The organism is Arsukibacterium ikkense (assembly GCF_000987775.1).
In the GTDB taxonomy this organism is placed as follows: domain Bacteria; phylum Pseudomonadota; class Gammaproteobacteria; order Enterobacterales; family Alteromonadaceae; genus Alishewanella; species Alishewanella ikkense.
In genome coordinates, this window is record NZ_LAHO01000017.1 from 1 (window position 1) to 114,792 (window position 114,792).

The 114,792-nt window shown below is 50.9% G+C and carries 102 protein-coding genes, 1 tRNA gene and 1 pseudogene; 51 read left to right on the forward strand and 53 right to left on the reverse strand.

Annotated features, from left to right (window positions below; genetic code table 11):
* The first annotated feature begins 192 nt into the window (after window positions 1-192).
* From WG68_RS15825 to WG68_RS15835, 3 genes are all read left to right on the forward strand, one after another.
* On the forward strand, window positions 193-744 hold the full coding sequence (locus WG68_RS15825) for a GbsR/MarR family transcriptional regulator (RefSeq protein ID WP_046558700.1): 552 nt from the start codon (window positions 193-195) through the stop codon (window positions 742-744).
* A gap of 76 nt (window positions 745-820) precedes the next feature.
* Window positions 821-2,215 (forward strand): cytochrome ubiquinol oxidase subunit I, encoded by a 1,395-nt coding sequence (locus tag WG68_RS15830; protein ID WP_046558701.1) that lies wholly within the window; start codon window positions 821-823, stop codon window positions 2,213-2,215.
* Window positions 2,212-3,216 carry a cytochrome d ubiquinol oxidase subunit II gene (locus WG68_RS15835; RefSeq protein WP_046558702.1) on the forward strand — a complete coding sequence of 335 codons (1,005 nt, stop codon included), beginning with the start codon at window positions 2,212-2,214 and terminating at the stop codon, window positions 3,214-3,216. Before WG68_RS15830 ends, WG68_RS15835 begins: the two co-directional genes overlap by 4 nt.
* 13 nt (window positions 3,217-3,229) lie before the next feature.
* Here the strand turns inward: WG68_RS15835 and umuC are convergent, their stop codons facing one another.
* Window positions 3,230-4,507, reverse strand: coding sequence for a translesion error-prone DNA polymerase V subunit UmuC (umuC, locus tag WG68_RS15840; RefSeq protein ID WP_046558703.1), 1,278 nt, complete (start codon window positions 4,505-4,507; stop codon window positions 3,230-3,232).
* A gap of 23 nt (window positions 4,508-4,530) precedes the next feature.
* Window positions 4,531-4,962 (reverse strand): translesion error-prone DNA polymerase V autoproteolytic subunit, encoded by a 432-nt coding sequence (gene umuD / locus WG68_RS15845; RefSeq protein WP_046558704.1) that lies wholly within the window; start codon window positions 4,960-4,962, stop codon window positions 4,531-4,533.
* Window positions 4,963-5,479: 517 nt separating this feature from the next.
* Here umuD and WG68_RS15850 point away from each other — a divergent pair.
* Window positions 5,480-5,812 (forward strand): hypothetical protein, encoded by a 333-nt coding sequence (locus WG68_RS15850; RefSeq protein ID WP_046558705.1) that lies wholly within the window; start codon window positions 5,480-5,482, stop codon window positions 5,810-5,812.
* 89 nt (window positions 5,813-5,901) lie between these two features.
* Here WG68_RS15850 and WG68_RS19445 read toward each other — a convergent pair whose 3' ends face one another.
* On the reverse strand, window positions 5,902-6,123 hold the full coding sequence (locus tag WG68_RS19445) for an Arm DNA-binding domain-containing protein (RefSeq protein ID WP_083981930.1): 222 nt from the start codon (window positions 6,121-6,123) through the stop codon (window positions 5,902-5,904).
* A 235-nt stretch (window positions 6,124-6,358) separates the two neighbouring features.
* Here WG68_RS19445 and WG68_RS15860 point away from each other — a divergent pair, with 235 nt between their 5' ends.
* From WG68_RS15860 to WG68_RS15870, 3 genes are all read left to right on the forward strand, one after another.
* The gene (locus WG68_RS15860; RefSeq protein WP_046558706.1) at window positions 6,359-8,098 is read left to right on the forward strand and encodes a hypothetical protein; all 1,740 of its coding nucleotides are present in this window, start codon (window positions 6,359-6,361) and stop codon (window positions 8,096-8,098) included.
* Window positions 8,099-8,172: 74 nt separating this feature from the next.
* Window positions 8,173-8,808: a hypothetical protein gene (locus WG68_RS15865; RefSeq protein WP_046558707.1), complete on the forward strand. Its 636-nt coding sequence runs from the start codon at window positions 8,173-8,175 to the stop codon at window positions 8,806-8,808.
* A 12-nt stretch (window positions 8,809-8,820) separates the two neighbouring features.
* Window positions 8,821-9,738 (forward strand): PD-(D/E)XK nuclease superfamily protein, encoded by a 918-nt coding sequence (locus tag WG68_RS15870; RefSeq protein ID WP_046558708.1) that lies wholly within the window; start codon window positions 8,821-8,823, stop codon window positions 9,736-9,738.
* 122 nt (window positions 9,739-9,860) lie between these two features.
* Here WG68_RS15870 and WG68_RS19450 read toward each other — a convergent pair.
* The 4 genes and pseudogenes from WG68_RS19450 to WG68_RS15885 all read right to left on the reverse strand — a co-directional run.
* Window positions 9,861-10,046, reverse strand: a pseudogene (locus tag WG68_RS19450) (transposase); the annotation flags it as partial.
* A 55-nt stretch (window positions 10,047-10,101) separates the two neighbouring features.
* Entirely contained in the window at window positions 10,102-10,395 is a 294-nt protein-coding gene (locus WG68_RS15875) for a hypothetical protein (RefSeq protein WP_046558709.1), read from the reverse strand.
* The gene (locus WG68_RS15880) at window positions 10,392-10,613 is read right to left on the reverse strand and encodes an addiction module protein (RefSeq protein WP_046558710.1); all 222 of its coding nucleotides are present in this window, start codon (window positions 10,611-10,613) and stop codon (window positions 10,392-10,394) included. Before WG68_RS15880 ends, WG68_RS15875 begins: the two co-directional genes overlap by 4 nt.
* 91 nt (window positions 10,614-10,704) lie before the next feature.
* Window positions 10,705-10,791: transfer RNA gene (locus WG68_RS15885), tRNA-Leu, on the reverse strand.
* A gap of 204 nt (window positions 10,792-10,995) precedes the next feature.
* Here WG68_RS15885 and WG68_RS15890 point away from each other — a divergent pair.
* Entirely contained in the window at window positions 10,996-12,930 is a 1,935-nt protein-coding gene (locus tag WG68_RS15890; RefSeq protein WP_046558711.1) for a methyl-accepting chemotaxis protein, read from the forward strand.
* 3 nt (window positions 12,931-12,933) lie between these two features.
* Window positions 12,934-13,656 carry an outer membrane protein OmpK gene (locus WG68_RS15895; protein ID WP_046558712.1) on the forward strand — a complete coding sequence of 241 codons (723 nt, stop codon included), beginning with the start codon at window positions 12,934-12,936 and terminating at the stop codon, window positions 13,654-13,656.
* Window positions 13,657-13,708: 52 nt separating this feature from the next.
* On the opposite strand, the gene WG68_RS15900 is transcribed toward WG68_RS15895, so the two are convergent.
* Window positions 13,709-15,019, reverse strand: a complete 1,311-nt coding sequence (locus tag WG68_RS15900) for a hypothetical protein (protein ID WP_046558713.1) — start codon at window positions 15,017-15,019, stop codon at window positions 13,709-13,711.
* A gap of 351 nt (window positions 15,020-15,370) precedes the next feature.
* On the opposite strand from WG68_RS15900, the gene leuA reads away from it, so the two are divergent.
* Genes leuA through leuD form a run of 4 tightly spaced genes read left to right on the forward strand, consistent with a single transcriptional unit; the run spans window position 15,371 to window position 20,119 of the window.
* Window positions 15,371-16,981 carry a 2-isopropylmalate synthase gene (gene leuA, locus WG68_RS15905; protein ID WP_046558714.1) on the forward strand — a complete coding sequence of 537 codons (1,611 nt, stop codon included), beginning with the start codon at window positions 15,371-15,373 and terminating at the stop codon, window positions 16,979-16,981.
* A complete protein-coding gene (gene leuB / locus WG68_RS15910; protein ID WP_046558715.1) occupies window positions 16,978-18,087 on the forward strand; it encodes a 3-isopropylmalate dehydrogenase in 1,110 nt (369 codons plus the stop codon). The genes leuA and leuB overlap by 4 nt, the downstream gene beginning before the upstream one ends.
* A complete protein-coding gene (leuC, locus tag WG68_RS15915) occupies window positions 18,087-19,520 on the forward strand; it encodes a 3-isopropylmalate dehydratase large subunit (protein ID WP_046558716.1) in 1,434 nt (477 codons plus the stop codon). Before leuB ends, leuC begins: the two co-directional genes overlap by 1 nt.
* Entirely contained in the window at window positions 19,517-20,119 is a 603-nt protein-coding gene (leuD, locus tag WG68_RS15920; protein ID WP_046558717.1) for a 3-isopropylmalate dehydratase small subunit, read from the forward strand. The genes leuC and leuD overlap by 4 nt, the downstream gene beginning before the upstream one ends.
* 95 nt (window positions 20,120-20,214) lie before the next feature.
* Here leuD and WG68_RS15925 read toward each other — a convergent pair whose 3' ends face one another.
* Window positions 20,215-21,168 (reverse strand): hypothetical protein, encoded by a 954-nt coding sequence (locus tag WG68_RS15925; protein ID WP_046558718.1) that lies wholly within the window; start codon window positions 21,166-21,168, stop codon window positions 20,215-20,217.
* A 215-nt stretch (window positions 21,169-21,383) separates the two neighbouring features.
* Between WG68_RS15925 and WG68_RS15930 the strand changes: the two genes are divergently transcribed.
* The 8 genes from WG68_RS15930 (at window position 21,384) to WG68_RS15965 (ending at window position 32,779) form a co-directional block, all read left to right on the forward strand.
* Window positions 21,384-22,016 carry a trimeric intracellular cation channel family protein gene (locus WG68_RS15930; RefSeq protein ID WP_046558719.1) on the forward strand — a complete coding sequence of 211 codons (633 nt, stop codon included), beginning with the start codon at window positions 21,384-21,386 and terminating at the stop codon, window positions 22,014-22,016.
* Between the two features lie 2 nt (window positions 22,017-22,018).
* Window positions 22,019-23,194, forward strand: a complete 1,176-nt coding sequence (locus tag WG68_RS15935) for a DUF418 domain-containing protein (protein ID WP_046558720.1) — start codon at window positions 22,019-22,021, stop codon at window positions 23,192-23,194.
* A 129-nt stretch (window positions 23,195-23,323) separates the two neighbouring features.
* Window positions 23,324-25,516, forward strand: a complete 2,193-nt coding sequence (locus WG68_RS15940) for a S41 family peptidase (protein WP_052749134.1) — start codon at window positions 23,324-23,326, stop codon at window positions 25,514-25,516.
* Between the two features lie 110 nt (window positions 25,517-25,626).
* A complete protein-coding gene (locus tag WG68_RS15945) occupies window positions 25,627-26,253 on the forward strand; it encodes a YigZ family protein (protein WP_046558721.1) in 627 nt (208 codons plus the stop codon).
* A gap of 130 nt (window positions 26,254-26,383) precedes the next feature.
* Entirely contained in the window at window positions 26,384-30,049 is a 3,666-nt protein-coding gene (locus WG68_RS15950; protein ID WP_046558722.1) for an ATP-binding protein, read from the forward strand.
* The gene (locus WG68_RS15955) at window positions 30,049-30,669 is read left to right on the forward strand and encodes a condensin complex protein MksE (protein ID WP_046558723.1); all 621 of its coding nucleotides are present in this window, start codon (window positions 30,049-30,051) and stop codon (window positions 30,667-30,669) included. The genes WG68_RS15950 and WG68_RS15955 overlap by 1 nt, the downstream gene beginning before the upstream one ends.
* The gene (locus WG68_RS15960) at window positions 30,669-31,910 is read left to right on the forward strand and encodes a hypothetical protein (RefSeq protein ID WP_046558724.1); all 1,242 of its coding nucleotides are present in this window, start codon (window positions 30,669-30,671) and stop codon (window positions 31,908-31,910) included. The genes WG68_RS15955 and WG68_RS15960 overlap by 1 nt, the downstream gene beginning before the upstream one ends.
* Window positions 31,910-32,779 carry a DUF7281 domain-containing protein gene (locus WG68_RS15965; protein ID WP_046558725.1) on the forward strand — a complete coding sequence of 290 codons (870 nt, stop codon included), beginning with the start codon at window positions 31,910-31,912 and terminating at the stop codon, window positions 32,777-32,779. The genes WG68_RS15960 and WG68_RS15965 overlap by 1 nt, the downstream gene beginning before the upstream one ends.
* Before the next feature lie 146 nt (window positions 32,780-32,925).
* Here the strand turns inward: WG68_RS15965 and WG68_RS15970 are convergent, their stop codons facing one another.
* The 4 genes from WG68_RS15970 to WG68_RS15985 all read right to left on the reverse strand — a co-directional run bounded on the left by WG68_RS15970 (window position 32,926) and on the right by WG68_RS15985 (window position 35,586).
* The gene (locus tag WG68_RS15970) at window positions 32,926-33,885 is read right to left on the reverse strand and encodes an Abi family protein (protein WP_235357758.1); all 960 of its coding nucleotides are present in this window, start codon (window positions 33,883-33,885) and stop codon (window positions 32,926-32,928) included.
* A gap of 78 nt (window positions 33,886-33,963) precedes the next feature.
* Window positions 33,964-34,206 (reverse strand): hypothetical protein, encoded by a 243-nt coding sequence (locus tag WG68_RS15975; RefSeq protein ID WP_200897615.1) that lies wholly within the window; start codon window positions 34,204-34,206, stop codon window positions 33,964-33,966.
* Window positions 34,207-34,439: 233 nt separating this feature from the next.
* On the reverse strand, window positions 34,440-34,850 hold the full coding sequence (locus tag WG68_RS15980; protein ID WP_046558728.1) for an HI0074 family nucleotidyltransferase substrate-binding subunit: 411 nt from the start codon (window positions 34,848-34,850) through the stop codon (window positions 34,440-34,442).
* A 43-nt stretch (window positions 34,851-34,893) separates the two neighbouring features.
* Window positions 34,894-35,586 (reverse strand): hypothetical protein, encoded by a 693-nt coding sequence (locus WG68_RS15985; RefSeq protein WP_046558729.1) that lies wholly within the window; start codon window positions 35,584-35,586, stop codon window positions 34,894-34,896.
* A 182-nt stretch (window positions 35,587-35,768) separates the two neighbouring features.
* Here WG68_RS15985 and WG68_RS15990 point away from each other — a divergent pair, with 182 nt between their 5' ends.
* The gene (locus tag WG68_RS15990; protein WP_046558730.1) at window positions 35,769-36,056 is read left to right on the forward strand and encodes a hypothetical protein; all 288 of its coding nucleotides are present in this window, start codon (window positions 35,769-35,771) and stop codon (window positions 36,054-36,056) included.
* A gap of 98 nt (window positions 36,057-36,154) precedes the next feature.
* Entirely contained in the window at window positions 36,155-36,778 is a 624-nt protein-coding gene (locus WG68_RS15995) for a DUF2799 domain-containing protein (RefSeq protein ID WP_046558731.1), read from the forward strand.
* Window positions 36,779-36,849: 71 nt separating this feature from the next.
* Here WG68_RS15995 and WG68_RS16000 read toward each other — a convergent pair whose 3' ends face one another.
* From WG68_RS16000 to WG68_RS16010, 3 genes are all read right to left on the reverse strand, one after another.
* A complete protein-coding gene (locus WG68_RS16000) occupies window positions 36,850-37,650 on the reverse strand; it encodes a substrate-binding periplasmic protein (protein WP_083981939.1) in 801 nt (266 codons plus the stop codon).
* A 168-nt stretch (window positions 37,651-37,818) separates the two neighbouring features.
* Window positions 37,819-38,484: a hypothetical protein gene (locus WG68_RS16005; RefSeq protein ID WP_046558732.1), complete on the reverse strand. Its 666-nt coding sequence runs from the start codon at window positions 38,482-38,484 to the stop codon at window positions 37,819-37,821.
* Window positions 38,485-38,663: 179 nt separating this feature from the next.
* Window positions 38,664-39,212, reverse strand: coding sequence for a histidine phosphatase family protein (locus WG68_RS16010; RefSeq protein WP_046558733.1), 549 nt, complete (start codon window positions 39,210-39,212; stop codon window positions 38,664-38,666).
* A 169-nt stretch (window positions 39,213-39,381) separates the two neighbouring features.
* Between WG68_RS16010 and WG68_RS16015 the strand changes: the two genes are divergently transcribed.
* The gene (locus WG68_RS16015; RefSeq protein WP_152663135.1) at window positions 39,382-39,813 is read left to right on the forward strand and encodes a hypothetical protein; all 432 of its coding nucleotides are present in this window, start codon (window positions 39,382-39,384) and stop codon (window positions 39,811-39,813) included.
* Here WG68_RS16015 and WG68_RS16020 read toward each other — a convergent pair.
* The 4 genes from WG68_RS16020 to WG68_RS16035 all read right to left on the reverse strand — a co-directional run bounded on the left by WG68_RS16020 (window position 39,810) and on the right by WG68_RS16035 (window position 42,551).
* Entirely contained in the window at window positions 39,810-40,646 is an 837-nt protein-coding gene (locus WG68_RS16020) for a hypothetical protein (protein WP_046558735.1), read from the reverse strand. The genes WG68_RS16015 and WG68_RS16020 overlap by 4 nt on opposite strands.
* Window positions 40,647-40,651: 5 nt before the next feature.
* Window positions 40,652-41,506 (reverse strand): PA4780 family RIO1-like protein kinase, encoded by an 855-nt coding sequence (locus WG68_RS16025; protein ID WP_046558736.1) that lies wholly within the window; start codon window positions 41,504-41,506, stop codon window positions 40,652-40,654.
* A 79-nt stretch (window positions 41,507-41,585) separates the two neighbouring features.
* The gene (locus WG68_RS16030) at window positions 41,586-41,984 is read right to left on the reverse strand and encodes an MAPEG family protein (RefSeq protein ID WP_046558737.1); all 399 of its coding nucleotides are present in this window, start codon (window positions 41,982-41,984) and stop codon (window positions 41,586-41,588) included.
* Between the two features lie 102 nt (window positions 41,985-42,086).
* Window positions 42,087-42,551, reverse strand: a complete 465-nt coding sequence (locus WG68_RS16035) for a MarR family winged helix-turn-helix transcriptional regulator (RefSeq protein ID WP_046558738.1) — start codon at window positions 42,549-42,551, stop codon at window positions 42,087-42,089.
* A gap of 135 nt (window positions 42,552-42,686) precedes the next feature.
* On the opposite strand from WG68_RS16035, the gene WG68_RS16040 reads away from it, so the two are divergent.
* Window positions 42,687-43,103 carry an organic hydroperoxide resistance protein gene (locus tag WG68_RS16040; RefSeq protein WP_046558739.1) on the forward strand — a complete coding sequence of 139 codons (417 nt, stop codon included), beginning with the start codon at window positions 42,687-42,689 and terminating at the stop codon, window positions 43,101-43,103.
* 87 nt (window positions 43,104-43,190) lie between these two features.
* Here WG68_RS16040 and WG68_RS16045 read toward each other — a convergent pair whose 3' ends face one another.
* Window positions 43,191-45,128, reverse strand: a complete 1,938-nt coding sequence (locus WG68_RS16045; RefSeq protein WP_235357759.1) for an extracellular catalytic domain type 1 short-chain-length polyhydroxyalkanoate depolymerase — start codon at window positions 45,126-45,128, stop codon at window positions 43,191-43,193.
* Window positions 45,129-45,367: 239 nt separating this feature from the next.
* Between WG68_RS16045 and rlmF the strand changes: the two genes are divergently transcribed.
* Window positions 45,368-46,255 carry a 23S rRNA (adenine(1618)-N(6))-methyltransferase RlmF gene (rlmF, locus tag WG68_RS16050; RefSeq protein WP_046558740.1) on the forward strand — a complete coding sequence of 296 codons (888 nt, stop codon included), beginning with the start codon at window positions 45,368-45,370 and terminating at the stop codon, window positions 46,253-46,255.
* 9 nt (window positions 46,256-46,264) lie between these two features.
* On the opposite strand, the gene WG68_RS16055 is transcribed toward rlmF, so the two are convergent.
* Complete coding sequence (locus WG68_RS16055; protein WP_046558741.1) at window positions 46,265-47,305, reverse strand: DUF2804 domain-containing protein; 1,041 nt, start codon at window positions 47,303-47,305, stop codon at window positions 46,265-46,267.
* A 268-nt stretch (window positions 47,306-47,573) separates the two neighbouring features.
* Here WG68_RS16055 and WG68_RS16060 point away from each other — a divergent pair, with 268 nt between their 5' ends.
* The gene (locus WG68_RS16060; protein ID WP_046558742.1) at window positions 47,574-49,199 is read left to right on the forward strand and encodes a S41 family peptidase; all 1,626 of its coding nucleotides are present in this window, start codon (window positions 47,574-47,576) and stop codon (window positions 49,197-49,199) included.
* 62 nt (window positions 49,200-49,261) lie between these two features.
* The gene (locus tag WG68_RS16065) at window positions 49,262-49,588 is read left to right on the forward strand and encodes a hypothetical protein (protein WP_152663136.1); all 327 of its coding nucleotides are present in this window, start codon (window positions 49,262-49,264) and stop codon (window positions 49,586-49,588) included.
* Window positions 49,589-49,622: 34 nt separating this feature from the next.
* Here the strand turns inward: WG68_RS16065 and WG68_RS16070 are convergent, their stop codons facing one another.
* From WG68_RS16070 to WG68_RS16080, 3 genes are all read right to left on the reverse strand, one after another.
* Window positions 49,623-50,240 carry a DUF6445 family protein gene (locus WG68_RS16070; RefSeq protein ID WP_046558743.1) on the reverse strand — a complete coding sequence of 206 codons (618 nt, stop codon included), beginning with the start codon at window positions 50,238-50,240 and terminating at the stop codon, window positions 49,623-49,625.
* A gap of 78 nt (window positions 50,241-50,318) precedes the next feature.
* Window positions 50,319-50,819, reverse strand: a complete 501-nt coding sequence (locus tag WG68_RS16075; RefSeq protein ID WP_046558744.1) for an Mpo1 family 2-hydroxy fatty acid dioxygenase — start codon at window positions 50,817-50,819, stop codon at window positions 50,319-50,321.
* Between the two features lie 63 nt (window positions 50,820-50,882).
* A complete protein-coding gene (locus tag WG68_RS16080; protein ID WP_046558745.1) occupies window positions 50,883-51,572 on the reverse strand; it encodes a Crp/Fnr family transcriptional regulator in 690 nt (229 codons plus the stop codon).
* A gap of 172 nt (window positions 51,573-51,744) precedes the next feature.
* On the opposite strand from WG68_RS16080, the gene WG68_RS16085 reads away from it, so the two are divergent.
* Window positions 51,745-53,070, forward strand: a complete 1,326-nt coding sequence (locus WG68_RS16085; protein ID WP_046558746.1) for a metal-dependent hydrolase family protein — start codon at window positions 51,745-51,747, stop codon at window positions 53,068-53,070.
* 19 nt (window positions 53,071-53,089) lie between these two features.
* On the opposite strand, the gene WG68_RS16090 is transcribed toward WG68_RS16085, so the two are convergent.
* Entirely contained in the window at window positions 53,090-53,830 is a 741-nt protein-coding gene (locus WG68_RS16090) for an endonuclease (protein ID WP_046558747.1), read from the reverse strand.
* 293 nt (window positions 53,831-54,123) lie between these two features.
* On the opposite strand from WG68_RS16090, the gene WG68_RS16100 reads away from it, so the two are divergent.
* Both WG68_RS16100 and WG68_RS16105 read left to right on the forward strand, forming a co-directional pair.
* Entirely contained in the window at window positions 54,124-55,533 is a 1,410-nt protein-coding gene (locus WG68_RS16100) for an alpha-amylase family glycosyl hydrolase (RefSeq protein ID WP_046558749.1), read from the forward strand.
* Between the two features lie 72 nt (window positions 55,534-55,605).
* On the forward strand, window positions 55,606-56,007 hold the full coding sequence (locus WG68_RS16105; RefSeq protein ID WP_046558750.1) for a c-type cytochrome: 402 nt from the start codon (window positions 55,606-55,608) through the stop codon (window positions 56,005-56,007).
* A 92-nt stretch (window positions 56,008-56,099) separates the two neighbouring features.
* Here WG68_RS16105 and WG68_RS16110 read toward each other — a convergent pair whose 3' ends face one another.
* The 5 genes from WG68_RS16110 to WG68_RS16130 form a co-directional block, all read right to left on the reverse strand.
* Window positions 56,100-57,824, reverse strand: a complete 1,725-nt coding sequence (locus tag WG68_RS16110) for a hypothetical protein (RefSeq protein WP_046558751.1) — start codon at window positions 57,822-57,824, stop codon at window positions 56,100-56,102.
* A gap of 141 nt (window positions 57,825-57,965) precedes the next feature.
* Window positions 57,966-61,181, reverse strand: a complete 3,216-nt coding sequence (locus WG68_RS16115; protein WP_235357760.1) for a DEAD/DEAH box helicase — start codon at window positions 61,179-61,181, stop codon at window positions 57,966-57,968.
* Window positions 61,182-61,345: 164 nt separating this feature from the next.
* Complete coding sequence (locus tag WG68_RS16120; RefSeq protein WP_052749136.1) at window positions 61,346-63,043, reverse strand: FimV/HubP family polar landmark protein; 1,698 nt, start codon at window positions 63,041-63,043, stop codon at window positions 61,346-61,348.
* Window positions 63,044-63,073: 30 nt separating this feature from the next.
* Window positions 63,074-63,868, reverse strand: a complete 795-nt coding sequence (locus tag WG68_RS16125) for an outer membrane lipoprotein-sorting protein (protein ID WP_152663137.1) — start codon at window positions 63,866-63,868, stop codon at window positions 63,074-63,076.
* Window positions 63,855-66,176, reverse strand: a complete 2,322-nt coding sequence (locus WG68_RS16130) for an efflux RND transporter permease subunit (protein ID WP_046558753.1) — start codon at window positions 66,174-66,176, stop codon at window positions 63,855-63,857. Before WG68_RS16130 ends, WG68_RS16125 begins: the two co-directional genes overlap by 14 nt.
* A gap of 185 nt (window positions 66,177-66,361) precedes the next feature.
* On the opposite strand from WG68_RS16130, the gene WG68_RS16135 reads away from it, so the two are divergent.
* The 3 genes from WG68_RS16135 (at window position 66,362) to WG68_RS16145 (ending at window position 69,285) form a co-directional block, all read left to right on the forward strand.
* Complete coding sequence (locus WG68_RS16135; RefSeq protein ID WP_046558754.1) at window positions 66,362-67,867, forward strand: YifB family Mg chelatase-like AAA ATPase; 1,506 nt, start codon at window positions 66,362-66,364, stop codon at window positions 67,865-67,867.
* Window positions 67,868-67,982: 115 nt separating this feature from the next.
* The gene (locus tag WG68_RS19680; RefSeq protein ID WP_046558755.1) at window positions 67,983-68,588 is read left to right on the forward strand and encodes a hypothetical protein; all 606 of its coding nucleotides are present in this window, start codon (window positions 67,983-67,985) and stop codon (window positions 68,586-68,588) included.
* Window positions 68,589-68,592: 4 nt separating this feature from the next.
* Entirely contained in the window at window positions 68,593-69,285 is a 693-nt protein-coding gene (locus WG68_RS16145) for a lipoprotein (protein ID WP_046558756.1), read from the forward strand.
* Window positions 69,286-69,503: 218 nt separating this feature from the next.
* On the opposite strand, the gene pyrC is transcribed toward WG68_RS16145, so the two are convergent.
* Entirely contained in the window at window positions 69,504-70,535 is a 1,032-nt protein-coding gene (gene pyrC, locus WG68_RS16150) for a dihydroorotase (RefSeq protein ID WP_046558757.1), read from the reverse strand.
* A 179-nt stretch (window positions 70,536-70,714) separates the two neighbouring features.
* Between pyrC and WG68_RS19735 the strand changes: the two genes are divergently transcribed.
* Together WG68_RS19735 and WG68_RS16155 are read left to right on the forward strand one after the other, a co-directional pair.
* Complete coding sequence (locus WG68_RS19735; protein ID WP_162836472.1) at window positions 70,715-70,867, forward strand: hypothetical protein; 153 nt, start codon at window positions 70,715-70,717, stop codon at window positions 70,865-70,867.
* A 54-nt stretch (window positions 70,868-70,921) separates the two neighbouring features.
* Window positions 70,922-71,596, forward strand: a complete 675-nt coding sequence (locus WG68_RS16155) for a DUF3334 family protein (protein ID WP_046558758.1) — start codon at window positions 70,922-70,924, stop codon at window positions 71,594-71,596.
* A gap of 24 nt (window positions 71,597-71,620) precedes the next feature.
* Here WG68_RS16155 and WG68_RS16160 read toward each other — a convergent pair whose 3' ends face one another.
* The 5 genes from WG68_RS16160 to WG68_RS16180 form a co-directional block, all read right to left on the reverse strand.
* Window positions 71,621-72,817 (reverse strand): multidrug effflux MFS transporter, encoded by a 1,197-nt coding sequence (locus tag WG68_RS16160; protein WP_046558759.1) that lies wholly within the window; start codon window positions 72,815-72,817, stop codon window positions 71,621-71,623.
* A gap of 93 nt (window positions 72,818-72,910) precedes the next feature.
* Entirely contained in the window at window positions 72,911-74,125 is a 1,215-nt protein-coding gene (locus WG68_RS16165; RefSeq protein ID WP_046558760.1) for an ATP-binding protein, read from the reverse strand.
* A gap of 2 nt (window positions 74,126-74,127) precedes the next feature.
* On the reverse strand, window positions 74,128-74,817 hold the full coding sequence (locus WG68_RS16170) for a response regulator (protein WP_046558761.1): 690 nt from the start codon (window positions 74,815-74,817) through the stop codon (window positions 74,128-74,130).
* On the reverse strand, window positions 74,817-75,203 hold the full coding sequence (locus WG68_RS19230; RefSeq protein WP_052749137.1) for a DUF3019 domain-containing protein: 387 nt from the start codon (window positions 75,201-75,203) through the stop codon (window positions 74,817-74,819). The genes WG68_RS16170 and WG68_RS19230 overlap by 1 nt, the downstream gene beginning before the upstream one ends.
* Complete coding sequence (locus WG68_RS16180; RefSeq protein ID WP_046558762.1) at window positions 75,203-76,075, reverse strand: MipA/OmpV family protein; 873 nt, start codon at window positions 76,073-76,075, stop codon at window positions 75,203-75,205. Before WG68_RS16180 ends, WG68_RS19230 begins: the two co-directional genes overlap by 1 nt.
* 243 nt (window positions 76,076-76,318) lie before the next feature.
* Between WG68_RS16180 and WG68_RS16185 the strand changes: the two genes are divergently transcribed.
* Window positions 76,319-77,335: a LacI family DNA-binding transcriptional regulator gene (locus tag WG68_RS16185; protein ID WP_046558763.1), complete on the forward strand. Its 1,017-nt coding sequence runs from the start codon at window positions 76,319-76,321 to the stop codon at window positions 77,333-77,335.
* Here the strand turns inward: WG68_RS16185 and dauA are convergent.
* The 9 genes from dauA to WG68_RS19235 form a co-directional block, all read right to left on the reverse strand.
* Window positions 77,312-79,054, reverse strand: a complete 1,743-nt coding sequence (gene dauA, locus WG68_RS16190) for a C4-dicarboxylic acid transporter DauA (RefSeq protein ID WP_046558764.1) — start codon at window positions 79,052-79,054, stop codon at window positions 77,312-77,314. The two genes, WG68_RS16185 and dauA, sit on opposite strands and share 24 nt — an antisense overlap.
* A gap of 132 nt (window positions 79,055-79,186) precedes the next feature.
* Entirely contained in the window at window positions 79,187-80,227 is a 1,041-nt protein-coding gene (locus WG68_RS16195) for an alpha/beta hydrolase family protein (RefSeq protein ID WP_052749138.1), read from the reverse strand.
* 111 nt (window positions 80,228-80,338) lie between these two features.
* Window positions 80,339-82,060, reverse strand: a complete 1,722-nt coding sequence (locus tag WG68_RS16200) for an alpha-amylase family glycosyl hydrolase (protein ID WP_046558765.1) — start codon at window positions 82,058-82,060, stop codon at window positions 80,339-80,341.
* 2 nt (window positions 82,061-82,062) lie between these two features.
* Window positions 82,063-83,559, reverse strand: coding sequence for an MFS transporter (locus WG68_RS16205; protein ID WP_046558766.1), 1,497 nt, complete (start codon window positions 83,557-83,559; stop codon window positions 82,063-82,065).
* A 241-nt stretch (window positions 83,560-83,800) separates the two neighbouring features.
* Window positions 83,801-84,094, reverse strand: a complete 294-nt coding sequence (locus WG68_RS16210; RefSeq protein ID WP_046558767.1) for a hypothetical protein — start codon at window positions 84,092-84,094, stop codon at window positions 83,801-83,803.
* An 85-nt stretch (window positions 84,095-84,179) separates the two neighbouring features.
* On the reverse strand, window positions 84,180-84,617 hold the full coding sequence (locus tag WG68_RS16215; RefSeq protein ID WP_046558768.1) for an energy transducer TonB: 438 nt from the start codon (window positions 84,615-84,617) through the stop codon (window positions 84,180-84,182).
* A gap of 130 nt (window positions 84,618-84,747) precedes the next feature.
* Window positions 84,748-85,974: a threonine/serine exporter family protein gene (locus WG68_RS16220; protein ID WP_083981933.1), complete on the reverse strand. Its 1,227-nt coding sequence runs from the start codon at window positions 85,972-85,974 to the stop codon at window positions 84,748-84,750.
* A 204-nt stretch (window positions 85,975-86,178) separates the two neighbouring features.
* Window positions 86,179-86,622, reverse strand: coding sequence for a carboxymuconolactone decarboxylase family protein (locus WG68_RS16225; protein ID WP_052749139.1), 444 nt, complete (start codon window positions 86,620-86,622; stop codon window positions 86,179-86,181).
* Between the two features lie 253 nt (window positions 86,623-86,875).
* Entirely contained in the window at window positions 86,876-87,463 is a 588-nt protein-coding gene (locus WG68_RS19235) for a winged helix-turn-helix domain-containing protein (protein ID WP_052749140.1), read from the reverse strand.
* Between the two features lie 487 nt (window positions 87,464-87,950).
* Here WG68_RS19235 and WG68_RS16235 point away from each other — a divergent pair, with 487 nt between their 5' ends.
* The 14 genes from WG68_RS16235 to WG68_RS16300 all read left to right on the forward strand — a co-directional run bounded on the left by WG68_RS16235 (window position 87,951) and on the right by WG68_RS16300 (window position 105,734).
* The gene (locus tag WG68_RS16235; protein ID WP_052749144.1) at window positions 87,951-88,703 is read left to right on the forward strand and encodes a flagellar basal body L-ring protein FlgH; all 753 of its coding nucleotides are present in this window, start codon (window positions 87,951-87,953) and stop codon (window positions 88,701-88,703) included.
* Window positions 88,691-89,149 (forward strand): LPP20 family lipoprotein, encoded by a 459-nt coding sequence (locus WG68_RS16240; protein ID WP_083981935.1) that lies wholly within the window; start codon window positions 88,691-88,693, stop codon window positions 89,147-89,149. Before WG68_RS16235 ends, WG68_RS16240 begins: the two co-directional genes overlap by 13 nt.
* Window positions 89,149-90,318: a flagellar assembly protein T N-terminal domain-containing protein gene (locus WG68_RS16245; RefSeq protein WP_046558769.1), complete on the forward strand. Its 1,170-nt coding sequence runs from the start codon at window positions 89,149-89,151 to the stop codon at window positions 90,316-90,318. Before WG68_RS16240 ends, WG68_RS16245 begins: the two co-directional genes overlap by 1 nt.
* Window positions 90,308-90,976 (forward strand): hypothetical protein, encoded by a 669-nt coding sequence (locus tag WG68_RS16250; RefSeq protein ID WP_046558770.1) that lies wholly within the window; start codon window positions 90,308-90,310, stop codon window positions 90,974-90,976. Before WG68_RS16245 ends, WG68_RS16250 begins: the two co-directional genes overlap by 11 nt.
* A 666-nt stretch (window positions 90,977-91,642) precedes the next feature.
* Window positions 91,643-92,683 carry a secretion protein HlyD gene (gene hlyD / locus WG68_RS16255; RefSeq protein WP_046558771.1) on the forward strand — a complete coding sequence of 347 codons (1,041 nt, stop codon included), beginning with the start codon at window positions 91,643-91,645 and terminating at the stop codon, window positions 92,681-92,683.
* A gap of 1 nt (window position 92,684) precedes the next feature.
* On the forward strand, window positions 92,685-94,460 hold the full coding sequence (locus tag WG68_RS16260) for an ATP-binding cassette domain-containing protein (protein ID WP_046558772.1): 1,776 nt from the start codon (window positions 92,685-92,687) through the stop codon (window positions 94,458-94,460).
* A complete protein-coding gene (locus WG68_RS16265; RefSeq protein WP_046558773.1) occupies window positions 94,457-95,626 on the forward strand; it encodes an ABC transporter permease in 1,170 nt (389 codons plus the stop codon). Before WG68_RS16260 ends, WG68_RS16265 begins: the two co-directional genes overlap by 4 nt.
* A 4-nt stretch (window positions 95,627-95,630) precedes the next feature.
* Window positions 95,631-96,749 carry an ABC transporter permease gene (locus tag WG68_RS16270; protein ID WP_046558774.1) on the forward strand — a complete coding sequence of 373 codons (1,119 nt, stop codon included), beginning with the start codon at window positions 95,631-95,633 and terminating at the stop codon, window positions 96,747-96,749.
* Window positions 96,746-98,284: an efflux transporter outer membrane subunit gene (locus tag WG68_RS16275; protein WP_046558775.1), complete on the forward strand. Its 1,539-nt coding sequence runs from the start codon at window positions 96,746-96,748 to the stop codon at window positions 98,282-98,284. The genes WG68_RS16270 and WG68_RS16275 overlap by 4 nt, the downstream gene beginning before the upstream one ends.
* Before the next feature lie 350 nt (window positions 98,285-98,634).
* Window positions 98,635-99,828, forward strand: a complete 1,194-nt coding sequence (locus WG68_RS16280; protein ID WP_046558776.1) for a lipid A deacylase LpxR family protein — start codon at window positions 98,635-98,637, stop codon at window positions 99,826-99,828.
* Between the two features lie 250 nt (window positions 99,829-100,078).
* The gene (locus WG68_RS16285; protein WP_083981937.1) at window positions 100,079-100,750 is read left to right on the forward strand and encodes a TetR/AcrR family transcriptional regulator; all 672 of its coding nucleotides are present in this window, start codon (window positions 100,079-100,081) and stop codon (window positions 100,748-100,750) included.
* Between the two features lie 2 nt (window positions 100,751-100,752).
* Window positions 100,753-102,114: an efflux RND transporter periplasmic adaptor subunit gene (locus WG68_RS16290; RefSeq protein ID WP_046558777.1), complete on the forward strand. Its 1,362-nt coding sequence runs from the start codon at window positions 100,753-100,755 to the stop codon at window positions 102,112-102,114.
* Entirely contained in the window at window positions 102,111-105,203 is a 3,093-nt protein-coding gene (locus WG68_RS16295; protein WP_046558778.1) for an efflux RND transporter permease subunit, read from the forward strand. The genes WG68_RS16290 and WG68_RS16295 overlap by 4 nt, the downstream gene beginning before the upstream one ends.
* A 48-nt stretch (window positions 105,204-105,251) precedes the next feature.
* Window positions 105,252-105,734, forward strand: a complete 483-nt coding sequence (locus WG68_RS16300) for a cytochrome c (RefSeq protein ID WP_052749142.1) — start codon at window positions 105,252-105,254, stop codon at window positions 105,732-105,734.
* A 313-nt stretch (window positions 105,735-106,047) separates the two neighbouring features.
* Here WG68_RS16300 and WG68_RS16310 read toward each other — a convergent pair whose 3' ends face one another.
* The 7 genes from WG68_RS16310 to WG68_RS16340 form a co-directional block, all read right to left on the reverse strand.
* Window positions 106,048-106,239 carry a hypothetical protein gene (locus WG68_RS16310; RefSeq protein WP_046558780.1) on the reverse strand — a complete coding sequence of 64 codons (192 nt, stop codon included), beginning with the start codon at window positions 106,237-106,239 and terminating at the stop codon, window positions 106,048-106,050.
* Window positions 106,240-106,266: 27 nt separating this feature from the next.
* Complete coding sequence (locus WG68_RS19685) at window positions 106,267-106,839, reverse strand: hypothetical protein (protein ID WP_161796374.1); 573 nt, start codon at window positions 106,837-106,839, stop codon at window positions 106,267-106,269.
* A gap of 215 nt (window positions 106,840-107,054) precedes the next feature.
* Window positions 107,055-109,508: a glycoside hydrolase family 31 protein gene (locus tag WG68_RS16320; protein WP_046558782.1), complete on the reverse strand. Its 2,454-nt coding sequence runs from the start codon at window positions 109,506-109,508 to the stop codon at window positions 107,055-107,057.
* Between the two features lie 2 nt (window positions 109,509-109,510).
* Window positions 109,511-111,451: an alpha-amylase family glycosyl hydrolase gene (locus WG68_RS16325; RefSeq protein ID WP_046558802.1), complete on the reverse strand. Its 1,941-nt coding sequence runs from the start codon at window positions 111,449-111,451 to the stop codon at window positions 109,511-109,513.
* A gap of 116 nt (window positions 111,452-111,567) precedes the next feature.
* Window positions 111,568-112,776: an EAL and HDOD domain-containing protein gene (locus tag WG68_RS16330; protein WP_046558783.1), complete on the reverse strand. Its 1,209-nt coding sequence runs from the start codon at window positions 112,774-112,776 to the stop codon at window positions 111,568-111,570.
* Between the two features lie 108 nt (window positions 112,777-112,884).
* Window positions 112,885-114,123, reverse strand: coding sequence for a DEAD/DEAH box helicase (locus WG68_RS16335; protein WP_046558784.1), 1,239 nt, complete (start codon window positions 114,121-114,123; stop codon window positions 112,885-112,887).
* A 159-nt stretch (window positions 114,124-114,282) separates the two neighbouring features.
* Window positions 114,283-114,615: a hypothetical protein gene (locus tag WG68_RS16340; RefSeq protein ID WP_046558785.1), complete on the reverse strand. Its 333-nt coding sequence runs from the start codon at window positions 114,613-114,615 to the stop codon at window positions 114,283-114,285.
* Between the last annotated feature and the right edge of the window lie 177 nt (window positions 114,616-114,792).

A 114,792-nucleotide genomic window follows, 5' to 3' on the forward strand; every position in this document is an offset into this window, starting at 1 on the left:
CGCATAGTGGCCAATACCTTGCTTATTTTCATCAGTTTTGGCAGTTGTCATTAATTACGCTCCGGCAGTGCTGGTTATCCTGACCCTAAGCCTAGCAGCAAATACCCGGCCTTTGACAAAAAGCTTGATCCAGATCAAAGTTCAGCCGTACAATAGTTTCAGAAATTTCTGAAAGTTCAGTAAGGGCTATGTATGCAGATGACACCGATGATTGAGTCTTTTGTTTGTCACTTTGGCGAAATGGGCAGCCGCTGGGGCTTTAACCGCACCGTTGGCCAGATTTACGCCCTGCTGGTGGTAAGCGAGCAGCCAATTTGCGCCAACGACATTGCCGAGTTGCTGGGGATATCCCGCGGTAATGTCAGTATGGGTTTAAAAGAGCTGGGTAGCTGGCAGTTGGTGCAGGTGCAGCATAAAGCCGGCGACCGCAAAGAGTATTACTTTTGCCGCGGTAGTATCTGGGACATGGCCAATAAAGTATTTGAAGAGCGGCGTAAGCGCGAAATGGACCCGACCCTGTCGCTGCTGCGCGACATTATGATGGACGAAGCAGCCAATAACCAAGAAGCCTATGCCCAGAAACGCATTACTGAAATTCACGACCTGCTGGAAAACATTACCGAATGGACCCAAAGCCTGCAGTCGCTGTCGCCGGAAAAGCTGAACACCCTGATGAAGCTCGGCTCAGGCGTTGGCAAGGTACTGGAATTTACCGATAAGTTCCGCCCCAAAAAAGATGCTTAGCCACCAAACGCCGGTTAAAAGGTTAGCCGGCAATGAGCGCCTGCTGGCGCTGTAGTCATGCTGCTGTGAGGTCCGTATGTTAGATACTTTAATCCTGTCGCGTATTCAGTTTGCCGCTAATATCAGTTTTCATATTTTGTTTCCTACTATTACCATCGCCCTTGGCTGGTTGTTGTTTTATTTTAAAGTGCGCTTTGATTTATCGCAGCACCCGGTGTGGATGCGCGCCTATCGCTTCTGGGTAAAGGTATTTGCCCTGACGTTTGCATTGGGTGTAGTAAGCGGCATTACCATGTCGTTTCAGTTTGGTACCAACTGGCCGGGCTTTATGGAAAGCATCGGCAATATTGCCGGCCCGCTGTTAGCCTATGAAATTCTGACCGCCTTTTTCCTCGAAGCCACTATGCTCGGCATTATGCTGTTTGGTTTTCATAAGGTACCGCGCTGGGCCCATACCCTGGCCACCTTTCTGGTGGCACTGGGTACTACCTTCTCTGCGTTCTGGATTTTAGTGTTAAATTCGTGGATGCAAACTCCGGCCGGTTTTGAAATGATCGATGGCGTGGCCCATGCCACTGACTGGCTGGCCATTATTTTCAACCCGTCATTCCCCTATCGCTTTACCCATATGCTGCTGGCCTCAGCGCTAACGGTGTGTTTTCTGGTAGCCGGTATTTCTGCCTACCGCATCTTAAAAGGCGATAACAAAAAAGCACCGAAATTAACCCTGAAAACCGCGCTGCTCAGCGCGGCAATACTGGCGCCTACTCAGGTACTGGTGGGTGATTTCCATGGTTTAAATACGCTGGAACACCAACCACAGAAAATAGCCGCTATGGAAGGGGCTTGGCACACTGAACAAGGTGCGCCGCTGGTGTTATTTGCCATTGTGGATGAACAAACCCGCCAGAACCGCTTTGCTATTGAAATACCCAAGCTGGCCAGCCTGATCTTAACCCATGATAAAGATGGCGAGCTGAAAGGCTTAAATGAATTTGCCGGCGAACATCCGCCGGTGGCTCCGGTGTTTTACAGCTTCCGGCTGATGGTAGGGATTGGCCTGCTGATGCTGCTGATGGCCTGGTGGACGAGCTTCAGCTTACTGCGCAAAAAAGAGCTGGCACCGCTGCAGCTGAAAATATTAATTGGCATGACCTTCTCAGGCTGGGTTGCCACTCTGGCCGGCTGGTATGTTACCGAAATTGGCCGCCAGCCTTATTTAGTGTATGGCGTGCTGAAAACCCGCGATGCGGTAACCACTGTTGCTGCTGAGCATGTCGCCATAACCCTTACCATGTACCTGGTGTTATATCTGGTATTATTAGTGGCTTATATCAAAACCCTGTTCTGGCTGGCCAACCGCGCAGTGGAAGTAGAAGAATATGATTTAACCCGCCCCGGCCTGGCCGAAAACCGCAGCGAGCCCGTTGTAAATAATGAGGCAACAACCCGCACAGGAGCCGCATTATGAGCTTGCTAACCGCAGAGAATTTAGCGCTGATTTTTGCTGGCCTGACGGCGCTGGCCATCCTGCTGTACGCCATTTTAGATGGTTACGATTTAGGTGTCGGCATTACCCTGCCCATGGCGAACGAGCCGTGGCGTGATACTGCCATTGCCTCTATTGGCCCGTTCTGGGATGCCAACGAAACCTGGCTGGTATTAGCCGTTGGCCTGCTACTGGTGGCCTTTCCGGCGGCGCATAGCGCCATTTTGCATGCCTTGTATTTACCAGCAGCTTTGTTGTTGCTGGGGTTAATTCTGCGTGGGGTGGCTTTTGATTTTCGGGCCAAAGTAAAAGCCAACCGCAAAACCCGCTGGGATTACACCTTTAAAGCCGGTTCAATACTGGCTACCTTCAGCCAGGGCTTTATGCTGGGTATTTATGTCATGGGGCTTGAGTACAACACAGGCAGCATTATCTTTGCCTGCTTTAGCGGCCTTTGCGTAACAGCCGCCTATGCGATGATTGGCAACGCCTGGTTAATTGGCAAAACCAGTGGCGCACTGCAGTTGCATGCCATTAAGCAATGTAAAATAGCCGGCGTATTAACGCTTAGCGGCATTCTGGCGGTTAGCGCCATTAACCCGCTGATTAATGCCAATGCCCTGCAGGTATGGACCGAGCCACCACTGGCCTTTGTCTTTGCTGCTATTCCGCTACTGTGCTTTGCCATGTTTGTAATTGGCTACCTGGTGCTAAAACGCCTGCCACTGCCAGCCGACGCCGGTGCCTGGCTACCCTTTGCTATCTGCAATATTATATTTATCTGCAGTTTCCTTGGCCTGGCACTGAGTTTTTACCCTTTCGTGGTACCCAACCAGCTAACGCTGTATCAGGCCGCCAGCTCCAGAGAGTCGCTACTGATTATCTTTTTTGGCGCCGTGGTGGTTATCCCGGTGATCATTGGCTACACCGCCCTGGCGTACTATGCGTTCCGGGGTAAGGCAGATGGTTTGAAGTATTACTAAGTATCGAATAGCGTTACTTTACCAGCGGCAGCTGCTGCCAATCGGTTGTGTAAGCCGGTGACAGCAGCTCGCGTTTCATGCTCCATTCTTGCTTGGTACCCTGGCTGGCAAACCACAGGGTTTTGCCCTGTTTACTGTTGAGGGTATCCATCAGTTGCATCAGTTTTTGGTCAGTTTCTCTCTGCACTATAGGTTCATCAAACAAGCCCGGCTGATATACACCGGGGTCGTAAAAATCGGCCAGCATTACCCCGGCTTTGGCATAGCGGTAGCCGTTTACCCACATGGCATCCAGTAATTGCATGGCTTTGGCCAGAAACACCCGGGTATCGTTACTGGGGGTGTCCAGCTCAATACTTTTGCTGGCGCTATAAGGCGCATCTTTGTCGCTAAACGGGCTGGTGCGCAGAAATACGCTGAGTAACTTTGCCTGTTGCTGCTCTTGCCGTAGTTTCTTGCAGGCACGGCTAATGTATTCGCTGATAGCCTCGCGCATCTGCTGTTTATCGGTTATCCGCTCACCAAAAGCACGGCTGCTGACAATCTGTTTTTTAGTTGCTGCCATTTCTTCCAGCGCAATACAACTTTCACCGTTTAACTCGCGCACCGTGCGCTCTACCACCACCGAAAAATGCTGGCGTATAAACTCCGGCGCGGTATCGGCCAGTTGCAGTGCGGTATCAATACCCAGCTGCTGCAGGCGCTTGGTCAGCTTAGCGCCAATACCCCAAACCTCATTTACTGGCAGCAGCGCCAGCAGCTTACGCTGGCGTACTGTACTGCTTAAATCGACTACACCACCTGTGCGATGCCAGGTTTTAGCGGCATGGTTAGCCAGTTTGGCCAGGGTTTTACTGGGCGCTATACCCACGCAGACGCTAATACCAGTGTATTGCTGCACGGTGCGGCGCACCATTAAACCAAACTCGGTCAGGTTTTGGCTGTACCCCACCCCGGTTAAATCCAGAAAGGCTTCGTCGATGGAATACACTTCTACTCTGGGTGCTAACGCTTCCAGGGTGCTCATCACCCGCTGCGACATATCAGCATACAGGGCATAGTTAGAGGAAAACGCCACAATGCCGTGCTTTTGTAACAATTCGCGCACCTGAAATACCGGTACACCCATTTTAACGCCCAGTTTTTTTGCTTCTTTGGAGCGGGCCACCACACAGCCATCGTTGTTCGACAGCACTACCACCGGGGTATGGGTAAGATCGGGCCGGAACAACTTCTCGCAGCTGGCATAAAAGTTATTGCAGTCTACTAAAGCAAACACAACCGACGTCACAGCGCATTACTCACTTAAGGTAATCACTTGCGCTTCAGTTGCCGGATAACATTGGTAACCACACCAAAAATATTCAGCTCGTCACCTTCGCAAAGCGTAATAGGTTTATAAGCAGGGTTACGCGGTAGCAGCTGCAACAACGGCTGGGTACACAGCTCTTTTACGGTAAACTCACTGCCCACGGCGGCCACCACAACATCGCCATGCTCGGCATTAACCGAGCGGTCAACCACCAGTACATCGCCAGCGTAAATGCCGGCATCTATCATCGAGTCACCCTCTACCCGCACAAAAAAAGTGGCGTTGGGATGACGAATGCATAACTCGTTTAAATCCAGCGTGCGCTCAACATAATCCTGCGCCGGCGAGGGAAACCCAGCCATAACCGGGTCGCTAAAAAGCGGCATATGGCGTCTGGGAAAGTGATCGGCAGAACCAAGAAATACAGCAGACATACGCACCTCATATATGTATGGATATACAGTATATAGGGTTTAGCCGAAATTTCCAGAGACGAAAATGTGTTAGCTTACCATTTGCCTGTGCCACCTTATTTACAGCGGGCACGGCACAACGTTAGGGTAGTCCGCTATTATCTGCCAGGCTCAATCAGGCTGAACAACGTCTTTTTGAGGGTGACAATGCAAACCGAGACGATTACCTATTTGAAACAGCACGCTAATACCCTTACCTGAAACTTTGCTACGAGTATTAAATTTAGCGATCGTACCTTAGATTATTTGTTGCCAATATAGAAATATTACTCTAACTTAATCCCCTCTAAAGCTTGCCCACAATTCATCAGGCTAAATAGTGATTTGCTAACCTGCTGTTTTACTTTATGAAAACTTTATTGCAAACCAGAGGATTGGTACCTGATAAGTTGCTTCAAAGATTAAATCATAAACATGCTTTAGATTAATGTTGGTTTATTAGACAAGAAAAATTAAAGAATAAACAAAGGAGTTTTTAATGAAGAAGGTAGTAGCAATCGTTGTTATGGCAGGGATTATTTCCCTGACGGGTTGTGCTTCATCGAGTCCATGGGATGGAATGCCATACCAAGAAGCAACAGCTTGGCAAGGCATTGGCGTGCAAGCTTTTGACGCCAGAGCATTGCGGAGTAATGGTTTTACTCCCACTGATGCAAAAGAGTGGATTCAAGTTGGAATTAGCTCACCCCAGACAATAATTGAGTGGAATAAAGCAGGCTTTTCTCCACGAAATGCCTCCAAATGGATTGCCAAAAACTTCAGCCTGGACAAAGCGATTGAATACAAAAGCAAGGGTCTGACAGTCGAATAGTGCTAGTCACAATCCGATAAATATTTATCTATAAGTGGCTGTTTATAAAATGGTATTCAGCCACTCTATGCTAAAACTGGTAAACGAACTCATATACCGCTGGCATAGCCCGCATTTTTAGCTTGCTCTTCCCGTGGGTCCTCACCCTGTGCAATCAGCTGTTTATGATGCCGGGCAACTTTACGGGCAGTACTCACATCAATATCCGGAAATCGGCCAATGGCAATACTGCACTTACGACCATGCAGTATGTAGCGCAGCAAGAACCGTTTAGAACCGCTTTTACCTGACAGTAACTTCAGGCCAGATATTTCGGTATCGTTTTAACATGCGTCCTCCATCAATAATTAATTCAGGGAGTTAATATATGTTTGGAGGTCGCATGTTTACGGCATACATTTATGCTTTATTGGCCTTATCTCTGAGATGGCGAATTACCGCAAGGTAGCCGTAGTACCTAAAATTGAATATATCTTATATGATTGCCCTTGCAATCTCGGGTTTAATATTTTTTAATCTGAATAAATATTTGGGGAAGTGCTTAATATGATTCGTTTTATTTTTGCTTTTATTATTTATTCCACCACAGCAATTGCGAACGATACTACTGAATATCTTCCCGTCCCGAAGGAATGCAAGCCAGTTTCACGCATCGTGCAAGGTCAATTTTTCGAGACTAATTCTATTCCTGATTGTGTTAAAGAAGGTCGATGCACTGAAAAGCAAGCAGGTTCGCTCGCGATATTTATACATAGTGCTGCTTCAGATTTTCCACGCTTATTTAACGAGTTGAGGTTGAGGTTCGATTCATCCGCTTATTGGCGTGAAAAAGTGTGTGAAGAAATGAATGGACTTAAAACTGTCATTATTAATTCGTTTCGTTCAATAATAAACGAAAAAGATCTGTCAGTTGAAGCGGGGAAATTGATCGAAGTTAGCGCCCAAGCTGTCTTGGACCTTTATGCTCATGAATTTGAGTTCAACAAAAAATGGGATGAAGCTTCGCTTAGCAAGCGCAAACGACTGGGTTTTCCTGCACCTGCAATAGATCCTGCATTAGAAAAATTATGGCTTGAAAATCGTACTGCAGCGATTGCTTTTGACGAGCGTGTTATTAAAGAAGCTCAAAGGATGGAGTTGCAGCGTCTTGCTGAAGCAAAGGCTGCCAAAGAGAAAGAGGCTAGCAGGAAATTAGCCGAGAAGAATCGTAAGGAAGATGCCTTAAAGTTAGCGGAGCTTCAACGCACGTCTTTACTAAAAAAGTTTGATGATAACTACAACTCACTTTTTCAGGTCGAGGGCATTGTCCCTTTTTTGATAAATTCTACCGGAGTGAATCAAAAAAAGTATTCAGATGCCAATTTACATGACCTATTGATGATGGCAATGAAAGCGTGGAGTTCGTCACTAAAGGATTCTTTGCCAGAGCCATATAAAGCCACCCCGAAGGATGAATTTGAAACAAGTCTAGCCTATGAAAAGCGAATTGCTAACGAACGTGCAGCTTACGAAGATAAAGTACTTGTAGATACAAAAAACATAAATCGGATAAGCCTTCTCAAGGAGGCATTAGAATCATATTTAGGCAAAATTAAAATCGATAATCTACGGTACGATGCCGACCATGAGACTTTCAATGCCGCTGTTATTAGCGGTTCGGGAGCTTTAATAACTGAGGCAACATTGAGCGTTCCATTATCTGAGGCGAAAGCTGTTAAGGAACAGCTAGCAAAAGCTTCCCTTGCGATGCGGGGCCAACTATCTGGTATTGATGATAACCACTTAGTTATTGATATGCCTGTTTTAGCATACCGTAATGAAAAAGAGCCCGCGCAGTCTTTTATGTTTGTACTAGACGCTAAAAAAATCTCAATTGATGTTTCTGATACGGCTATTAAAGCTTGGGAGCATGAATTTAACGCAAAAGTTGAAGCTAGACGTAAGCAAAAAGAAGCTACTGAATTAGCAGAACGCAAGCGCACGGCTGTTTCATACCCCTATACTGCGAGGTTCCGTTGCAGTCTGGGTGCTCTAAGACTCTGTCTTGGTGCGTCGGGAGAGATCCGATACATGGTCGATAATAGGCAAGCAACCCTCAACGCTTCAAGCCTGGGTATGGAAAACGAAGTGGAAGTATTACTCTCACCTCGTTTCGAAATTTTTGCTACAAATGGTAATGGCAGAATGCGCACTCTTTCTGTAACCGTTGAGGACACAGTATCTCTTAAGACAATGATGTATCAAGAAACAAGTCAGGCATTTGGTGTCATTAAGATTAGTGACTAGAAGACCCTGAGGGCTGGAAAGGTCTTAATGCTTTACCAGCCCAAAAACTTACCAATATTGTAATAGGTGTTACATTGCCATTAAAAAACCGTGTTGACCCTTATGGGCGGCTGCTAGCGGTATCTGCCCGGGGTAATTTCCTTGGTAACCGTGGCATTTTGCATAACAACAACAAAGAAATTGTTTCGCAGTACAAGCATAAAGCCTGGGTTACTTGTGCGTTATCGTTCAAGGGTATCAAACGGGAAATATTTAGCCCCAACCAATACTCCGAGCTGTTCTTCTTAGATGAAGCCACTGCATTCTCAGCTGGTCACAGGCCATGCGCACATTGCCGGAAAGCTCGATATAACGAATTTAAAGCAGCCTGGATTGCGGCAAATACTGAAACAGCTGATAGCAAATTGTCGGTGCAGCAGATAGATAACGTATTGCATAAAGAACGGGTAGCTAAAGGCGCACAAAAGGTCACTTACACTGATCGATTATCTAATTTGCCAGATGGTACTTTTGTTGAGATTGACCGCAACCCTTATCTGTTATGGAACAACACGCTTTGCCAGTGGTCGCCAGATGGTTATACCAGCGCTTACTGTAATAGTTTAGCTATAGATGATGTTGTCGTGCTGACACCTCGTTCAATTGTTACAATGTATGCTCAGGGATTGGTGCCGCAAGTTGATCTATCGGCAGATACTCAGGAAGGATAAAAGAGCTCAACTATGGATCAACTCAATATCTATTCCAATATTACAGAACGTGATGTGGATTTACTTATACTGGAAGAGCTGCTGGTCTCAGCGTGCTTTTCCAACTGGTTTACATCAGAGGTGTTTGGTCAGGAGTGTGCCGTAAATACTGTAGGGGCCTGGCATTCAGTTTCCGATCCATTGCTAGGCGAATCTGATCTGGTATTCAAGTTCACACGCAACACTGGCATTCAGGAAGCCATCCTGATCGAAAATAAAATTGATGCCGGAGCTCAGAGCGAACAAGGGGCACGTTACCAGCAGCGAGGCGACAAAGGGCTGCACAAAGGCGAATGGTCGAATTTTAAAACCTGCTTGCTTGCCCCCCAGCGTTACCTTGAGCGAAATACAGAGCTATATGACCATGAGATATCATACGAACAAGTCATAAATTTCTTTCAAACCCAATCCGATATGCGCAGTACATATCGGGCTTCATTTCTAATTGAGGCCGTTGAGAAAAATCGCAGAGGTTACCAGTCAGTTGTCTGCGATAGCATGACAGCATTCGCCGCATCCTACTTAAACTACGCGAACATTAATTATCCGCAGCTGAAACCTGAAATGATCAAACCACGAGCCGCAGGACACGACTGGATTCATTTTTATCCACTGGCTAATCAACGAGACACCGTTATTGTCCACCAGATTAGAGGCCAAATGATAAAGGTAATGTACCGCGGACAAGTAAACCGTTTTGATGAAATCAGCTCACAATTCAGTGATTTTTCAAATCATCCGCTGATGATCAAACGCTCTGGCAAATCAGTCACAGTTGCAACAAAGGCCCCCTATATTGACCTTGCCAATAAGGATTTTAATGATGTTATTGAACAAGTACGACAAACTTTGGAAATTGCTGCAGCGTTAAATGCCAAACTAAGTTTGTGAGCATTGCGCTGGCCAGAGAACCCCGGCCTTTATCTGGCCACTGAAAAAAAAGTGTGGCACTTGGGCCAGTTTTATTGGGATCAATAGGGTCAGTGTCTGAGGGATCCCCACGAAATTTTCACTCATATAATGCTGTAACTCGTGGTATCGAGTAATATGAGTGTCAGGGATGCGAAGTTGGCTAACAGCAGTAAAATACTGAGTCGATTAAGCTTTGTTGTGTAATTTTGCTCAAATCCCAAGCCAAACTGGGTACTCTTCATATCTCTGAAAATTTCTTCTATTTGCATGCGCTGGCGGTAAATCGCGACAAATTGAAAAGCAGCTGCCGATCAGGATAATCAGTTGATAGCGTCATTGCGACTATTTGAGCCTCTGATAAATTTGCCTTGGGTTAACACGCATATCTAAAACACGCCACACCACGATCAAGTCAGGCTCAGGCATTTTGTAATAAACAGCATAAGGAAAACGATGTGCCAGCATGCGAAAGTAACCAAAGCACTTTTGGTGTATGCCCGCAAAAAGGGTTAGTGAGTCAATGTCGCTGAATAGCGAATCGAGAAAGTAATTACCTAAATGTTCTCCCTGCTGCTGGTAAAATGATTGGCCGTTTGCCAGATCGTTTAGCGCAGCATAGAGAACCTTTATTTTCATCTGAATTTATCACGTAAGCTTTGTTTTGCCAGTTCCCAGTCGTGGGTAACTTCATCGCCTTCTCTGACAGCAAGTTCTGTTTCCTGCAGCGCTTGTTGATGCCAGTCAGGTGATGCAAGTGCACTACCGGGGTTCGCGGTAAGCTCTTGCCATAATGTTTCCATTACCTGCAATTTCTCGGCGGTAGACAACTGCTTTATTTGTTCAACGGTGATCATAAAAATTCAGTGTGGTGTTAAAACTGATATTAGCTTAGCAACAGCGGCTAGATAACTCAAACAAGGGAAACTTAGGGAAGAGTGAACTAAATGGTGCCCGGGGCCGGACTTGAACCGGCACGCCCTTTCGAGCGAGGGATTTTAAATCCCTTGTGTCTACCGATTTCACCACCCGGGCAGAGTTGCGTTGTACTGAAAAGTACTGGCAGAACGGCGCGCATCATAATGAACGCTGCCAGCTTATGCAAGTAATTTTCTGCAACCGGTAAATATTAACCTGAACACCCCCTTTTTGTTACTTATTTTTCAAGGCGTTATTGAATACTGCTGCTAGGATTAATTAACAACCCCATGCATTGATAAAAGTCATGCCGGAGCAGCTATGCAACAATTAAAATTACGCACTGTATTTATTGCCTTTGTCACCTTGGCGCTGGCGCTGCTAACGGTGATTTCCACCCTGATTAACATTAACCAGTTTTCTGGTTTGTATTACGGCCAGACCGAACAGGAATATTTGCCTAATACGGTGGGCCGGATTGGCGAGCAGGTGCGCTCGGAGCTGATGCACCCTATTACGTTATCGGAAGCACTGGCAGCCAACAGCCTGCTGCATAACTGGATGCGTGATGGCGAAACCAGTGCCGCCAACCATAGCCGGGTATTGCAGTTTTTTAAACAACAACAAGTTGATGCCGGTGCCTCCACCCTGTTCTGGGTATCAGATTACAGCAAAAACTATTACACCGAAGCGGGGGTATTTAAAACCATTTCAGCCAGTGAACCACGCGACAGCTGGTTTTTTACCTTTTTAAACAGCCAGACCAGCCGCGAGCTGGCGATTGATGCCGATGAGCGCACTGGCAAGCTTACGCTGTTTGTGAATGTGGCGGTAAAGGTTGACAATAAACGGGCGGCGGTGGCAGGCCTTGGCTACGACGTATCGGCGATTGCCAGCTTGGTGTCGGGTTATACGCTGGGCAATAACGGCTTTTTATTTCTGGTTGACGGCAACGGCATGATTACCGTGCATCGCGATTTGGCACTGGCCCGCCAAAGCATTAACCAGGTAGCGCAGTATCAGAGCATTGCACCGCTGGTACAACAGCACCGCACCGGCTTTAGCCTGAGCAAAGCTACGCTGAATAAGCAGGATGTTTACATTGGGGTGCAGGATGTTCGTGATACCGGCCTGAAACTGGTGGCGGTGCTACCGGCCGAAGAAATCAGCGGTGCGATTAACAGTGTGATTTCGTTTTCAGTTATCGCCAGTATTATCCTCACCGCCATTTGTATTGGCTTAACGGTGATTTTTGCCAACTCGCTGAGTAAGTCTATTCAGCAGGTGGGTGACAACCTGCTGCAGATGTCAGGTGATGGTGGCGATTTAACCAAGCGGCTGGATGACAGCCATAGCAACGAGCTGGGCCATTTAGCCAAAGGCTTTAATGCCATTATTGGTAAAATCCGCCAGCTGGTGGCCGAAATTCAAAGCACCGAAACGGCGATAAAAACCGGTATTGAACAGCTGGCGCAACTGGCGAATGACACCTTTAGCTCTACCGAGCAGCAACGCGCCCAAACCGATCAGGTAGCCACCGCCATTACTGAAATGGGCCAGACCATTGCCGAAGTGTCGGGTATTGCCCATCGCACCGCCCAGGATACTGAAGCGGCAGTGCACGATACCCACAGCACCAACGACAACATGGCCCTTACCTCGCGCACCATGCAGCAGCTGAATACGGTAATGGCCGATATCGAAAAAACCATTGTCGATTTTGCCGATCAGGCGGCGGCCATTAACTCAGTAGTGGAAGTGATTAACGCTATTTCCGAACAAACTAACCTGCTGGCCCTGAACGCGGCTATTGAAGCCGCCCGCGCCGGCGAACAGGGCCGGGGCTTTGCGGTGGTAGCCGATGAAGTGCGCAACCTGGCCAAGCGCACCCAGGAATCAACATTGGAAATCCGCGAGCAAATTAACCAGTTACAGCATACGGCAAAGCAATCCACCAGCGCCATTCAGCAAGGCACCGCCAGCAGCAAACAGGTGGCAGAAAATACCGAGCAGTCAGCCTCCTCGCTGATGGCCATTAAACAGAAATTTGAAGCGATCAGTGCCGGCAACCATCAGGTTGCAGCCGCCACCGAAGAGCAAGGTGCGGTAGTCGAGCATATTAACCAGTCAGCCCATTTAATTTCAGACAGTGCCGCCAGCATTCACCACAATGCCGAGCAACAACTGCAAGCGATTAGCTTACTGCAACAGCGGGCAGAGCAACTGCGCGCCCTGGTCACTCAATTTAAGGTGTAAGCCATGAAAACATTAACCGCAACCGGATTATTGCTACTGGCCAGCACCTCACTGCAGGCCGAAGTGCACTGGCAGGACTTCAGCGTCAGTTATTTAAAAGGCAGCCATTACCGGGTGGATGGCCCCGCCAAACAGATCATCACCTTTGAACATGTAGCTGGTGCCAGCTGGGGCGACAGCTTTTTCTTTCTGGACCACCTGCGCGGCAACAATGGCAGCCGCAGCAACTATGCTGAATGGTCGCCCAGGCTTAGTTTTGGCAAGCTTAGCGGTAAAGATCTGCAATTTGGCCTAATTAACGATGTGTTATTTACCACAACGGTAGAAATGTCGACGCTGCAAACCAATTTTTTATACGGGGTGGCCACCGATTTAACCGTGCCGGGCTTTAACTACCTGAAGCTGAATTTTTACCGGCGCAACAACGATGGCGTGGCCGATAACTGGCAGCTAACCACCACCTGGGCAATACCGGTCAGCCTGGGTCAGCAACAATTTCTGCTGGATGGCTTTATTGACTGGAGCAGCGCCAGCGCCGAGCAAAGCGCCAGCTTTAATGCCACCTCGCAGCTGAAATGGGCACTGCACCCTTTGCTGGGGCTGCAAAACAAGCTGTATCTGGGCGTGGAATATGTGTACTGGCGCAATAAATACGGTATTGCTGACAGCCCGCAGTTTCGAACCCATGAGTCGAATATCAACTTACTGGTTAAAGCGCACTTTTAGCAGTATTTACGCGACGGCCTGTTAAGGCAGACCGTCGCATCACTTACCGGGTTTACCAGGCTATTGAGGTGGGCACCCTGGGCGATGATAACAGCTGAATAAAGCGGGCCCAGCGCTCGTCATGGTCATCAGTCTGTTCAATATACTGTTTTACCAAATCTTTGCCCCAGTTGTAGTTAATCACATAGGCGCCGTAGCTGTCGAAAAAGCGCAGCCGCTGCCGGGCTTCGGCTTCACTGTTCAGGCTGTATTGTTGCAACAACACCACAGCCTGTTCGCTGTCGATATCGCCGTTCAGGTATTGGCGGGCGATTTCATTGCCAACATAGCTTAAGCGGGCCAGCAGCTTTAACAATGCGGCATAGTCAGCCGCCATGGCGGGGTCGAGCCCGGCCAGCGGGTAAAGCACATCACGTTCAAATTCCAGTTTTTGCTCGCCCGGAAACGCCAGCTCAATGCCGTAATTGGCTGTACCTTCGGCAATTAACGATTGCGGGCTGTACAGCGCATACACACTGAATTCCTGCCAGCCCAGTTCCTGCACCAGCTTCTGCTCCAGCAGCGCATTGTAGGTATGGTGGCCAGGGTAGCCCTCGTGGCAGCCTAAATCGACCGCGCGGGAAATATCAATCGGCCGTTCGCTGTTGATCTGAATTAAGCTGTACGCGTTACCCTTGTACCAGTTGTAACCACTCCAGGGTTTATCCTGCACATATTCCAGACTGAAATCTTCGCTCTCAGGCAAACTGATATAGGCTGCAGTGCGCTGCTTGCATTCACTGATCGCCCGTTGAAACACCGCATCCAGCTTGTCGGGGGGAATAACAAAGTTTTTGCGATATGCCACTACCCGCTCGGTTAAATTGCCCTCGCCCGGCACCAGTGCATCTATGCCGGCTAACACTTCATCAAAATGCGCCAGGCTATATTGGGGGGGCGCAGTGTCGTATAGCGCCTGAGCCTGGTCTTCAAAGCTGGCTTTAGCACCACGGCTTAAATTATCAGCATGAAAGGCCAGCGCAAGCAGTTGCTTATCCAGATAATGCAGCCGCAGCTTATTGATATCCTCTGCCATCGCTGGCTGGGTAGCAATTTCTGCCCGCAGACTTTTCGCCTGTTTGGCAATCTCGGCGGTACTCAGGCCAAGGGCGACGGCGTCTTCACGCAGCTTGGCAGGGCCATAATAAGCATCCACATAGTTGCTGTCATGCTCGCCCAGTGCCAACACCAGCTGTATATACTGCCGGCCCACATTATCGGCATTGACGGTAGCGGCAACCATTGGCTCGGGTGCCTTGCCACAAGCGGTTGTCAGCGCCAGCGTGGCAGTGAGTATTAGCGGTTTAAACAGGCGGTATCGCATTGGCAGCATCCTTGGTTTATCAGTTATTGTGCTGCCAGCCTAAACCTTCGGCTAGCCCGCAGCAACTTTTTAAACATTTAGCCATCTATACTGTTGCAGTTAAAAAATAACCATGTTATTACTATTAGCGTCTTGCTAAAAGTAACCAATACGAGCAATTAATGAATTTACAACGTCACGTTTCTATTATCAGCCTCCTCGTGCTCCTCACCGGCGCGCGGGGTGTCGCTTATTGGTAAAAACGTAACGAACCGATAACGAAAAACCCCGTGCCACTGGCCGGGGTTTTTCGCATTTAAGCCCCCGCCACAGGTTGCCACCGACACCGATTAACGGAACAGGAACCAGAAGATGAGCGGCGATAATAAAATTTGGATCTTTGACACCACCTTACGCGATGGCGAGCAGGCCTTGCGGGCCAGCTTAAGCCAGAAGCAGAAAATTCAGCTGGCGCATGCCATTGCCCGCTTAAAAGTGGATGTAATGGAAGTGGGCTTCCCGGTATCCAGCCCGGGTGATTTCGACTCGGTACAGCGCATTGCCCGCGAAGTAAAAGGCCCGGTGATCTGTGGCCTGGCCCGCGCGGTTGCCGCCGATATTGAAGCCTGTGGTGAAGCCTTGAAAGACGCAGAGCGCCGGCGTATTCATACCTTTATTGCTACTTCGCCGCTGCATTTGCAGTATAAATTGCGCAAAACCCTGGCGCAGGCTTCTGAGCAAGCCGTGGCCGCCATTAAACTGGCCAGCCGCTATACCGACGATATTGAATTCTCCTGTGAAGATGCCGGTCGTACGCCAATAGATGATTTATGCTGGATAATCGAGCGGGCCATTAATGCCGGTGCCACCACCATTAATATTCCTGATACTGTCGGCTATACCATTCCCAACGAGTTTGCGGCCATTATCAGTACCTTGCGCAATAAAGTGCCCAATATCGACAAAGCCCGTTTAAGCGTGCACTGCCATAATGATTTAGGCTTAGCGGTGGCTAACAGCATCAGTGCCATTCAGGCCGGCGCCCGGCAAATTGAATGCACCGTTAACGGCATTGGCGAGCGTGCCGGTAACTGTTCGCTGGAAGAAGTGGCGATGATTATCAATACCCGCAAAGATATTTTTGCGCCGCTGTATACCGACATTAAAACCACCGAGATTTACCGCAGCTCGCATTTGGTTAGCCAGATCTGCAATATGCCCATTCAGCCAAACAAAGCCATTGTCGGTGAAAACGCTTTTGCCCACAGCTCCGGCATTCATCAGGATGGCGTGTTAAAAGCGCAAAACACCTATGAGATTATGGCGCCAGAGCAAGTGGGCATTCGCCAGAACGAGCTGAATTTAACCTCACGCTCGGGCCGGCATGTTATTCAGCACCGGTTAGCCGAACTAGGCTACACCAAAGACGATTACGATTTAGAAGCGGTTTACAAAAGCTTTGTGGCGCTGGCCGATCAAAAAGGCCGGGTGTTTGATTACGATTTAGAAGCGCTGGTGTTTTTTGAAAACATGCAGGAGCAAAACGACTACTACGCGCTGGAGTTTTTAAGCTCATCTACCCATACCGGCCATATTGCCAGTGCCACCGTTGGCTTACGCTGCGGCGACCAGCTGTTTACCGAGGCCGCTACCGGCAACGGCCCGGTTGAGGCGGCCTTTAGTGCCATTGCCCGCATTAGTAAGCTGCAAATTAAGATGGTCGATTTTAACTTGCAGGCCAAAGGCAGCGGCGAAGACGCGCTGGGCCAGGTTGATATTATTGCCGAGCACGAGGGCCGGCGTTTTCATGGTGCCGGTTTGGCCACCGACATTGTGCGCAGCTCGGTACTGGCTTATGTGCACGTGCTGAATATGATCCAGCGCGCCCAAACCATTGACGCCCATAAACATGCCCAGAAGCATACGCGTGAACATGCACGCGAAAAGAACACATTAAAAATTGCAGCAGGTGATCAGCAATGAGTAAACACTACAACATAGCCGTTTTGGCCGGCGATGGGATAGGCCCGGAAGTGATGGCTGAAGCCGAAAAAGTCTTAGCCGTGGTGGCCGATAAATTCCAGTTTGGTTTAACCCTTACCCCGGCGTTAGTCGGCGGCGCCGCCATTGACGCAACGGGCGAGCCGTTACCGGCTGCCACGCTGGAGCTGTGCAAAAACAGCGACGCCATCTTATTTGGCTCAGTAGGCGGGCCAAAATGGACCGGCTTAGCACCGGATAAACAGCCTGAGCGCGGTTCCTTATTGCCACTTAGGAAAACCTTCGATTTATTCTGCAATTTACGCCCCGGCCAGATTTACCCGGCCTTTGCTGATTTATCGCCGCTGCACCCGCGGGTCAGCAGCCTGGGCATGGATGTACTGTGCGTGCGCGAACTGACCGGCGGCATTTATTTTGGCGAAAAAGGCCGCACTGCCACTGATGCTTTTGACACCCAGCGCTATAGCGTGGCGGAAATTGAGCGCATAGCCAAAGTAGCCTTTGCAGCAGCCACCAAGCGCAGTAATAAAGTCACCTCTATCGACAAAGCCAATGTGCTGCAAACCAGTATTTTATGGCGCGAAACAGTAGAACGGGTGGCCAAAGACTACCCCGGCGTGACGCTGGAGCATATGTATATTGATAACGCCGCTATGCAGCTTATTCGCAGCCCGCAGCAGTTTGATGTATTGCTGTGCGACAACCTGTTTGGCGATATTTTATCGGATGAAATCGCCGCCATTGCCGGTAGCTTAGGCTTGTTGCCTTCAGCCAGCTTAAATAGCAGCGGTTTTGGTTTATACGAGCCGGCCGGTGGCAGTGCGCCGGACATTGCAGGTAAAGGCATTGCCAACCCTATAGCACAGATCCTAAGCGCAGCGCTGATGCTGCGTTACAGCTTTGGCGAAGAAGCCGCGGCACAGGCCATTGAGCAGGCGGTGCAGCACTGTTTAGAGCAGCATATCGTCACCCGCGACATTAACCCCCAATCAACGTATGGCACGGCTGCGGTTGGTGCTGCCATTGTTGCCACCTTACACCAACCAGTACAGCGCCAGCCAGCGCATAGCCAGAAGGGAGCACACTAATGGCGCATGATTTCTCAGCAAAAACCCTTTATCAGAAGATTTACGCCAGCCATGTGGTAGGCAAGTTAAACCCCAGTACCGATTTATTGTACGTTGACCGCCATTTAATTCATGAGGTCACCTCGCCGCAGGCCTTTTCCGGTTTAAAACTGGCTAATCGCGCCGTGCGCCGGCCCGATCTCACCTTCGCTACCATGGACCATAATGTGTCGACCCAGCGGCGCAGCATGGACGCCGCCGGTGAAACCTCACGCAAACAGTTAGAAGCGTTAGCCGCCAACTGTGACGAAAACCAGATCCCATTACTGGATTTAACCCACCCCGATCAGGGCATAGTGCATGTCATTGGCCCCGAGCAGGGCCTGACTCAGCCGGGGATGATTATTGTCTGTGGTGACTCCCATACCTCTACCCACGGTGCCTTTGGCGCGCTGGCCTTTGGCATTGGTACCTCAGAAGTAGAGCATGTGCTGGCCACCCAAACCCTGCCACAGCAGCAAGCGAAAACCTTAAAAGTTGAAATTAATGGCGAATTAAGCGCTCATGTTACGCCAAAAGACCTGATTATGGCGGTAATTGGTAAATTAGGCACCGCCGGCGGCAATGGCTTTGTTGCTGAGTTTGCTGGCAGTGCCATTACGGCGATGAGCATGGAAGGCCGCATGACCCTGTGCAATATGAGCATAGAAATGGGTGCCAAGGCCGGCCTTATTGCCCCGGATGAAACCACCTTTGCTTACCTTAAAGGCAAGGCCCATGCGCCGGGCGCGGCACACTGGGATGCCGCCGTTAAGTACTGGCAAAGCCTGTATTCTGACCCTGCTGCCGTGTTTGATCACACCGTAGTCGTCGATGCTGCCAGCATTGCCCCGCAAATAACCTGGGGCACCAACCCAGAGCAGGTAATGGCGGTTGACCAAAGCGTGCCGGCACCCGATAGTTTTACGGATGCCACCAAACGCGATGCCGCCGAACGCGCTTTGGCTTATATGGGGCTGCAGCCGGGCCAGAAGCTGACCGATTGCCAGGTGGATGTGGTATTTATTGGCAGTTGCACCAATAGCCGGATTGAAGACTTACGCGCCGCCGCCAGTGTGGTGCAGGGTAAAAAAGTGGCTAACGGCGTGCGGGCATTAGTGGTACCGGGCTCGGGCATGGTAAAACGCCAGGCCGAAGCCGAAGGCCTGGCCGCTATTTTTAAAGATGCCGGCTTTGAATGGCGCGAGCCAGGCTGCAGTATGTGCCTGGGCATGAACGACGACCGGGTAGCAGCCGGAGAGCGCTGTGCTTCAACCAGCAACCGTAACTTTGAAGGGCGGCAAGGCCGTGGCGCCCGCACCCATTTGGTTAGCCCTGCCATGGCAGCGGCAGCCGCTATTGCCGGTAAGTTTGTTAATATCGCCGCTGTGCATACACAAGGAGAACAGCCATGAGTAAGATTTTTGCCAAGGGCCTGGTATGCCCGCTGGATAAAAACAATGTCGATACCGACCAAATCATCCCGAAGCAGTTTTTAACCAGTGTCAGCCGCGACGGTTTTGCCGAGGCGATGTTTTTTGACTGGCGCTATTTGGCCGATGGCAGCCCTAATCCGGATTTTGTGGTTAATAAACCCGAGTATAAAGGGGCCAGTATTTTACTGACCCGCGCCAACTTTGGCTGTGGCTCCAGCCGCGAGCATGCGCCCTGGGCCATTTTGCAATATGGTTTTAAGGTGATTATTGCCGAGAGCTTTGCCGATATTTTCTTTAATAACAGCGTTAACAACGGCATGTTATTAATTCAGTTGAGTAAAACCAATATCGACTTGCTGTTTAACCGCTGCACCCAGGGGCCACAGCAGTGGCAAATCGACTTAGCCAGCCAGGAAATTATGTTTGGCAACAATGCGGCGCTGGGCTTTAGTATCGACGCCGATATTAAACAACGGCTGTTGTCCGGCCTGGATTTTATTGGCAGCAGCGAGCAGCTGAACCCGCAAATTGCCGACTACGAGCAAAGCCGCAAAGCCAGCCAGCCCTGGCTGGGATAGTGAAGCAAATAACACCTTTAACCATAAACCGGCAAACAAAACTAAAAAAGGCAGCTTAGCTGCCTTTTTTCTGTCTGAAACTGACTTGGTCTGAGTTAGTTGGCAACCATTTTTAGGTTAGCAAACTTAATCATTTGCTCAGGGGTTTGCAGTTCAGCCATTAATTCACCTGATTGCACAGCTTCAAAGCTCAGTGGCTCGGCAAAGTTAACACTCACAGTCAGCTTTTCAGGCTGATTAATGAACGTGGTCAGGCTTTCTTTCATGGCCAGCGGCAGGTTTTCATCAGCAGTGATCGCCATCAATGCCATACCCTGCAACGCCTCCAGCGGTGGCATTTGGCCCTGGGCACTGCCCATTGCAACCAGACGCTCAATAAAGCCGTTGTTAGTAATAACCAGCTCGCCGTTTTTCAGGGCGCCTTTAACTAAATGCTCTACCACGTCGGCCATGTAGCTGTCTGACATGCTCAGTTGCTGCTGTTCTTCCGGCGTTTTTTCACTCATGTCGCGAGCAAAGGCCCACAGCTCCTGCATTTTTGCAAAAGAGAAGTTGTAAGACAGGCTAAACTCGTCATTAATCCGGGTATCCTGACTGAAATACAGCTCACCGGTAGCCGGGGTATATTGGTAACGGTAATCGGCGTGCAATACCACACCCTGCACAAAAGCGCTCATATCCGGTGGTAGCATCGCCAGCATCGGTTGCGCCATTTTGGCGCCAACCAGCTGCGCACTGCCTTTATCAGACAAACCCTGCGGTTTTAAACCTACCGCGGTCACCTTATCAATTGTCGCCACCTGGCCCATGCCAGCAACGCTGATATCAATGCCTGACACACTGTAGCTGGACGATAACACATTGGCTGATACATCCTGATAGCCAATGCTAATTGCTGGCATAAGACCGGTAGCCGCCATTTCTGCATAAGACTGATTTGCCAGTTCAATTTGTTTTTTAATGGCATTTTCAGCTTGCGAATTGGCATAATAAAAGCCCGCAGCAGCGGCAACCACTAAAATACCGGCACCAACAACTAATTTATTCATAGTAATCCTTTATTCACTATTATTTATAAAACGTATTATTTACAAAAGCGTGAAATCGTAGCACAACAGCCGGGTTGCCGAAAAGACAGTATTGCAACTATTTTAGCTATCAGCGGCAAAGCATTTATAAGTTACTGCAATAGCGGGAAAACATTTACCTGTTAAACAAAGCCTGCTAGCGTGACACTATCTTATTGCAGCTAACAAGCGCGACCATGGCCACTTATTTTCTCTGGTTTGATTTACTGGGCGTCGCAGTATTTGCGGTGTCGGGCACCCTGGCAGCATGGCGCAACCAGATGGATGGTTTTGGGGTAATAGTACTGGCCAGCGTTACCGCCATTGGCGGCGGCACCTTGCGCGATCTTATTCTTGATGTGCCGGTTATCTGGATAAACAATAACAGTTATTTTTATGCTATTTTTATTGCCGCAGCCGCTACTATTTTATTGGTGCGCAACCGTTTAACCATTCCAAACAATACTTTGCAAATTCTCGATGCCATTGGCCTGGCATTTTTTGTGATTATGGGTACCCAAAAAGCACTGGATTACGGCACCTCAACCCTGGTGGCTATTATGCTGGGCACCATGAGTGGCGTTTGTGGCGGCATGATCCGCGATGTGCTATGCCGGGAAATTCCAATGGTGTTTCGTGGTGAGCTGTATGCCGTAACCTGTTTAGTAGGTGGTGGCGTCTACACCAGCCTGCTGGCACTGGGTGCGGGCCAGCTGACTGCCATGCTGGCCGGTATGTCGGCCTTGTTATTGCTGCGCTTAGCCGCGATTAAGTGGCACATTACCATACCGGTTTTTGGTAAGCACCATAGTGATCTTAACGAGCCTTAAGTATGCAAGCCACACATCAATCAACGGCAAACCATTTGCGCCTGGGGCAATTGGATGTGATTCGGGGTTTGGCAATCCTGGGTATTTTGCTGGTCAATATTTTTGCTTTTGCCTGGCCACCAGAACACGCCCATTTACTGTACTGGCATGATGGCGGCTACAGTAGCCTGGATGAATGGCTGTTTACCGCCAGCCAATTGTTTGTTATGGGCCGCTTTCTAACGCTATTTTCGTTGCTGTTCGGGGTAAGCCTGCTACTTGTTGTGCAGCAATATGGCGCGGAGTATTTGCAACGCCGGCTGAACTGGTTGCTGCTGTTTGGCTTGTTGCATATCAGCTTTATCTGGTTTGGGGATATTTTATTATGGTACGCCCTAAGCGGCCTGTTTATTGTCAAACGTGGTTATCTGCTGTTAGATAGCCGTCAGTTGCTGCGCAAAGGCCTGATGTTTTTTGCTATTGGCTTTATTGTGCCGCTGCTTAGCAGCCTGATGTTGCTTAGCACTGGCGAACACCCAATAGGCATTATGACTGCCGAACAACTCGCAGCCAGTATAGCGCTGTGGACTGGCCCTGCAGCTGGCCAATGGTTGCAAATGCTTAGCCTTAATCTAACTATGCTGCTGGCATTTGTGCTGTGTTTACTCTGGCTGGGAGTCGGCCTTATGTTGCTCGGTGCTGGCCTGTATAAAAGGGGCTGGTTTAGCCATGGCTATTCCGCCAGGGTAACGTTCAGCCTGTTATTACTGGGAATAGCAATCAGTGCTGGCGTACAACTGGCCGATGCGGCAACCGGCTATCAGCTAGCTCTTAATATCACCCTGCCAACAACTTACCTTGCGGCGCTGCTGATGGCGCTGGCCTACGCCAGCCTGATAATTCGCTATAACCGCCCCTGGTTGCAGCGCTGGTTGGCACCATGTGGCCGTATGGCGTTTACCCTTTATTTAAGCCAGAGCCTGCTTATGGTATTGCTGTTCAGGGTAATACAGCCCGACTGGTTTGCCACGCTCGACCGTGCGCCCTTGCTGGGAATTGCCACGGCGATGATTATGCTGCAGTTAGTATTTTGCCGCTGGTACCTGCAGCACTTTGCCCAGGGCCCGCTGGAATGGCTATGGCGCCGGCTGAGTAAGCAGCCGACGGCTGAACACACTGCCAACACTCATACTGAGTAAATCCAAGTACGTAACAAAATTATTAAGCTCGTATTCAGCAAACGGCTATTAGTTTAAGATTTTTTAATTTAACGATTAACTCTTATTTCATTTACAGCTATCACTATTATAAATTAATGAAGGATCAGTATGAAAGGACTTTTGTTTAGCTTAGGGCTTTTTGGTTGCAGCTTTGCCGCTGTCGCTACGCCGCAAAATATGAATTTTTCAGAAGTATCTGAAAACCTGCCGGCTCATTGGCAGATTGCGGGGACCGAGCCGCCAACCTTAAGTAAAGTAGCGTCGCTTGATAACGCCACTGCAATAAAAATCAGTCGCAACAGCGCTACCGCCGGCGAATTTGCCGACATTCACCAGCAGATTAAATTTCCCTATGGTGGAAAAAGCATAATTATCAGCGGTTATATAAAAACAACAGAGGTTAGCGCCGATGGTTTCGCCGGTTTTTGGCTTGCTCAGGCTTCAGAGAATGACGACACAATTCAGTATAGCGACATGGAGTTAGAGGCAATTAATGGCAGCAAAGACTGGCAGCAATATACGCTAAGCGCTGAACTAGATCCTGATACAGAACAGTTATATTTTGGCATATTACAAGTGGGCAGCGGTAGCAGTGAATATGCAAAGCTTAGCCTGACCATAGACGGTAAACCACTGGCGCAGGCACCGGCAAGAGAACGTGCGGTTTATCAGGCAGCCCTACCCCATGAATTTGAAAAAGACTCTGGCATCCGCCTGACAACCCTTAACCAGAGCGAGCAGAATAACCTAGTGGCGCTGGCTAAAGTGTGGGGTTTTATTAAGTATTATCACCCTGAGTCTGCTGCGGGCAATATCAGTATGGATGCCGAGCTATTTCAGCTAATCCCCAAAGTATTAAAAGCGGACGCCAAAGCGCGCGATCAACTGCTGGTTGAATGGATCAATGGCCTGGGACAGCTAAGTGCTTGTAAAAATTGTAAAGACAGCACCGATGCTGCACTGGCGCATCCGGAGCAGCACTGGTTAGCCTGGCAGTTATCGCCCGAACTAAATTCTTCCCTGACCAACGTTTATGCCGCAGAGTTACCCGCCCGACACTATTGGGTAAAGCGTGCAGCACAAGGCAACCCAATGTTTAATGAAAAGCCTTATGCTGACATTGGCTATTTGGATTCTGGTTATCGCTTACTTAGCGTGTTTAGGCTGTGGAATATAATTCACTACTACTCACCGTACCGTGATTTAACCGAGCAACCGTGGCAACAGATGCTTGATACGGCAGTTGCAGACGTTATCGCTGCAACTGACGATACTCAATATCAAGTGGCGCTGATGAAGTTTATCTCCGCTATCCATGATACCCATACCCAGTTCTGGCCAAACCGGAAAAATACGGCAATTGCTGACTACCTTGGCCGTAATATAGTCCCGGTAGAAGTTCGCTATGTAGAAGACAAACCTGTCATTGGTTTATTGTATCAGCCAGACCTGCCGTTACAGGTTGGCGATATTATTACCCATATTGATGGCAAAAATATCGCGGAGCGCCTGGCAAAAATTAAGCCAATAGCCGCCGCCTCAAATGGCCCGACTTTACAGCGACAGTGGGCAGATTCTTTGTTGCGCAATAATAAGCAGCAACTCACTTTAGGCATTAACCGTGTTGGTAAGTCATTAAATGTTGAGGTGCCGCTGATAGAATACGACTCTTTAAAACGGCAAACTTTGTATAACCCGGCTAGCGATGACGCCTATGAGCAGCTGCCTGATAATATTGGTTATATCCGGCTGGATAAAATAAAAGGTGTTAATCTTAAGCAAATGATGCAGCAACTTAACGATACCAAAGGCCTTATAATTGATATTCGTGAATATCCGTCAGAATTTGTACTGTTTACGCTGGGCAGCTATCTGTATCCGAACCCTTACCCATTTGCAAAATATACCGTTATGCAGGCTGACAACCCGGGCCAATTTAACTGGGATGACCCAATAATTGTGGGCAACGACAATCCAGATTACTACACAGGTAAAATCACAATTCTGATCAACGAGCAAACGCAAAGCATGGCGGAATACACCACCATGGCCTTTCGCGGCGCCCCAAAAGCCAAGGTAATAGGTAGTACCACGGCAGGTGCCGATGGTAATTTCTCCGGCATTGTGCTGCCAGGTGGTCACTGGACCGCTATTTCTGGTATCGGAGTATTTTACCCGGATGGCACACCCACCCAGCGAATTGGCATAGTGCCGGATATTGAGGTTAAACCGACCATCGCCGGTATAGCAGCAGGCCGTGACGAGCAACTTGAACGCGCTATTGAGTATATAAAGCAGTAATCAAACCGCTGCTTCAGGCGATGAGGTTAGTAAGGCCGGCAGATCTGCTATCTGCCGGCTTTTTCGTTATAATCAGCCTCCGTTTTGCCAATAGACACCCAATACTGCCCATGAGCCCTTATACCGAACTGGCTGCGCCGGTTGAGCATCAGCTGACCGAGAAAAACAGTGAGTTCCTGAGCTTTTTGCTGCCGGTTGCCAGCCGTGATGACGCGATGAACGCTGTTAACCAGTATCGCGAGCGGTATCGCGCTGCCAGCCATGTCTGTTGGGCCTATATTATTGGCAATACCCGCCAGCCGGAAACGCAGGCCTTTAGCGACGACGGCGAACCCACCGGCACCGCCGGCAAACCTATGCTGCATGTGCTGACTGAGCAGGAGCTGGGTAATAGCCTGGCAGTAGTGGTGCGCTATTTTGGCGGCGTGAAGCTGGGCGCCGGTGGCCTGGTGCGGGCCTATTCAGCCGCGGTGTCGCAGGCGGCAGCACTGGCGCAAACTACCAGAGTAGAGCCGCAAGTGCAGCTTGTTATCAGCATAGATTTTGCACTTGAAGCGAAAACCCGTCAGTTACTGAGCCAGCTCGGTGGCCAGCTGCTGGCAACAGACTATAGCCAGCAGGTGCAGCTGACCGTTAGCCTGCCAATGGCCGCTGCCGATGATTTTGGCAATCAGTTGCAAAATATCAGCTCGGGCAGTGCCGCAGTTCATCCTGTATCGACGCCAACCTCACCATAAAAGCCCTGCCCGACGTTAATGATAGCGCCAGCTTATTTCAAACTGGCATTTAGCCCCATTCCATGGATAATAAGCCGCATTAAAACATTGACTGCGGCGCCAAGCCTAAGCGCCGCCGACAGGATGCGCTATGTCTCAATTACTCCGTATTGTGCTTATTCACACCCACCTGCCTGGGGTGGTGGAATTACAGCTGGATCAGCACACTAATATTTGCGGCACCAATGCCTCGGGTAAAACCACCTTGCAGCGGCTGGTGCCGGTATTTTATGGCGAGCAGCCAAACCGGGTAGTGCCGAAAACCCGCAAAAAGTTTGATGAGTTTTACCTGCCATTTGCCAATAGCTACCTGATTTACGAATATCAGCGCGAAGGCGGTGCCTTATGCCAGGTGGTACTCACCCGCAAAAGCGACTGCGGCGTGGAATACCGCTTTGTCGGCGCGCCCTACCAAAGTGATTTTTTCTTAACGCAAAGCGCCGAAGGAGTAAAAGCCTTAAGTTATAACGACTGGGCCGCCGCTATGCGTAGCCGGCCAGAGGTGCAGGTATCGGCCAAGATCAGCGCCACCAGCGAGTATCGCAGTATTATTCAGAACGATGCGGCGGCGCTGCGTGGTAATAATGCCGACAATGTTAAGCTGCGCCGGCTGGCCGCCAGTTTTAGCCTGGTCAGCAGTGGCCATAAATTGCGCCATATTGAAAAACTGGTTAGTGCCGTGCATGCCAAAGAAGGCAAAATGGATACGCTAAAAGCCATGCTGGCAGCCATTTTTGAAGAAGACGGCGTAACCCTGCCCACAACTAAAGTGAAAAACACCAAAGCACGCGACTGGATCCTGCAAATGCGCCAGTCGATGCGCCTGGATAAACTGCAACAAGACTTTGGCCGCTTAACCCAATTGGCGCAGCAACTGGATGGCGCCGAAGCGCAGCTGGTCGCGCTATTACCCCTGCTGCAACAAGACGAGCAACACCAGAAGCAAACTAAGGCCGATGCCGAGCAGCAGGTTAATGCCCTGCGCGGTCAGCTGCAAACATTAAAAGAGCAATTCAGTCAGCAGCAACTGGAGCTGAACAGCCAGCTGGCCAAAGCCGACGCCGATTTGCATGAAACCAGCGCCCGGCTCGATCAGCTGCAACAACGCTATGACGATTTTGACGGCCAGGATATGCCCAAACTGCAGCGCGACACGGATGCTTTGCCATTGTGGCGGGAAAGCCTGCAGGAAGCCGCCGAGCAATACCAGCTGATGGTAGAGCAACACGGTGATTTAGAGCGCCAGCTTGAGCAGCGCAAAATGAAACTGGCCGAGGCCTTTAACCGCTTAAGCGAACAACACCGCGGCAAAGCCCGCCAGTTACAACAACAAAAAGACAGCACACGCGAGCAGCAGGACAACAAACTGGCAGCGCTGGAGCAGGCCTTTGGCCTGCGCTTACAGCAGGCCCAGCAGCAATTTGCCGGCCAGTTAACTGAACTGAGCAGCAGCATTGCGGTACTGCGCAGCCAGCTTAGCGGCTCGATGCTAAGCGAAAATGAACATGACGAGCAGCGCAGTGCCGACTTACGCTTAGAGCAGGCGCAGCAGCAAGCCCAGCAGCAGGCCAAACAACTACAACAGTTGCAGCAACAATATCAAAGCGCCCGCAGCACACGGGATCTGGCCGATACCGAGCTGGAAGCCTGTCGCAAAGCACTGCACAGCAGCGAGCAACAGTTACAGCAACTGCATCGCCAGCTTACGCCGGAACAAGGCAGCCTGCGCCACTTTCTGCGCCTGCACTACAGCGGCTGGGAGCAACAGCTGGGTAAGGTATTGGACGAGCGCTTACTGGAGCGGCAGGACTTACAACCGCATTTGGCTGAGCTAACCAACAGCCTGTATGGCCTGCAGCTTGAACTGACAGCCATTGCTACCCCGGATTACGCCCAGGACGAAGTGGCAGTGCGCCACCGCATTCAGGCAGCAGAGCAGCAACTGGAACAGGCAACAGCCAATAAACTGCAAGCCGAAAAAAACCTGCAGCAGCTGCATCAGCAAGCCGAGCTTTGCCGTACGCAGCTGGAACAAGCCCAGTGGCAATTGACTGAGTTCGAGCAAAATATTGACTACGCCCGCGATGCCCGCAACCGGCTGCAGGCGCAGCAGCGCGAGCTTACGGCGCAGCGCCAGGCCAAGGTTAAAACCGAACTGGCGGCACAGCAACAACAGCTGCAGAAACTGCAACAGCAGCAACAGCAGGATTTACAAGCGCTGCAAAACGATCATAGCAGCCAAAAAATGGAGCTAAAAGCCGACTGGCAGGCCGAGCTGCAGGTATTTGACGAGCAAATCGACGAGCTGGAACGCCAGCTTGAGCATAAGCGCGATGATAATAAAAACCAGATCAAAGAGTTGCAGCAAGCCTTTAATGAGGAATTATCGGCCAAGGGCATCGACCCCAGGCGGCTGACCGAGCTGAAGCAAAAACAAGAAACGCTGAAAACCGCCATTAAAGCGGTTGAAGCGCGCCAGGATCAACTCACCGCCTGGCAGCAATTTATCAAGCTCGACTGGCAACAACTGCGGCCCCAGCTGCTGGCGCGGGAAACCGACTTAAAGCAGCAGCAGCGCAGCGTGAAGCAGGCATTAGAGCAGCAAAAAGCCGACTATACCGCCAGCAGCAAACAGCTGGACGAGCAAAAACGCCAGCAGCAAGAGCTGATGAGCCAGGCCGAGCAACTGCTAAACCAGCTGAAGCCGGCGCTGCAGAAACTGCTGGAGCTGCAACTGGCCAGCATGGCGCCCGCCACATTAAGCGGCTCGGCCGATTTGGTCGAGCGCCTGGCCCGCACCAACGAAGCGCTGGAGCAGCGCAGCAAAGCTGATAGCGCCTTAAAAACCGCCGTCGATCACTTCGAAAGCGTGCTAAGTAAAGACGCCGGTCCGGAATTTTTAGACCGGCTGGAGCATGAAAAGCGCAAACTGGCCGATTACGCTGCCGAGCGCCAGCAACTGCCGATACTGCAAAACCTGCTGGAAATACTAAAAGGTGCCCAGCAACAATTGCTGGAAATGGGCGAGAACATTGGCGGTGATTTAAAGAAATTCTTTACCGTGTTCAGTGACATTAACCGCCGTATTGCGCTGCAAAGCCGTCGCTTAAGTGAAGCGGTGGCCGATGATTTAGTACTGGAAGGCATCAGCCGCTCTGAGGTGCGGATATTATCCACCATTGACGAGCTGGGCTTCTGGCAGCCACTGAAACATTTCGCCAAACTGTATGATGACTGGGGTGCCTCGGGCAAAGCGCTGCCCTCCGAGCAGTACTTAAATGCCCTGGCCGATGTGGTGGAATTGCTGCGCGCCGATGAGCAGTACAGCATTGAATCCTTACTGCGATTAGAGCTGCATTTAAGTGAAGGTGGCTCGGAACTGGTGATTAAGAACGACCGCCAGCTACTGGAATCGTCCAGCCATGGTATGGCTTACCTGATTTTATGTAAGTACTTACTGGCTTTTACCCGCTTACTGCGCGGCGATGCCAAGGTGGCCATTCACTGGCCGATAGATGAAATTGGCACCCTGGCCTATCACAACGTCGAAAAGCTGTTTGCGGCCTGCAGCAGCAATAATATCGTGATTGTTGGCGCCTTCCCCAATCCGGAATCGGATGTGTTAATGCTGTTCAGCCATCGCTACTTAATTGAGCCAAGCCAGCAAGACCCAAGCAAACGCCAGTTAAAACGTATTCAACCGAAAGTCAGCCGGCTGGCCGAGCGCCTCGCCAGTAAACAGCAGGAGGCAAGCTGATGTTACAACACGGACCTTTACTCGAGCGCCTGCTGGCCGGTGATTTTATTTGTCAGGTAACTGACGAAGATGCCTTTCGCCATTTAAGCAATGAGCAAACGCAGCAAGACATTAACCACTACCTGCGGCCGCTGAACCGCCGCCTGGTAGGCAACGACGACAACAGCGTGTTTTTCCTGGGCTACTTTGATCTGAATAAAGACGCGCGCGAGCAGCTGAGCAGCCAGTTTACGCTGACGGTGCAGTCGTTATTACCCCTGCTGGAATGGCTGCAACTGGTACAGGAAACCCTGGGCCGCGACAGCGCCTTAACGGCCGGCGATACCATTAAGCTGCAGGAATTTGTGCTGCGCACCGAAGATAACCAGAGCCTGCGCCAGCGTTTAAACCAACTGGCCAGCGACCGCTTTTTTAACAGCCAGAGCGAGCAGCTGGATAACCAGGTAAAACTGATTTTCCGCCGCCTAAAAGAGCATGGCTATTTACTGCAACCACACCACGACCGCCAGTATTATGTGGTCACCGGCAAAATTGACTATTTAATTGATGTTATTCGCTTTATTCGCGATGAAGAACAGCTGCCGGTAGACGATACCCCAAGCCAGGAGGCACTACTCTGATGGCGCCAACAGATACCGGTATTGCTTCTAACCTGTTTAATATCGGCGCCGAGCGTCTGGCACTGCTGGGCAAACACCATAAAGCGCTGATGCAGGGTTATCTGGACGGCTTTATTGATGAAACCGCCTTTAGCGAAGGCGCCTTAAAAAAACTGATCGCCGCCCGTATTTTATGGCGGCCGGATGAGCAGCAACCATTGGCGCTGCGGCCATTACTCAGTGAGCTGATCGCCAGTATGGTGGCCGATGAAAACCGGCGGCAAATTAATGCCGATGTGGCCGAAAAGCTGGAGCAAATTCGTAACCGGGTGCAGGCGTATCGCGATGCCCAGTACAAAGGCGACTACAGCGTGGCCGAGCTGCAACTGCAGCGTTTAACCGAGCATGTGCACGATTTAAGCGGCCAGTTTGAAGAAGCGATAGACAGCCTATGGCACCGGTTAAACAGCGACTTTGGCTTTGTGGCCAGCCTGGATGATAAAATCCGCGAGAACGAGCGGGCGCAAAAGCAACTGCGCCGGCTACTCGATGGCCTGGATTTACTCGACTTTAACGAGTTAATTGAATTAGCAGAGGGCAATAACCACCTGCGTAAGCTATTGGTCAGCCAGCTGCAACACCAGCTTAGCTCGCACCATAGCAGCCTGCTGGAAGTACAAAAACGGCTGGTAGAGCTACTGGCCAAATTCCGCCAGCAGCAGGCGCGCTCTATGCTGATCACCAATATGGCAGCCTTTTTACGCCAGCATCCGAAATACCAGCCGGCCGACTACCCAAACCGCTCTGAGCTACCCACCCTGTTTAACCAGGCCGCGGCAATAGTGCCCAAAGCGGCTATAGCGCTGGATAAAGCCAGTGAGCGCCAGGTATTGGCCGAACTGGTACGGGCCCTGCCGCGCTATCAGCCGATAGCCCTTGACGATACCCAAAGCGCCAGCTTTAGCATGGCGCTTATTGATGAAGAAATTGCTGCCCGCCAGCAGGCATTAAAAACCGATGTGGAGAACTTTTACCTGCGGGTGATTGATAAAGGCGGCAAACTCAGTGCGCTGGAGTATCTGCAGCAGCAGGCATTAGCGTGGGACAGCGAGATCTGGCTGTATCAGATCATCGCCGAATATCAGGCATTGCCACAGGACGAAAAGCAGATGTTTGCTATATTGCGCGACGAAGCCCCGGCCAGCAGCATGAACCAGCTGCTGCTTATTCGCGATATCAGCCTGCAGTTACAGGCGGCGTAATGCAGCCAGTGCTCAGCCCCGCTGCCTGCCACTTTCTCAGGCAATTACAGCCCAAAGTCGCAGCGCAGGGCCGGGTTAAAAAAGCCACCAGCCAAAAAGCGGTGCAGGAAGTACTAAGCTGGTGCGTTGCCCAGCAACTACCCGACGTAGCAGGTAACTGCCTGCAATTGCCCGTTTTTTATTTCAGCCCGCAGTTACTTAAACAAATAGCTAAGATCCAACAACAGCTGGGCCAACCCGATTTTCGAAACGATTACAAAGAGCTACAGCGCATTGATGCCGCGCTGGCTTCAAACATTGAGCAAAAAAGTATTGGTGTTAAACCACGCGACCTGCGGGTGCTGGTGCGCTTACTCCAGGAAGAGCCCCTAGCCAATGGCCTGCTAGCACAGGTGCTGGATATAGACTGGCAACAACTGCCACTGGCGCAGTTTGATGCCCTGCTGGTAGTCGAAAACCTTGATTGCTTTTATCAGCTGGAGCGGTTTAACCTGGCGCTGCCTTACCAGCAACCCTTGCTTGTTTATCGAGGTGATACCTTATGTAGCAAAGGTTGCAAAGCCTTGAAAACAGCCTGTCTTCAGCAGAATAAGCCCATCCTTTACTTTGGCGACTTTGACGCTAAAGGCGTCAGTATTGCCCTAAACGAAGGTTACAGCGCCATGCTGCTGCCCGATATTGCCACACTGCAACAGCAGGCCAGCCCGGCGATGCTGCCGGATCAGCAGCTGCAGTTTATTGCGGGTATAAAAACCAAGAGCGTCAGCCACGAATTTCTAACTTACCTGCAGCTGCTCTGCGAGCAATTAACGGGGTTCAGACAGCAGAGTATGCAAGGCATGCTGCTTAAACCCATTTTAACTCGTTGATGTGGCGATATACGCTTAATACTAAAATTATTGGTAGTTTGGGCTTTGCGGAGCATTATATAAATCTTGATTGACAGGCTGATGCCGAAGACCTAAACTTGTCAACAATATGACCGGCGCCTCTGCATTTATGTACGCGTCGGTTCTCATTTCTGAAAATGACCTAGCCACTCAATCGCTCCCTCAACGACGCCAAAATCCTGAAGAGATAGTATGCCATTCTTGGAACTTGGAAACGAATGAATCAGTGTAATTAGGCGCTGTGTCCAGCTTGAATTGGGACAAATTACTGCAAGCAGATGCGCCATAATGGCAAAGTACATAAAGGGGCGGCTATGGTTTATTAGTGGCCAGCCAGCTGAACGTGACGATAACTCTAATATATTGATATTCCAAAGTCGGCTATGGTGCGCTGATACATTACGCACAAAGTTCAAACTCTTCAGCCATTTTGCTAACTGTTCGCCATCACTAAGCCCATACTTTTGGGCAATGCGGTTTTTATCTGCGTACTGCATACCTTCAAATAATCTTGATAACAACCCAAAGTCCCACACCTCAATAGCTACCCATACTGGCAATCCGCCATTATATTTTTCGCGGTGGTGAACAATAAAAGGCTCGCGTCGTGAACGATTGAGCATAGTGTCGTATTTTTCCAACCATACCTGATGCTCAGTCTTACCTTTATTCGGCCCTTTTTTTATGGCTTTTTTGGCAAAATTACCGTGTAAGCAATTTGGGTTTAAATGCGCACAGGGCTCTTTTGCTCCCAACAGATGGGCAACATCCACCCGCAGCGCCATTTCAATCCGCTCAAGCGCATCCAGTGCTAATAAACGTAGCTTTTTATCAAACACATACAGCTTTACTACATCTTCAAAATGACTTTCGGGCATAAAGTGGTCAAAGCGCACAGGCTGGTTTTGCTGTAGCGATGTTTCAGTGTCGATAACGCGCAGTGGGTACCAATAACCGCTTAACCGGTAATAACCAATACGAGCCAGATAGTTCAACGCTGCCGTATCGTTATCAACCAATAAGCCGCGAGACTTAAGTAATGCTAATTGGTCAGTCATCGACCGCCATGGTTTTAAATCTGCCACGTGTTTATTTACCTCTAACTTGCATACTACCAAGTTGACCGGGCAATAGCTTAAATAGGCTTGTCAGTAAAAAGTTTGTCATATGCCCTCCGCTTTTTCGATCTCACCTACACTGTTGAGCAGAGAGGAAAACTGGTCACTGTCTTGCTTTAATCGCTCTATAATTAGCCTCGCAGCAGTCATCATCTCGGGCACCTCAACGGGCATAGCTGCGCGCTCAAAAACTCCACACAGGTGCGAATATTCATTGTTAATTGTGTCAGTGAGTACCGCAGGTATTTGATCATCACCAAAGAACAAACTCAGCGCTTTTTCAGTCATTCCCTGGTCCGGGCACTTGTAGTACAAGAAGATCACATGGTCAGGTTCGCTTCTTTTTAATATCAAATGCTGACATTTTTCGCCTTATCAGCGCAAACAAAACACTTGCTAATCTGACTGGTTTTACAATTTTAAAGAGTATCCCTATTTTAAAGCCAAGGGCAACTCATTTAGCTGATTTAGTATTGTTAGCAAAATCGTATGTTAAAGAAGGGGGGTAGAGTAGAGAAAAGTTAAAACGAGTCTAGCGATTGTTTGAGTTTCGAAGCCATAAACTCAACCTCACTGATAAAGTCTGGGATAATTGCAATCACTTGCAAAGCGATGTCATCTATATAACTTTCCACACCCTTTATACGCATATCCCGATAGCCGCGCCAGACCGGCCAATCGCCTTGCAGTAGTCCCTGCTCATTAGCACTGCGTATCAGATCAGCAAAAGGCATTTGATCGAACTGCTCGAGTGAAGCCGAACTATGCTCAAGATAACGCTTGAGCATTTTATGGCTGATTTCATAGGTAAATTCAAACCGCTGTACCAAGCCATCGCGGATTTGAATATCGCTGATATCCTGCTGATAGCGCTGCCAACCTTCCTGCAGCCGGGCAATAGCATTAAGTAACGGGCAGATATCAAGCGACATAATAATTCTCTATGGCTGAAGCAAGATTGCTGCTTAGCTTAGCTTAGCTTACCCCAGCACTGCTGTGCTTGCCAGTGTCACGACTTAACAACACCACACCCAACCAGACAAACCAAATTAGCTGTGATAAACCGAAGGCTTCTTTCAGATACGGCACAGTATGCAGCACGGTGAAAATGCCTAAACTGCCGACGATAAGCCCCAGCAGATGCAGCGCCTTGGCAAACCGTTGCTGCTGTAAGCCGGCAATGCTGAACAGTAACACCCAAAGCCCACCCACCAGCTCGATGCCGCCACCCAGTGCATCGGTAAGCAGGCTGCTGCTATGGTAAAGCGCCAATGCCTGCACCGGATCTCTACCGGCTAAGCGGAATACTTTATCCAGCCCAATTAATGCGGCCATGCCAGATGCCATCATCAGCACGACCCAGATATGACCAAAACGGTCTGCTAAAGCAGCCGTAGCAGAGTGTGTACTTGGCACAGCCTGCTGTAACGTTTGCAGTAATATTGCCAACAGCACACCGAACAGCAGGTAGCCAACACCATAACCCGAAGCGACCAGCATATATTCTTGCTGCAAATACTGGATCCGACCAAGGGTATCAGCCCCCGCAGGCACAGATAGCAGGCTAAAGAAAATCACTGCCATGCTGATATAACAAAACGCCATGCCGATGGCCGCCAGGCCAGCTGCTTTTAGCAGAGCGACGCCTGATGCTGTGCTGTTGTCCATAATGTTATCCTTTTTAGAAAAAGTGTTCTGACGATAAGTATCGGCAATAACCTTATGGAATTAATGGTGTTATGTCGTCCGCGACGATAAGCGCGGACAGGCTTTGCTATTGCAGGCAAAGAAAACGTCGTACACTAAACGCAGCTAATGCAACAGGTTAACCAGATAAATGATTCAAGCGATTGTTAGCGCTGCGGCGCTGGGTATTATTGCTGGCAATACCGCTGGCACTGCTTATTCTCACCCCACCAGCCGAGCAGCACATCACCTCCCCCTGGCTAAATGACACCGGGGTAATTCTGCTGGCACTACTGCTGGTATGGTTGCTTTGCAACTGTGGCTTGCACCAGCAACCCGGCTTTCGCGCTGTATCTGGACCCGGCGTTAACTTTGTACAAACTGGCAGAACATGTATCAACATATTGATCATTAAACCAAAAGAATCAAAAGGGGCACTGGCTATTTTGTAACTTGCCAATAGACAAATAGACCGTGTACCTTAGCATGCAGCTGGCCTTGGCAATTAAGGCGTAATGAATAATCAACAAATAATAATTACGAGACGATTATGACAAAAAAACTATGGCTGGCGTTGCTGGCATTGGCCACATTGCATGGCTGCGCTACGCTGAATAAATCACAGTGTCTGACCGCCGACTGGCGGACCATTGGCTTTGAAGATGGCGCAAAGGGTAAGGCGGAAACGGCAATCAGCACCTATCGGCAAGACTGCGCAAAGCATGGCATTACCCCCGATCTGGACGCTTACCGTCTTGGCCATCGCCAGGGCTCTGAAAACTTTTGTACCAGCCGCAGCGGTTTTAATCTGGGCAAGCGTGGTGGCAGTTATCAGGGGAGCTGCACGGCTGCACTGGAAGCAGATTTTCTGCAAGGATATCGTGACGGCCAGCAACTGCACGGTTTACAACAAGCGGCTAACAGTGCCCGTGCTGATCTTGACCGACACAACAGGCAAATCAGTAACCTTGACAAAAGTATCACCGTGAAAACCGACTTATTGGTAGAGGATGGCCTGCTGAGGGATGAACGGATTCAATTACTGAACGAAATTGAAGCGATGAAAGCTGAACTTATCGACATGCTAAACCAGTTGCCGGCCCTGCAGCGGGAAGTGCGGCGTGCTGAACAACAGCAGCAACAGGCTGAACAACGTTTTGCAGCATATCAGTAAGAATATGGGTGACGCGTTACAGGCCAGCTAGGCAGGGCGGGTAATGAGTGTTGCAGCATTACGACTAAGTGCTATTGGTAACGGCCCTGTGCCAGGCTGTCAAAATAAGCCTGATAACGGCCACTTTGTTTAAAGTGTTGCAACTGCTGGTTAAACCGGGCTAACAACTGCTCGCTGTCAGGTGAATTGCGTGGTAACAGTAAAAAGCTCTGATTAATGAGCAGCGGCCTGGGATGATGGCTGATAGCCGATGCCAGCTCGGGCAGTTGATTGTTTAACGTATAGTAGCCAACGCTGATTTCTTCGGCGAAGACGTCAATCCGACCAGCTGCCAGCCGGCGGAAGTTTTGCTCGGTACTCGCAACACGCGATATGCTGAACAAACCGCTATTTAACGCCTGGTCAAACGCCGGGCCATAGCTGTAGCCCAGACCACCACCGATTTGCAGCCCGCGTAAGTCCCTCAGTTGCTGCCAGTCGAACGCCATTTGTTGGCGGTGAAAGAATACAAATTGTTCGTCCAGTACCGCATCACTGTAAAAAAAGTCGTGTTTTCTGTCTGCACTGTCCATCCATACTGCGGTCGCGGCATATTTGCCGTTAACAGTGTCATGATATGCTCTGGCCCAGGGTAGAAAGGTAAAGCTGACCTGGTATCCCATCTCGGCAAAAATATCATGGATAAGATGGGCCACCACTCCCTGGTGCGGTAAGGCTGCACTAATAAAAGGTGGCCATTCGCCAGTGCTGAACTGCAGTTCAATCAGCTTGTTGGGCGGCTCGGTGGTGGCAGCCTGCAGCTCAGTAGTACAGCATAACAACAGCAAACCGGCGCTGAAATACAGATAGCGAAATAAAACGGCATGGCACATTTTCTGCTTTCCCAAATCAGGCACCTGTAGTGCGACTGGACAGCTCGGGCTGTCAACAGCTACCTTTTTACCGCAGCTGTTGCCGATAATCCAGCGAACATTGGCGCTAACAGGCAGATCCCGCCACCCTATCCACAGCGCCAGCACTTGCCGCTTTAATCATTGCCGTTAAAAGCGTTCAACCACTTTGGCCTGCATAGCCGGGTTTTCCAGCTTAAGCTTTACTTCCTGCTCTAGAATAATCCGGCCCTCTACCACTGCATCGGCAGCAATATGCAACGTTGGCTTTTTGTTGTTACCCCAGCCAAAGAACGATTTCTTTTTGCCACGTTTTTTAAATACCACATCACCTTTAACTACAGTGGTGCCGGCAAGTGTAATATCACCATTTACCGTACTGATATCTTGCGCTACCTGAGCGCTACGAAGGCTAATATTACCATTTACCGTTGCAACCCCGCCGCCAATCACGGCATTGTCAGCCAACTTAACTTCACCATTAACAGTAACCAGGCCACCGCTCACCTGCAGATTACGACCCGCTGCAATACCGCCATTTACCGTTTCCGCACTTTTGATTTTTACATCGTCGCGGATATCTATGCTGCCATTAACCAGTGATACGGCCCTGGCACTGCTGTTACTGGCCATTTGCACACTGCCATTAACCAGCGAAATGTCGCCATAGCGCTCACCACTGCCGACTACGGCACTGCCCATTACTTTATCAATATTACGATAAGAGCCTTCGGCAACCGCACTGCTGAATACGCCACTGACCAGCACTGCAGCAGCAACTAAGACGGTAATACCGGCAAATTGAGAAAATTTCATTGTTCTGTCCTTGTTTGTTATTAAGTTCCTAACCACTTTGCAAGTGCTTTGCCAAAACTAAAATCTTGATAATTATCAGTTTAATTTTTAACGCCATTGCCAAGCCATAACAGTTTCACTAATAGTTGGTGAAAATAACCAAATAATCAAGCACAAGACAACGCGTCGGATACTGGCGGTCAGGGTGTTATCCTGGCCAGTACAGTTGCGGGGGAGGTTAGGGGTAACGCCAGTATGGCAGCTTCTGCTGAGGCCGGGAAATAGCCGGTAAGCGCAGTAAAATTCACCTGATGGCTGACCAGCACGGTTGGCATCGGCACGGTTGCAGCCGCAAATTGCTGCAGCAAAGCCTGAGTTTGCAACTGGCCATTGCCACGCCCTGCGAAAAAGGAATTAAGTGCCGGTAAGGGTTGTACTTCGGCGATGTTCATTAAGCTGGCAGTATCCAGACAACGACACCATTGGCTGGCGTAAAGCGTAATGTCAGCCGCATAATGCTGTAGCAGCAGTGCTCCCCAGGCTTTAGCCTGCTGCTGGCCCTGTGGATTCAAATTACGCTGCGTGCTGCAATCTTCCAGCTTAAAATGTGCCGGATCGCCAGTGCCCGGCGCTAACGCATGGCGCATTATCAACACAGCTTTACCCTCGCGCCAGGCTGCCCACGCCACTTCGTTGGCAGATAGCAAACCGGGCAGCAACAGGCAGCACAGCAAGAAGATCCGGAGCATAAGCGTTTCTTAGTGATAAAAAGTGCAAAGTTATACGGTTAGCAGCGGTAATAGGATTGCAGCTATGACTCAAGCAACGCTGTTAGTGCCAACAATAAAGCCAGATGCGCACTGAAAGAATGTATGTAAAATGCTGAAACGTCTGGTAAATATTATTACGGTAAATTTTATGAAAAATTCAGGATTAATTTGGGTCGCGCTAGTTACCGGTTCTGCCTGTGCCGCCCCGGTAGCTGAAGCACCACCCGCTGCAGAGCAGGTTTGGCAGCTATTTTTGCAGAATATGGCTTTACCGCTTAGCGCTGAGCCAAATTGTCAGCAGGTCTCGGCAGCTAATCCAACGCAAAGCCTGACATTGGGCCAGCATTTTGCTACTAATTTGTCGGTGAGTTTTGCCACAGAAAATAGTGTTAGTTTTTCATCGTCCTGTACAGCATCCAAAATGGAGCTTAGCGATGGTAAACTACAACCAGTTTGGGACTGCAAGATAGAAATTCTGGAGCAGGATGCGCAAGCTGAATTTATTTCCAGCTCTATGACAGCGTTTTATTTAAATGCAAACGGCACAGCATTGCTGCCCGGCTCACTGCGCTGCTTTTAACCCACGCCATACATTCTAAAGGCGATATATTTGCTCATGGCGATATGCAGCGTGTATTTGCCGTGAGCTGATTTACCGGCATGGCCCAGCAGGATAAAGTCGGCGCCGCATAGCGCGTCCAGATCGGTTAGGCTAAAACGTTTTAGCAGGCTGTGGCGCAGGTCGGCGTCGATAAAGATGCTGGGCTCTTTGCGGTAATCGCCGGTATTAAGCCACAGTTCGTCGTCGCGCGGGTCGTCATGTTCACGCTCGTTAGCGTTGTTAATACGGCCCCAGAAAATATACAAGGCTTCTAAGTGCTTATCGCTGATATCGTTGACATGCACCAGATAATCGGCCAGCTTGCCCGCCAGCAGCTGGCGGCCTGATGCTGCCAATACCTGCAGCCGCTGGCCTTGCCTGGCAAAATCGGGGTTGCGGCATAAGTGGCTAAGCAACTGGCGCAGCGCGATGTTCACATTGTAGCCGCACTCACCGCCCCGCTCACCACCCAACTGCGGCGCGTTAATACTTTGCCATAAGCCGGCCGGTGCATAACGCGCGGCTTTCTCGCCTACCTGGCTGGCACCGGCTGCAGTAATAGGTGCTGCGTCTGTGCTTGGTTCAGGGTCATCGTCAGCGCTTAGCCTGACTGTTGCCGCAGCGCAGCCTGGCAGATGATGGGCAGCAAAACAGGCAGCCCGGCTAACGGCCTCGTTGTTAACGGCTTTAATGTACCAGGCTTTTTCGGCGCACAGCGGACACACTAATAACCCCCGATAACCTTCCAGCGCCGCGCTATAGTCGGCGGGGCTGATCAGGCTGTTATCGGTCAGGCAGCGGGCATTGTGCACAAGGTTTAGTCGTCCTGTTCAGCAGCAGCTCTGGCGCGGCGTTCTTCCACTTCCGCAAAAGCGGCTTTAATTTGTTCTAGTACGGCATCAACATCGGCGGCGCTTTCATCGGCAACAAACTCACCGGTAAGCTCAGCATCCGGGGTCAGTTCACCAGCTTCATACAGCGCCCAAATCTCGCCGGCGTAGTTGGTACTAAGCAGCTCAGGGGCATACTGGCCGTAATAATCGCGCATATTGTTTATATCGCGCTCCAGCATCCACTTGGCATTATTGTTAGCTGACGCATCTACCGCCTGGGGCAGGTCGATTATAACCGGGCCATAATCATCAACCAGCACATTAAACTCTGACAAATCGCCATGAATAAGGCCTTCGCACAGCATCATCACCACGTAGTGCATCATGGTAGCATGATCAGCTAAGGCAATATCGGCGGCCATCGCCACATCCGCTAAGCGCGGTGCCACCATGCCTTCGTCATCACATACCAGCTCCATCAGCAGCACGCCATCGTAACAGCCATAAGGCTGCGGCACCCGCACGCCGGCCTTAGCCAGTTTAAACAGCGCATCAACTTCAGCGTTCTGCCAGCTTTCTTCCTGCTGCGCACGGCCAAACTTCGAGCCTTTTTCAATAGCACGGGCGCGGCGGGTATTTCGCACCTTGCGCCCTTCCTGATACAACACAGCCTGTTTGAAACTGCGCTTATCGGCTTCTTTATACACTTTGGCGCAGCGAATATCCTCGCCACAACGGACGATATACACCGCAGCTTCTTTGCCGCTCATTAACGGCCGGATAACTTCATCCACCAGGCCTTCATCGACCAGCGGCTGAATACGTTTCGGTATTTTCATAGCGCCGTTATACCCTAGTTAACCACGTCAGGGAATATCACCACGGCGCAAATTAAATAAAAAATGTTTTACCTCCCTGTTATAGCAGCCAACCGGTTCGCAGGGCATACAACACTATGCTGGCAACTGCGGCAGCGAGTATAACCAACATACTGAGCATCATGCCAAATACCCGGAATTTTAACTGTTCCTGTTGCTGGCTCACGCCATAAGCATGCGACAACCGGCCAATGATCAGGGCAATACCTAAAATATGCAGGTAAACCGGCGCCAAGCCACTGTATTCGGCCAGAAACAGCAGTAATAACGCAAAGGGTACATATTCCGCAAAGTTAGCATGCACCCGGATGGCCCGCTCAAGTAACACCTGGCCATTGCTGCCAATAGCCACTTTAAACTGATTGCGTTTAGCGATAACCCGAAAACTTAACACAACAAACAGTATTGCCAGCAAGCCGGCGTAAAACGCAGTGATCATAACGTTATATCCTTCTGAAACTGCAGACCCAATGCCTTGCCAGTGCTTTGCAGTATAACCTGAAGTGTGACTTAGCGCTGCTGCGACAAATTAGCACATTTGTCAGCGCGTATCAGCAGGCACCGGGGTGCAACTTGCCGCCTCGCTAATTTGCTGCTGTAACTGCCGGGCCAGTTGCCGTAGTTGGCTTAGTTGCTGATCATCCATCGCCACCTGGCAGCGCAGTGCCTGCATCACCCCACTCACTCTGGCTTGTAATGCTTTACCCGCAGGGGTTAATACCACCTGCTTAACTCTTTCATCATTCGGACTGGCGACCCGCTGCAGCAGTTGTTTCTGCTCCAGCTTTTTGACTAACGGCGTTAAGGTGCCAGAATCAAATAAGGTTGCCCGTCCCAGGTTGCCTAAGGTTACGTTGTCTTGCTGCCATAACGCCAGCAATACCACATACTGCGGGTAGGTCAGATCAAAGGGTTGCAGCAACGGCCGGTATAACCGCACCACCGCATTGGATACGCTGTACAGCGCAAAACACAGTTGTTGGTCCAGCGGTAAGGTTGTCGTCATTGCAAGGCCCGGATGAACAGCATAGTGCCATTAGTATAACGACCTTAAACTAAGCAGTACACAATTATCTTGCGCGCAAGATAATTGCATGCTAACTTGTTTCAGAATTCTTAACCACTAACCCAGGAGTTAACCATGGATATTCTTTATAAAGCAGTCGTCACCTCTACCGGCGGTCGTGATGGCGCAGCTAAATCAGATGATGGCTTATTAGCAGTAAAACTGTCAGCGCCGAAACAGCTGGGCGGCAATGGTGGCGCGACTAACCCGGAACAACTGTTTGCCGCTGGCTACTCAGCCTGTTTTATTGGCGCCTTAAAAGCGGTTGCCGGCAAAAGTAAAACCAGCCTGCCCGATAACTTAAGCCTGACGGCTGAAGTGGGCATTGGCAAAATTGAAGGCGGTTTTGGCTTAGACGTAGATTTACATATCAACTTGCCAGGCATGGATAAAGCCGCAGCGGATAAGCTGGTAGCGCAGGCGCATCAGGTATGCCCTTACTCAAACGCCACCCGCGGCAACGTAGATGTGCGCTTGCATGTAAATGTGTAACGGCTGCTGTTGGCTGTAAACTGGTAGTAGCAACGCGCAGGCCTCGCCTGCGCTTTTTTTTGCCGATTTGCGATTACTACAATAGCATTACTGTGGACAGGCACCCAGTTGCCAGAAGCTGCCATCGGCTGATGATAAGGTGGTGATGCCCCAGGTTGAACCGGCCATTGCCGCATTGCTGCCCTTGGCAAAATAGTCAGGCAGATAAATATTACCGGTACTGTAAGCCCGCCCCGCAACTTTATGACTGTAGTTATTAGTGGTAAAAGCGACACAATCTGGCGCTGGCGGTGCTGGCGGGTTACCGCCGTTGTCATCGCCATCGCCCGGGCCGGCAGCACTGCAGCTTTGTGCCGGGCCAAAACAGCTGGCGTCATCATCCTGCCAGCGGCACTGGTTAGCGGTGATCAGTTGCTCCCGTAATACAAAACTGGCCGTACCGTATTCCAGATAACAGTTAGCATAATTAGTGTAATCGAGCCGGCCGGCACTGATATGGTGATCCAGCGTGGCATTCTGGCCAGCATCCACACTAAAGCTTAGCAGCTCAGCACTGAATAAACCGCCCTGATCAGTTGCAGTAATGAGGGCGGTTTGCCCGCCACCGGCCAGCTGACACTGTGCAGCACTGAATAAATCACCATTAACCGAAGCACTGACAGTGCCGTTGCTAAATTCCACTGTTACCGTCGCTAAATCGCGGTTTAAATCAAATACCCGGCCACTTACCGTGGCGCACTGGCCATTCACTGCCACCGCTAAATCCGACAACTCTGGTGCGGTTGCGGGCGGCGGCGGGCCTATCAGCAACTGTTCGCTGTAAGCGCTGCTAACCAGGCCCCCGCTGTCGGTGGCACTCACCGTCAACTGATACCAGTCATCGCTAAGCACCGGGCTGCTCAGGCTGAAGTTGCCTGTTGTCGCAGGGGTAACACTCACCAATTGCTGCTGACCAACACTATCGGTGAAGCTGGCCTTTACCGTGATAACATCGCCGTCTGCATCGGTAGCATTGCCCGTTACCGTTACCACACTGGCTTGCTGGCTAAGCTGGACATTGCTCAGCTCAGGCGCACTGTTGCGATTAACCCGCTGGTTATTCTCCAGAAAGTACTGGCCCAGATAATTCGCATAATTAATGCTGTTACCATTAATGTAAGCACCACTGGCACCCTGGCCACCCGACCAGGCATGATCGACATTATTAAACCACAGCATCGACACCCGACCGTCCTGCCATAAAGTTTCGTCGGCAGTGCGGCCCGCCCCGTTGCTAATCAGATTTTCGCCACTCAGCTTACTGACATTGTATAAATCGGCCATGCCATTGGCATTTTGCTCGTTGTAGCACAGGTTTACCGTGGTATCGTTGCGGCCATGAGCAATAGAGGCTATCTGGCTGTCAAAATGACTGGCGTAACTGCCAGCATACTGGGCACAGCGTGCTGCCACATTGGCGGTTTCACAAGGACCAATGGCGCCACTGGAGCTGGTGCCAATACTGGGCCCGGCACTAATACCCATGCCGGCAAACACATCGGGTGCCAGGCAGGCTGTGGTATTGGCAAAAGCAGCACCGGACGATAAACCGGCAATGTACACCTGATTCGGGTCTATCTGATAGCTGACATCGGCAACCAGGCTATTGGCCAGGCTGATCAGGTTTTTGTAGTCGCCGGCACTGCGTGCTTTAGTGCCCTGCCAGTACGACCAGCAGCCAAAGCCGGCTTTGTTCATCGCATCCGGTACCGCGATAACCAGGCCATATTGCTCGGCCGCCTGCGTTAAATTGGCACTCAGATACGCATCAATTGATTGGGTGCAACCATGCAGTACCAGCAGCAAACCCCGGCCCTGACCAATCGCCGATACACTATCTGGCGTGTATAAGTGCACTTTATTAAAACCACCGACACTGACATTTTGCTGCCAGCTACCCGCAACTGCTGGCTGGCCCAGCAACAGCGCCGCAAAGAGTAGGCCGGTCAGCAAACTGCCGGCCCGGCTAAAAGCTTGAATTTTCACGTCTGTTGTTCCTTATCATTTTTGTTGTTTGAGTGAACACCACAGCGACGCTACTTCTCCCTGTTTCGATCTCTGACTCCCCGTAGCAAGCTGGGGTGCCCAACAACTATAGAAGCCCATCAAGATTAACGATTTAGTACTTTAGTGCTGCCTGGCCATTAAACCTTACCTTTAGCAGCGGCTCGCCAGCACTGCGGGAATAACGTAAACTGCCGGCAAAGTGTCTTACCGTGACTGATATGAGCAAAACCGCCCAATTGCACCCGCGCAACCCTCACCAGGGGCGCTATGATTTAGCTCGGCTAAGTGTTGGCTACCCCGCGTTACAACCGCATCTGCAGCTCAGCCCGGCGGGGGAGCAAACCATTAACTTCAGTGACCCAACGGCGGTGTTGGCGTTAAATGCGGCCCTTTTGAAGCACTATTATCAGGTGGAATATTGGCAATTGCCGCCGGGGTATTTATGCCCACCCATTCCGGGCCGGGCCGATTATATTCATTATGCCGCCGACTTACTGGCTGAGCCTGACGAAGTACCCAAAGGGAAACAGATAACCCTGCTGGATATCGGCTGTGGCGCTAACCTGATTTACCCGATTATTGCCAGTCGCAGCTATGGCTGGCGTTGTGTCGGTACCGATATTGATGCCGTGGCGTTAAAAGCCGCGCAGCTGATTATTGACAGCAACCCGCAACTAACAGGCCACGTAACCCTGCGCCGCCAGGCCGACAGCAACCGTATTTTGCAAGGTGTCATTACACCCACTGACCGTTTTGAGCTCAGCGTCTGTAACCCACCGTTTTATGGCTCGGCCGCCGAGGCTGCAGCAGCCAATCAGCGCAAACGCACTAACCTGGGGCTTAGCGCCAGTGCAGAGCAGCGTAATTTTGCCGGCCAGCAGCACGAGCTGTGGTGTCCGGGCGGTGAGTTGGCATTTATCCGGCAACTGATCAGCGAAAGCGTAGCCTTTGCCAGCCAGGTTGGCTGGTTTAGCAGCCTGGTGTCGCAGCAAAGTAATCTGAAAATGCTGGTGGCTGCCGTCCGGCAGATGGGAGCGACGCAGGTGAAACAAATTAAGATGCAGCAAGGCCAGAAAAGCAGCCATCTGCTAGCCTGGCGCTTCTGAATGCGCTAACTACCAACGGGCAAAATGATCTTCGGCCAGGCCCGGCTGACCATTGCAGCTAAGTTGTAAACCGTCACTCAGCATTATCTGGCCATGCCAGCTACCACAGTACTGGCGAAAATTACTGGCCAGCACGCCCAGGTTCAGCCGCTCCTGCCGTCTGGCAGCCGGAATAAACTGCAACTGTACTGCGCCACAGGCACTGAACAGCTGCCAGGGCGTATCAACTTGCTGGCGGTTAAAGCTAAACTGCACCGGCGGCAGCAAATAGCGTTTACCGTTTAGCCAGCAGCAGTTTTCGGTAGCGCCGGTTTCATTAACGCCAGCCGCCAGATTAAAACCAATAACATCATTGCCACTGTAACCACTTAAACTGGCCCAACGCCAGCTGGTTTCACGGCGCATATAGCCTGCCGAAAAATCGTAACCGCCCAGCGCGCCGTCTAATGCCACCGGCTGCTGCCCAACCGTTAGCTCACCCGTTACCTGCAGCGCATTATGCTTTTGGGTATAAGTCCAGCCGTTATAGCCCGTTGGTAAGCACAGCGCCAATGGCTCGGCGGGCAAGCCTGCACTCAACAACAAGTTGGCGTTAAGTTCAGTGCTTTGCAGTGACAACTGCCAATGGTAGCCCATTGGCTCAATGCTAATCCGGCTTTTAGCGCCGGCTATTTGGGCTAAACCGGCTACGGGTGACGGGCTCATTTTGCTGCGGCGCCCAAGGGGTTGCAGCAGTTTAAACTCGGTTAAACTGGCTGAGCTACGCTGATAAAAATAAGCAAAACCTGAACTCAGATAGCGAATATCGGCAATCGCCGCGGCAAGTATCCAATCAGCATGGCAGACACTGACAAATTGAAACTGCTTATAATGAGCCCAACGCACCCAACGCGACGCCAGCTTATCCATCGGCGTACGATAGATAAAATCAGCCAGCCCCAGTTCGGTAACCGGCTGGTTGAAAATGCCATATTGCGGTTGACCAGCCGCCTGGATCAACCTGAAGGGATCAGGTTGCAGACCAGGTTCGGATTCAAGAAAAGCGGCCATAACGATTCCAAAGTATATTTACGCCGTATAATCTAAGCTTAAAGCTAATCCTCAGCAGCAGTTTTTTGTAACAAAACATGTAATATCACGCTTTATCTCTCTTTATTAAGCAGTTAGCCCTAACTGCCCAACCAAACTATTCGTTGCCGTTTTACGGTGTTTTTGCTAACTTCTCAGCCTTAATTAATTACATTTACCCCGATGATTTGTTAACAATTTAACAAGCGCCGTGGTCCTTCATTTTCATTTAATGGTGGTAAGGATAACCATGTTTAAACGCAGCTTGCTGGTTTCATCTGTTCTTTTACTCACAGCCTGTGGCGGTGGTGGTTCTGGCAATATCGGTGGCACGGGCGGCGGTACAGCTGTAACCGCCCCAGACTGGACCGCTGGCGTGTTTCCGGCAGAAAGTAATTTTAAAAATTACTGTGCCACGCCGCGCACCGGCGCCGATCCTTACAATAATAACCGGCCCTTTCCTGATCGGGCAGGCACCAGCATGCATGAGAAGATGTGGCTGCGCTCCTGGAGCAATAATACCTACTTATGGTATCGCGAGCTGCCTGATAATAATCCGGCTAATTTCAGCTCGGTATTAGCCTTTTTCAATCAGCTGAAAACAGATGAGCTGACTGACTCCGGCGCCGAAAAAGATAACTTCCATTTTGCCCAGAATACAGCCAGCTATCGGCAGCAAACCCAGTCTGGCGTGAGTTCGGGTTATGGCATTAGTTGGTCATTTGGCCGCACCACGCCGCCTCGCTCCCTGTTAGTTGCCTATACCGAACCAGACTCACCGGCGGCCAATGCCAATATACTGCGCGGCGCCGACTTACTGGAAGTAGATGGCGTCGACTTTGTTAACGACAACACTAATGCCGGCGTGAATAAAATAAACGCCGCGCTGTTCCCGGCAACAGCTGGCCAGCAACATGAATTTGTATTTTTAACGCACGCTGGCGAAACCCTGACGGTTACCCTGACCTCGGCTGATGTTGCCAGCAGCCCGGTGCAAAATGTAAAAGTGCTGGAAACCAATGCTGGCAAAGTGGGCTACTTGCAGTTTAACAGCCATATTGCCCTGGCCCAGCCACAACTGATTAGCGCCGTTAACAGCTTTGCTGAGGCTAATGTTACCGATGTGGTGCTCGACTTACGCTACAATGGCGGTGGCTTACTGGCACTGGCCTCGCAATTTGCTTATATGGTTAGCGGTGATGCGATTATTCAGGACCGTATTTTTGAGAAAACCATTTTTAATGATAAACACCCTAACCGTGACCCGGTAACCGGCCGCCCGCTGCTCCCGATGCCGTTTTACAGCTTTGAAATAGACTACGAAGCCCAGGAGTTAACTAGCAACCCCTTGCCAGAGCTCAACCTGAACCGGATTTTCGTATTATCGACCGGCGATACCTGTTCGGCCAGTGAGGCCTTTATTAATGGCTTACGCGGTATAGATGTAGAAGTGATTCTGATTGGCGATAAAACCTGTGGTAAGCCCTATGGCTTTTACCCCACCGATAACTGCGGCACCACCTACTTTACCATTCAGTTTAGCGGTGCCAATGCCAAAGACTTTGGTGAATATGCTGATGGCTTTTACCCCACCCCGGCACCGACTTTTGCAGCCGATGTGCAAGGTTGTAATGTGGCAGACGATTTCTCTGCCCAGTTAGGCGATCCGCAGGAGAGGATGCTGGCCACAGCACTGCACTATGCTGCCAACAACAGCTGCCCGCTGGGTGTAACCGGCCAGCGCTTTAGCCAGCAGCAACGCCCTGATGATGGCAATGGCCTGAGCATTCAGCGCCATGATCCAAGAATGCGCGCCTTTCTGCTGGAAAATAAGCTTAATCAGCCACTAAAACTCCATGCGGACCAGCAACCATGAGCCGGCCATTCACCCTGGCAGCCAGTCTGTTGGCTGGCGTCCTCTTAGTTACAGGTTGCCAGATGACTCAGGTTGAACCACAGCCGGCCAGGCTGACCAATATGAGCCCGGCGGTAAAAGCAGAGTTACAGCAAGCCATTGTCGAGCTGATTGGTGGCGAGCCGGTAAAACTGGCTGACAACGCTTTTGTTGCCAGCCACCAGCTGTTTATTGAGCAGGCGATATTGCGCGACCCGCAAGGCCGCCCTATTATGGGGCGTCACCAGCAGCCAGCTATTTTACTGGAGTTGCAGCAGGACGATAAACAGTGCCTGCTAAGCCATCCGGCCAGCGGCCGCAGCGTGCTACTGAGCCTTAGCAGCTGTCAGCAGGCAGCCGCTGAGCAGTAATTTAACCCCCATTGTTGTTTGCCAGGCTTAGCCTTTAGCGCCTGGCAGCAGCAGAGGCAAAAAACATCAGATAAACCAGCCTGGAGTCGGCCATAGTGCTACCAAAGGATTCTCCGGCAGTATGCCAAAGCCATGGTCGAAGTAAAATCAGCCGGTTGAAGCGCATTGGAATGCGTAATGTCATCTCCCACTTAGAATCGTCACTGGAATCCGTCTCCAGTAAGTCGGCAATCCATTGCTTGGCTGACGGCGCACCAAATCTTTGCATCGCTTCCTGATCGTTATAAGGAACACGCTCGGTATTAGTGGCTTTATGGCGAAAGAACTCTGTACCACCTTTGCAATCTTCTGGCCGCGACAGGTACAAAATACCTGACCAGTGTGAGCTATCCACATGCACTTTTGCCGTACCAACATCATTGGCTGAAGCAATCCGGCATTTGCCATGAGCCTGATTATGCGCCATTGGCATCAGCGGTTCGCCCACCAACCTTGAGACTTGCTCGTTCAGCCCTTCAAGATTGATACGCTGCGCGGAGTTTCTGCCAGGATAAGGCCCCTGAACATCAGGATAATTTAAAGCAAGGGCGGCATCGCGTAACTGATGCGGGTTATCGAGAAAGTCGTCAACCACAATAAATGATGTCGGCACTATAAAATTCCTTTGTTGTCGGTTTTTTACAGCCAGTCTAGGCCGTTAGTTGTTTGTAAATCAAGCCATTTAACCGGGCTAATGCACCTTGCCGGCTATTTGCTCGATATCGTGTTGCAGCTTTTTACGCAGGCCAAGGGCAAAACCTGCTTCGGCAACAATAAATAACGGGCCAACAAACAAACCAACAATATCATCAACAAAAGCCGGTTTTTTCCCTTCATAATAATGGCCGATAAACTGTAGTACCCAGCCGACAAAAAACAGCGCCAATGAATAACCAAGCCAGAGCGCAAAAGGCTGCGCCGCCAGGTAGGTTGCCAGCGCAAAGCCGCTGCCACTCACCAGCAACATTACCAGGCCAAAGCGTAAGTCGAGCCGCAGGTAAAATAAGGCTGTAGCCACAAATAACAATAAGGCTGGGGTCAGCAAAACACCGGCTATACTGAACAACGGCAACGACAGCAAGCTGAATATGGCTACCACGATTAAGGGTATGCCCACATAGTGGGTGTTGATATTGCGCTGGTCGCGATGATACAGCGCGTACTGGCTTAAATGTTCAGTCAGGGTTTTCATCGTTATTCGCTCCGGTTAAGGTATAAATACAGCTTAGCGAAATGATGGAACAAACTCTGTCAGCTAGCTGACATTGGCGCTGGCCAATTCTGCCAGTAATAATAACGCTTCCCTATCCAGAATTTCAATTTTGCCATAGGCGCTGCGCACAATATGTTGCTGCGCTAACGCTTGTAACTGCTGATTAATGGTTTGGCGCGACAACGACAGCAGTTGGCCCAGTTGCTCCTGCTGGATCGGAATAAGCCAGCGACCATCGGCCTGCTGATGCACCCGGCTGAGCATCAGTAAACGCCGGGCCAGCCGCACCTGGCTCGATTGCAGGCTGATATCTTCCAATGCCTGAAATACCTGCCGTACCTTGCCGGTAAGCAACTGGCCAAAACTGCGCCACCATAACGGCTGCTGCAACAGCTGCGTTAACGCTGCGCCGCTAAGATGCAATAAGGTACTGTCGACACTAGCCGTGGCATCATGGGTGCGGGGTTTATTGTCAAATAAAGCGATTTCGCCAAACCAGTCACCCGGTTCAATAATGGTTAACAGCGCTTGCTGGCCCTGCCGGTTAACCCCGGAAATTAACACCGCCCCGTGTAGCAAGGCATAAATGCCATCAAAGGGGTCACCGCGGCTGAACAAGCGCTGCTCAGCCGCCAACTGGCAATAACTGGCCTGAGCCAGTAACTGCTGTTGCTGCGCCTCGTTAAGTGAATTAAACCAGATACTGTGCCGGGTTAACGCCTGGTGCGGCATAACTGATCCATAGTCCGTAATAGCAAGATATAAACTGCAGGTTATTAACTTAGCACTTAAGCCGCAAGGGTTATCTTTGCCAATCCTCAGCCAAAAACAACTGAGGGTAAGCAGGAAGCCTGGTCGCAGTGGGCTATGCTTAAGCGGTCAATTTACCCTGGAGCGTTAACGGATGCGTAAATGTGTTGTGTTACTAAGCGCTATGCTGCTTTGCAACTTTAGTGTACAAGCCTCGCCAAACCTTATTTATATTACCGATGTGCGGGTGTTTACCGGTAAAGAGCTTAACCTTACCCCGCCACTGACCGTAGAAATTGCCGGTAATACTATTAAGCAGTTACACCGCGAGCCGGTAACGGCAACCCCTGGCGCTACTGTTATCAATGCTGCTGGCCATATCTTGATACCCGGTTTAATTGATGCCCACGCTCACCTGGCCTTTGCGGCCACCCCTCTACTGGCGGGGCTAACCGGCGATGTTGGTTTTGTGCATCATCTGGCAGGGCGTGAGGCCAGTGCCATGTTACAGCGTGGTTTTACCACGGTGCGCGATGTCGGTGGCCCGGTTTTCGGCCTGAAACAAGCGATAGACAGCGGTGTATTAAACGGCCCGCGTATTTTCCCATCGGGTGCACTTATTTCCCAAACCGGTGGCCATGGCGATTTTCGCTTACCGACCGGCATCCCGCATGACACGGGCCTGAGCCATTCCGAGCGTATCGGCGCCGCCGCTATTGCAGATGGTAAAGCCGCTGTACTGAAACGCAGCCGCGAGCAACTAATGCTCGGTGCCAGCCAGCTGAAACTGATGGCCGGCGGTGGTGTGTCATCTTTCTATGACCCGTTGGACGTGGCGCAGTACACCGAAGAGGAAATGCAGGCAGCGGTGCAAGCTGCCGAAAACTGGGGTACCTACGTCACCGTACATGCCTATACCCCAAGGGCCATGCAAATGGCCATTCGTGCCGGTGTGAAAAGCATAGAGCATGGCCAGCTGGCCGATGAAGCCACCGTGCGGTTAATGGCCAAAGAAGGGGTCTGGTGGAGCCTGCAGCCCTTTCTGGACGACGAATATGCCAACCCACAGCAGGGCGAAGCCCGCCAGAAACAGCTGCGAGTAAGCAATGGCACGGATCGCGCCTACAACCTGGCAAAAAAACACAAAGTGCAAATCGCCTGGGGCACCGACATGTTATTTTCGCCCGGCAAAACCGCCAATCAGAACGCCCAGCTGGTAAAAATGCAGCGCTGGTTTAGCCCGGCCGAAATACTGAAAATGGCCACCTATGACAATGGCCGCTTGCTGGCACTGTCTGGCGAAAGAGCGCCATATCAGGGCAAGCTAGGCGTAATAGAGCCCGGCGCTCTGGCCGATGTATTGCTGGTAAAAGGTAACCCGCTGGCCCAGCTTGAGCTGCTGGCCGACCCGGCCCAAAACCTGCTGCTGATTATTAAAGACGGCAAAATTTATAAAAACACCCTGGCCGATACCCCCTAGCCAGGGCATTTTCAGCGGCTTACTGACTAACTACCAAACCATACCCCGTGGGTCGGTAGCCCAAATGCCATTCTCGCTCGCCGCTGATAAAGGGGTTATCGTGGCCCATATGCTGGCGGGTGCGTTGGTTTAGCTGCAGCTCTGCTGCGCTTACCGGGTCTTGCTTATGCCAGGCCATAAATAGTTGCTGCTGGGTGCGCGACAGGCTCAGGTTATATTTATCGGCCATATAAAAATAGGTGCGGGCAATATCGCCCCGTATTGTTGGCGGCGGCTCGAACACCCGCTGTTTAAAATCAACCTTGACCGGACAGGCACCGTGCTGCGCGGGTGTGGCGGGCAGCATACCAAAACGGTAATTACTGCGATCACCATTCACTTCGCCAATGGCAGGCACCAGGTTATATAAATCGGCTTCCATTGCCTTAAACTCGTTGTCAGTTTGCACGCAGTTTTTCCGGCCACCGTTTTGCCAGCACTGGCGCTGATGGCCAAAGTGATGGGCTGGCATTACATGCTCCCATTCTATGCGGTTAGCCCGCGGCCCGTTTTTACGTACCTGATAACCACAGCCTGCAAGGTCCGGAATGCCTTTATTACCCTGCCATCTAATAGCACAGTCACAATAAAAACTGCTGGCTTCTGGCGCATGAATACGCTGCGCCAGCCGTTTGGCCTGATCAAAATTAGCCGGCGCTGCCTGCGCAAAGGCCGCTAACAGCAGCAGTAAACTGCCGCCAAGCAAGGAGATAAATTTCATTCACTACCACTTACTTCAGTGAAAACTGCGAGGTACCAAGTATAACCCGAACCGCGTTGGCTGAAAATGCTGCCCGCTATGGCGCTTAACCCGCGGCCAGCGCCCTGCCCGTTCCCGATATTGATAAGCTGTAAACTTATTGTCATTTTGGCGTGAAGTGACAATATTTCGCCGGGCCAGCTGGGTATGCTGAAGTGGTGTTAAAGGGGTCTGGTTGTCACTAACACTTCGCTGGCTATGCTGGCGGCTCATGCACGGATGTCTTGCAAAACAATAAATTACAGGACGACAACATGCGAGCTTTTATTTTATCCTGGCGCAGTATGCTACTGGCCATAATACTGTGTATCACGCCACAGGCGCTGGCCGACGTTATTTTACATGCTTTTGACTGGCATTATAACGAGGTCGCCAACCGGGCTGAAGAAATTAAAAACCTGGGCTACAAAGCAGTACTGGTTGCCCCACCGTTAAAATCGAACGCCGGCAACTGTGCCTGGTGGCAACGCTATCAGCCGCAGGATATTCGGGTGATTGACCACTGCAAAGGCAATAAGCAATCGTTTCAGGCGATGATTAACGCCCTGAACGACAGCAATCCCGCGCGCCGGGTCGCGGTGTATGCCGATATCGTGCTCAATCATATGGCCAATGAGCGCAACGGCGCCACTGACTTTCCCGGCCAGGCTGCGCTGAACACTTATGCCAGCAACTCAACATACTGGAATAATCAGCGGCTGTTTGGCAACTTAACTCAAGGTTTGTTCAGCCCCTGGGACTTTAACCCGGCCAATTGTATTCAAAACTATAACGATGTCTGGCAGGTACAAAACTGGCGGCTGTGTGGTGGCGACGGCGATCTGGGCTTACCCGATCTCAACCCGAACAGCTGGGTGCTGCAACAGCAACGGGCTTACTTGCAAGCGCTGAAAAATATGGGCGTAAAAGGCTTTCGGGTCGATGCAGCCAAACATATGACCATCTGGCATATTAACCAGATTTTCAGCACTGATATCAAAAACGGTATGTATGTGTTTGGCGAAATTATTACCAGTGGCGGCGCTGGCAATAACGAATACAGTAGTTTTCTGGCGCCTTATTTACAGTATACCGACCACAAAGCGTATGACTTTCCGCTGTTTGAAAGCCTGCGCCGGGCTTTTAACCCCAGCGGCAGTATGAACGAGCTGGTGAACCCGCTGGCCTATGGACAGGCACTTGCCGGAAACAGAGCGGTGACCTTTACCATTACCCACGATATTCCTACCAATGATGGTTTTCGCTACCTGATTATGAACCCAACCGACGAGTATCTGGCCTATGCCTTTGTGATGGGCCGGGATGGTGGCAAACCGCTGGTATTCAGTGACAGCACCGGTACCGATAATAATCGCTGGGTTAATGCCTACCGGGCAACTTTTATGCAGCGGATGATTAATTTCCATAACCGGATGCAAGGCCAGGGCATGGAAGTGCTGGCGTCCAGTAACTGTGCCATTTTATTCCGCCGCGGCCAGGAAGGGGTGGTAGGCATTAATAAATGCGGCAGCCAGGTTACCTTTAACATTAATACCAATGGCCGTTTTTACTGGTATCGAACCTACCGTGACGTACTAAGCGGCGGCGCTACTTTCAGTATTGGTGGCAGTAGCCATGGTTTTAGCATTCCGGCCCGTCAGGCCAGAATGTGGTATGCTGATTAACATTAGGTGGTATTTGCTGGGCTTTTTTGACGCGTTATGGCAGGCTGACCAGATTAATTTCAGGAGCGGCCAATGAATAAAGCTTTAGCCACGCTAATACGTACTACCTTATATACTGTAGCAACAGGTGCAGCGCTGCTAAGTCTCAGCGCCTGCACCGACCCCACGCCAAGTGCCAGCCAGCAGCAACTTACCGCCAGCCTCACTGAGCCACAACGCCAACTCTTTGAGCAGGGTCAGCTAAAAGCATACAGCTGTACCGCTTGTCATGGCCGTAATGGTGTGTCCAGCCATCCTAATTATCCCAGCCTGGCCGGCCAAACCGCCAGCGAATTAGCCAGCGCGCTGAGGGCGTATCGGGATGGTGAGCGCAAAAATGCGCTGATGACCCCGCAAGCCAGGGGTTTAGCGGATGCCGATATTGATGCCCTGGCCTTTTATTATTCGCTGCAAACCCCAGCCGTTACCAAATAATAAGTTCACTGCGCAGATCGCTTCCGCTGCTCTACGTAACAAAAAGGGCAGCTCAATGCTGCCCTTTTTAGTGTAGCCCTGGGGTAGTAAGCTTATTTAGCTTCACCCAGATTCATTTCGCTATTCATCACCACACCCTGCTGGTCGATATCCATATTCACCTGAATCTGCATCTTCATGTCGGTTAATGAACTGAACTCGTCTGGCAGCGGCTGCCCGGCAGCTTGTATCGATTCGGCCATAATCCCAAAGAATCGGGCATAATCCATACCAAAGCTCATCAGGCCATTTTTGCTAATTGCCTGGCTTAACACCGCTGCGGCCTGAGCTTGCCCTTGCTTACCGCTGTAGATCACCAGGTGCGAATCGTTTACCTGCAGCACAGGTACCACACCAAACGCCTCTATCATCGGCAACACGCTGTTTAATGCCAGTTCTTCACCATCGGCTGGTAAGGTAATGTCGCCCATCCCCGGCACCATGCCTTTTAAGCCGTCCAGGTAGCTGCGGGCATTTTTTACCGTCACACTTAACATGGCATCTGCTGCGGACACTTGCATACTGCCTGGATCCAGTACCAGATCATTCACGGTAACCGACATGCCCTGTACGCTGTGTACCATAGCGCCCGCTGCCAGCAGCGCCATTGGGTTAGCCTGCTGCAATTGTTGCTGTAACTCAGCCAACTGCGGGCACTGATACGCTGGCTGGGTTAAGCCGCGCCAGATCTTGGTCACTGCCGGCGCAAACTCGGCCATATCCAGGCCCAGCGCAAAGTTAAATACCGAATCACTCACCCCTTTTGTCATATGACCGGGCACAAAACCCCGCATGCTGCTTAAGGTCTTAACCGTATCTTTATTAGCGGTAGGCAGCAGCATTTTGCTGCGAACATGGGTTTGCTGGCCTGCTTTGCTGTTAATACTGCTGTCGAGATAAATACCCGGCCAGCTGTCAGTGATACTGGTTAAGTCCTGCTGACACTCGGCGCTGCGCCATGGCTGCATTGCTGCGGTAAACTCATCGCCAGCCAGTTGCTGCAGATCGATTGCCAGCCGGTTGCCGTCAGTGGTGGTCAGGCCCCTCACCAGTTGCTGAAAACTGATAAAGCCAATGGAATTAGGGTTTAACGTATAAGCAGTGGCTATTTTCGCCAGTTGATTATCAGTGTTGATACTGCGCTCGGGTTTGGCAGCCAGCAACACCAGCTGGCGGGTTTGTTCACTCTGGCTGGGCAACAGCAACGCCATATTACCCCAACCGTCATTAACCGACACCAACAACTCAGCACTGTACCCAGCAATAGTGAAAGTATAAGAGCGATACGCACCAGCGTCACTTTGCAACGCCTGGTGACTGATACCACTGGTTTGCTCGGCACGGTCGAATAATTGCCAGAAAGCGGCGTCGTCTGCCAGCTCCATCCGCATCACCGGCGCCAGGCCAACCATATAGCTGATTGAACGAACCTGCGGTTTAATCCCGGTAAGCTCAGTTAACCGGGTCGGCTGGCCCAGGGCAAGCATATATTGCTCGGCTAAATTCAGTAGAAACCGCCACTGCGGTTCATCGGTGCCCGCAGCAAACTCACTTAAATGTTGCAGGCTGGCATCACTGTAGTAAGCAGGGCTTAATCCAAAGGCATTTAAATAGGTGACAAAATCGACCGGCTCTAACTGCGCCGATAAAAATGCGGTATCTGCAGGCACAAAATCTAATTGCTGATGCTGCACGGCATCTGTGCCTGTGCCAGTTAATTTTATATAGCCATACACGGCGCCGGCAATAATGGCCACCGCTACCAGAGTTTTACGCATCACAGACTCCTTGATGTTGTTATTAAGTCCCGAGGTTAAAATATTGCACGGCAAATACCCTGCCAGATAAAAACGCGCCAATATTACATTCTTAACGGCTTAATAACAATGTGGCTGCGCCAGCTTTTGCGGTTTTAGCGCTTATTCATCACTTGAAAACAATGCCAGCAGATCTGCAGCCTCGCCCTGCCACAGCTGTCCTTTACTGCCGCCCAATAACTGATCGGCCAAACCTTGTTTAAAGCTTTGTAACTGCTGTACTTTCTCTTCAACCGTATTACGGGCTATCAGTTTATAGACAAATACGGCCTTATCCTGACCTATCCGGTGCGCCCGGTCGGTCGCCTGTTGCTCGGCAGCCGGGTTCCACCAGGGGTCGTAATGAATAACGGTATCGGCGGCCGTCAGGTTTAAACCGGTGCCGCCTGCTTTTAAGCTGATTAAAAACACTTCGGTTTCACCTTGCTGAAAGGCGTCAATCTGCTGCTGCCGCTGCTTGGTCTGGCCGGTTAACTTGCTGTAGCTGATGCCCATATATTGCAGCTCTTGCTCAATTAAGTGCAGCATGCTGGCAAACTGGCTGAACAGTAAAATACGCCGGCCTTCTTCCAGCATTTCCGGCAGGGTGTCACGCAGCCACTGCAATTTGGCATTGTGCCGCACGCTCTGGGCCTGCTCTATCGGCACCAGCCTGGCGTCACAACACACCTGACGCAGTTTTAATAAGGCATCTAAAAACTCAATCTGGCTTGCTGCCACGCCTTTGCGAACGAACAACTCGCGTACCTTGGTTTCCATAATTAAGCGGATGCTTTCGTACAGGTTACGCTGATCCGCTTCCAGCTCCAGCAACTGGACGATTTCGGTTTTTTCCGGCAGCTCGGTGGCCACCTGGCCTTTAGTGCGGCGTAACATAAAGGGCGCTATTTTCTGCCGTAGCACGCGCGCCCGCTCGGTATCACCGTGTTTTTCAATTGGCTTGCGATATACCTGGCTAAAATGCTGCTCGGTACCCAACAGGCCAGGCAGCACAAAATCAAATAATGACTTTAACTCGCCCAGGTGATTTTCCAGCGGGGTACCGGTTAACGCCAGGCTAAAGTCGCGGTGCAAGGTACGGACACTTTGCGCCGCCTGGCTGCCGGCATTTTTAATATGCTGGGCTTCATCCAGCACCACCACGCTAAAACGATGCTGCCGGTACAGCGCAATATCGCGCACCAGTAGCGGATAGCTGGTGACAATAAGCTGATAATTACCAAGCTCGCTAAACAGCGGCCGGCGCTTCGGGCCGTATATCTGCAACACTTTCAAATCAGGCGTAAAACGCCGTGCCTCTTGCTGCCAGTTGCCCAGTAAACTGGTGGGACACACTATTAACGCGGGCTGGCTCAGCTCACCCTGCTGATATTGCTTCAGAATAAAACTAAGGGTTTGTACGGTTTTGCCCAGCCCCATGTCATCGGCCAGCACGCCACCCAGGCCATACTGCTTTAAGAACGTCAGCCAGTTTAGGCCTTGTTGTTGATACCCCCGCAAGGTGGCCTGCAGGTTGGCCGGCAGCGCCACGTCGGTAATACCACTGAAATTATGCAGCTGCTGGTTCAGGCTGGCCAGGCGGTTAGCATTTAAATATTGAATTTCAGCGGCGCCGGGCGGCGGCAGAATGGCGGCTTTGTAATCGGGTAACTCCAGGGTCAACGGCGCTTTGTGCAGATTCAACAGCTCGACAATGGTGTCGATTAATGGCTGAATTAAGCTCATTGGCAGCGCCAGCTTGCCTTGCGGCAAACTAAGCCAGATTTGCTGTTCATTGCCGGGCAGACCATTCTGACGCAGCCACTGGCTGATCAACGGTAGCAGTGGAACCTGCTGGCCATCAATATCCACCTGAATACCCAGCTCAAAGCCGGTCTTTTTGCCGTCTTGCACCTGCAGATAAGGGGTGGCGACCAGAATATCGAGATTAAAGTCGTCGGCTTGCTCCACCAGCCAGCCTTCGTCGCGCAGGCTGTCCAGTTGCTGCAGTAAGGGCTGCCATAGTTCAGGGTTATCTGGTCCCTCGCCTACGCCAAAAGCGGCTTGCCGCTCATGCGGCGCCGCTAAAGGCGGCAGGCTGAGCAGCTCCAGCTCCAGCAACAATTCCAGTGCGGCTGTTTCGCTGGCCCGGTGCCGTTTAACAAAATAGGTACGCGAGCCCTGCTGCACTTCGGTTTGTGATGCTTGTAAATCCAATGCTAAGCGCTGTTTATCGTAGTCAAAGCTAAGCAATGCTACCGGTTCGTGCCGGCCCTTGCTGTGGCGCGGTAGCATTTTTAACTGCAACACCGGCGTTGGCTGAACATTAATTTGCTCAACCCCCAGCCCCTCGGGCATTGGCAGGCTGATTTTCGGCAGTAATTGCTGCAGCCGGCCTAAGCGACTTTGTAACAATGCAGCAGGCGCGGGAGGCATTTTCGAGAGCAACTTTAACTCACGACCAGTTAACGGCGTGGCCAGCAGCCCCAGCTGATAATTATCGGTATCCAGATAACAAGGCGGATCGGTAAATACCAGCACACTGTTGTGATCAGCGCCTATTTGCCAGCCCAATTGCTGGCCGGCTTTGCTATTGTGCCAGCTGAGCTCCAGCGGCCGTTGCTCGCCCCAACTCAGCGGATAACGAGCCTCGCTGAACATGCAACGCTCGGTCGCCAGCAATTGTTGCAGCAGCTGGTAACCCCAGTTATCTTCCAGCACCGATTGCTCGGCCAGATTATGGCTGCGAAACAAGGTCAGCAGCTGATAATCACTGTCGCTTAGCCAGCTGGGTGGCTGTGGGCTGACTAAATCATATTTGCCGATGGCCTGGCCTTTGGTAAAGCCCCCCTTTTTCATCGGCCGCACCCGGCGCGGGTATAACTGCAAGCCCGCCTGGCCATAACTCAGCAGATACAGAACCGTATCGCTACTGTTGTCGCGTGCCGGCTGCTGTAATTGCTCCAGTTCATTAAACCAGTTATCCAGTTTTAACTGCGGCAGCTGCTTAATCCGCAGCTGCTGCTGGGCATAGTCACGCTTTAAGCGCAGCAGTACCGCTAAAATATGCTTGCAGCGATGGCCAACCGGGCAGCTGCAGCTGTCGCGCAGCACCCAGCCTGTATCCGTTTGCGCCAGCACAATATTCTGCCTATACGGTGAAAAGCCCGCACCCCATACCTGCGCACTTATCTGGCTTAAATCGTCGCTGTACTCCAGCTTTACTACTTTACCGGCCTGCAAATATGCACGGGCCCGGTGCAGGGTGGCACTATCAAACCATTGCAGCAGACGGGTTTCATCCAGTGGAAAGGCGTGCTGTTCAGTCGGGCTATTCAAAATATCGTTAACTCTTGCTGAAGTGACTTCTGGCGGCAGCCTAATGCCTGCGACCAACGAAAACCCCCATGCTAGCTTACTTTGGCAACAGACCAAAGCGTCTTTGTCGCTTAAGGGAGGTTTTTCAATAAATCAGCAGCAAAATTAGCGAACGGTATCAGAGCTTAGAAATAATAATCGAGGCTGAGCTCGAGGTAATCGTCACGGCGCAGCTGGTACAACACGTCGCTGCTGTCGTTGGTCTGAAACAACCAGGCATTCAGCCGCAACCGCAGGCTGTTGCTCAGCCGCATTGACGCTTCCAGCCTGGCACTACGGCTGCTACTGCGGTCCAGATCCTGCAATACGCCCAGCAATAACTCGCTGCCGGCCACGTCGTTCAGTGCCAGCCGCCAGCCAACAAAAAGATCGTTCTGGCCGGTTACCGGTGCCTGTAAATTCCGGCTGTCGTATTGATACTCAGTAATCCAGCCTAAATCCCAGCTGCGATTAAACACCCCAACATAGGTGTATTCAAAACCGGCGGTTGCCGCAACAAACTCTTGCGGCCCGCTGCGCCGGTATATGCTCTCCAGTTTCCATAACCAGTCGCCGGCAATATACTGGGCATCAATGCCAAATTGCTGCATCTGAAAATAGTAGGGTTGCAGTTGCTGCGCTGCTGGCTGTGGTATTAACAGCGGTTCACGGCTATTGCCGGCAAAATAGCTCAGCCCCAAATCCAGCGCACTGAAACGCTGCGACCAGCGCATGGCAAAATCAAGATTACGTTGCTTGCGGCTTGATTCGTACAAAGCGATATCATGCTCAACCGGCCAGGGCGTGGTCAGCCGGCCCGGCGGATCAGCAAACAGCCGCTCGCGAAAATACGGCAGCAGGTACAATTCCAGGGTACCGGCGCGGTTCCAGCCTTTAAAACTCAGCATTGGCTGGCCCAGCCGTGCTTCGAGCTCAACACCGCCAACCATATCCACCTGGTTAATCACATCAACCAGGCGTTGTGACTCACTTACACCCCAGAACACGATATCGTTACCTGCTTTCAGCTCCCAGTTGCTGGCGGCAAAACGCCAGTATGCCTGTTGCAAGTCAAGCAGATTGCTGGCGCTGTCGCGCTGCTGCCAGCGCAAAAAGGGAGTCAGCTGAAAGCTGTGTGTAGCACTGTCATCCTGCCACGAAAAATCAGATAATAAGCTAAGCAGGGTATGTGCCCGAGCCTGGCCAGCGCTGCCGGTCTGGCTGAAATAGCGCTGCTGTAGGCTACCCTGATGCTGCTGACGCAAGCTAAAGCCGGAAGACACAGCAGCTGCAGTTGTTAGTGGTGCTGCGATGGTTGGCGCAGCAGCTGTGACAGTGGCAGGCACACTTGCTGGCGTTGTAGCAGCTGGCTCTGACAATGGCTGGGCCAGCGCTGTTGATTCTGACTTTTCACTGAAGGCTCGTGCAGCTTCGGCCTCAACAGCGGCAGCTTGTGCTGCCTCAGGCGCAGGCTTTTCTGCAACAGTGAGTTTGCTACCCGATGTTTGCGGGCGACCAATTGCCTGATAATACCAGACTCTGGTGTCAGCACTGCCGGTGGCCAGCATCTGCTGGCGGCTGGGTATCTGCAAAATACTACCTGAGCGCAATTTATTAATGTCACCGTCTACAAAGGCAGCCGGGTTCTGCTGCCACAATGCATAAATAACCTGTGGCATACTGACGCTGTCATCGGGCCGAGCTTGCAGCGCCAACCGCCACAAGGTATCTGTTTTGCTTACCGGCCCCAGTTCCGCCGCCTGAATAGCGCTAGCCAGCAGCATTGCTACCAGTAATAAACTGACAATAACGCCCCGCCATAACTGCTCAGCCAATGTGGTCATAATGCCTCGGTTTCAGTGAGTAGCAGCGGTTCAACGCAGCCGCTCCAGTACATTAACATCAAAATCAGCCGCACTGCGCCCGACATTAAACTGCAGCTCTTCTACTTTCAAATCAGTCCTTTTACCGGTTTGATGGTTTTGCATCTGCAGCAACATTGGCCGCCAGTATTTGTCCAGAAACAATTGATAGTTGCTGGCCTGTAAGGTCTTTAACAGGCTTTGCTTTTTATCGTAAAACTCAATTTGCTGTACCCGGTAATGCGCTTGATCCACCCAGGCAACGGTTTTGCTGTAACCGGAGAATTTATCAGCCGGGATCCGTTCAATCACGTAGCAGCTTACGCCATTTAGCACGTCGTCGCGCAGATAGCGGAACTGATATTTCGCCAGTTCGAATGAGGTCATATCTTCGTAGGCAAATTCGCTGGCCATAAAAGGGCCCGATTTATTACGGCTGGCAATGCGCCTGACCCGGTTGATTGCCGGTAAATATAACCACTGGTCGTCTTCTGCCGTGGGGTGAGAATGGGTTAAGAAAGCCGAGCCCCGCACATCCCGAGGTTCATCAAAGATCGTCAGCGATTTATCACCATCATCGACAACTTCCAGCGCCTGAGTACGCATCCGCCGCACGCTTTCATTACCACTGGCGTCACGCAAAATCATCAGTATTTTACTTTCACTGTCGCCCCAACCGCTATCGCGTTTTTTTTGCTCGGTGGCAATCTGTAAGCCTTTTTCGGTATCGGCTAACGCGGGTAAAGCCAGCAAAAGCCCCGCTACCAGCATCAGCCCGGCGAAGCGGGTTGTATTAAGGTGTGGCATCGGTTTTATACTCCTTGGCATCAAATTTTAATAAGCAGGCCGGTAAAAACAGAAAATCAATAAGCAGTGCCACCAGAATCACCAGTGCAGTTAACATGCCCATATCCGAATTCAGCCTGAAACCCGACAGCATTAATACCGCAAAACCGGTAACTAACACCACAGTGGTGATCCACAAGGCACGACCCACCGTGGTGAAAGCATAGCGTATTGCCTGCTCAGTTGCCTGCCCTTCCTGCCTGGCTGCCCGGTATTTACTGAGAAAATGCACCGTATCATCAACAATAATCCCCAGGCTCATGCCCGCTACCACCGACAATGCAAGGTTAATTTCACCACTTAGCAGGCCCCATAAGCCAAACGCCACCAATGCCGGGGTAATGTTGGGGATCAGACTGAGCAACCCCAACCGCCAGGAGCGCAAACTAAACACCAGCAACAACGAAATCAGCAGCAGTGCCAGCGGCAGCGTTTGCAGCATCGATGCCATATTACGCTCACCAATATGGGCAAACATCAGGGCAGTACTGGCCGCACTGGCCGAATAGCTACTGGCATGTTCGGCCAGATAGGTCAGCGCCCGGCTCTCAAAGGCAGTAAGCTGCTTGCTACCTAAATTCTGCAAGCTGACCGCCAGCCGGGTCGCGCTTTTATCCAGGTTTAACTGGTTGTTTAAATCCAGGCCAAATGGCAAGGACATTTCATACATCAGTAAATACTGCGCTGCTTGTTCTGGGTTATCTGGCAGGCGGTAATAGGCCGGGTCATCCTGATGCATACTTTTATTCAGACGCCGGAAGGTATCAGTAATGCTGTTAACATGCTGCACTTCCGGCTGGCTTTGCAGCCACTGGGTAAAGCCGGCTACGGCAGCCAGAAACGCAGGTTGATTGACCGCACTGGCCCCGTTGCCGGCAAGCACAAAGTCGATGGTGGTGGCGCCGGTCAGGTTTTGCTCCAGAAAATCATTGGCCTGGCGAAACTCGGTATCAGGCGAGAAATATTTTACCGCCTCATCGTTAATGGTGTTCAGGCTGATCAGCGCACTGCAACCAATAATCAGCAATGTCATGCCCCAGAACAATGGCCGCTGCCAGTGGATCACGCTATTGGCCAGCCACAACATGGTGCGATCGGCGCCATAAGCTCCCGCTGCCCCGGCGGCCTTTGAACTGCCGGCACTCACCGGCAACAACAGCAATATTGCCGGTAGCATTACCAGGCTGAATAAGCACGCCAGCATCACGCCTACCGCCGTCATATTGCCTAAATCACGCAGGATAGGCACCTCTGAGAAATTCAGGGTTAAAAAGCCGATGGCCGTGGTGGCACTGGTAATAAATACCGGCATCACATTGCGCTTCAAACTGTACTGGATGGCTTGTAACCGGCTATCACCGCGCCGTAACGCAAATTGCATCGAGGCAATAAGGTGTACCGAATCGGCGACCGCCAGGGTCATTAGAATAGTGGGCACATTCACCGTGGCCGTACTTAAAAATAAGCCGGCCCACCCCGCCAGTCCCAGGGTACTGATAACGGTAACCACTATAATCACCAGGGTAGCCAGCGATGCCAGCAGCGAGCGCAGCAACCAGGCCAGCATTAGCAGAATAGCGGCAAACATGATCGGAATAAGGGTTTTAACGTCGTTTTCAGCTTCATAGGCAAAAGCGTAATTCATTGCCACTACGCCACTGACATGAAAGTCGGTATCAGGATACTGTGCCTTATGCCTGTCCAGCATGAGCGCTACGGCCTGCCAAACTTCTTTTACTTCCTGCTGCAGGTTTTGCTCAGGTAACTGTAAGGTAATATTAATGGCCGTGACCCGGCCATCAGCCGATACCAGCCGTTGGCGCAGCGCTGGTTCGTTTAATGCCACTTCGGCTATTTTATTCAGCTCGGCGCTGCTAAGTTCCAGCTCTTCCGCCACCAGATCGGCAACCCATAAGTCGTCAGCAATAGCTTCGGTATGCTGATAGTTACTGAGCGAATCGACCCGGATAGAATAAGGCGTTTGCCAGGCCGCTTCCGTTAGCTGTCGCACCAGGCGCAAGGTTTCAGCACTAAACACCTGCTGACTGTCTGGCGCTATGGCAATCAGAATATTGTCGCTTTTATTAAATTGCTGCTGCATTTGCTCAAAAGCCAGCAACTGCGGGTTGTCTGCGCTAAAGAAAATCCGGTAATCGCCGCGAAAATACAGATTGCCAATACCCAGCCCGCTGCTGACAATAAGTACCAGACACAAGGCAATCATCAGCCGTGGATAAGCCAGAATTTGCTGCAGCCAGCGCTGTGTCATCTGTTGCTACCTTAGTAAGAGTTAACGACGATCGGGTTTGGTTCTCAGCTTAGCAGGCTATTGGCGAAGCGGGGAATAACCAATTGTAAGCGTATTGTTTTTACTGCTGAGCGCAGCCGAAACTTGCAATAAATTAACACTATGCTAAACATAATGCAGTATTCAAGTAAAATTTTGGAGACAGGATGTCACTGGCTGTGGTTTACAGCCGGGCCCGTCATGGCCTGGATGCCCCTTTGGTTACCGTTGAGGTTCATATCAGCAATGGTTTGCCGGCCTTTCAATTAGTGGGTTTACCCGAAACCTCAGTGAAAGAATCTCGTGATCGGGTGCGCAGCGCCATGGTAAACAGCGGCTTTGCCTTTCCGGATCGGAAAATTACCGTTAACCTGGCGCCGGCCGACTTACCTAAAGAAGGCGGTCGCTTCGATTTACCCATCGCGCTGGGTATTATCGTCGCCAGTGGCCAGCTGAATGAACATAACACCGGCGATTACGAATTTTATGGTGAGCTGGCATTGTCTGGCGAAATCCGGCCTATTCTCGGTGAAATTCCGGTGGCGGTAGCCTGTCGCGATGCCGGCAGGGCCGCCCTGATGCCCATGTTAAATGCCCAGCAGGCGCAGCAGGTACCCAAAGCCAGGGTGCACGGCGCCGAGCATTTACTGCAGGTACATAGCTTCTTACTGGCGCAGCAGGCGTTGCCGGCCATTCCGCCGCTACCCGAGCGGCCAGTGCAACATATGCCAGATTTAGCCGATGTTCGCGGCCAGGGCCATGCCAAGCGCGTATTGGAAATTGCCGCCGCCGGTGAACACAATATGTTAATGCTGGGCCCGGCCGGCACCGGCAAATCGATGCTGGCCCAGCGCTTACCCGGTATATTACCGGCGCTAACTGAGCAGGAAGCGCTGGCAACGGCCGCTATTTACTCTATTGCCGGCATGCAACGTAACCTGACCGACTGGCAGCAAAGGCCCTTTCGCAGCCCACACCATACCAGCTCGGCCGTGGCGTTAGTGGGGGGCGGTTCAGTGCCAAGGCCAGGTGAAATTTCACTGGCGCATCATGGTATTTTGTTTTTAGATGAGTTGCCGGAGTTTCCACGCAAGGTGCTGGACGTTTTACGCGAGCCACTGGAAACCGGCATAGTGCATATTTCCAGAGCCGCCCGCCAGGCCGAATTTCCGGCGCAGTTTCAACTGGTGGCAGCACTTAACCCCAGCCCGACTGGCCACCATGAAGATGGCCGAGCCACCCCCGAGCAGGTGATGCGCTATTTAAACCGCTTATCGGGGCCGTTTATCGACCGCATAGAATTACAAATTGAAGTGCCATTGTTACCCAAAGGCATGCTCAGCCAGCAACATAGCGCAGAGGAAAGCAGCGCCAGCGTCAAGCAACGGGTAGTAGCGGCCCGCGACATGCAACTGGCCCGCCAGGGCAAAGCCAATGCCCGCCTTAGTGGCAGCGAAATAGCCGACTTTTGCCCGTTAAAACAAGACGATGCCCGCTTTTTAGAAGACACCATCCACCGCTTTAAATTATCGGCCCGTACCTATCATAAAATTATTAAAGTGGCCCGCACCATCGCCGACTTGCAGCAACAACCCAACATCAGCCGCGCCCACTTAATGGAAGCGCTCAGCTACCGCGCGCTGGAGCGGCTGCTGAGTTACTTAAAAAACTAGCCATTCCATGGTTAGCTGTCTTCATTATCGACAAAAGTAGACAACATTATAATGAAATGTTAACATCTGCAACTTTACTGGAACTACGTCTTACCTTTAAGGCAAAGGAACGCTAATGGGAAACTTCCTGCATTCATGTCACATCCAAAGAATTAATCGCGGTGAATTACAACGAGCAGCTGGGATTATTGAGCGTTATTTGGATCAGCATGGTAATACCGCTGTCACCAGCCAAAATCATCGACTGCATCAATATGGCGATTTGCGTATTACTTCAGAGCAAAGGGCGGCAATCTTACGTGGCGACCGTCAAACCTTTTGGCGCTTGCGGCAAGAAGTCGGTGACCCGATTGCAGATGTAGCCCTGCCCATTTTAGAAAATCGCGGTATAAATGGCCGTGTAGCCAACCGGCTTACCGGGCTGTCGGATGACCCTGTAAAGTTAAACGAATTGGGCGTCGATTTAATGCTAGCCCATGCCAATGCGGTGACTCATGATTACGATAACTGCATCGGCAACGTACCCGGAGCATTAAGCCCGGAACAAGTTGCTGAATATCACCATAGAGTTTTTAAAAGGCATGGAGTTGGAAGCTATCACTGGCTCAAAAGTGATGGTGCCTGGTTATTTGGTGGCACCTTATTTAGCTTACCAGCCAATCTTTACAGACCGATTTGGTGTAATGCCTGCGATTTTATCGGCAGCGGCATTGGGAATTAGCGCTATGCGAAAATACCCTACGATCTTTACGTTCAGTATGCTGTTTGCACTAACTGGTTGCAGCGATGTGTCTGCAGGGTTTGAACGGTTCAGCCTAAGTGGCCAACAATATTGTATCCCTAAAGAGTACAACCCCTTTCAATATGGTAAAACGAGCAGCGCGTTTTCTTTCGCTGGTGCTGATACTGATAATCGCTCAGCTTCAGTGATTGTGCAGTTTGCAGGGCACGAGGTGCAATCACAAGTCCCCGACTACACGGCGGCTCTTGGAGAGCAGGACTTTTTGCTGTTTGCCACAATCCGCCGCCCAGGAGTTGAAGAAACAAGAAGCTTCTTAAAACGAGGGGCTTATAGCTCTGGCTTAAAGTTGGCTGAAGATTTTCAATTTGTTGAACATGTGGAAGCAAAAGGCTATTACAGAGTCAGCCAAGATCCCTTTCCAGATAACGCATTCTGGAATATATACAAAATCAAACCGGATCCTGAGCAACGAGTGCCAGAAATGCTAAATGACTATTTCCTTGGAGCTTGCTCTATGTCATCCATCTATCCATCCGTTTGCAATATCGACATCCAGCAACAGGATTACCTTATCCAACTACAAACCCCAGAGACCAACATTCTATTGCAACAAGAGCTGGCACAGTTTGTCTACGATAAACTACAGCAATGGCAGGATAATTGTAGCGCCCAATAATCGCCAATCAGCCGCGCTCAGCGGATGGAAGCGCTCAGCTACCACGCCCTGGAGCGGTTGCTGAGTTATTTGAAAACCTGACAAAATTATCAGCAGGAATCGTTGCACTCTAAGGCAACCGTTGAAGCCCCGGACGGGCGGAAACGAGCCCCCATGGATGGGTTTACGGCGTGTTGCTGTGAGTGCATCGGTTTCTGCAACTTTTGCAAAACAATTTCCTAAACCAGCTTCCAGTTCAGCGTCTGGCCGGCGTAAAACGGTACTATTGGCTGGCCATTGGGCAGGGCAATTTCTGCGGGTACCTGCCACTGCTGTTTAGTCAGGGTTACTGTACCTTCGTTACGGGGCAGGCCGTAAAAATCAGCGCCATAGTGGCTGGCAAAGCCTTCCAGTTTATCTAAACACCCCAAATCATCAAATACCTGGGCATACAGCTCGATGGCACTGTGGGCACTGTAACAGCCGGCGCAGCCACAGGCGGATTCTTTGCGATGTTTTTCGTGCGGGGCCGAATCGGTACCTAAAAAGAATTTGCTGGAGCCGCTGGCCACGGCTGCGCGTAGCGCGTCCTGATGAGTGCGGCGCTTTAATACCGGCAGGCAGTAGTTATGCGGCCGCACGCCACCGACCAGCAAATCGTTGCGGTTTAATAATAAATGCTGCGGGGTAATGGTGGCCGCTACGTTGGCAGATGACTCTGCCACAAAGCTGGCAGCATCGCCGGTGGTAATGTGTTCAAACACCACTTTTAAGCTTGGCAGCCTGGCAACAATATGTTGCAGGTAGCGGTCGATAAACACTTTTTCCCGATCAAAAATATCGATGTCATGGTCAGTTACTTCGCCATGCACCAGCAGCAACATACCCTGCTCGGCCATCACTTCAAATACCGGATACAACGACTCCAGCGCGCTGACCGCATCGCTGGAGTTGGTGGTGGCACCAGCCGGATACAATTTTGCTGCTACCACGCCAGCAGCCTTGGCATCAATAATTTGCTGGCGGCTGGTTTTATCGGTCAAAAACAGGGTTAGCAAAGGCTGAAAGGTACTGCCGGCGGGCCGGGCCGCCAAAATTCGCTCACGATACGCCACCGCCATTGCCGCAGTGGTGACCGGCGGCACTAAGTTGGGCATTACAATAGCACGGGCAAACTGACGGGCTGTTGCCGGCACGGTTTCCAGCAGCATATCACCATCACGGAAATGCAGATGCCAGTCGTCAGGGGTTTGCAGGGTTAAATGGCTCATCAGGTGCTCCGGGCGGATCAGAAAAGATGGCTGATATAATAGCAAGGAATCGCCAATGGTGAAATCGACCGTTGCAGGAAATAGTTAGCCAGGGGCGTGCTGCAGCGGTTTTAATCTACCCCTGCTGTTTGCTACACTGGCGCTGGATACCCCGTTGGCACAGCATAGGAGCAAGCAGCATGTCTGACTTTGATTTTGATTTGGATAACCTTGATTTTGATGGCGCCGCAGCGGCGCTGGCAAAGCAGCAAGCGGCAGCTGAAGCAAAAGCAGCAGAACCGCAATTTGGCGATGATGATGATGAGTGTAGCGGCGGCGCCTGTAAAATCTAGTGCTTGTTATTAATATGGGCTTATACTGTCAGAAAATAGCTGTTGGATAACCGCATGAAAAAGACCCGCATTATTACCACCGATGACATCTTGCTAACGCTGTGCCAGGCCGTTAATGGCGTGCTGGCGGCGGCAGGCAACCCGGCAATCAGCCACTCCCCTATGGTACAGAAAATTCAGAAAACCTGTCTGCGGCCCGATCTGGGCTGCTTTGTGCTATTTGATGGCGGCTTTTCCGGGCTGGTGATTATTAACTTCACCTCCCAGGCGGCATTAGAAATTTATCGTAAATATATGATGAGCATGGGCATGCCGGAAGATGAATTGGCGCAGTTTCATACCTCTGATGAAGTGGGCAATGTCATGGGCGAGCTGATGAACCAGATTGTTGGTGATTTTACCAACAAAGTGCGTCAGGAACTGCATACCTCCATTAACCAGAGTCAGCCAAAAATGATGGCGATTAACAAGCAGGTGCAAATACTGATTAACACTCAGCTTGATCAACCTCAGGCACGGCGGGTGACATTCAGCACCCCGGAGCATAATATTTTTTATATGGAACTGGCGATGGATAAAACCGAGTTTATCCAGCTGCAGGAGTTTGAACCCACTGAGCAGGAACATCCGGACGATATTCTCGCCAATGCCCAGCAGTACCGGCAGGAAAATACCGTTGATATTGAGCCGGAAGTGGATGACGACTTCCTGAAAAACCTCGGTTTTTAACCAGCCATCCTAACCAGCAGCAGGCTAAGCCAGCTCTGCTGCCTGTTTTTTGCTATGCATGGCCCGGCGCCATAACTGGCTGGCGGCAATAGCCAGCACCCCCAACAGCATCAACACTGAGAATGGCAAGGCATCGCCGGTAAAGAACCATGCCAGCAAAGGCCCGGCCAGCGCACCACTGCCAAATCGCAAAGTCCCGATCACGGCTGTGGCAGTACCGCTGTGCTGTGGAAACTGCATAATAATCATCGCATCGGCATTGGTGGCCATTAGCCCTAAGCTCGCCATCAGCGGCGCAATAGTGAAAACGGTATACCAGAGCCCCAGACCATAGTAATTAAAACCACACAAGAAACTGGCACAAACTAAAGCAACCACTAAACCAAACCGCAGCATGCGCTGCGGGCCAAAGCGCACCACCAAGCGGCTATTTAATAAGTTGGCACTCATTAACGCCAGTACGTTAAAACCAAATAACAAGGCAAACATCTGCTCGCTTACCCCGAAATAGCCAATATAAACAAAAGACACCGCGGTTAAAAAACAGAAAAAGGCAAAAGAGGCAAACATTGAGCTGGCGATGTCAGGCCAGGCAGCTTTATGCCGGAACACCTTGATATAACCGCTGAAAAAGGCTGGCCGCTGCTGGCCGCGGTCACTGGTTATCTCTGGTAAAAAACGCCAGCTAAAAGCCACTACCAGCACACCATAAGCAGCCAGAAACAAAAAAATAGCCTGCCAGTTAGCCAGCCAGATAATGCCGCTGCCCATCGCCGGTGCAATTAAGGGTGCCAGCATCATAATCATTGAGACATAAGACATGCCCTTGGCCGTATGCTGCTGATATAAATGGCGGATAATGCCCGGCACCACGACCGACGCGGCTGCGCCAGCTAACGCCTGCAAGGCGCGCCAGCCTAAAAACCACTCAATGCTGCTAACCTGACTTAAGGCAACACTGGCGATAATAAAACCGCCTAAGCCACAGATCGCCAGCGGCCGGCGGCCAAGCATATCGGCCAAAGGCCCAAACAACAGCATGCCACAGCCATAAGCTGCCAGAAAAATACTCAGTGATTGTTGCACCAGGCCAATGTTACTATTAAGTTCACCCGCCATCATCGGCATCGCCGGCAAATACATATCAATCGCCAGCGGGGTAGTGGCAACCACCGCGGCCAGCAATATTAACAGCCAGATCGAAGGCTCTGAATTGCGCATTACGGATACTCTTATTAGGGGGCTGTTATCATAGCCGATTTTGCGATAGTGACGATGCCGTTGACAGGAAAAACTGTAGCAACCTTAGCAGATTTAACTTACCGGCAGCAGTAACTGAAAGCTGGCACCGCCAAACGGGCTGTCACTGATAAGCAGTTTACCCTGATGCCACTGCACAATACGCTGCACAATGGCCAGGCCCAGGCCAAAACCGCCCTCTTCCCGGTTGCGGCTTTGCTCCAGCCGGTGAAAGGGTTTTAGCACCTCGGCCCGACGCTCCGGGGCAATACCCGGGCCATCGTCATTAACACTGATCTGCCAGTAGCCCTGGTGCGCTTTAACATCAACTACAATACGCTGCCTGGCATAGCGTTTAGCATTGACCAGTAAATTCTGCAGCGCCCGCTCCAGGTAGTGGGCATCGCAATAACACATGGCATTTACTGGTAACTGCAGTTCAATGCTGGCCCCCGGCAAAGGTGCCAGCTTCTCCGCAACGTTATGGATAAGTTCGGTTAAATCGACTTGTTGCATCTTCAGGTTAAGCTGATGGCTTTGTAACTTGGCATAGTCGAGCATTTCGTCAACCAACTGCTGCAACTCGCGCACGTCTTGCAGCATTAACTGTTTGTCCTGCTCCGGCAACTGCACCGCCATTTCCAGCGCAAATTTAAGCCGGGCAATCGGGGTGCGAAGTTCATGCGATACCGCATGCGTCATTTCCCGCTGCAGCTCCAGCAATGAGATAATTTGCTGGCTCATTTGCTGAAAGCTATCGGCAATAGGGGCAATAAACGAGCGGGCAGGCAATTGCAATTCGGCAGGCTGGCCTTTGCCAAAACGTTGCAAGCCTTGTTGTAAAAAACGGATATCACGGGCTACCGGCCATAACCATAACGCCACCGCTACCGCCAGCAGACCAAAAAACAGGATACTGAACCAGTCAAAGCCCTCGCGCTCATTTAACGCCAGCGGGCCAATCAGCCACAGCTGTTCATCACGCAGGCCATAAAAAAATACGCTATTGTCCTGGAACAATGGCAGCAAGTGGTTTTGTTGTAGTAGCTGCCATTCTGCGCTCTGCCAACTGACACTGTCTGCGGCGACGGCCTGGTACGGTAAGCCCAGATGACTGGCCCATTGCGCTTCGGGCAGGCGCATCACCAGTGCCAGTTGCTCGGCCAGGGTATCAATTAACGCCGGCGGTTGATCACCCTGAGCATATTGCCATAGCTGATCGACTGCCCAGCCAAGCCCAAGCAGCACCAAAAATAAGAACAGATAAAAGTGCAGAAACAGACGATGCATAGTTACCAGGCATCAGCAACAAACAAATAGCCTTTACCCCAGACGGTTTTTATCCGAAACGGCACTTCTGCATTGTCACCCAGCTTGCGGCGCAAATGCGATACCCGCACATCGACCGTGCGATCCAGGCCATCATATTCACGGCCAATAATTTGCTGATGAATTGCTTCGCGTTTTACTGTTTGCCCGGCATGGCGTGCCAGCATCCATAATAAGTCGAACTCGTAACTGGTTAAATCGATCATCTTGTTATCGAACCAGGCTTCGCGCGAACGTTGCTTTAACAGCAAGCGACCAAATGCCAGTTCCTGCTGCTCGGTTTGCGAACTCACCTGGGTGCGGCGCAATAAAGCATTGATCCGGGCTAATAACACCCGGGGTTCAACCGGCTTAATCACATAATCATCGGCCCCCAGCTCCAACCCCAGCACCTGATCAATGTCACTTTGTTTAGCGGTTAGCATTAGCACCGGGCCTTTATACCAGGGCCGGATCTGCCGGCACACCCCAAACCCATCCAAGCCAGGTAACATTAAATCCAGCACTATTAAATCCGGCTGGAACTGCTTGCAGTGCTCTGCCACCGCATCACCACGGCCTTGTTGCTGCACACTAAAACCATGTTGCACCAGAAAGCTCTGTACCAACCCGGCTAAGCGGGCATCGTCTTCCACTAACAGGATTTTCGACATTAAAATATACTCCATGCACCAGAAACGCGGCGCCGTTTCGCCGGTTGCCGGCTCAACACCTGCAACTCCGTGCTTAGCAATATCTGTTGCTGCTGACGTAAACTCAGCCAGCCCAGTTGCCAGTTGACCTGTTGCTGCCATTGCCCGGTGGTAGCCTCTTGCCAGCAGCGTTCGGCTTGCTCTGCCAGATACAAACAGACTGTTTGCGGGCTGTCGCTAAACCAGATCACCCGCAGTTCAGCTTCACAGCCTTGCTCCAGCTTATCTGTAACACATACCGTTGGGCTAACTTGCCAGCATAACGGCTCGGTACAACGCTCAGGCTCAGCGGCAGTTACCAGTGACACGCTAAGCAATAGGGCGGGCCAGCCGCGAACAATACGCATCAGTAGAACCGGTAACTAACACCACCAAACCAGGTTGTGACGTTATCCGTTCGCACTAAGGGGCTGGCAGTCATCGCGTTGTCCAGCTGTAAATAACGAAGAAATAGCAACACGCTAAGCCGTTCTGTTAATGGTTTGTTCCAGTTTAACCGAAGTTCGGCCTGCCAGCTATCCCGCCCTTGATATTCCTGGCCTGGCGGCACTTCAAGCGCGGTTAAACCATAATAGGTGTCGATTAACTGCGCGCTCTTCCAGTGTAAATGGGCCGACAGCTGCCACCGGCCATACTGGCTTTGCCAACCGCGGCGCACCCCGGCGCTGGCGTATTGGCCATGATGCTGGCCACTGACATCTGTCCAGTAAGCAAATTGCCACAATAAACCATGCGCTTCCGTGTCCAGTTGCAGACCTACATCGTAGGCTGTAGGTCGCTTGTTAACCTGGCTGACGGCAATTTCAAAAGGTGCCTGGCGATCAAATGCCGTGCTAAATTCTGGCACCAATAAGGTATTGGCTTCAAACTGCAGCAAATTGCCACTAAACCATTGCTGAAAATAGCCTTTTTCCTGATTAAACTGGCCAATAATACTTAACTGCGTGTCCTGGCTAAGTGCAATACTGCTGCCCAGACGACCATTGTCGAAAAACCAGTATTTGCTGTAATAGTAAATTTCCGGCAGCACGACTAAATGCAGACGCTTGCCACCATGCAGCGGATTGCTGCGCTGGCCATAACCCAACGCCCAACTAAGATACAGCTGTTGTTCGGAGATGCAGTCGCCCCCCTGACAGCCCGGCGTGCTGGCAGACGATGGGAAACTCAATAGCATAACGCTAAGAAGCAACAACATGTTAAGCGGTGTTTTTGGCACAACAATTTACCCTGTTACCATGATTTTTTAGTTTAGCAAGCCGCAGGCCTGCGCTGAAACATAAATAACATAGTTTCACAAATTAAGCTGGCGCGGCGCGACCAACTTAACCGTGACGACAGCGACACCGAAATTGAATCTGCTAACATTTCCATCTATGATGGAACCACTATAACTATAATGCGCTGATCAGATTGCTGCAGTTAACTGCAGGGCTGCACCGCTGTAACAGCAGAGCACAAGATGAAAGACAAAGCGACTTCCTTTGACATTGCCTATTTAGCCGGAGTATCGCAGTCCACCGTGTCCCGGGCGCTACGCAACAGCCCACAGGTAAATAACGAAACCCGCGAGCGGGTGCATGCCATTGCTAAGCAACTCAATTACAAAGTCGATAAAAACGCCAGCAACCTGCGCAAACAACGCAGTAGCACCCTGGCCCTGTTGCTGTTTGAAGATCCCACCTCTGATGAATCACTGATTAACCCGTTTTTTTTATCGATGCTGGGCAGCATTACCCGGGCCTGCGCTAAACGCAGTCAGGATCTGCTTGTTTCATTTCAGCAGCTTAGTGATGACTGGCATGCCGATTATGAAGACAGCAATAAAGCCGATGGTATTATTTTGCTCGGTTATGGCGATTACGTCGATTATGAAGAAAAGCTGGAAAAGCTGTTAGCGCAGCAAACTCACTTTGTCTGCTGGGGCGCCGAAGTACATAATCACCCGGAATTTACCATTCGTAGTAATAACCGCGAAGGCGGCCGGCTGGCTGGCGAGCATCTGCTGGCCCATGGCTATAAAAACTTTGCTTTTGTCGGCAATGCCTCAGAACATAGCCCGGAGTTTTTTGAACGTTATCAGGGTTTCACCGATGCCTTATTAGCCGCAGGTATTCAACCGGACGATATCGCCCAATGCGATGCTATTTCCACTGAAAATGCCGGCGATAACGCCATCCGGCAAATTATGCAGCAAGGTAAGCCGATTGATGCGGTATTTTGTGCCAGCGACATCATTGCTATTGGCGTGATGCGTGCACTGCATCAGCTGGGCCATAAAATTCCGGCTGATATCGCAGTTATGGGCTTTGACGATATTCCGGTCGCCTCATTTGCCACGCCGACGCTCAGTACCATTCAGCAAGACACCTCGCTGGCGGGAGAGATGCTGGTTGATAACCTGCTACGGCTGATTAACAACGAGGCGATTGTCAGCACCCATATTCAACCAAAGTTAATTGTCCGTCAGTCCTGCTGAAGCGGGCGCCAGAGCCTCCAGAGCCTCTTTTAAACTGGGGTAAAAGCGCAAACGGCCTGGCACGGGTTTTACCCCGGCTCTGGCCAGAGTGCGCAGCGGCTGAAACTGCAAATCGGCAATCACCAGCTGGGTCTGGCTTTTGCCGCTTTTACTGATCAGCTTATTCAGTGCGGCCAGGCCACCGGCATCCAGCACTGTTACCCCATCCATATACAATACAATACCGCGGCACTGCTCGGTTAACAGGCCAATTTCTGCAAAAATCCTATCGGCCGCCGCAAAAAATAACGGGCCGTTAATTTTCAGTACTTTCCAGCCGGCTGGCAGCGGTGGATCAACCAGCTTTTTATGCTGGCTGATATCGGTCACTTTGGTCATTTCAGCTATGTCTTTGACAAACAGCACTGCCGCTAACAAAATACCCACTGTTATCGCAATCACCATATCCAGCAGCACCGTTAGCGAAAAACAGCTGAGAAACACCAATATATCGCTGCGCGGTGCGGTTTTCAGTAAATGCAGTGCTTTGGGAGCTTCACTCATATTCCAGGCCACCATCAGCAGCAGTGCGGCCAGCGCCGCCATCGGCACATAAGATAACAACTGCGCCAACAGCAGCAGCGCCAGCAAGATCACCAGACAATGCACCATGGCCGCTACCGGGCTTTGCGCCCCGGCTTTAAAGTTAGCTGCCGAGCGGGCCAGCGCGGCGGTAGCGGTAATGCCACCAAAAAATGGCGTGATGATATTACCCAGGCCCTGACCCAGTAGTTCACTGTTGGCACTGTGGCGCCGGCCCGACATACCATCCAGCACCACGGCACATAGCAAAGACTCAATGGCGCCCAGCATCGCCATGGCAAAGGCGGCGGCCAGTAAGTCTTTCACCAGTTGCCAGCTAAAGCCCAGCAGCGCGCCATCCGGGCCAGGCCGCAACCAGGGCCAGTCAAAGTACGGTAAATAAGGCGGAATGCCGCTGCCGCTCTCGCCATCCGGCGTGATGTAACTAAAACGCGAGCCTATGGTGTCAAGCTCAGCCCCTGCACTTAAGAGCAACAACGCCAGCAGGGTGCCGATAAACAAGGCCGGCAAATGAGCCGGCACCACGGTTTTCAGTTTCGGCCACAGTAGCATTACCACCAGGGTCACGCCGGCCACCAGTACACTGGGCCAGGCGGCCTGCGGCAGTTGCTGCAGCAATACGGCAATTTTCTCAACATAGTGCTCTGGTAAGGCGCTAATGCTAAGGCCAAAAAAGTCTTTAATCTGCAAGGTGGCAATGACCACCGCTATGCCGCCGGTAAAGCCCAGCGTCACCGCTTCGGGAATATACTCAATTAACCGCCCCAGGCGCATGGCCGCCATCAGCAATAAAATGACTCCGGACAGTACAGTAGCAATCAGTAAGCCGCTTACACCATATTTCAGCGCTACCGGGTATAAAATAACCACAAAGGCCGCTGTAGGGCCGCTGATGCTGTAGCGCGAGCCGCCAGTAAGGGCGATAACAAAGCCGGCAATAATTGCCGTATATAAGCCGTATTGCGGCGCCACGCCGGAAGCAATAGCCAGTGCCATCGCCAATGGAATCGCAATAATACCCACGGTAAGGCCAGCCAGAATATCTTTGCTGAATTTATTAAGAGTGTAACCTTCGGCCAGCACCTCGCGCAGCGCATGGCCCAGACGCAGGGAAAACAGATAAGAACGGTGAGACACAACAACTCCGCAAAGCAGAAAAGTTGGTGTTAGTTTAGCAAAAAACGATAGCGGCCGGTATACGCTATTAGTCTGACACAGAAGTACTTTTTATTGCCGCTGCCTGTTTCCGGCAGCGGATTGACACCATACTTACAGGTACTGTTGTAACCAGGCGGCGATTTCGGCATGGGCCTCAGCACGGTGTGGCACTAAGCTGTGGTCTGCTCCCGGGTACACTACCAGCTTGTGAGGGTGGTCCTTTGCAGCCAGCGCCTGAGCCAGGGTTTGGGATTGTGCCACTTCCACCCGCACATCTTTGTCGCCGTGCAGTAACAATATCGGTAGTGTTGGTGGTAGCTTATCCAGCCAATACAGCACTGAACGCGCCTGCAATTGCGCTGACCTTTCTGTGGCGTAGTTGGGAATAAACTTAGTATAGATATTCTCCATTGCCTGCCGAACGGCCAGGCTGGCTTCTAAATCCGCAACACCGGCACTGACAATCAGTGCTTTAAGCTGCGGCATCTCGCGTGCCGCCAGATAGCTCATCATGCCGCCGCGGCTGGAACCCAGCATAGCGATACGCTCACTTTCAGCATCTGGCATGCCATTAATAATCGGTAGTAAATTCTTAATGTCGTTAACGTCATTGCCGCCAAACTGGTCCAGTTCGAAATTCTGTTGTACTTTGGTCGGAAAGCCTTTGGCACCTCGGTATTGACTGGCGATAACAATATAGCCCAGCTCGGCCAGCGGCATCATACTGTAATGAATTGCGCCATACACCAGAGTACCACCTTTGGCATTGCCGCCTCGGTTATAAATCACTACGGGTAGCTTGCTAACCGCGCTGGCGCTGGCTTTTGGCCGAACCATTACCCCCTCCACCAGAATGCCGTCTGACTCATAAACAAATACCCGGCAGTCGAGCGTCTGCTGCCTTCGTTCCACATCGGCTCTGGGCACGCTCTTGGCAAACTGTTCAGCATTAAACCTGGGGCTTTTACTCATCATCGCCAACCAACTATCGTAACTGGCGAAAGGGCCACTGTAGCAGCTGAAATTTTGTTTTAGTGAGGCTGCGCTGGAAAATGCGGCTAATAACTCCGGGCTGGTTTTAGTGTTTGCAGGTTCAGCAACAGCATTGGCGGCCAGCAATAAGCCACTGAGTAACATCATAAAAGGTTTCATAGACGCTCCTTGTTAAACTAGCAGGTACAATAAATTAACAAGGTGGTGCTGGCAAGCAATAAAAAAACCGCCTCTAACTTAGCCGGCGGTTTCAGGGAGAACCTTGTAAGCTCAGGGCGTGCTTTGCAGTACCAGCAAACCAAATGCTGCTAAGGTATTACCATCAAGGTCAAAAGCCCAGCCTGGGTTTAAGCCTTTACGGTTAATGGCGCTGATATCCCGGGCGCTGTCGCTCAGATTCAGCACAAATACGCTTTTACTATTATTCAGCTCGCGGGTTATTTGCACTACGCCATTACTAAGCTGGCTAACCTGATAACTGCCTGCGGTACCCAGCTCCGGCCGCTGTTTTTTCCGGGCAATTAAAAACTTATACAGCTGCCAGATAGAATCTGGCTGCGCTTGCTGCGCGGTTACGCTACGATCGCCCGCCTGCAGTTGCTTAGCCAGAAAATCCGGCCACCAGTTGGGGAAGCCTTCGCCGAATAACTCCAGTTGCTCTACCCAGCTCTGGGTATTTGTAGTAAAGCCGCCCTGCTGGCTGTTATCCCACAGCATCGGCGCCCGCTTATACACATCGTGGCCACTTCTGTCCTGGGTTAAGCCAATTTCTTCTCCGTAGTAGATATAGGGCGTGCCTGGCGAGCTGAACAACATGGCTGCTGCAAGCTTGGCTTTAGCGTCGTGCTGCTTTAACTGAAAAGCCACCCGCTCCTGATCATGGTTGGTTAAAAAGGGCGCAAAAAAGCTAAGCGGCGCTTCGGAGTCAATCCGCTGCTGCACGTTTTCTAACAGTACTGCAGCATCGGCTACCTGCAGCTGATTCGACTGCATGGTACCAAACTGCGCTTCGCCGCCGACATCCTGCTGCAATAAGCCAAGAATTTTATAACCCACTTCAAAATCAAAGCCCTGGTCCAGCCCTTTGCCATCACCGTAGTAGCGTGCGGCCACCGGAATATCCACCCAGGCTTCGCCTACTAAGTAAGCCTCTGGATTTACGCTTTTCACAAACTGATTAAAGCTTTGCCAGTACGCGATGGTGTCTGCAGTATCGGCCTGGGCATCTGGCCCCCCTTCCATCGCAAAACGCACCGCATCCAGCCGGAAACCGGCAACGCCTTTATCCAGCCAGAACTTGGCCATCTTTTCCATTTCGGCCACCACATCCGGGTGCTCGAGGTTAACATCGGGCTGGCTGGCACCAAAGGCGGCATAATAATATTGCTGACGGGTCTCGTTCCAATGCCATACCGCGTCGGGTTTATCATTGTCGTTCCAGGCATGGCCCCAGCCACTGCCGGCTGCAGGCATATCATCACGCCAGATAAAGTAATTTTTGTAAGGTGGCTCACCGGCAGCAGAACGCATAAACCATTCATGCTCACTGGAAATATGGTTAATCACCAAATCCAGGATAACTTTCATGCCTTTGGCATCGGCAGCCTGAATAAAAGCCTCGAACTCTGCCATAGTGCCATAATCGCTTTCAACCTGATAAAACTCGGTAAAATCATAGCCATGATACGACGGCGCCTCAAACATCGGGGTTAACCACAGCGCATTAACCCCCAGCTCCTGCAAATAGGGCAACTTGACGGTCATACCGTTAAAGTCGCCATGGCCATCTCCGCTGCTATCGTAAAAACTACGGGGCCAGATCTGGTAGAAAATGGCCTCATCCCACCAGGCGCTATCCTGTTGCGTCGCAGCGCTGTGCTGAGCGGCCGTGCTGGCAACAACCGGCTGACCAACAGCGGTGGGCTGCGGTGCGGGCGAGCAGCCTGCCAGGGCAAGTGATAAGGCGATGGCTGAAATTGCTATTTTAAACATAATTAACGTTCCACTTTTACCGTTTTGACCCGCAGCACATACAGTGCGGCAATCACATAAGAACAGCCACCCAGCGCCAGCGCATAAATAGCCTGGCCATTAAAGAAGTAGCCAATCAGGCTGCCCAGAATGGCCGCCGCTAATAATTGTGGCAGCACAATAAAGATATTAAACATGCCCATATACACGCCCATTTTATGGGCGGGCAGGCAGTTCGACAGCAATGCATAGGGCAGGGATAAAATAGAGGCCCAGGCGATACCGATACCGATCATCGGTAACCACAATAACGCCGGATCTGTAATCACAAAGAACGAGAACAGGCCGGCCGCGCCAAACAGCAAATTAATAGCATGCGCTTTCTGAGTACTGGTATATTTGACTAACAGCGGGATCAGCAACGCAGCAATGGCAGCAAAACCGTTATACACCGCAAATAACACCCCAACCCAATCCGCGCCATCGTTATACGCCTGCGACGTGGTGTCAGTAGTGCCATAGTGATAACTGGTTACCGCTGCCGTGGTGTAAATCCACATGGCAAACAATGGGAACCACGAGAAAAACTGCACCACCGCCAGCTGGCGCATAGTGGAAGGCATGGTAAATAAGTCATCGGTAATTTCTACCAGCATGTTGCGGTTGGCTTGCTGTTTAAACCAACTGGCAGCCCACTGCATTAAGCCAAAGGCGGCGATCAGCGCTCCCAATAAATACAGTTGCTTATCTAAATTGCCGTACGCCACCACCACCAGCGCTATCACACCAATTACCACGGCAGCGGCGCCGCTTTTCCAGTAGTTAGTAGCGGGGGCAGCCTGTGGCGCACTTGGAAACTCGGCTTGCTCGGCCGCATCAAATGCCGCCAGTTGCTCGGGGCTATATTCTTTGCTGGAAATAATGGTCCAGCCTACGGCTAAAAACAGCACCGCACCGCCAGCGTAAAACGAATACACCACCGAATCCGGGATCATGCCGGCCGCAGCTGTATTGGCCACGCCAAACCAGTTGGTCATCATCCATGGCAGCGCTGAGGCGACCACCGCACCTACGCCGATAAAGAAGCTTTGCATGGCAAAACCGGTTGGCCGCTGCTTTTTATTCAGGTTATCGCCAACAAAGGCGCGAAACGGCTCCATCGTCACGTTAATGGCCGCATCTAAAATCCACAACATGCCGGCGGCAAACCATAAGGTGGGTGAATTGGGCATGAGTACCAGAGCGGCCGTGGTGGCCAGGGCGCCATATAAAAAGAACGGCCGGCGCCGGCCGAGTTTAGTCCAGGTTTTATCACTAAAATGGCCAATCACCGGCTGCACCAGCAAGCCGGTAAGCGGTGCTGCAATCCACAGAATGGGGATTTGCTCCATATCGGCGCCCAGGGTCTGGAAAATCCGGCTGACATTACCGTTTTGCAAGGCAAAACCGAACTGAATTCCGAAGAACCCAAAACACATATTCCAAATTTGCCAGAAGCTCAGGTTCGGCTTTAACTGCATGATGGTTGTCTCTCCAGGCTGTAAGTATTGTTTTATGCCCGCTGTGCACACTTTCTGGGCCGCTCAGGCTTCGCTGGCATCTTTGATAACCCCATTTTAGTGCAACCACAAGATGAATACGTATTCAAACCGGTTTTGCTGATAGCTTTTGGTGCATGAGTGCAGGTAAGGGGAGGCCAAAGCGGCCGCTCTGGCTCTGCAAATAGCAGGAGGCAGACTGCTGCTGCCAATAACAGCGGGGTTAGGCGCTATCTAGTTTAAGCGCGACGCCGGGCACTTCCATAACGGTTCTGGCAGCAGCCCGTTCGATGATTTTGATCAGCACAGATTGAATCGTTTCGTCCTGGCGCGCGTCCTGTTTACTGGCGAAGCGTTGCTCCTGCGCCGGGGCCCCGGCCTCTGCAACAAACTGCACCACCACTTCAGTGGCGCAATCGGCGTTGGCACCAAAATACGCCAGGGTAATTTGCGGGTAACCGTCGAACCCCTTGTTGATGTGTTTCGCGATGCGCTTTTTCGCTTTGTCCAGATTCATATTGCCGCCTTAAGCAGATTGACATTAAGCAGACTATAACACCAATTCTTGCAAGCGAAGTAACGCACCTGACAGCTAATTAACCTCAGCCCTGACAGGCGGCTGTAGCCTGTACCTGACAACGCGCCTGCGCCTCTTCCATGCTACTGCCGCCCATGCAGAAATCCAGCCGGATTAGCTTTTGCTCTGGCGCATTGGCTAACTCGCTACTGTTGACCCACTTCCAACTTTTGATAACTTTGCTGGCTGGTCTGGCGATAACTTTGTCAGGCACTGAGCTAACCAGGCTAACGTCGGTGGTTTTGCCTTTTTCGTTAATGGTTACGTTAAATACACCACAACCGATAATGCCTTGTTGAGCTAATTCTAACGGATAGCGGGGTGTAACTTGTTTTTCTCTGCTCCAGATGGCGTCGCCTGCTGCCGGCTGCATATAAGTAATATGCACATCGGCGTAACCAACAGCATCAGCCCTAAACACGGCAGTTGCCAGCGCGACTACAATTATTATCGGTAGTTTCATCGGTATTCCTTAATCTAAAATGAGTATTTTCCTTTAACAGAAAAACAAAGGTACCAATTATATTTACTAAAGCAACTGTAAATTAACCGCTGGAACGCCAGCAAAAGTTAATTTGCCTGCAACCACCGGCCTATAAGCTTTTCTTCGGTGGCAGTGCCACATTGGCGAAAATAAGCCCCGCTACCAGTGCCATTAAAATCATAAAGGTTTGCTGACCCACCCGGTCTGACACCACGAAATCCTGACCTGAAATCAGTGAGTTCAGGCCAATATAGGTTTTACTGCCGGGCACCAGCACGATTAAACCATGCATGGCGACAATAACCGCGGGCGCCTTGGCTAAGCGGGTAAACAGGTTACTGTAAATGCCTACGGCAAAGGCGCCGAGAAAAGCCCCCATGGTGTAATCAAATAAACTGGCACCCGTTATGCTGACACCATAGGCAATAAAGCCGGCCGCCAGTGACCACAACGTATATTTGCCGCGGCTTCTGAACAGCACTATCAGTGAGCTGACCAGAATGCCGACTGCCAGCCAGGCAAAGTGGCGGGATATCGGCTCCGGCTTAACAAAGTCGACCATACCAAACAGCGTAAAGCCGATGGCAATACCGAGGAAAGCACCAAAATACAACTTAAACAGCATCATTAGCGCATCCATAATGCGGGCATTGCCCGACACCAGATGCCGCGCGGCTAATTCAGCAAACCCTATAGTTAATGCCAGGCCGGGGATAAAGGAAATAATGGCTGACAATACCGCTAACCGGATATTAATACCAGGGTCGATATAACTGCTGATGGCACAAGCGGCAATACCGGCCACCATCGCAACCAACGGCTCCAGCATATTGGCAATCCGCGGCGAGCGCTGCGCCCACAGGATAAACAGATAAACCAGTAATGATAGCAAGGCCGACCACAGCACATCATTCCAGCTGGTGGCCATTAGCATGGCAAAGGCCCCGCCCGAGGCCATCATCGCCACCGCCGTAGCCAGCTTACTGTAGGAGCTGGGGCGGGCGTCTATCGCATCGAGTAGCGCATCAGCCTCATGCAGGCTAACCTGGCCTTGCAGCACCTGATCAACCAGCTCGTCAGTGCGCGACAGCGCACCTAAATCCAGATCACCCGGGTTTACCCGGGCAGCATGGGTATATTCCTGATCGTGCCCTTCTGTCCAGATCACAAAGGTCATTGAGGTGGGCGAAATAATATACGACGCTTTCAAACCCAGATGGGTAGTCAGCTCAGTTAAGTGCGCTTCCAGCCGGTACGCCGGCGTGCCGTACTTATGCAGCATCTTGCCAAGTTTGACAATAAATTTGCGTTTATAGTTAAAATCATCGCTGTACACAAGTCGCTTCCTGCAGTTAAGTAGATAGTAGTTAACCTGTGTATTGTAATTGAAAAACGGGGCAATACCAGTTGTGAACAGCTCGGCGCGTCAACCTTGCAGCGGCAGGATAGCAACACCGGTTATGTCAGGTCCAGCTCGCCAATTTATTCCCAATGCTGTTTCTGAGAAGAAAATTAAAGAAAAACATTACCGCTGACATATTTATGGATATAGGTACTTAAAGCTAATTGCAAAACGATTCCAGGAATTAATTAAGCCAATTAGCGCGGACAAATCGGCTAGCTCCTTTTCCTGGAAAAGTTGCCTCATCCTTTTAAATAATTGATCAGTAACATTATTTTCAGAGATGAACGTGAGCACTTCAGCCCACTCAAGAGCTGCTTGTTCATGTTCCGTATAGAAACTGACTTCTCTCCACGCAGAGAGTAAATATATTCGCTGCTCTGACTCTCCTTGCTCCCGGGCTTCTTTAGTATGGAGTTGCAGGCAATAAGCGCAGCCGTTTAGTTGGGATACCCTGATTTTAATCAGTTCAACAAGGCCAGTTGGTAAGCCGCATTGTTTAATGTAGATGTTCAACTCCTGGAGCGGTAGCATGGCGCCGGGTGCAATTAAATATGGGTTAATTCTTTCAGTTTTAATCATAAATAATCTCCATAAAGAAACTAGAGAAACAAGTAACCACCAAAAGGTTCGTTTAATATAAAATGCAAACATGCGCCCTATATCCCTGCACTAAAAAATGAAGAAAATAAACCAATCAAACGTTAAATCTGCTTTTTAGTGATATTCAATCACAGCGTTATTCTTACCGTTTTTAACAAGAAAATACTGTGGCTCGCTTCCCTGAATAATGCAGAGAAGAGGAAATTTCGTAATCTTTGAGAAATCAGGATAGTCAAGTTTTCCACTTTATATTCATTTCTGTTGTAATCGAATTTGATTTTTGAGCATCAACAGGCTCTGAGTAATAGTAACCGGCTCCATACATAGTATGTATAAACAACAGATCAGGGTAAAGTTGTCTGTGCTTAGCGCGAAGTTTACGAATATGGCAATCTATAGTTCTCTCAGAAATATCGGCGTACTCGTTATAGGTGCTATCAATCAAATGACTCCGAGTGAACACCTGTTTCGGATGCTTAGCCATTATCTTATGTAGCATGAATTCGATTTTTGTTAGCCTAACTAAACAATTTTGAGAACGCAGCGTAAAATCACTTTCATCCAGCACCATAAAAAAGCCATCAGCGTTAGTAACGGAAGAGTTTTTACTTATTTTATTCTTACAGTTTAACGACATTATGTAAGCGCTCAGCTCAGACAATACACTGTTTAATTCATTGATCTTAATAGTCATCTGCTGGTTGATCTTCGGAGGTAATTCGGACTTTGTCACTTGTTGCTTCAATATGGAGACCAATAAAAAAGCTTTTTGAGAAAGCTGAACAGTTTCAAATGTACTTTGCATTTCTGTATTTACCATTATTCCACCTCCACACCATAGATTTTGGTAAGCACGCTAGCAGGCTTGCTCGGGCAAAGTGAAGGCTGTAGACGGCGCATTAACTCACAACCTTGAGCAGGCTGCGCTGCAAACCTCAGCAGCCAGCCTTACTCTGCTGGTAACCATGTAATCTTCGCAGCTAGTGACACTGTGGCCACATCCATCGCTAACTATTTGGAATATCAACACATCGAACACACCATAAGATAGTAATCAATTACTATCTTATCACTGAATTGACATTTTGCAAGAGGAGGGAATTTTGCCAGGTATCCTACCGAGTATTGAGGTGCAAGATGGCCAGACAAAAACCCGCTGTTTGAAGTCAGTAATGCATGTAACCAAAGCTTCTCTGTGAACGGCAACAAAGTTAAATAACGCTTTATCTATTTTCATCCATAATTTTTCCACATTTCTTTGTTACGTTGCCTAAAACATAGTAGGGCTAGCGAAGGTAATGATGAATATGAATAAAAATATCGTCTGCTTAATTTTGGGTTTTGCAACTTTAACTGCCTGTTCCTTTTTTAACGATAAGGCTCCTCCACCTGGCTTGGAAGACCGTGTGAGACCTAAGGCTGGTTTACCAGCCTCTAGATTGGATTGGCCAGACCCAAATGATCCTTATTATGCGGCTTTAGAACCTGAACCTGAGGTATTGCCGGCCAAAATGAATGGTTCGTTATTCAACCCTGACCGGTTACATAGCCTCTATGTCGAGCGATCACATTTTAGAGCTGGCGATATAGTCTCTGTGCAACTATCTGAATCCACCAAAGCTATCAAGAAAGGCAATACTCAGCTGAGAAAAAGCTCAGATTACAATCTTGACCCGATCCAAATTCCTGGTGGAAATCTGAAGATAGCCGGTAGAGAAGTAAACCTGGGATTGAGCCAAGACCAACAATTTCAAGGAGATGGTTCAGCAAGTCAAAGTAACAACTTTGAAGGGGAGCTTACTGTGACCGTGATACGAGTATTAAACAACGATAATCTATTAGTGCGGGGTGACAAATGGATGCTTATAAATAATGGCCAAGAATTCATAAGGTTAACTGGAATTATTCGGGCTAAGGATATAGATAACGATAACAGAATTAAATCGACCAAAATTGCGAATGCCCGTATCGAGTACTCTGGTACTGGAGCCTTGGCAGACACTCAGCGCTTAGGCTGGCTAACAGAGAAACTTAACAATCCCGAGCTATGGCCATTTTAACGTATCGCTCTACTTTAATGCTGATTGTTACAATGCTTTGTGGTTGCAGTTATGAGCGCACAATAAGGTACACCTTAGAACCACCAGCAAAAAGGTTGATCCTCGAGGCGACAGGATATGCTGTGGTGGACTCTCAACCTGGAACTACCTATGAGGACAGGTTGCTATTGGCCATAGCCGCGTCACGTCAGGATGCCTACCGACAGCTGGCTGAGCAACTCTATGGCAAAAAACTATCTGCAAATTCAATTACAGACAAATCGGTAATAACGCAAGATTTAGTACAAAGCCATGTCCAGGGTGTCATCAAGGGTGCTGAGCTGGTTGAGTCAGCTGTTGACGGTAAGCTACATTTTACCAAAATGAAGTTAGACACAGCGAATCTGATCACATTGCCGCAAGTTGAGAGCATGCCTGTAGGGGTAAAATCAAAGTGGTGGTATTGATGAAAACAATGCAATTAATCATTTTAGTTTTGTTAACTTTTTCTGTTAAAGCTGAATGGTTTAGTGGTAGTGGTACCGCTGTAATTTTTGAGAACAATCGGGCATTAGCTAGACAACAAGCGGCTAGGCAGGCATTACGTAATGTGTTGATACAGGCCGAGGTTTCATTGGCAGCTCTAGATTTATTTCGCCCGGAAGAGCTGCCTGGTGAATTGTTTACTTTGCACTCTTCTGTACCGATATCGCAAATTATCATTCAGGAAGAGCACGAGCGTGATGGTCAGTTGTCCATTACTTTGAAAGCAGATATTTGGCCACAGGCTAATCTCTGTAACGATCGCAATGTAGCCAAGGCATTGCTGTTAACTCCTTTCAGCCTTGCCGCGGACTCTGCACAGGTTGGATCAGGCAATATTGAACTGACTAAGGAAATTAATACTCGTTTTACATCGGCGATTCAACGTAGCCCGGCAGATTTCTTAATCAAAGCGGTAACTCCTGTAGCTTTATTCCCTCCTGAGCAATATCAGAAGTTTACAGCTATAAAGCAACTAAGGTCTATGTCAGACAATACTCAGTCGCAGTTCATTGTTTCAGGCCGAATACGTAACTTATCATTCGGACGAAATCCAGGTGGCCCTTTCAAGAGTGAAAGTTGGATTCGTCAGTTTGCACTTGAGATAAGTCTACTAGAAGGAGTAAGTGGACTTTTAATTCATACTAAAAATTACCAGACTCGGACTTTATGGCCTTACTCAATTACTACCCAAATTAATGCGGGAAGTGATCAAATTTGGCGGTCAGATTTTGGCATCGAATTACAAAGATTAATAAATGAGTCCGTTGACGATCTAGCTAAAGTTTTAAGTTGTGTTCGGGTAAGGGCTCAGGTTATCCGGTTACAAGGCCATACGATCACAATAAGTGCTGGGAGCCGGCAAGGCCTGAGACCTGGCGACATATTTAGTTTGTTATATAGCAATAGTTTTACCGATAGCTGGGGTAATAACTATACCTCAAATGAAGAGGCTAAAGCTCTATTGAAGGTTTCTCGTGTATATCCTGATCATGCCGAAGCTCAATTTGACAATAAAAGTCTTTTTGTTCCGGTCAACATTAGAGATCAGGTACAACAACATACTATAAAGGAAATATACAATGCAAATTGACAAAAATATGTTTAATACAATAACAGGTTGGCAAGGAGATAATGACAAAGAAAGCGATAAGAAAACTGACTTCACGCAAATACTTAACTCTTTGCTAAACCCGGAGGATGAAAAAACCGATGTTGCGGCAACTCAGTTAGTGAGTCTTCTGAGTGAGCAGCATAGTAGTGAAATGCAGCCCCTTGCTGATTCTGATGCCATGTTTGCCGCGATGACAAAGAATATGATGCAGAGCATGATTGAATCAGCATTAAAGGCTGATAAAGCTGAAAATCTCGTCGAAGACTCACCTTCTGCAACACCATTTGCTAATGGAAAGACACCTGTTCTTGGTGATGTAATAGATGTCGTTAATCCTTTACAGCATATTCCGTTAGTCAGCCATTATTACCGGGATTGGACTGGCGATGATATAGGATATCTTTCTCAAGTTGCCGGCGGCGCTTTTTGGGGAGGTGCCGTTGGAGTTGCAACATCATTCATAAATATCGGTCTGACAAGTGTGATGAATAAGTCCCCTACGGAGTATATAAAACAGTTCCTTGGCTCAGATGTTGCGGAGTCATCTACACCTATTAAAGAAAAACAAAGTGTAGCTCAAAACAAATCCTTAATAAATTCTGACATTAGTCAGGGGCCTAAAATACCAATAACTTAGCAAGTAATTAAAGCACAGTTTCTAATGCCGATTATTCAATGAGCGGTGCATAATGCAAATAAAATATTTTTCTTGTTTTTGTAAAACACCGTGGTATTTAAAATATGTGCTTGGCGCTAAAGTCAGTAGATATGTCAATCGATACGACCAAGGAGATAAAATCGCTGTCCCCCAGTCATATTCGCGCTAATTGTATTGAAGACCTCTGGCAAAGTTGTGATGAAATGGTTCGCCTAAGTAAATCAAATTTGAAGAGTAGAGTGACTTTAAACAGTAACTCCATTTACATCGCGGCCCCCTTTCCGCACTTAACCTCTTGCAAAAAGTCAATGCAGTGATAAGATAGTAATCAGTTACTATCTTATGGGTGTGTGATTAATGAGCGGGCATCTCAATTACTTATCTGCCTGTGAGAGACGAGCAGTCGCTAGAGAGGTCGTAACCGACTTAACAGTCGCGCTAAGTTCTAAAATATCTCGACGACTATCGCACAGCACTTGAGACCTCTTAAGATCTCCGTGTTTCGTCATTTTCTGTTCAAGGAAACCATCTTGTTGCAGGCAATTATGCATTCTTTGAAGGCTGGCAACGCGATACGTTTCTACCATGATGCACCGAGTATGTTTTCACCTATCGTCGAGGTATTTGCTACGTAGAGGCCGAGCAATGAAAATCAGTGATCTCTCCAAAACAGTTAAACGCATACTCGTCATGGCGACAATTGTGATCTTCGCGAGTGGTATTGTCTTGCTTTGGATGCATCGCGCAGCCACGGATGATAGCGTGCTGCGTTTGTACGGCAACGTTGACATTCGGGAGGTGCAGTTGGCTTTCCGTCAGTCTGGGCGCGTGACTGAAATGGCTTTTGATGAAGGCGATGCCGTACGTGCCGGCGAACGCATGGCGGCGCTTGACGCGCAACCTTACCGGGAAGCACTTGCGGCAGCGCAAGCCCAAGTGCAGGTTGCGCAGGCGGAACTGGCCAAGCTGCGCCACGGCTTGCGCCCACAGGAAATCACTCAGGTAAGCGAGGCGTTCAAGCAGGCGCAAGCGCTCGCCATCGAAGCTGAGAGCAACTTTCAGCGGCAGAGTCGCCTGCTAGCATCGGGCGCCAGCAGCCAGCGTACGGTCGATGCCGCCCACACAGCACGAGATCAGGCCGCCGCTAGCGTCGAAGCAGCCAAAGCTGCTCTGTCGCAAGCATCCGAAGGCTTTCGCAAAGAAGACATTGCTGCGGCCGAGGCTCGTCTTGCGGCCGCGCAGGCTGTCGCATCGCAATTTGCTACCGCCCTGGCGGACACCGAATTGATGGCGCCGAGTAGAGGAACTGTCATCGCACGGGTGCGTGAGCCGGGAAGCATGGTCGGGAGCCAAAGTACGGTTTACAGTCTGAGCCTGGACAAGCCTGTTTATGTGCGCGCCTATGTGGGGGGGCGGGATTTGGGACGCATCGCGCCTGGAACCGCAGTAAGCGTCAAGAGCGATTCCTCCGACAAGATTTATCGTGGTCAGATCGGCTTCATCTCACCACGCGCTGAATTCACACCCAAAACGGTGGAAACCGCAGATCTACGCACGGACCTAGTGTATCGCCTGCGCATCGTCATCGACGAAGCCGAAAGCGACACCGCGCTGCGCCAGGGCATGCCGGTAACGGTCGAGATTGATGCTAAATCCGGTCCCAGTTCCCACACAGGTGAACGTTAAGATGCAAACGAACCCTTTTGTTGCAGCTACGCCGAAGAGCGAAAGCGAGGATACCACTGCCGTAATCATCGAAGGAGTGGATAAGCATTTTGGCAAAGTACAGGCCCTGCGGGACTTGAGCGCACGCATCCAGTACGGGCGGCTGACGGGGCTGGTCGGCCCTGACGGCGCTGGAAAGACGACGCTAATGCGGATTTTGACCGGCCTATTGGTGCCCAACGCCGGCCACGTCACCTTGGCGGGGTACGACGTCGTGCGGGACAACGACGCCATTCATGTCGCCAGTGGCTACATGCCGCAGCGCTTCGGCCTTTATGAAGACCTTACGGTGATGGAAAATATGCGCTTATATGCGCAGTTGCGTGGCATGGACACAAACCGCAACGCCGATTTGTTCGACGAGCTGCTCGACTTCACCCGGCTTGGCCCCTTTACCAAGCGTCTTGCCGGAAAGCTCTCCGGTGGTATGAAGCAGAAGCTGGGTCTAGCTTGTGCGCTTATGGCGCGACCAAAGGTTCTGCTGCTGGACGAGCCCGGCGTGGGAGTCGATCCGGTCAGCCGCCAGGATTTGTGGCGCATGGTGCAGGCGCTGACCGATGAGGGCATGGCCGTGGTGTGGTCTACCGCCTATCTTGATGAGGCCGAACGCTGCGAGAGCGTACTGTTGCTAAACAAGGGGCAACTCTTGTTCGATGGCCCGCCACAAGAACTGACTGCGCAACTCGAAGGTCGAAGTTTCCGTCTGGAAGACGTCGGCTCTGAGCGCCGGGCGGTCCTGACCGAAGCACTCAATCTGCCCACCGTGAGCGATGGCGTAATCCAGGGGGCCGGGGTACGGATAGTGCTGCGCGACGGCGCGCAAGTGAAGCAGATCCAGGCGCTGGCCGATAAGGCGAAAGTGCGGCTTACTGCAGTGCCCGCGCGATTCGAGGACGCCTTCATCGATTTGCTCGGCGGCGGTCCCGGCGGCACTTCAGCTTTGGCCGAGCGCTTATCGCCAGTCGAACTCGGCTCGGATATTGCCGTGTCATGCCGTAATTTGACCAAACGCTTCGGCGATTTCACAGCCACCGATAATGTCACTTTTGAGGTGCGAAAAGGCGAAGTCTTTGGCTTGCTCGGCCCCAACGGAGCAGGCAAGTCCACTACCTTCAAAATGCTGTGTGGGTTGCTTAAACCCAGCCATGGCGAAGCGCAAGTGGTGGGGCACGATCTACGTCTGGCTACCGGCGAGGCCAAAAGTCGGCTTGGCTATATGGCGCAAAAGTTCTCACTTTATAGCATGCTCTCGGTGCGCCAGAATCTAGAGTTTTCTGCCGGAGTTTATCAATTAAATAGCTATACACGACGTAAACGTATCGAAGAAATGATCGACACATTCGTTCTAAGTGATTGGTTGTCTGCAGCACCTGACTCTTTGCCATTGGGACTCAAACAGCGTCTAGCGCTGGCGTGCGCACTGATGCATCGGCCCCCTGTGCTGTTCCTGGACGAACCGACGTCTGGCGTGGATCCCATCACCCGGCGTGAATTCTGGACTCACATTAACGGCTTGGCGCGCAAGGGCGTGACAATCATGGTCACCACTCACTTCATGGACGAGGCTGAGTACTGCGACCGAGTGGCAATGCTCTATCGCGCGCGTCTGATTGCGTTGGACACCCCAGATGCGCTCAAGCGGCTCGCCGCCAATGCCAATCGGCCGGACCCGACAATGGAGGATGCCTTCATTCATCTGGTGGAGTCGGCCGATCGAGAAATGGAGTCCGCCGAATGAACGCCACGTCACAACCCAAGGACGGAGACGGCGCGCTGCAGGCCAGCGTGCGCCGCTTCGATATGCAGCGCCTCATTGCACTTGTTTACAAGGAAAGCCTGCAGGCGCTGCGCGACCCCTCGACGCTGTTGATCGCCTTCGTGTTGCCGGTGGTCTTGCTGCTGCTATTCGCCTATGCAGTGTCGTTGGATGCCAAGAACGTTCGCGTCGGGGTGGTACTGGAATCCCCCGGCGCCGCTGCACAAAATCTGGCTGCCGCCTTTTCGGCCAACCGCTTTTTGGATGCACATTTTGCCCATGATCGCCGCGAAGTTGCCGACAAACTGATTACTGGCGAGCTGCGCGGCTACGTGGTGATTCCACAGGATTTCGAGCAGCGCTTGGTTCAACCGGGCAGTCAGCCGCTGGTGCAGATCATTACTGACGGCTCCTACCCCAATACCGCCAACTACGTCGAAAACTATGCCCGCGGTGTGGTCCAAAGCTGGCGCGCTGGACTTGATGTTGCAGCGCCAGCGCAAGCCTTAGTGCTGGAGCCACGCTACTGGTTTAACCCAGAGCTGGAGAGCCGCCGGGCGCTGATCCCCGGTGCGATCGCAATCGTCATGACCATTATCGGTACCATGCTTACCGCGCTGGTGGTAGCTCGTGAATGGGAGCGCGGCACCATGGAGGCGGTTCTGTCCACGCCAGCCTCGGTCGGGGAAATCCTGATCGGCAAACTGTTGCCGTACTTCGTGCTCGGCATGCTGTCCACGCTGGGTGCGACAGCGTTGGCCGTATTCGTGTTTGGCGTGCCGCTGCGCGGCTCGCTGTCGGCATTGCTGATATTGTCAGCGGTATTCATGGTGCCGGCGTTAGGACAGGGCCTACTCATTTCGTCGCTGGCTCGCAACCAGTTCCTGGCTGCGCAGATTGCGCTTTTCACAGGTTTCCTTCCGGCCTTCATGCTCTCCGGCTTCCTGTACGAAATCGACGCCATGCCGGCACCGATCCGGGCTATTACCCGACTGGTTCCAGCTCGCTACTTTGTTGACTCACTGAAGACAGTGTTCCTAGCCGGAGACATCTGGGCGGTATTCCTTCCCAACTTGGGAGCAATGATGTTGATCGGATCGCTATTCTTCATGATCGCCAAGCGTGCGACGCGCAAGAATCTGGAGTGACGCTATGCTGACCTTCACATTGTCTTTCACCCGCTTACGTGCCCAATTCATTAAGGAAGTGCTTCTCGTCCTGCGCGATCCGCGAAGCCGCATGGTGGTGTTCGTGCCGCCTATCCTGCAACTGCTCGTATTTGCCTTTGCTGCAACGCTTGAAGTGAGCAATGTGGATATCGCCGTTTACAACCAGGATGCGGGCCGCTGGTCGCACGAACTGGTGCAGCGTTTGGATAGTTCCCGTTTTATCAGTCACGTTCGACATGTGGATAGCCAGCGGCAGTTGCACGAGCTGATCGATCGGGGAGAGGTGATCGCTGCTCTCGCCATCCCGATGGATTTTTCGCGCACGATTGCCGCTGGCGAAAGTGGACGTGCGCAGGTGTTGGTCGATGGACGCCGCAGCAATTCAGGCCAAATCACCGTCGCCTATCTGTCTACCATCGCTGCCGAAGTCGCCGCCGAGGTTACGCCTGACGCACAAGTGTCGATACCTGTGCTTGTGCGTCATTGGTTCAATCCGAACCTCGTTTACCGCTGGTTCATTGTTCCTGGCCTCGCCGGCATCTTGGCGCTATTCAGCGCGTTGCTCATCACCTCGCTGTCGATTGCGCGCGAACGTGAGCTCGGTACCTTCGACCAATTGCTGGTTTCTCCTACCTCGACGTCAGAAATCATCATTTCCAAGTCGCTGCCAGCGCTAGCGATCGGCACCTTGCTTGGTCTATTCATGGTCAGCGCAGGTGTATTCCTATTCGGCATTCCCTTTACCGGGTCGTTCGGCCTGTTACTGGCCAGCTTGGTGCTATTCATTCTGTCGGTGGTCGGCATTGGCCTGATGATCTCAGCAGTCAGCATGACGCAACAGCAAGCCATTCTGGGGGCGTTCGCCATTGGCGTGCCGGCAGTGCTTATGTCCGGCTTTGCGACGCCGGTGGAAAATATGCCGGAGGTCCTGCAGTGGCTGGCCCAAGCTATTCCGCTGACGCACTTCCTCATTATCGTCGAGGGCAGCTTTCTCAAAGCCATGCCGCCAAGTGATATTCTCGCCAGCATGTGGCCGTTGGCGGTTATCGCCTTGGCCACACTGACGATGGCCACCGTATTCGTCCGAGGACGCCTGCAATGAAACCTAATACCCACACTCCCTTTTCTCACGTAGCCGCCACTAAATTAGTCCCAGAGCGCTTGCGTCCGCTCGAATTGGTCTTGTTCTGCACGCTGCTGACTGCCTGCGCGGCCGTAGGCCCTGACTACCGCGAATCGCCGCCGGTCGACATTGGCAGCAGCTGGACCTTACCGCTGGCAAGCGTATCAGAATCGGCGGATTTGACACACTGGTGGTCAGCTTTGGACGATCCGGTGCTTGATCGCCTGCTGGCCACTGCACTGGCGCAAAACCTCGACCTGCGCCATGCCGCCGCACGCATCGACGAGGCGCGCGCCCTACGCGACCGCGTGGCAGGCCAAAGACTGCCCACCACCAGCGTAGGCGCTAGCGTCAATCGACGCCGGCAAAGCGAAAACGGCCCTTTGCCCATAGGCACCATTCCGGGCCTTGACGCCACTCAGACCATTTACGACGCAGGTTTCGACGCGGCCTGGGAGGCTGATCTATTCGGTGCCAAGCAGCGGGCTCTGGAAGGCGCCAGCGCCCGCTTGCAGGCGACCGAAATTGAGGCACATGGCGTACGCATGCGCATCGTCGCAGAAGTCGCCCGAACTTGGTTCACAGCCGTTGGCTCCAGATTCGAATTGCACGCGCAACATGCCACGCTGGACACGTTGCAGCAGACTTTGGAGTTAGTGCGCCTGCGGCATGCATTGGGCGATGCGTCTGCTGCCGACGTGGACGCAGCTCATGCCGAATGGGCAGGTGTCAACGCGCACTTGCCGGATATCGAGGCGCGTCAGCGCGCGGCGGTGCTCGCTCTGGGCGTGCTGCTGGGCGCACCGCCAGAACGTGAACTGGCGCTGCTCAACAGTCCATTGACTCCTTATACGCTGCGTGCGCTGCCGGTAGGCGAGCGCGCCGACGTGCTGCGTCGTCGCCCTGATGTTTTGGCCGCGGAGCGACACCTAGCTGCGAGTTCCGCAGATATAGGCCTAGCCACGGCTGAGCTGTTCCCCAAACTTTCCATCGGAGTCGGCGGCGGGTTCCAGGCACTCAGCACGGGCAACTGGTTCGATGCATCCAGTTCGCGCTTTTCCATCTTGCCGCTGATTTCCTGGCGCCTGTTCGACGGAGGCCGTGTACGAGCTGAAATTCGGGCGCGCGAGGCGGTCGAGCGGCAGGCCGCGCTTGCCTACGAACAGGCTGTGATTGCAGCGCTGGGTGATGCCGAACGCGCGCTGGGTGACTACTACGGCGGGCTGGAAACACTTGAGCGCAGCCAGATAGCACTGGATGCGGCGCGCGCCAGCCACGTCCACGCCAAGACGCGCTACGCCGCAGGCGACATCGCTTTTGTTGAACTGCTGGTGGTCCAGCGTAGCTTACACGATGCCGAAACCGCAGCCATGCACGCGCGCACCAGCGCAGCCATGCAATTGGTGGCGCTGTACAAGGCGCTCGGTGGCGGTTGGGAAGTGCCCGCAGCGCCCCCGCTGGACGCGAATCCGGCCCGGGCTGGGACCCGAGCGCAACCGCGTGCACCACATTGACAAGATCTTGATTCAACAGAAGGAGACCATCATGCAAGTCAACGTTGGAAATATCGACCGCATAGCGCATCATCTTCGGGCTGATCCTGCTCAGCGTGCCGTTGTGGCTGTATCCACCTTGGCGCTGGCTGGGACTGAGCACTTGCCCAATGCGAAAACACAAGTGATCACAGTTTTTTGAGTGGTAGCATGAGAATTCACCGGATCGTGCTTCATAGTCGATTGCAGCATGGCTCTATGTTTCTCCAGCTGATTTTGAATTGTCCAGGTGTAAATAGGATGCTAAGGAAGCTTTTAATACTCTCGAATGGTTCTGCATCGGCGAGGCTGTTAGTGGTGCACGCATCTTGATGCAACAAAGTAGTCAATATTCCCGCTCGTTGGGCATCAAAGTGTGGCGACAGATGCCGCAGGCTAAAGTATTGGCTGCCTGCGCGTTGCTCGGCCCGTTTGCCGCTTGCAGCACGGAACTCACGCGCTCGCCCGACCTGCGCTGCCTGCCAGAACAAACCGTGCACTGGAGAGGTGGCACCTTGCGCCTAGAAAACGATTTGTTCACCGGTACCGATAGAAACTACACCAACGGGGTGGCGTTTACAGTGGTTTCTCGTGATCTGCAAGGCGCACTCCGCCCGGAGTGTTTACCTCAGCCGATTGGTTGGTACGCTCGTTTTATCGGTTGGGCTGATCCCGAGTTCTGGCGTGAGTCTGGCGCCCAGTCGGCTTCGCAAAATGTCGTCGTCCGCTTTGGCCAGGCCATGTATACTCCCGAAGACAAAGCGCGCTTCGATCTGATTCCAGAAGATCGGCCGTATGCTGGTTTATTCTACCTGGGGCTGGCGTGGAATCGCCGTGTCCACCCCCAAGCAGCCAATTACGAAATGCTGGACGTGCGCGAGTTGACACTGGGTGTGATCGGCCCCTGGTCGATGGCAGAGCAATCTCAGGACCTGGTACATCGAGTACGTGGAATCGATCTTTTTCGCGGCTGGGATAATCAGTTACGCAACGAACCTGCGTTTCAGATGGCCATGGAGCGCAAGTTCAAGCCGTACAGGGAGGGAGCTGTCCGTCCTGGCTGGGGTAGCGACGTAATCGGTAGCTACGGTCTAAGGGTTGGAAACATTGAAACCGCCGCCAGTACTGGCCTGGAATTGCGCACGGGCTGGAATATCCCAAACGACTTTGGCAGCTATCCGATCCGTCCTGGAGCAGAAAACCGTCCGCCTTCAAACGTTGCCAGTCTGCGTACAACAAATCCGCAAGCAACCCAGGCACCAAAACCTGGAACTCATGCTTTTCTAAACCTGGAAGTTAAAGCTGTTGCATGGGATTTCACTCTGGACGGAAATATGTTTCGGTTCAGTCATAACGTCGGCCGACGACCTTGGGTCGCTCAGGCTGCTGTAGGCATTAGTAGTCAATGGGTATTTGTCGGACGTGGCGTGCGGCTGGCGGTGATGCGTGTTTGGAGAACTCGTGAGTTTGACCAGCAAACAGGCAGCCATACTTTTGGTTCAGTTGCACTGAGCCTGGAGTTCTAGAGATACCACCGACTCTTCGCTGCACCAAAAAATGAAAATAATTCATTAGCAAAATCAAGGGAGTGTTTCGCAAATCATATTGTGAAACTTAGTTGATTTGTTCCTGTAGTCCCAGCTACATGCTATGCAAAAAGGATTGACATAGCTGTTTTTAATCTACAACGGAAGTGTTGACTTTGAGCACGCGCGAACCATCTGCGGCAAAGCTCGATTCCATTATGCATTTTTTACTGATAGTTAAAAACTATTGATGTCAGAAATCAAACGATTTAAGATAGTAATCTATTACTATCTTAAATCGGAAAAAACAGTGCCTATTAGAACTAATCTCTCCTCGGAAGAGCGTCGCGAGAAAACTGTTGAAGCTGTGATAAGTCTATGTGCAGAAGATGATCCAGCAAATATTACTACTTCAGAGATCGCGAAACGGATGAAGGTGACCCAAGGGGCCTTGTTCAGGCATTTCATAAGCAAAGATGCCATCTGGGAGTCAGTGATTGGTTGGGTGGCAGAGCGTGTAATGCAACGACTTGATAATGCAGCCAGCGAAGTTGAAAGTCCCTTATCTAAATTGCAGGCAATGTTCCTTACTCACATTGAGTTCATAAAAAAACATCCAGGTGTGCCTCGTTTATTACTAGGTCAGCTGCAACACTCCCGCTTAACACCGGCCCGTAGAATGGTGCAATCACTACTTGGCCGTTATCGCGAAAGAGTAGTACAGCAACTTGCGGATGCAAAAGTTAGTGGAGAGTTGCGGCGGGATCTTGATATTGAGGTAGCTGCTACACAGTACATCGGAATGATACAAGGTCTAGTAGTTCAGTCGCTTCTGATAGGTGATATGGATTATTTAGCTCGTCAGGCCCCGAGTGTATTTGAGCTTTTTTGCCATGGAATTTGCGCAGAAGCTGGAACTTAGAAATGAAAGATTGGTTTCACAAATATGTTAAACATGCGCCCGTTTTGATTGGTCTGGCATTAGGACTTATTCTGATTGCCATATTCATCGCTAATCGACAATCCCCTGCAATAGTTGCTGACCAAGAGCATGCATCTGTAGTTATGGTTATAGAATCTCGCATTTTGCCATTGCGCTTAGAAGCACGGGGCCATGGAATATCAAGGCCATCAGAAACATGGCGAGCAATCGCTAATGTATCTGGTCGCGTTGTGGAGCGTCATCCCAACCTGGAAAATGGAGCGATGCTGACTCAAGGGACTCTACTTTTGGCTCTGGATCCAAGTCGGTATGAGCTAGCGATTGCAGATGCCCAAGCTGATATTGATGGCTTGAAAGCGGAAATGAATAAGTTAGACACTGAAAGGGAGAATACTCTTCGGCTTCTTGAATTGGAAAAAATGCGTCTGGAATTATCCGAGATGGAGCTTTCCCGGTTTGAGCAATTGTCCCGCACCGGCACTATTACTCATACTCAACTTGACGAACAACGCCGCTTCACATTAGCCCAACGTCAGGCTGTGACGGCACTGGAAAATGTACTGGCCCTGTTGCCAACCACAATAAATCGATTAAAAGCTCAACAGGAGCGTGCTTTTATACGTCTAGGTCAAGTAAAACAAGATCTTAAGGATACCCGCTTTATCGCTCCTTACAACATACGTCTTGGTCCGGTGGATGTAGAGCTTCATCAGTTTGTCGGTACTGGGCAGTACCTTTTTCAGGCTGATAATGTAGATGCAGCAGAGGTCGAAGCACGCATTCCGTTTTCCATGATGAGGCGCCTGCTGGGCAATGTTGCCAATCCATTGCCAGGGGCGAAGGATATTAGTGAACGTATGGACCTGTCTGCTCTTGACGCTGAGCTGCAGCTAGTTGGTGCTGAGGGCGTGAGCTGGACAGGAAGAGTAGTACGCGTAGCAAGCGGCCTCGAGCCTACCACCCGAACTATGCGAGTAGTGGTTCGTGTTGATTTTCCTTATCGCGATGCGTACCCACCTGATCACCCTCCACTTCAGCGTGATATGTACACCCGCGTGCGACTTTCCGTATTGAGTGCAAGCCCACAGATGGTGTTACCAGTAAGCGCGGTACATCAAAGTGAAATATGGCTAGTAAATGAAGACAACCGCCTGATACGCCGCCCAGTGGTTGTGGCTTTTGAACAGAACGGTTTGGCTGTCATCGAGTCAGGGTTGGCACCCGGCGAGAGAGTTGTCGTTGATGATCTGCCGCTTGCCCGCGAAGGCATGTTATTAGCACCCCGCCAGGATGAGCGCCTGCAACAGAAAATAGCATCCCTTGCACTGGGATCGACACTATGATCCGCTGGTTTGCAGGACATCCAACCGCCGCCAATTTGTTGCTACTTTTATTAATTGCAGCTGGGCTATTTGCCGCGCCACACCTTAAACGTGAAACGTTTCCCGACTATCGTCCTGTTGAGGTATCGGTTGATGTGATCTATCGGGGGGCTAGTGCAGCTGACGTTGAAGATGCTATATGTCGTCGTCTACACGATGCCGTTAAGAGTGTTGATTATCTTGATGAGTTTGTCTGTGTTGCACAAGATAATTTGGCTAGTGCAACTGCCAAGATGACATCGGGAGGTGATTCTCTTCGTTTCATTAATGAGCTACAGACTGAAGTTAATGCCATAAAAGACCTGCCCGCCCGAACTGAAGCACCTGTAGTGCGAGAGCTACACCGCAGTGACTTGATTGCTGCCGTAGCCATCACAAGTGAAATGTCTAAGCAACAACAAGAAGACTATGCGCTGAGTTTAGAACAGAAAATCATGAAACTTCCCGGCGTTGCTCGCGTGTATATACAAGGTCAGTCGCAGCGCCAATGGCAAATTGAAATTCCCCGCGAGGTATTGGCACAACACGGATTATCAGCGCGAGAACTGGCCCGGCGTGTATCCAGTCAAAGTATTGACTTACCATTAGGAACTCTGGAAACGTCCAATAGAGACATCCTGCTTCGTTTTACCGACCAGCGCCGCTCGCTATCTGAACTGGCTTCACTAGTGATTATCTCAGAGGCCGATGGGGGGGAGCTAACACTAGGGCAGATCGCAACTCTGCGTGAAGGTGGTGAGAAGTCAGAAGATAAAATTCATTTCAATGGCAGACCAGCTGTGGTGCTAGAGGTACACAAATCGCTTCGAGGCGACGCTCTGACTGTAAAAGATGCTTTAGAAACGTTGCTGGCTTCTGAACGTCTGCGCTTCAATGGCCAGATCGAGCTGGCAATCACGCAGGACATGACCAGCATCGTTCGTGACCGTCTTGAGATGTTGGTAGAGAATGGCATCGTAGGACTCATTCTGGTTGTCTTGGTAATGAGCGTCTTTTTTCGTCCAAAGTTGGCACTTTGGGCCGTGTTAGGTTTACCTGCGGCTTTCATGGGTGCCTTTATAGTGATGGCTTTAACCGGCTTAACGCTAAATATGATGACATTGGTAGCTTTATTAATGGCTATTGGTATTGTGATGGATGATGCAATCGTAATAACCGACAATATTGCGACTCATGCCAAAGAAGCTGCATCACCACTAGAGGCTGTTGTCTTAGGCACGCTGCAGGTGCTTCCTGGAGTACTTTCATCATTCCTGACGACGGTTGCGGTATTTGCTCCACTGGCTTTTCTCGCAGGTGAACTGGGGGCCGTACTTCAAGTATTGCCTGTGGTACTAATTGCAGCCCTGGCAGCAAGCCTGGTGGAGGCATTCTTGATCCTACCTCATCATCTCAAAAGTAGTACTTCTGAATCAGGGAATGAAAAAGAATCAAGTTTTCGCAGGCGCTTCGACCAAGGTTTTGAAACTTTCCGCGAGCGCGTTGGAAAACTGGCTGATAGGGCAGTTCAGTTTCGACTCTGGGTCCTGGGAGGTGTATTAACATTAATGCTAGGTTCCGCCGGATTTATTATTGGCGGTCATATAGGCAGCGAGGCAATGCCCGCCATCGATGGTGATGTGTTGGAAGCTCGTATATTGATGCCCCAAGGTACTCCCCTTTTACGCACCGAATCTGTGGCTAAACAAGTTGAAGCTGCAATGGAAAGACTAAGCAAACGTTATACACCTTTGCAAGCAGGTGAGGCGCCCTTGGTTAACGCCATTCAGGTTCGATTTAATCACAACCCCAGTGCGCGTGAAGCAGGTGCGCATGTGGCGACAGTGATTGCGGATCTTCTAACCGCAGAGCGACGCAATGTTACTCTAGATGAGTTAACAACAGCATGGATCGAAGAAATTGGCCATATTGCTGGCTTAGAACGATTGATCATTCAGGAACCTGGATTTGGCCCCGCGGGCATCCCTGTTGAGATACGCCTACAAGGGGATAATCTTCAGACACTTCATGTTGCAGCTCGCGAGCTTGTTTCACATTTAGAGAATTATACTGCCGTTTACAACGTAACCGATGATCTCCGCCTTGGCAAACCGCAGCGCACCTTTTCTTTGGCGGAAGGTGGGCACGGTTTAGGATTGTCTGCTGAAGACGTTGCCTCTCAGTTACGCGCAGCGTTCCTTGGAGAAGTAGTCGACACGCAACGTATAGGTGATCATGATATTGAAATCCTCGTTCGACAGGGACAGGCAGACCGAAACAGCCTTGATGATCTTATCGACTATACCATCATTCTTCCTGATGGTAACCGAGTGCCGTTAGAGGTTGCTACAACAGTTCAGGAACGTCGAGATTGGGCACGAATTATCCGTATTGACGGTCGTCGCACTGTTACTGTAGAAGCGAATGTTGATACGCGCCTGTCCAGTGGACAAGCCATCGTTAATAGCCTTAACAATGCGTGGTTGGAATCGTTCAGATCACGTCATCCGGATATTGATGTTAGCTTTGAGGGTCAGACAGCTCGTTCTGCGGCAACTGGCAGCTCCATTGGTAGGGGGCTGTTAATTGGTTTGATTGGTATCTTTGTGATTCTCTCATTTCAATTTCGCAGCTATGTGGAGCCATTGATTGTTATGTTGTCTATCCCACTGGCTTTTATTGGAGCACTGTGGGGGCACGTATTTATGGGGTATTATATTTCCATGCCATCCTTGATCGGCGCAGCGTCACTGGCCGGTATTGTGGTCAATAATGCGATTCTATTGATTCAATTTATCAAAACGCATCGACAACGGGGGATGGACGTAATTAAGGCCGCAGGCCAGGCCAGCCGTGACAGACTCCGAGCAATCCTTATTTCATCAAGTACAACCATAGTAGGATTGCTGCCATTACTCACAGAGACCAGCACTCAAGCGACAGCTATAAAGCCCTTTGTCATCTCTGTGGTATTTGGATTGCTAAGTGCAACGGTTTTAGTAGTTCTCGTAATACCCGCAGTATATGTGTTATTCGATGATTGGGGATTGGCCAGGGACCCACAAGAATAAATACATGCAATTTATAAAGTAAGCGCTTGGAAATAGGAAGAAAAATAAATGATATTGTGTAATAAACCCACGTTGTTTCGGTTGATGATAACGATAATTTTTTTGCTACTGCCATTCATTGTTTACAGTGGTGAATCAACTAGGGAAGATATTCAGCTGGGATCCTATGTAATCAAGCCGATGGCGCTGAAAGGCATCATGCAACTGTTGGCAACTGATATGTCGAAAATGACTGATGCAATTTCCCGAGAAGAATGGGAGAAAGTTATAGGCATTGCTGACCGTGTTGCGGATCATGAGCAGCCACCTCTTGCTGAAAAGATGCGCATTTTGACATTTCTTGGAGCTGAGGCTAACAAGTTCAAAACCTATGACAAAAAGGTTCACGACGCGGCTGTCGAAGTAAAGCAAGCCGCTCAGCAGGGAGATGGTTATCGTGTAATAGAATCTTTTTCAACAGTACAGAAAAATTGTCTTGCCTGCCATCAAGAGTTTCGTGATCGATTCCAAGCACATTTTTATAAGCAATAGCTGGTATTGTGCATTCTGATTTATCAGAAAACTGATCCTCTCGCACACAGATATGCATTTCCTGCACCATGCATTAGCCCTGCAACTGTTGTACTCAGAGCAGCTGCATTTTCTAACAGAGGATGATCCTTTATATATAGCGGCAGACAAAATGGTGACCATTGCTCAGCTTGCCCGCAAGCTTTTTACTGAATACTATGTAGACCAGCAAGAAAATAAGATAACTATCGGTACTGTAAGCATCCCTTAGACTTTGGCAAAGGCCATGTTAAAAACAGGCGGGTCAGTAATAACGAGGGTTCCTTCTGCATAATCAGTCTTTGTCGATTTTGTCTTGTTTTTCCTTTTTGGCATTACCAACTGCTATCCCTAAAATCAAACCAACACAGATACCGACAGCCACATTTTCTATTGCCACACCAAAGCCTGAACCTACTGCAAGTCCGATACCCAGCCAGAATACTTTTGGGTTCGATATTTCACCTTTTTTGTGCCATTTGCTCATTTGTTTTTCCTGTGCAGTGATGACCGTTTAATACACATGACCTTTCTCAATGGTTAAATTAGTTAAATTTAGAAGGTACAAGCACATTTCGACATGTATTTCTGCCGCCTTGTCACTACCAGGACTCCACAGGTTCCAAGCTTGGTAGTTATTACCGCTGGCCATCTCAAAAATCCATCGGGCACCATCCATGCCGATAATTTCTTCATCAGGCTCATAGACCCAATTATCGATTTTTTTCGCGATAGCCCTCAGCTTACTCGCTTCTTCATTTGTTAAGATACGGTCTTCTCTTATCTGAATATGGCCTGGCGAATAACCACCCGCCCCAGATAGCTGCCTGGCTTTTAGAACACAGTTTTCATCACAATCGACTCGAACAACTATTGGTGCATGAAAGCTTCGCAACCAGGTAAACCGATAAATTTCTGTTTCTACAAGCAGGGATATCGGCGTTTCTTTAGCTGCTTGCAAATGCTCTGAAAACCACTGCCTCTCAAAAGAACTTAACTCCGACCACTCTGGAAAATGTTCTTCGTTCATTGTCGAAGCGCAAGCAACCAGCAATAGAACTGTAAGTCCTGCTAAGATCGATTTCACGTATTTACCTCAAGCATGAAGCAATCAAAAGTGGTCAGTGGCTGAGAAACATCCAACTAACTGCATTAACGTTACGCAATAAGCTACAATTAAGCAACATAATTACAGCGTGATATAAGGTACGGAGTGGCAGGAGGAAAACTGACCAAACAACAACCTAAACAAAACTCAGGTTGTCGTTTGGCACAGGCAATTTATGAAAAAGTGTTAAAGGCTTACCGCACCTGCAGTTGCAGCTTCTCACCATGCCAGTGAGTTTTAATATGCAGCTGCTTGCTGGCTTTATCGTAGTAAGCCACATTTTGCTGGCGGGCAAAGCGCTGGGGTTGGGCGACGATGGCAATAAACTCACCATTTACTGTGATACGGCCGGCTTTGGCAGTTTGGTTATGCAACACTACCGTTAGCTCGCGGCTGGCGGGTTTGCCGCTGTAATCGCCACCACTGCGGCTAAATTCCAGCTTCAGGCTGTTATCATTCCCCTCGGCAGAAGAATTCCCACCATTAGAATCCAGAGCATAAAAGTTTAATAACTCAAAGTTACCCTGCTCGCTGCTGTTGGCGCTAATGCCATCGTCTTCATACATCTGGCCTTTGGCACACGTTACAGTGCTGTCGGCATAATAATGCACGGTGAGATTTTTAGAGCTGTAATCCTTTGTGCTGGCCATTGGCTGCACCATCGGTACAAAACTGCCGGCTTTTACCAGTACCGGTATAGTATCAATGTTAACCGGCACCTCGGTCAGCTGGCCGCCCTGATAGCGTTTACCACTGAAAAAGTCGAACCAGACGCCCTCTGGCATATTCACCGGCCAGCTGCGCACGCCGGGCTTGGTTACCGGTGCCACTAAAAAGGCATCACCCCACAGATAGCTGTTGGTTTCGTCCATAAAATTAGTATTGCTTTCATCCAGGAAAAACAACGGCCGCATTAACGGCATGCCGGTCTGGCTGTGCTGCCAGGCCATGGTATAGAGGTAAGGTAACAGCTGATAACGCAGGTTCAGGTAAGGGCGCAGGGTGTCGATCACCTGCTTGCTGTGAAACACCGGCTCGGGCGCGATATGCTCCTGGGCATGCGGCCGGTATACCGGCTGAAATACGCCATACTGCAGCCAGCGGATATACAGCTCGGGGTCGAAGGTTTCGCCGCCGGCAAAACCGCCTAAATCAGAGTGAATATAACCAAAACCAAACAAGCTCATTTGTAGCGCTAATTCTACCTGCGGTTGCAGGCCGCCCCAGCTGCGGTCAACATCGCCGGTCCAGGGCACCATACCATAACGTTGCGACCCCAGGCTGCCGGCACGCATCATTACAAAAGGCCGGGTGTCAGCAAAGTTACGTTTATAACCGCGATACACCAGCTCGGCCCAGCGATGGCCGTAGGCGTTGTGCAGCTCATCGGCACTGCCCAGCAGGTGCTGAGTATCAGATGGGTGTACTTCCGGCTCGCCTAAATCACCCCATACCCCGGCCACGCCCTGTTCGGCCAGACCTTTGTATATTTGCCAGAACCAGTCGGCCGCCACCGGGTTAAACACATCAATTAAGCCGGTATTGCCAAAGTAAAAGTCAAAAGTCTTGGGCGAGCCGTCCGGCGCAGTGGCCAATACCCCGGCCGTTACCGCCTCTTGCCAGCGCTTCGAGCTGGTCAACACAAAAGGCTCGGTCACTAAAATGGTGTTAACCCCGTCGGCTTTAAAATCAGCCAGCATTTGCTCCGGCTCAGGAAAGGCATCCAAATCCCAGGCCAGGTTACCCATATGGCCCTGAATATCCGGGCCAAACCAGTATAAATCCAGCACTATCGCATCGAGCGGCAGGCCGAGTTCACGGTATTTTTTAACCACCGAGCGTGCTTCGGCCTCGGTGCGATAACCAAAGCGTGAGGCATAACTGCCCAGGGTCCAGCGCGCCGGTAACGGTGGCTTGCCGCTGACGGTCAGGTAATTGTCGATAAGCTCAGGGAAGCTGTCGCCCGCCACCACGATATAAGCACTGCGCCCGCCCATGGCACTGAATTCCAGGGTGTCGGCGGCAGTTTTGCCCAAATCGATATGGCCGCTGGCCGAATTATCAAACAACAACATATATTTGTTGCTCGACATCACCCCGGCCAGGCTGAAATACATTTGCTCTGACGCGGTACTGTAACCATAGTGCGCTTTGTTATAAAGCGGCAGCCGGTGGCCACGGCGGTCCATACCCAGCACCCGTTGGCCGGCACCAAACAGCTTTTCCTGCTCGGTTAGGGCAAACTTAAAACCTAATTGCACGCTGTCACGCACAAAGCCGGGCTGCTCTGCGGTAATTAACTGATCACCCTTATAAAAACGTAATTGCAATGGCGATTTGGCGACCTTGATGCTCATATCCGCTGAGCGATACACCAGGTGATCGCCCTTATCAGCCACAGTAAGCGTCAGCGGAGCAGGCGACTGGCCAATCGCGAACGACGGTAACTGCTTCACCCCGGCCGGCTGGTAATGCACTTCAGCCACCAGGGGCTGATAAAAGGTAATGGCCAGCTGGCCCTCATTTGTGGTGATCAACAGCTGGTTCCCCAGCTGACGGTGCGACTGATAGTCGGCAGCGGCCAGGCCAAAGGTAAGCAATAAGCCAGCAGCCGCAACCAGGCGGCTTAACATTCCAAAATAGCGCATCTTTACTCCTGATACTGCACGCGATACACCACTGAACCCAGCGGTGGCAGGGCAATATTAACCCGGCCAACACCATTTGTAACCCGCAGCGCGCTGGCACCCTCGCCTAACTGACCTGCCAGGCCGTGAATGCCATCGGCCAGTTGCCACTGCTTAATCAGATCGGCAGGCAGCAGCAGCTCAAACTGACTGCTGTGCTCAGCATTAAAATTACTGACCACAATTAATTGCTGCGCGTCGCTGTAGCGGGCAAACGCCAACTGCTGTTCACTATAGGCCGTGTTATTGGCCAGATTTTCAGTGTGTAACTCGTAATAGTCACCCAGCAGCGCGGGTGCACTGGCACTAAATTGCATTAGCCGGGTATAAAAGTCGCGCAGCGCTACTTCGTCAGCAGTAAGGGCGCCACCGTCAAATTTACCGCCATTCATCCAACGCTGATGATGTGGTACGCCAATATAATCAAAAATGCTGGTGCGGCTCGGCTTGCCAAAACCGGCGTCTTCGGCACCGGGCTCGCCCACCTCCTGGCCAAAATACAGCATGGTAGGTGAAGTACTGATTAACGCCGATACCACCATAGCCGGCATGCCTTTGCGGGCGTCACCGGCAAACGCCGGGCTGGCAATGCGCTGCTCGTCATGGTTTTCCAGAAAATGCAGCATATGGTGCTCAATATCGGCCATCCGTTGCTGGGTGGCAACCAACGCCGAGGTTGGCCCTGTGCCCTGCATCACCAGCTTTAAGCTGTCGTAAAACTCCACCTTGTCATACAGATAATCCATCAAACCCAGTTTAATGTAGTCACGGTATAAATCGGGCTGATACACCTCGGCCAGTAAGAAGGCATCAGGGTTAACCTGTTTGATATGCGAGTTTAAATAACTCCAGAACTCTACCGGGACCATTTCGGCCATATCGTAGCGGAAACCGTCTACCCCGAAATCCAGCCAGCACAAGGTAATATCACGAAACTGCAACCAGGTTTGCGGTACCTCCTTGCCCTGCCAGAACTGATAATGCGCTTGCCAGTCTTTTTCAGCATAATCTGCCGGTAAGCTTGCAAAATCGTAGCTGCCATCCGGCTGTACACCAAAGTTAATTTTTACCGTTTCGTACCAGTCATCAAACGCCGGCTGGGCCGCACGGGCGCCATTACCAGTCCATTTTGCCGGTGTTTCGGCAAACTGGCCATCAGCTGCCGGATGGGCGTCGCCGCCTAACACTTGGTAATCGGCCGGCCACTGTGGCACCTGAAATGACGAGCCGGGAATATAGTAAAAGTTGTTGTCGCGGGCATACTCAACGCGGGTATCGTCATCTGCACCAAAATCGGCTACCCCATCCGGCTTAGCCAGCGACTGATAATCGCGCGCCACATGGTTCGGCACAATATCAATCAGTACCAGCATGTCGTGGCGGTGAGTGCGCTCAATTAACGCCTTAAATTCTGCCAGGCGGTTAGCCGGGTCTACCGCTAAATCCGGATTAACGCTGTAGTAGTCTTTTACTGCATAAGGTGAGCCGGCGCGGCCTTTTACCACATCAGGGTCGTCCAGGCTGATGCCATAGGCGCTGTAATCCCGGATCACTGCATGGTGAGGTACCCCGGTATACCAGATATGGCTGGTACCGAGTTCTTTAATGCCCGCCAGCGCCTCATCGGTAAAATCGTTAAACTTGCCCACACCGTTTAGTTCCAATGTGCCCCAGGGCTGATTAGTGGTAACAGTGTTACCAAACAGCCTGGTAAACACCTGATATATCACTGGCTTGCCATGCCGTCCGGTCGCACTGAGTTCCACTATGGGCTCGGGATCTGCCGCAATTTGTGTTTGCTCAACCGGCGGTTGGCCACAGCTGGCGATGCCAACTGCCGCTATCGCAGCCAGCAAAAGATTAATCCGGGGACGAAAAGTGTTGGTTTTAGGTTGTGTTAGCATTTCGGTATACCCTGCCACTGTCTTAACCCAGTAACTTACCGCAGAATAACCAGAAATGACTGCCTTTTTTTGGTGCATACGTATGCAAGTTGTCTGACAAGCTTGTGGCGCGGGGGTTAACTAACCAGAATACTGTCAGCCCAACGCACTGCCTGCTGATATACATCGGCTAACTCGGCAATGCCGCTGATTTGCTGCTCTAAAGTTAGCGTTGCTTCCCAATCACCGCGCTCAAACGCCAGGCATAGCTGCAACATCTGACCCAGCAAGCCGCTTTTCGCCAGCAAGGCTTGTTTAATCTCTTCTTGCAATGGTAATTGCTGCAGCATTACCGGCTGCGGTTGCTCTATAATTTCATGCACATTCGAGAATAAACCAGTTAGAAAAGCACTGGGCGGGTTATTAGACAGGTGCTTCTGCACTGCCAGTAAGTCGCAGAAGCGGGCCCGAATTAACGCTACGGTCAACCGCTCATCTACCCCGCCATCCGCCAGATTGGCCAGTGCCAGCAAGGCAATAAACTTTTTCAGCTCCGGCTCGCCCATCGATACCATTGCCAGTTTTAAAGAACTGATTGGCTGGCGCGCTGCAAACTGGCTATTATTGACAAAACGCATTAATTTATAAGACAAGCCAACATCGCGCTGACAAATTCCGGCCAACAATTCAAAATCCAGCTCAACTTTCGAAGCCTCGGCAATTAATGCCAGCAAATTGGCTTTGCTGGAACTGACTTGCTTTTGTTTCATCATCTCTGGCCGGGCAAATAAATAGCCCTGAAACAAATGAAAGCCCATCATTTTCAGCTTTTCAAATTGTTCGGCGGTCTCCACCTTTTCAGCCAGCAATACCAGGGTGTACCCGGCTATTCGACGCAAATAGCGGCTTATTTGCAGCAGGTTAAACTGCAATACGTCTACTTTTACGTAAGTGATATAGGGTAAAAACTGATCCCATTTCGGGTCAAAATCATGGTCATCCAGCGCCAGTTTGTAACCCTGGCTATGCAGGCTCTGGCACACGGCAAGGAGCTCAGGGGTAGCCGGCACGGTTTCCAGAATTTCAATTACCGTGCTGGTCGGGTTAATAGAAGTAGGAAAGCGGTGTAACAGGGTATCAGCAGAAAAATTAATAAAGGCAGGTTTATCACCGGTAATGCTTTCGACACCCAGCAACAAATGGTGCTGCATCAAAAGCTTACTGGTGGCTTCATCGGCACCTATGTCGGGAAAGCTATTGGCCTCGCCATCGCGAAATAGCAGCTCGTAGCCGTACACGGTTTTTGCAGCATCGAAAATAGGCTGGCGGGCAATATAACCATACATAACTCAGCAACTCCATTACCTCTGACTAACCAGTATATGCGGAATTACTGTAATAACAATATCGCGCCCAAACTAATCGTAGTGGTTGGGCGCAATGTGACGTTATGGTTAGCTGCGCGGTGAACGCCGGCCGTCCCGATGCTCGGTTTTTGGCTTTTTCGGCCGGTATGGTTTGCTGTCTGTGTTACTTGCTGGCAGCTGTTGCACCGGTTCAAAACCCTCCACCAGCTGGCGTGGGATCTGCTGCTTGGTTAAGCGTTCAATGCCGGCCAGCTCTTTCGACTCATCGGCACAGACCAGTGAAATGGCCTGGCCAGACTTACCAGCGCGGCCGGTACGGCCAATGCGATGTACATAATCTTCTGCCACATGTGGTAAGTCAAAGTTGACCACCTGCGGCAGCATATCAATATCTAAACCGCGGGCCGCGATATCGGTTGCTACCAGCACCCGGATGGTACCGGCTTTAAACTCAGCCAGCGCCTTGGTGCGGGCGTTCTGGCTTTTATTGCCGTGAATGGCCAGCGCACTGATACCGGCCTTTTCCAGCTGTAGACTCAATTTATTGGCCCCGTGCTTGGTGCGGGTAAATACCAGTACCTGGCGCCAGTCATGCTGTTTAGTTAAGGAAATTAACGCCGCGGCTTTCTGGTTTTTGTCCACCGGATAGACCCACTGCTCTATTTTCTCCACCGTGCTGTTCGGTGGCGTTACCGTTACTTCCACCGGGTTATGCAACAAGCCCTTCGCCAGAGTGCGAATTTCATTGGAAAAGGTGGCAGAAAACAGCAGGTTCTGGCGCTTAGCGGGTAACAGGGCCAGGATTTTTTTAATATCACGGATAAAGCCCATGTCCAGCATGCGGTCGGCTTCGTCCAGCACCAGTACTTCCAGCTGAGTGAAACGCATGGCATTTTGCTGGTACAAATCGAGCAGCCGGCCCGGGGTGGCAATCAGAATGTCCACACCTTTGCGCAGCGCCATCAGTTGCGGGTTAATACTTACCCCACCAAACACCACCGCTGAGCGCAGCGGCAGGTATTTACCATATACGCTAACACTCTCGGCGATTTGCGCTGCCAGCTCACGGGTTGGAGTTAAGATCAGCGCCCGCACCTGGTTCGCCTGCACTTTACGGCCCTGGCTGCTGCCTTCGCTAAGCATTTGCAGTAATGGCAGAGTAAAGCCGGCGGTTTTACCGGTACCGGTTTGCGCGGCAGCCATTAAGTCGTGGCCAGCCAGTACAGCAGGAATAGCCTGTTGCTGAATAGGTGAGGGCGTGGTGTAACCCTTGTCGCTGATGGCTTTTAGAATATCGTTAGAAAGGTTTAAATCAGTAAATTGCATGCGTTATCCCGCAATAAAGGCTGCGAGAAAAATCTGCCGCAGCTGCAGTGGCCCTCGTTTTGAAGGGCGTGCAGCTTACAGGATCTGGCCGCTATTAGCCAATAATCCTGTTACAACCGCAAAACTACCTTGCTAACCCAGGCTTTAACTACAACGGGTCTAATATTGCGTTTCATCGGATACTGTCATTGCGCTTGCAGCAGGCATTACCACACATTCAAACCCCCAGCCACGCTGCTTTGCCACAAAATCTGCCGCCTGCTGCTCGCAATAACCCGCATCGTTTTTTGCCTGCCACAGTACATTGGTTGTGCCATCTTTGCTGTAGCGCACTTCACAAGGCAGCTCACCCCCTTGTGGGTATACGACCGCAATCACCCGCACCGCCTCACCCAACTGGCAATGGGTACGCTGCCCCGGCGGCTCTTTCGCCAACAGCGGGCTAATGAACAAAAAGCCTGTTACTAATGCACTTGATAAAACCAACTTCATTAAACTACTCCTTCTCCAAGAAAACCAGGATCAGTATAGACCAGCTTTTGTTAGCAGCAGAATTTGTACTTAGATGGCGAGCGAAGATAATGGACAGGCACCGAAGATCATGGACAGGCACAACAGAAAAGATCTGATCAATTATCCGTCCCATCACAGATGTTGATGTTTAGATAC

Bases quoted from the DNA above. Each gene is read 5' to 3' on its own strand.
- WG68_RS15825 (WP_046558700.1), top strand. From the start codon at position 193: ATGCAGATGACACCGATGATTGAGTCTTTTGTTTGTCACTTTGGCGAA.
- WG68_RS16000 (WP_083981939.1), bottom strand. From the start codon at position 37,650: ATGTGCCATGCCGTTTTATTTCGCTATCTGTATTTCAGCGCCGGTTTG.
- WG68_RS15900 (WP_046558713.1), bottom strand. From the start codon at position 15,019: ATGCGATACCGCCTGTTTAAACCGCTAATACTCACTGCCACGCTGGCG.
- leuD (WP_046558717.1), top strand. From the start codon at position 19,517: ATGAGTAAGATTTTTGCCAAGGGCCTGGTATGCCCGCTGGATAAAAAC.
- WG68_RS15985 (WP_046558729.1), bottom strand. From the start codon at position 35,586: ATGGACAACAGCACAGCATCAGGCGTCGCTCTGCTAAAAGCAGCTGGC.
- leuA (WP_046558714.1), top strand. From the start codon at position 15,371: ATGAGCGGCGATAATAAAATTTGGATCTTTGACACCACCTTACGCGAT.
- rlmF (WP_046558740.1), top strand. From the start codon at position 45,368: ATGAGCAAAACCGCCCAATTGCACCCGCGCAACCCTCACCAGGGGCGC.
- WG68_RS16200 (WP_046558765.1), bottom strand. From the start codon at position 82,060: ATGTTTAAAATAGCAATTTCAGCCATCGCCTTATCACTTGCCCTGGCA.
- WG68_RS16130 (WP_046558753.1), bottom strand. From the start codon at position 66,176: ATGACACAGCGCTGGCTGCAGCAAATTCTGGCTTATCCACGGCTGATG.
- WG68_RS16170 (WP_046558761.1), bottom strand. From the start codon at position 74,817: ATGTCGAAAATCCTGTTAGTGGAAGACGATGCCCGCTTAGCCGGGTTG.
- WG68_RS16215 (WP_046558768.1), bottom strand. From the start codon at position 84,617: ATGAAACTACCGATAATAATTGTAGTCGCGCTGGCAACTGCCGTGTTT.
- leuC (WP_046558716.1), top strand. From the start codon at position 18,087: ATGGCGCATGATTTCTCAGCAAAAACCCTTTATCAGAAGATTTACGCC.
- WG68_RS16065 (WP_152663136.1), top strand. From the start codon at position 49,262: ATGACTCAGGTTGAACCACAGCCGGCCAGGCTGACCAATATGAGCCCG.
- pyrC (WP_046558757.1), bottom strand. From the start codon at position 70,535: ATGAGCCATTTAACCCTGCAAACCCCTGACGACTGGCATCTGCATTTC.
- WG68_RS16275 (WP_046558775.1), top strand. From the start codon at position 96,746: ATGAAACCTAATACCCACACTCCCTTTTCTCACGTAGCCGCCACTAAA.
- WG68_RS16320 (WP_046558782.1), bottom strand. From the start codon at position 109,508: ATGCGCTATTTTGGAATGTTAAGCCGCCTGGTTGCGGCTGCTGGCTTA.
- WG68_RS16080 (WP_046558745.1), bottom strand. From the start codon at position 51,572: ATGCCGCACCAGGCGTTAACCCGGCACAGTATCTGGTTTAATTCACTT.
- WG68_RS16165 (WP_046558760.1), bottom strand. From the start codon at position 74,125: ATGCATCGTCTGTTTCTGCACTTTTATCTGTTCTTATTTTTGGTGCTG.
- hlyD (WP_046558771.1), top strand. From the start codon at position 91,643: ATGAAAATCAGTGATCTCTCCAAAACAGTTAAACGCATACTCGTCATG.
- WG68_RS15935 (WP_046558720.1), top strand. From the start codon at position 22,019: ATGCAAGCCACACATCAATCAACGGCAAACCATTTGCGCCTGGGGCAA.
- WG68_RS16030 (WP_046558737.1), bottom strand. From the start codon at position 41,984: ATGATCACTGCGTTTTACGCCGGCTTGCTGGCAATACTGTTTGTTGTG.
- WG68_RS16340 (WP_046558785.1), bottom strand. From the start codon at position 114,615: ATGAAGTTGGTTTTATCAAGTGCATTAGTAACAGGCTTTTTGTTCATT.
- WG68_RS15975 (WP_200897615.1), bottom strand. From the start codon at position 34,206: ATGACTGAAAAAGCGCTGAGTTTGTTCTTTGGTGATGATCAAATACCT.
- WG68_RS16110 (WP_046558751.1), bottom strand. From the start codon at position 57,824: ATGCGTAAAACTCTGGTAGCGGTGGCCATTATTGCCGGCGCCGTGTAT.
- WG68_RS16120 (WP_052749136.1), bottom strand. From the start codon at position 63,043: ATGACCACATTGGCTGAGCAGTTATGGCGGGGCGTTATTGTCAGTTTA.
- WG68_RS19230 (WP_052749137.1), bottom strand. From the start codon at position 75,203: ATGCGTATTGTTCGCGGCTGGCCCGCCCTATTGCTTAGCGTGTCACTG.
- WG68_RS16300 (WP_052749142.1), top strand. From the start codon at position 105,252: ATGATATTGTGTAATAAACCCACGTTGTTTCGGTTGATGATAACGATA.
- WG68_RS16005 (WP_046558732.1), bottom strand. From the start codon at position 38,484: ATGAAATTTTCTCAATTTGCCGGTATTACCGTCTTAGTTGCTGCTGCA.
- WG68_RS16280 (WP_046558776.1), top strand. From the start codon at position 98,635: ATGCAACAAAGTAGTCAATATTCCCGCTCGTTGGGCATCAAAGTGTGG.
- WG68_RS15955 (WP_046558723.1), top strand. From the start codon at position 30,049: ATGTTACAACACGGACCTTTACTCGAGCGCCTGCTGGCCGGTGATTTT.
- WG68_RS16075 (WP_046558744.1), bottom strand. From the start codon at position 50,819: ATGAAAACCCTGACTGAACATTTAAGCCAGTACGCGCTGTATCATCGC.
- WG68_RS15965 (WP_046558725.1), top strand. From the start codon at position 31,910: ATGCAGCCAGTGCTCAGCCCCGCTGCCTGCCACTTTCTCAGGCAATTA.
- WG68_RS16040 (WP_046558739.1), top strand. From the start codon at position 42,687: ATGGATATTCTTTATAAAGCAGTCGTCACCTCTACCGGCGGTCGTGAT.
- WG68_RS15830 (WP_046558701.1), top strand. From the start codon at position 821: ATGTTAGATACTTTAATCCTGTCGCGTATTCAGTTTGCCGCTAATATC.
- WG68_RS15950 (WP_046558722.1), top strand. From the start codon at position 26,384: ATGTCTCAATTACTCCGTATTGTGCTTATTCACACCCACCTGCCTGGG.
- WG68_RS16285 (WP_083981937.1), top strand. From the start codon at position 100,079: ATGTCAGAAATCAAACGATTTAAGATAGTAATCTATTACTATCTTAAA.
- WG68_RS15940 (WP_052749134.1), top strand. From the start codon at position 23,324: ATGAAAGGACTTTTGTTTAGCTTAGGGCTTTTTGGTTGCAGCTTTGCC.
- WG68_RS16210 (WP_046558767.1), bottom strand. From the start codon at position 84,094: ATGAATCTGGACAAAGCGAAAAAGCGCATCGCGAAACACATCAACAAG.
- WG68_RS16105 (WP_046558750.1), top strand. From the start codon at position 55,606: ATGAATAAAGCTTTAGCCACGCTAATACGTACTACCTTATATACTGTA.
- WG68_RS16225 (WP_052749139.1), bottom strand. From the start codon at position 86,622: ATGATTAAAACTGAAAGAATTAACCCATATTTAATTGCACCCGGCGCC.
- WG68_RS16090 (WP_046558747.1), bottom strand. From the start codon at position 53,830: ATGAAATTTATCTCCTTGCTTGGCGGCAGTTTACTGCTGCTGTTAGCG.
- umuD (WP_046558704.1), bottom strand. From the start codon at position 4,962: ATGTCTGCTGTATTTCTTGGTTCTGCCGATCACTTTCCCAGACGCCAT.
- WG68_RS16295 (WP_046558778.1), top strand. From the start codon at position 102,111: ATGATCCGCTGGTTTGCAGGACATCCAACCGCCGCCAATTTGTTGCTA.
- WG68_RS16235 (WP_052749144.1), top strand. From the start codon at position 87,951: ATGAATAAAAATATCGTCTGCTTAATTTTGGGTTTTGCAACTTTAACT.
- WG68_RS16135 (WP_046558754.1), top strand. From the start codon at position 66,362: ATGTCACTGGCTGTGGTTTACAGCCGGGCCCGTCATGGCCTGGATGCC.
- WG68_RS15925 (WP_046558718.1), bottom strand. From the start codon at position 21,168: ATGAATAAATTAGTTGTTGGTGCCGGTATTTTAGTGGTTGCCGCTGCT.
- WG68_RS19235 (WP_052749140.1), bottom strand. From the start codon at position 87,463: ATGGTAAATACAGAAATGCAAAGTACATTTGAAACTGTTCAGCTTTCT.
- WG68_RS16270 (WP_046558774.1), top strand. From the start codon at position 95,631: ATGCTGACCTTCACATTGTCTTTCACCCGCTTACGTGCCCAATTCATT.
- WG68_RS15895 (WP_046558712.1), top strand. From the start codon at position 12,934: ATGAAAACATTAACCGCAACCGGATTATTGCTACTGGCCAGCACCTCA.
- WG68_RS16325 (WP_046558802.1), bottom strand. From the start codon at position 111,451: ATGCTAACACAACCTAAAACCAACACTTTTCGTCCCCGGATTAATCTT.
- WG68_RS16145 (WP_046558756.1), top strand. From the start codon at position 68,593: ATGCGAAAATACCCTACGATCTTTACGTTCAGTATGCTGTTTGCACTA.
- WG68_RS16155 (WP_046558758.1), top strand. From the start codon at position 70,922: ATGAAAAAGACCCGCATTATTACCACCGATGACATCTTGCTAACGCTG.
- WG68_RS15835 (WP_046558702.1), top strand. From the start codon at position 2,212: ATGAGCTTGCTAACCGCAGAGAATTTAGCGCTGATTTTTGCTGGCCTG.
- WG68_RS15850 (WP_046558705.1), top strand. From the start codon at position 5,480: ATGAAGAAGGTAGTAGCAATCGTTGTTATGGCAGGGATTATTTCCCTG.
- WG68_RS19680 (WP_046558755.1), top strand. From the start codon at position 67,983: ATGGGAAACTTCCTGCATTCATGTCACATCCAAAGAATTAATCGCGGT.
- WG68_RS16100 (WP_046558749.1), top strand. From the start codon at position 54,124: ATGCGAGCTTTTATTTTATCCTGGCGCAGTATGCTACTGGCCATAATA.
- WG68_RS16025 (WP_046558736.1), bottom strand. From the start codon at position 41,506: ATGAAAATACCGAAACGTATTCAGCCGCTGGTCGATGAAGGCCTGGTG.
- WG68_RS15995 (WP_046558731.1), top strand. From the start codon at position 36,155: ATGACAAAAAAACTATGGCTGGCGTTGCTGGCATTGGCCACATTGCAT.
- WG68_RS15875 (WP_046558709.1), bottom strand. From the start codon at position 10,395: ATGAAAATAAAGGTTCTCTATGCTGCGCTAAACGATCTGGCAAACGGC.
- WG68_RS16245 (WP_046558769.1), top strand. From the start codon at position 89,149: ATGAAAACAATGCAATTAATCATTTTAGTTTTGTTAACTTTTTCTGTT.
- WG68_RS16055 (WP_046558741.1), bottom strand. From the start codon at position 47,305: ATGGCCGCTTTTCTTGAATCCGAACCTGGTCTGCAACCTGATCCCTTC.
- WG68_RS16035 (WP_046558738.1), bottom strand. From the start codon at position 42,551: ATGACGACAACCTTACCGCTGGACCAACAACTGTGTTTTGCGCTGTAC.
- WG68_RS16060 (WP_046558742.1), top strand. From the start codon at position 47,574: ATGTTTAAACGCAGCTTGCTGGTTTCATCTGTTCTTTTACTCACAGCC.
- WG68_RS15890 (WP_046558711.1), top strand. From the start codon at position 10,996: ATGCAACAATTAAAATTACGCACTGTATTTATTGCCTTTGTCACCTTG.
- WG68_RS16240 (WP_083981935.1), top strand. From the start codon at position 88,691: ATGGCCATTTTAACGTATCGCTCTACTTTAATGCTGATTGTTACAATG.
- WG68_RS15860 (WP_046558706.1), top strand. From the start codon at position 6,359: ATGATTCGTTTTATTTTTGCTTTTATTATTTATTCCACCACAGCAATT.
- WG68_RS16330 (WP_046558783.1), bottom strand. From the start codon at position 112,776: ATGTATGGTTATATTGCCCGCCAGCCTATTTTCGATGCTGCAAAAACC.
- WG68_RS15880 (WP_046558710.1), bottom strand. From the start codon at position 10,613: ATGATCACCGTTGAACAAATAAAGCAGTTGTCTACCGCCGAGAAATTG.
- WG68_RS16160 (WP_046558759.1), bottom strand. From the start codon at position 72,817: ATGCGCAATTCAGAGCCTTCGATCTGGCTGTTAATATTGCTGGCCGCG.
- WG68_RS15870 (WP_046558708.1), top strand. From the start codon at position 8,821: ATGGATCAACTCAATATCTATTCCAATATTACAGAACGTGATGTGGAT.
- WG68_RS15945 (WP_046558721.1), top strand. From the start codon at position 25,627: ATGAGCCCTTATACCGAACTGGCTGCGCCGGTTGAGCATCAGCTGACC.
- WG68_RS16205 (WP_046558766.1), bottom strand. From the start codon at position 83,559: ATGCAGTTAAAGCCGAACCTGAGCTTCTGGCAAATTTGGAATATGTGT.
- WG68_RS15980 (WP_046558728.1), bottom strand. From the start codon at position 34,850: ATGTCGCTTGATATCTGCCCGTTACTTAATGCTATTGCCCGGCTGCAG.
- WG68_RS16250 (WP_046558770.1), top strand. From the start codon at position 90,308: ATGCAAATTGACAAAAATATGTTTAATACAATAACAGGTTGGCAAGGA.
- WG68_RS16085 (WP_046558746.1), top strand. From the start codon at position 51,745: ATGCGTAAATGTGTTGTGTTACTAAGCGCTATGCTGCTTTGCAACTTT.
- WG68_RS16125 (WP_152663137.1), bottom strand. From the start codon at position 63,868: ATGCCACACCTTAATACAACCCGCTTCGCCGGGCTGATGCTGGTAGCG.
- WG68_RS16185 (WP_046558763.1), top strand. From the start codon at position 76,319: ATGAAAGACAAAGCGACTTCCTTTGACATTGCCTATTTAGCCGGAGTA.
- WG68_RS15960 (WP_046558724.1), top strand. From the start codon at position 30,669: ATGGCGCCAACAGATACCGGTATTGCTTCTAACCTGTTTAATATCGGC.
- WG68_RS16010 (WP_046558733.1), bottom strand. From the start codon at position 39,212: ATGCTCCGGATCTTCTTGCTGTGCTGCCTGTTGCTGCCCGGTTTGCTA.
- WG68_RS15930 (WP_046558719.1), top strand. From the start codon at position 21,384: ATGGCCACTTATTTTCTCTGGTTTGATTTACTGGGCGTCGCAGTATTT.
- leuB (WP_046558715.1), top strand. From the start codon at position 16,978: ATGAGTAAACACTACAACATAGCCGTTTTGGCCGGCGATGGGATAGGC.
- WG68_RS16015 (WP_152663135.1), top strand. From the start codon at position 39,382: ATGAAAAATTCAGGATTAATTTGGGTCGCGCTAGTTACCGGTTCTGCC.
- WG68_RS16290 (WP_046558777.1), top strand. From the start codon at position 100,753: ATGAAAGATTGGTTTCACAAATATGTTAAACATGCGCCCGTTTTGATT.
- WG68_RS16310 (WP_046558780.1), bottom strand. From the start codon at position 106,239: ATGAGCAAATGGCACAAAAAAGGTGAAATATCGAACCCAAAAGTATTC.
- WG68_RS16260 (WP_046558772.1), top strand. From the start codon at position 92,685: ATGCAAACGAACCCTTTTGTTGCAGCTACGCCGAAGAGCGAAAGCGAG.
- WG68_RS16265 (WP_046558773.1), top strand. From the start codon at position 94,457: ATGAACGCCACGTCACAACCCAAGGACGGAGACGGCGCGCTGCAGGCC.
- WG68_RS19735 (WP_162836472.1), top strand. From the start codon at position 70,715: ATGTCTGACTTTGATTTTGATTTGGATAACCTTGATTTTGATGGCGCC.
- WG68_RS16195 (WP_052749138.1), bottom strand. From the start codon at position 80,227: ATGAAACCTTTTATGATGTTACTCAGTGGCTTATTGCTGGCCGCCAAT.
- WG68_RS16335 (WP_046558784.1), bottom strand. From the start codon at position 114,123: ATGCAATTTACTGATTTAAACCTTTCTAACGATATTCTAAAAGCCATC.